This is a genomic window from Streptomyces agglomeratus, from assembly GCF_001746415.1.
GTDB lineage: Bacteria > Actinomycetota > Actinomycetes > Streptomycetales > Streptomycetaceae > Streptomyces > Streptomyces agglomeratus.
The window spans coordinates 2226645-2312500 of sequence record NZ_MEHJ01000001.1 but is presented as its reverse complement, the minus strand read 5'-3'; the positions used below and the strand labels follow the sequence as shown (position 1 = coordinate 2312500).

Genomic DNA, 85856 nt, shown 5'->3' with positions numbered 1-85856 from the left:
GGTGCGGCTGGATCACCTCCTTTCTAAGGAGCACTTCTTACCACCCGGTCAGAGGCCAGTTCATCGGCGAACGTCCGGTGCTGGTTGCTCATGGGTGGAACGTTGACTACTCGGCACGGTTTGGTGGGTTCACGAGTACTGCTTCGGCGTGGAAAGTGAGCACAGTAAATCGGGTCGGGCACGCTGTTGGGTATCTGAGGGTACGGACCATTTGGTCTATATCTTCGCGATGCCGGCCCCAGTGCACTCGTCCGTAAGGGCGGGGTGATGGGTGGCTGGTCGTTGCTTGAGAACTGCACAGTGGACGCGAGCATCTGTGGCCAAGTTTTTAAGGGCGCACGGTGGATGCCTTGGCACCAGGAACCGATGAAGGACGTGGGAGGCCACGATAGTCCCCGGGGAGCCGTCAACCAGGCTTTGATCCGGGGGTTTCCGAATGGGGAAACCCGGCAGTCGTCATGGGCTGTCACCCATACCTGAACACATAGGGTATGTGGAGGGAACGCGGGGAAGTGAAACATCTCAGTACCCGCAGGAAGAGAAAACAACCGTGATTCCGGGAGTAGTGGCGAGCGAAACCGGATGAGGCCAAACCGTATGCGTGTGATACCCGGCAGGGGTTGCGCATACGGGGTTGTGGGATTGCACTTCAACAGTCTGCCGGCTGTTGGGCAAGTCAGAAACCGTTGGTAGGCGAAGGACATGCGAAAGGTCCGGCGTAGAGGGTAAGACCCCCGTAGCTGAAACATCAACGGCTTGCTTGTGCAACACCCAAGTAGCACGGGGCCCGAGAAATCCCGTGTGAATCTGGCGGGACCACCCGTTAAGCCTAAATATTCCCTGGTGACCGATAGCGGATAGTACCGTGAGGGAATGGTGAAAAGTACCGCGGGAGCGGAGTGAAATAGTACCTGAAACCGTGTGCCTACAAGCCGTGGGAGCGTCGCTGTATGTGCTTGCACATGCAGTCGTGACTGCGTGCCTTTTGAAGAATGAGCCTGCGAGTTAGCGGTGTGTAGCGAGGTTAACCCGTGTGGGGAAGCCGTAGCGAAAGCGAGTCCGAATAGGGCGATTGAGTTGCACGCTCTAGACCCGAAGCGGAGTGATCTAGCCATGGGCAGGTTGAAGCGGAGGTAAGACTTCGTGGAGGACCGAACCCACCAGGGTTGAAAACCTGGGGGATGACCTGTGGTTAGGGGTGAAAGGCCAATCAAACTCCGTGATAGCTGGTTCTCCCCGAAATGCATTTAGGTGCAGCGTCGTGTGTTTCTTGCCGGAGGTAGAGCACTGGATAGGCGATGGGCCCTACCGGGTTACTGACCTTAGCCAAACTCCGAATGCCGGTAAGTGAGAGCACGGCAGTGAGACTGTGGGGGATAAGCTCCATGGTCGAGAGGGAAACAGCCCAGAGCATCGACTAAGGCCCCTAAGCGTACGCTAAGTGGGAAAGGATGTGGAGTCGCAGAGACAACCAGGAGGTTGGCTTAGAAGCAGCCACCCTTGAAAGAGTGCGTAATAGCTCACTGGTCAAGTGATTCCGCGCCGACAATGTAGCGGGGCTCAAGCGTACCGCCGAAGTCGTGTCATTCACACATATATCCCCAACGGGAGTGTGGATGGGTAGGGGAGCGTCGTGTGCCGGGTGAAGCAGCCGCGGAAGCGAGTTGTGGACGGTTCACGAGTGAGAATGCAGGCATGAGTAGCGATACACACGTGAGAAACGTGTGCGCCGATTGACTAAGGGTTCCTGGGTCAAGCTGATCTGCCCAGGGTAAGTCGGGACCTAAGGCGAGGCCGACAGGCGTAGTCGATGGACAACCGGTTGATATTCCGGTACCCGCTTTGAAACGCCCAGTATCGAATCCATTGATGCTAAGGCCGTGAAGCCGTCCTGGAGCCTTCGGGCAAAGGGAAGTGGTGGAGCCGCCGGTCCAAGGTGGTAGTAGGTAAGCGATGGGGTGACGCAGGAAGGTAGTCCAGCCCGGGCGGTGGTTGTCCCGGGGTAAGGGTGTAGGCCGAGGGGTAGGTAAATCCGTCCCTCGTTAAGGCTGAGACCTGATGCCGAGCCGATTGTGGTGAAGTGGATGATCCTATGCTGTCGAGAAAAGCCTCTAGCGAGTTTCATGGCGGCCCGTACCCTAAACCGACTCAGGTGGTCAGGTAGAGAATACCGAGGCGTTCGGGTGAACTATGGTTAAGGAACTCGGCAAAATGCCCCCGTAACTTCGGGAGAAGGGGGGCCATCACTGGTGATCGGATTTACTCCGTGAGCTGGGGGTGGCCGCAGAGACCAGCGAGAAGCGACTGTTTACTAAAAACACAGGTCCGTGCGAAGCCGTAAGGCGATGTATACGGACTGACGCCTGCCCGGTGCTGGAACGTTAAGGGGACCGGTTAGTGCGCTTTCGGGCGTGCGAAGCTGAGAACTTAAGCGCCAGTAAACGGCGGTGGTAACTATAACCATCCTAAGGTAGCGAAATTCCTTGTCGGGTAAGTTCCGACCTGCACGAATGGCGTAACGACTTCTCGACTGTCTCAACCATAGGCCCGGTGAAATTGCACTACGAGTAAAGATGCTCGTTTCGCGCAGAAGGACGGAAAGACCCCGGGACCTTTACTACAGTTTGATATTGGTGTTCGGTTCGGCTTGTGTAGGATAGGTGGGAGACTTTGAAGCATGCACGCCAGTGTGTGTGGAGTCAATCTTGAAATACCACTCTGGTCGTGCTGGATGTCTAACCTCGGTCCGTGATCCGGATCAGGGACAGTGTCTGATGGGTAGTTTAACTGGGGCGGTTGCCTCCTAAAGAGTAACGGAGGCGCCCAAAGGTTCCCTCAGCCTGGTTGGCAATCAGGTGTTGAGTGTAAGTGCACAAGGGAGCTTGACTGTGAGACCGACGGGTCGAGCAGGGACGAAAGTCGGGACTAGTGATCCGGCAGTGGCTTGTGGAAGCGCTGTCGCTCAACGGATAAAAGGTACCCCGGGGATAACAGGCTGATCTTCCCCAAGAGTCCATATCGACGGGATGGTTTGGCACCTCGATGTCGGCTCGTCGCATCCTGGGGCTGGAGTCGGTCCCAAGGGTTGGGCTGTTCGCCCATTAAAGCGGTACGCGAGCTGGGTTTAGAACGTCGTGAGACAGTTCGGTCCCTATCCTCTGCGCGCGTAGGAATATTGAGAAGGGCTGTCCCTAGTACGAGAGGACCGGGACGGACGAACCTCTGGTGTGCCAGTTGTCCTGCCAAGGGCATGGCTGGTTGGCTACGTTCGGAAAGGATAACCGCTGAAAGCATCTAAGCGGGAAGCCTGCTTCGAGATGAGTATTCCCACCCCCTTTGAGGGGTTAAGGCTCCCAGTAGACGACTGGGTTGATAGGCCAGATGTGGAAGCCCGGTAACGGGTGGAGCTGACTGGTACTAATAGGCCGAGGGCTTGTCCTCAGTTGCTCGCGTCCACTGTGTTAGTTCTGAAGTAACGAACTGTGCCGTTTCCGGTTTGTTCAACTTCATAGAGTTTCGGTGGTCATAGCGTTAGGGAAACGCCCGGTTACATTCCGAACCCGGAAGCTAAGCCTTTCAGCGCCGATGGTACTGCAGGGGGACCCTGTGGGAGAGTAGGACGCCGCCGAACAATCATTCAACGCTGGTCCCTGAACTTCGGTTCGGGGACCAGCGTTTTTTTATGCCCGGTCACTTGGTGTTCACGTTGTACGACCAGCATCCCCAGGTATGGGGACGATCGGAATGCTGAAGTCCGCGGGTGTCGGTGTCGGCGACGAGGTCGTCGTGCCGGCCTTCGGGAACGCAGAAGTGGCCGAGGGTGTGCTGGCCCTTGGCGCCGTGCCGGTGTTCGCCGACATCGACGGGGCCACGTACTGCCTTGACGCGGCCGCTGTGGAAGCCGCCGTCACCTCTCGTACGGTTGCCGTGGTCGCCGTACCGCGATTCGGGTATCTGGCCGGCGTGCGGGCGGTGCGGCAGCTCGGGCAGCGACGGGGGCTCCTGGTGGTGGAGCACCGGGACGCAGAGGACCTCGATCCCAGTGCGCTTGCTCAACGGCAGGTCCAGGCAGCTTATTTGGACAGGCGGCTCACCGGGGTGCGGACTCCGGAGCCGTGCCCGGGACATACGTACCAGCGGTACGTCGTCCGGGTGCCGGGCAATGGGCGGCCGGACAGGGACGCGTTCGCTCGTGCTGTCCGGCGCCGGGGCGTTGAGTGTGAGGTGCCCGTGCAGACGCCCGTACACCGGTTGCCCGCCTTCCGGCAGGAGGTCTCTCTGCCTGAGACCGTTCGGGCTGCCGATGAGACGCTCACGCTGCCCGTCGGCGGTTCGCTGTCCCGGCGGGATCTTCAGCGCGTCGTGGCGGCCTGCAATGCGCTCGGCGGGCTCCTGCAACCCGCTTTCTAGGACCTTTGTTTGGGGTGGGAAGCGAAGAACTCCAGCATCAGGTCGGTCGCGTTGACCCCTGCTTCCGGGGCGGCCATGTCGCCCGGTTCGGCGCCCGGCCAGCTGTGGCTCATCTGCGGGATCCGGTAGGTGACCACCTCGGACTGGTCCCGGCACTTCGCGGACGTACGGGTGATCTGGTCCTTGAGTTTCCGAGCCGGTGCCGGCTTGCAGGAGAGGCGTTCGTGCCACGCCTCGATCGCGGTGTCCGCTGTGTTGTAGAGCTTGTCCCGGCCGCCGATGAAGGTGATGACCGAGACGGGTGTCCTGGGCAAGTAGGAGGCGTCCTGAGTGTCGGGCCCGCTGTACGCGCCGCTCACCGGGGCGATCGCGGCGAAGGTCTCGTGGAGTTCGACGGCCACCTTGAAGGACATGTCGGCGCCGTTGGAGATGCCGGTGGCGTAGACGCGATCCGGGTCGGCCTTCCATCTGTCGACGAGACGCTTCGTCATGGCCCGGATGAAGCCGACGTCGTCCTCGTCTCCGCAGCAGCTCAGGGCGTTGTAGGCGAGGTCCAGGCCGTCGGGGTAGGCGACCAGGAAGTTCTCGCGGTCGGCTCTCTCGTCGAGTCCGCTGAGCCTGGACACGAACTCGCCCGTACTCGGGTACGGATGCATGGCGACGATCAGGGGCAGCTTCTTGGCCGGGGTGTACCCGGGTGGTGCGTGCACGCGGTAGACACGCTTCTTGCCGTCCCAGGTCATCGCGATCTTCTGGTCGCCCGGACGCGGGGTCTCGCGGACTGTTTCAGTCGGTTTCAGCTGCTTCCTGGGATGCTCGGCGTCGGTCGGGCGGCAGGCGCCGAGCGAGAGCAGTGTGGCCACTACGGCCGACCAGAGCGTCAGGTGCGTGGGCGTGCCGGGACGGATCCGCATCCGGGCATGGTCGCAGCGCGGGGGCGGACGGTCCAGAGGAACGGCGGGTTCGGAGCACGGCTGGATCCGGGGTATGATCTATCCCGTTGCCGCAGCGCAGCAGGCCCCAATAGCTCAGTCGGTAGAGCGTCTCCATGGTAAGGAGAAGGTCTACGGTTCGATTCCGTATTGGGGCTCAACACACGAAAGGCCCCCGCCGGTTGGCGGGGGCCTTTCGCGTATCCGGGAGCCCGCTCGCTACATCGTGTGCGGCATCGGGACGCGCATGGCGAGGATGGCCATGTCGTCGGAGGCCGGTTCGGCAGCGAAGCGTTCCACGGCGCGCAGGATGCGGCCGGCGACCGCGCCGGCCGTCAGGCCCGTGCAGGTGGCCAGGACGTCGGCCAGGCCGTCGTCGCCGAGCATGCGCGTGCCCTCGCGGCGCTCGGTGACGCCGTCGGTGACGCACAGGAGTACGTCGCCGGGTTCGAGCGTGACCATCTGCTCGTACAGCTCCAGGTCCTCCATGACGCCCAGGAGCGGCTGCGGTTCGGCGGCCGGTTCGACCGAGCCGTCCGGGCGCAGGCGCAGCGGGAGCGGGTGGCCGGCGCAGACGACTTTCAGTACGGCGCTGCCGTCCTCCTGGGGCCACAGCTCGCCGTACAGGAGCGTGAGGAAGCGGCTGCGGGCGCCCTCGTCGAGGATGGCCGCGTTGAGGCGTTCCAGGACGGCGGGGCCGCCGAAGCCCTCGCGGGCGAGGAGGCGCAGGGCGTGGCGGGCGAGGCCGGTGACGGCGGCGGCCTCGGGGCCCGTACCGCAGACGTCGCCGATGGCGAAGCCGTACGCGCCGTCGCGGATCGGGAAGAGGTCGTAGAAGTCGCCGCCGACCTCGTTGCCCTCGCCCGCGGCGCGGTAGATGACCTCCACCTCGACGTTCGGGACGTGCGGGAGCTCCGGGGGGAGCAGGCTGCGCTGGAGGGACTGGCTGATGGCCATGCGCTCGGAGTACAGGCGTGAGTTGTCGAGGGCGAGCGCGGCCCGGCGGGAGAGGTCCTCGGCGAGTTCGAGGATCTCCTGCCGGAAGTGGTCGTCGGTCGGCTTGCCGAGGGTCAGCATGCCGATGACGCGGTTGCGGGCGACGAGGGGCAGTACGACCGTCTCGCCGCCCACCGCCGCGGCCGTGGCGAGGGTGGTGCCGATGCCCGAGCCGACGTGCGGGGTGGAGCCGAGGCCGAGGCTGCGCATCGACGTACGCAGTGCTGCCTGGTGGGCGGCCTCGCCGGGGGCGGCCCACACGCGAGCACCGGGGGTCGGGACGGGCTCCGGCGGGTCGATCTTGGACAGCAGGGCCTTGAGGCCGTCGATGCGCTCCTCGTCCTCGTGGAGCACGAACGAGAGGTACGGCTCCGAGGACTGGTCGGCGATGGTGTAGACGGCGCACCAGGTGGCCAGGGTGGGCACCGTCATCTGTGCCATGAGGGCGAGGGTCTGGTCGCGGTCGAGCGTACCCGCGAGGAGGTCGGACGCCTCGACGAGGAAGGACAGCGAGCCGCGGCGGAGGCGTTCGAGTTCGCCGAGGCGGGCGGATTCGACGGCGAGGGCGATGCGGTCGGCGGCGAACTGGAGGCGCAGGGCCTCCTCGTTCGAGTAGCGGCCGGGGGCTTCGGCGGCGACGCCGAGGGAGCCGGTGAGGCGGCCCTCGACCTTGAGGGGGACGGTGACGACGGAGCGCATGCCGGTGCCGTCCAGGAGCGGTACGGCGCCCGGGACGGCTGCCAGGTCGTCGTGGACGGCTGGCATGCGGGCGGAGCCGTAGCGCCCGGCTCCGGCCTCCACGGGGACGCGGGCGAAGCGCTGACGGGCGGAGGGGAGGCCGGTGGTGGCCCGTACCTCCAGCTCGGTCTCGTCGTCGGTGGCGAGGAGCAGGAACGCGGAGTCTGCGTCCAGCATGTCGCGGGAGCGTTCGACGGTGCGCTGGAGGAGTCCGTCGAGGTCGTCGGGGGCGGGGGAGCCGATGAAGACCTCGAAGGGGTCCGTGGCGCGGCCCTCGGAGAGCGAGCCCTTGGCGGTGTCGCTGGGGGTGCGCTGGGGGGACTGGAGCACGGCGCGTTCGAAGTCGCGTACGAGGAGACAGATGGTGGAGGGCTCGCCGGTGGTGTCCCGTACGCGCAGGTGGGAGGCGTAGACGGCGACGGTGCGGCCGTCGGCGGCGCGGACGCCGTAGCTGCCCTCCCAGCGGGAGAGCTGGAGGGCGTCCGCGATGCCGGTGGCGATGCCGGGTGTGTGGGGCCAGGCGGCGAAGTCGGTGAGCTGCTTGCCGATGACCTGGTCGGCGGCGTATCCGAAGAGGTCTTCGGCGTCCTCGTTCCAGGCGTTGATGGCGCCGGAGCGGTCGATCTGGACGACGGCGACGCGGATGCGGCCGTCGGCGACCGGGAGAAGCTCGACGGGGAGGACCGGGCCGGCGGAGCGGATGCCGACCGGGCGTTCCGGAAGGTCGAGCTGGAACCAGACGTGCTTGTGGGCGGGCGCGTAGTCGACGCCCCAGCGGGAGGCGAGGGCGGCGCACAGCAGCAGGCCGCGGCCGCCTTCGCGCTCGGGGTTGCCGAAGGACTGCGCCATGCCCTGGAGGGGGACCTCGCGCTCGGGGTAGCGGTCGCCGACCTCGACGCGGACGCCTTCTTCCGTACGCAGGCACAGGACGTCGGCGGTGGTGCCGGCGTGCACCACGGCGTTCGTGACCAGCTCGCTGGTGAGGACGACCGCGTCGTCCACGATGTCGGCGTACCCCCAGCCCTGGAGTGTGTCCCTGACAAAGGCGCGGGCGGTCGCGACGGACCGTCCCACGGGGTCGAAGCTGGCAGCCGCCCGCGCGGTGATCACAGAACTCCTCGTACGCGTCTCGACGCCCGGCTCTGCCATGATCGGCCCGCCCCTCCGGTGCCCGGTTGTGGATCTCGTTCAACCGCCCCCGCCGGGCGGACCGGGGCGGCTGGACAGCCGGAAGCCAGGTTACTTACCTTCCCTGTCCGAGCGGATGCCGGTCACCAGTGTTTCCGCCCCGGGAGTCCGGGGAGGGGTGTGCGAAGCTGCCGAACTGTTATGGCCTGGTTCGGCCATGGTGAAACACTGGGAAGGCTTCGGGCGAAGCCCGATGAGTACGGTCGACCCCTGCGGGAGGGACACGGTGGAGTCTGGCGCAGCCGCGCGGAGCACCAGCACGCGCGCAAAAGGCGGACGGTCCCGGAACAATGGGACAACCGAAGTGGATACAGCGGCCCTGAACAGGCTGTTGCAGGCCCTTGTGACGATGCGGGACGGCAATTTCCGTAAACGCCTGACGGTGTCGGGCGACGGTGTGATGGCCGAGATCGCCGCTGTCTTCAACGAGGTGGCCGACCGGAATTTGCATCTGACCGGCGAGATCGCGCGGGTGCGGCGCATGGTCGGACGTGAGGGAAAGCTGGCCGAGAGGCTGGAGACGGGGGCCTGCGAGGGCTCCTGGGCGACCGCGATCGACGCGTCGAACGCGTTGGTCGACGACCTGGCGCGGCCGGTTTCCGAGGTCGGGCGGGTGCTGTCGGCGGTCGCGGACGGTGACCTGGACCAGCGGATGGAGCTGCGGTCGCAGAGCTCCGAGGGTGCGGAGGGCGCGGGGCATCCGCTGCGGGGCGAGTTCCTGAAGGTCGGGCGTACGGTCAACAACCTGGTCGACCAGTTGTCGGCGTTCACGGACGAGGTGACGCGAGTCGCGCTCGAAGTGGGTACCGAAGGAAAACTGGGTGGTCAGGCCCAGGTGCGCGGTATGTCCGGTTCATGGAAAGATCTGACGGATTCCGTCAACACCATGGCGTACCGGCTCACGGCTCAGGTCCGTGACATTGCTCTCGTCACGACGGCGGTCGCCAAGGGTGATCTGTCACGCAAGGTCACCGTGCATGTGGCCGGTGAGATGCTCCAGCTGAAGAACACCGTCAACACGATGGTCGACCAGCTGTCGTCCTTCTCCTCCGAGGTGACCCGTGTGGCGCGCGAGGTCGGTACGGAGGGTGAGCTGGGCGGCCAGGCTCAGGTGCCCGGGGTGGCGGGTGTCTGGAAGGACCTGACGGACTCGGTCAACCTGATGGCGGGGAACCTGACCGCCCAGGTGCGCGGGATCGCGGAGGTGACCACGGCGGTCGCCAACGGTGATCTGTCGCGGAAGGTCACCGTGAGCGCGCGCGGTGAGGTCGCGCAGCTCGCCGAGACGATCAACCAGATGACCGAGACGCTGCGTACGTTCGCGGACGAGGTCACGCGGGTGGCGAGCGAGGTCGGCGGCGAGGGTCTGCTCGGTGGTCAGGCGCAGGTGCCGGGCGCGGCCGGAACGTGGAAGGACCTGACGGACTCCGTCAACACCGTCTTCCGCAATCTGACGACGCAGGTGCGGGACATCGCGCAGGTCACGACGGCGGTGGCCAACGGTGACATGACGCAGAAGGTCACCGTCGACGTCGCGGGCGAGATGCTGGAGCTGAAGAACACTGTCAACACGATGGTGGACCAGCTCCAGTCCTTCGGTTCCGAGGTGACCCGAGTCGCGCGAGAGGTCGGCGTCGAGGGTCTGCTGGGCGGTCAGGCGCAGGTGCCGGGCGCGGCGGGCACGTGGAAGGACCTGACGGACTCCGTCAACACGGCCTTCCGCAACCTCACCGGCCAGGTGCGCAACATCGCGCAGGTCACTACGGCGGTCGCCAACGGTGATCTGTCGCAGAAGGTCACGGTGGACGTCTCCGGCGAGATGCTGGAGCTGAAGAACACCGTGAACACGATGGTCGACCAGCTGTCGTCGTTCGCCGACCAGGTGACGCGGATGGCGCGTGATGTGGGTACGGAGGGCCGGCTCGGCGGCCAGGCGCGGGTGGACGGCGTCAGCGGTACGTGGAAGGAACTCACCGACTCCGTAAACTTCATGGCGGGGAACCTGACGTCCCAGGTGCGGCAGATCGCCCAGGTGACGACGGCGGTGGCGCGCGGCGATCTGTCGCAGAAGATCGACGTGGACGCGCGCGGCGAGATCCTGGAGCTGAAGAACACCATCAACACGATGGTCGACCAGCTCTCGTCCTTCGCCGACCAGGTGACCAGGGTCGCCCGCGAGGTGGGTACGGACGGCCGGCTCGGCGGCCAGGCGCAGGTGCCGGGTGTGGCCGGTGTGTGGCGTGATCTGACCGACTCGGTGAACGGCATGGCCGGCAACCTCACCGCCCAGGTCCGCAACATCGCCCAGGTCGCGACGGCGGTGGCGCGCGGCGATCTGTCGCAGAAGATCGACGTGGACGCGCGCGGCGAGATCCTGGAGCTGAAGAACACCCTCAACACGATGGTGGACCAGCTGTCGAACTTCGCCGAGCAGGTGACCCGGGTGGCCCGCGAGGTGGGCACCGAGGGCATGCTGGGCGGCCAGGCCGAGGTGCAGGGCGTCAGCGGTACGTGGAAGGACCTCACGCAGTCCGTCAACTCCATGGCCAACAACCTGACTTCGCAGGTCCGCAACATCGCCGAGGTCACGACGGCGGTGGCCAAGGGCGACCTGTCGAAGAAGATCACGGTCGACGCCAAGGGCGAGATCCTGGAGCTGGTGACCACCGTCAACACGATGGTCGACCAGCTGTCGTCGTTCGCCGACGAGGTGACGCGGGTCGCGCGTGAGGTGGGCACGGAGGGCATCCTGGGCGGCCAGGCGCGCGTACGCGGCGTCACCGGCATCTGGAAGGACCTCAGCGACAACGTCAACCTGATGGCCAACAACCTGACGTCCCAGGTGCGGAACATCTCGCAGGTGTCGGCGGCGGTCGCCAACGGTGACCTGACGAAGAAGGTGACGGTCGAGGCGCGCGGCGAGGTCGCGCAGCTCGCCGACACCGTCAACACCATGGTGACGACGCTGTCGTCGTTCGCCGACGAGGTCACGCGCGTGGCCCGTGAGGTGGGTACGGAAGGGGAACTGGGCGGCCAGGCGCGGGTGCCCGGAGTCTCCGGTACGTGGAAGGACCTCACCGAGTCGGTGAACTCGATGGCGTCCAACCTGACCGGGCAGGTCCGCCAGATCGCGATGGTCACGACGGCCATCGCCAAGGGCGACCTGACGAAGAAGATCGACATCGACGCGCGCGGCGAGATCCTGGAGCTCAAGACCACCATCAACACGATGGTCGACCAGCTCTCGTCCTTCGCCGACCAGGTGACGCGGGTGGCCCGTGAGGTGGGTACCGAGGGCATCCTGGGCGGCCAGGCGCGCGTACGCGACGTGGACGGCACCTGGCGCGACCTGACGGAGTCGGTGAACGAGATGGCCGGGAACCTCACCCGGCAGGTGCGCGCCATCGCGGCCGTGGCCACCGCGGTGACCCGCGGCGACCTCAATCTGAAGATCGACGTTGATGCCGCGGGCGAGATCCAGGTCCTCCAGGACAACATCAACACGATGATCGCGAACCTGCGCGACACCACCCTGGCGAACAAGGAGCAGGACTGGCTCAAGGGCAACCTGGCCCGCATCTCGGGTCTGATGCAGGGCCGCCGCGATCTCGACGACGTGGCCTCGCTGATCATGAGCGAGCTGACCCCGGTCGTCTCGGCGCAGCACGGGGCGTTCTTCCTGGCGCTGACGACGCGCGGCACGAGCGAGGTGGGCGCGGACGAGGACAGCCCGTACGAGCTGCGCATGCGCGGCAGCTACGGCTACTCGGCGGGCTCCATGCCGACGTCCTTCAAGCCCGGTGAGACGCTCATCGGCACGGCGGCCGAGGAGAAGCGCACGATCCTGGTGGACAACGTGCCGCCGGGCTATCTGAAGATCTCCTCCGGTCTCGGCGAGGCGCCGCCCGCGCATGTGATCGTGCTGCCGGTGCTCTTCGAGGGGAAAATCCTCGGTGTGATCGAGCTGGCGTCGTTCCAGCCCTTCACCCAGATCCAGAAGGACTTCCTCAACCAGATCGCCGAGATGATCGCGACGAGCGTCAACACGATCAGCGTCAACACCAAGACCGAGGTGCTGCTGGAGCAGTCGCAGGAGCTGACCGAGCAGCTGCGGGAGCGCTCGGCGGAGCTGGAGAACCGGCAGAAGGCCCTTCAGGAGTCCAACGCGGAGCTGGAGGAGAAGGCCGAGCTGCTGGCCCAGCAGAACCGCGACATCGAGGTGAAGAACACCGAGATCGAGGAGGCCCGGCAGGTCCTGGAGGAGCGCGCCGAGCAGCTGGCGGTCTCGATGCGCTACAAGTCCGAGTTCTTGGCGAACATGTCGCACGAGCTGCGTACGCCGCTCAACTCGCTGCTCATCCTGGCGAAACTGCTCGCCGACAACGCGGAGGGCAACCTCTCGCCGAAGCAGGTGGAGTTCGCCGAGACGATCCACGGGGCGGGCTCGGACCTGCTCCAGCTGATCAACGACATCCTCGACCTGTCGAAGGTCGAGGCGGGCAAGATGGACGTCAGCCCGACCCGGATCGCGCTGGTCCAGCTCGTCGACTACGTCGAGGCGACCTTCCGGCCGCTCACCGCGGAGAAGGGACTCGACTTCTCCGTACGGGTGTCCCCGGAGCTGCCCGCGACGCTGCACACGGACGAGCAGCGGCTGCTCCAGGTCCTGCGCAACCTGCTGTCCAACGCGGTGAAGTTCACCGACAGCGGCGCCGTCGAGCTGGTCATCCGGCCGGCCAAGGCCGACGTACCGAACGCGATCCGCGAGCAGCTGCTGGAGGCCGGCTCGCTGCGCGACATGGACGCCGATCTGATCGCCTTCTCGGTGACCGACACCGGTATCGGGATCGCCGCCAGCAAGATGCGGGTGATCTTCGAGGCGTTCAAGCAGGCCGACGGGACGACCAGCAGGAAGTACGGAGGAACCGGCCTGGGGCTGTCCATCAGCCGGGAGATCGCCAGGCTGCTGGGCGGCGAGATCCACGCGGCGAGCGAGCCGGGCCGCGGGTCGACGTTCACGCTCTACCTGCCGCTGCACCCGAGCGAACTGCCGCCGCAGGGCTACCCGCAGCTCACGCCCGGTGGCATGGAGCCGCTGCGCGGAAGCGCGCCGGACGAGGACCGGGCGACGGACACCGAGCCGTCGACCGACACCCGGCCGGGCCGGCTGCCGTCCGACCCGCAGACCGGTCCCGCAGGGCTGTTCCGGCGGCGTCGCCGGGCGGTGAGCGGCGGCGATCAGCGCACGGCGCTGCCGGGGCAGGTGGCCGGCCAGGGTGATCAGACCGGCCAGGTCCCGCACGTACCGCAGGCGCAGGCGGCCGGCCAGGATTCATGGGCCGGGGACGGTCAGGGCGAGGCGGCGCAGGCGCCGGAGCCGCGGCGCGGGATCATGTTCTCGCACGAGAAGGTGCTGATCGTCGACGACGACATCCGTAATGTCTTCGCGCTCACCAGCGTGCTGGAGCAGCACGGGCTGTCGGTGCTGTACGCGGAGAACGGCCGCGAGGGCATCGAAGTCCTGGAGCAGCACGATGATGTGACGGTCGTACTGATGGACATCATGATGCCGGAGATGGACGGCTATGCCACGACGACGGCGATCCGCAGGATGCCGCAGTTCGCGGGGCTGCCGATCATCGCTCTGACGGCGAAGGCCATGAAGGGCGACCGGGAGAAGGCGATCGAGTCCGGCGCTTCCGACTACGTGACGAAGCCGGTGGATCCCGACCATCTGCTCTCGGTGATGGACCAGTGGATGCGTGGGGAGTGATCGTAAGCTGTGTGAATCCGACGGGTTGCTGACGGACTGTGGCCGAAGGTGTGTGAGTCTGCGGTATTCGGGGAACCTTCTGGTCTCCCACCGCGTTTTTGCTACGTGCACAGTGACATCGCGGTGACAGGGTGTGGCGACAGGCGGGGTGCGGCTACCATGACCGGCACAAGGACGGGCGGCGCAAGAGAGTCGTCCCCTGGGGCGGCGCCCGGTGCACTGCCGGGGCGAGGAGGGCGGGCCATGGTGCAGAAGGCCAAGATCCTCCTGGTCGATGACCGGCCGGAGAATCTGTTGGCGCTGGAGGCCATCCTCTCTGCGCTGGATCAGACACTGGTACGGGCATCGTCAGGGGAGGAAGCGCTCAAAGCGCTGCTGACGGACGACTTCGCGGTGATCCTGCTGGACGTCCAGATGCCGGGCATGGACGGTTTCGAGACCGCCGCGCACATCAAGCGGCGCGAGCGGACCCGGGACATCCCGATCATCTTTCTCACCGCGATCAACCACGGTCCGCACCACACCTTCCGGGGTTACGCGGCCGGTGCGGTGGACTACATCTCCAAGCCGTTCGACCCGTGGGTGCTGCGTGCGAAGGTCTCGGTCTTCGTCGAGCTGTACATGAAGAACTGCCAACTGCGCGAGCAGGCCGCGCTGCTGCGCCTCCAGCTCGAAGGCGGCGGCCAGGCCGGCGGTGTGGGCGACACGAAGGAGCCCGCCGGGCTGCTCGCCGAACTCTCCGCGCGGCTCGCCGCCGTTGAGGAGCAGGCCGAGGCGCTGTCCAAGCAGCTCGACGACGAGTCGGCGGACGCGGCGGCCGTCGCGACGGCCGCCCACCTGGAGCGCAAGCTGACCGGTCTGCGCCGGGCGCTCGACGCGCTGGAGCCGGGCACCAACGGCGCCGCGCCGCCGTTCCCTTCGCAGCACTGAGCGGACGTCCTGGCCGTACATGCCGACCGGACGCGCCGGCCCTACCGGCCAAAGGCGCTCCGGCCGCACGTGCGGGTCGGACACGGCGCCCGTGTGCGGGTCTGTGCGGGTCTGTTGCGCTCGCCGGACGGACTCCTGGGTGTAATCGCCGGGTGCCGCGAGCGCGTGAGGTGGCGTCAGTTTCCCGCCCTCCACCGCACGACACGAACGGGTGAAGCGGTGGGCACACGTGTCCGGCGCCGCTCACACCGGTAACCTCACCACCATGGCCTCACGTACGTCCGGCAAGGGTTCCCAGGGCACGGCGGGCACCGCGAAGCCGCGCGCCGGCCGTACCACCGGCGCCCCGAAGAAAGCGGCGCCCGCCAAGAAGTCCGCCGTCGCGGCGAAGAAGACCGCGCCCGTGAAGAAGGTGCCGGTCAAGAAGGCGCCGGCAAAGAAGGCCGCGGCCAGACCCGCCGCCAAGGCGGCACCGTCGCCCACCGGGGGCGTCGTCCGGCTCGTGTGCGCCCTCTGGCTGGGGCTCGCGCACGGTGTGGGCGCGCTGTTCCGCGGAATAGGGCGCGGCGCGAAGGGGCTCGACCCCGCGCACCGCAAGGACGGCGTAGCGCTCCTGCTGCTCGGACTCGCGCTGATCGTCGCCGCCGGTACGTGGGCACAGCTGCGCGGGCCGGTCGGCGACCTCGTCGGGATGCTGGTGACCGGTGCCTTCGGGCGGCTCGACCTGCTGGTGCCGATACTGCTGGGCGTCATCGCCGTACGGCTGATCCTGCATCCGGAGAAGCCCGAGGCCAACGGCCGGATCGTCATCGGGCTCTCCGCCCTCGTCGTCGGCATCCTCGGACAGGTCCACATCGCCTGCGGTTCGCCCGCGCGCGGCGACGGCATCGAAGGGCTCCAGGACGCCGGCGGCCTGATCGGCTGGGCCGCCTCCACGCCCCTGGTCTTCACCATGAGCAGCGTTCTCGCCGTACCGCTTCTGCTGCTCCTCACTGTCTTCGGGCTGCTCGTCGTCACCGCGACGCCGGTCAACGCCGTCCCGGAGCGGCTGCGGCAGCTTGGGATCATGCTGGGGATCCTGGCGGCGCCGCCGGAGGAGTACGTGTACGAGGACGACGAGCGGTACGAGGAGCAGTGGCGCGAGGCGCTGCCCGCCGGCGCGCGCCGCTCGCCCGCGCGCCGGGGCCCGGTCCCCGCGGAGTCCGAGGCGGAGCTCGCGGAGGAGGAGGCGCTCACCCGGCGCCGGCGGCCCCGCCGGGCCGTCGCACAGTCCGCGCCCGCGCAACGCGCCATGGACGCGGTGGATGTGGCCGCGGCCGCCGCCGCCGCGCTGGACGGCGCCGTACTGAACGGCCTGCCGCCCTCACCGCTCGTCGCGGACCTGACGCAGGGGGTCTCCACCGAGCGCCCGGCCGGTGTCCCGCCGGCCCGCGAGGGCGCCGGGAAACCGGAACGTACACCTGTTCCCGGGCCGGTGCGCGGGGCGGACGCGGGGGCGGGCTCCGGCGCTGACCCCTCGTCCGATCCCTCGTCCGGGGCGAAGGTGGCGGATCTGACCAAGGCGCAGCCGGAGGTGTCCCAGCCGCTGCCGCCCCGCGCCGAACAGCTCCAGCTCGCCGGCGACATCACCTACGCGCTGCCGTCGCTGGATCTGCTGGAGCGTGGCGGTCCCGGCAAGACGCGCAGCGCCGCCAACGACGCCGTCGTCGCCTCACTGACGACCGTCTTCACCGAGTTCAAGGTCGACGCGGCCGTCACCGGCTTCACCCGGGGGCCGACGGTCACCCGGTACGAGGTGGAGCTGGGCCCGGCGGTCAAGGTCGAGCGGATCACGGCGCTCGCCAAGAACATCGCGTACGCCGTCGCCAGTCCCGACGTACGCATCATCAGCCCCATCCCGGGCAAGTCCGCCGTCGGCATCGAGATCCCGAACAGTGACCGCGAGATGGTCAAGCTGGGCGATGTGCTGCGGCTCGCGGACGCCGCCGAGGACGACCATCCGATGCTCGTCGCGCTGGGCAAGAACGTCGAGGGCGGCTACGAGATGGCCAACCTCGCCAAGATGCCGCACGTGCTCGTCGCGGGCGCCACCGGCTCGGGAAAGTCGTCGTGCATCAACTGTCTGATCACCTCGGTGATGGTGCGGGCGACCCCGAGGACGTACGGATGGTGCTGGTCGACCCGAAGCGGGTCGAACTCACGGCGTACGAGGGCATCCCGCACCTGATCACGCCGATCATCACCAACCCCAAGCGGGCTGCCGAGGCGCTCCAGTGGGTCGTGCGGGAGATGGACCTGCGCTACGACGACCTCGCGGCGTACGGCTACCGGCACATCGACGACTTCAACCACGCGGTACGGACCGGCAAGGTGAAGCCGCCCGAGGGAAGCGGGCGCGAGCTGTCGCCGTACCCGTACCTGCTGGTCATCGTCGACGAGCTCGCGGACCTGATGATGGTCGCGCCGCGCGATGTCGAGGACTCCATCGTCCGCATCACCCAGTTGGCCCGCGCCGCCGGCATTCATCTGGTGCTTGCCACACAGCGGCCGTCGGTGGACGTCGTCACCGGTCTGATCAAGGCGAATGTGCCCTCGCGGCTCGCCTTCGCGACCTCCTCGCTGGCGGACAGCCGCGTCATCCTCGACCAGCCGGGCGCCGAGAAGCTGATCGGCAAGGGCGACGGCCTCTTCCTGCCGATGGGCGCGAACAAGCCCACCCGTATGCAGGGCGCGTTCGTCACGGAGGACGAGGTCGCCGCGATCGTCCAGCACTGCAAGGACCAGATGGCGCCCGTCTTCAGGGAAGACGTCGTGGCCGGGACGGCGAAGAAGAAGGAAATCGACGAGGATATCGGTGACGACCTGGATCTGCTGTGCCAGGCGGCCGAGCTCGTGGTGTCCACGCAGTTCGGCTCGACGTCGATGCTCCAGCGCAAGCTGCGTGTCGGCTTCGCGAAGGCGGGCAGGCTGATGGATCTGATGGAGTCCCGGAACATCGTGGGGCCGAGTGAGGGATCGAAGGCACGCGATGTAATGGTCAAACCGGATGAATTGGATGAAATGCTCGCTATGATCCGGGGAGATTCTCACCCGTAGGTGAGGGGTGAGCAACCGTTTCCCTTGTTCGTACGTCCAGTTGAGGGAGGGGGAGACAGATGGTGTCACCATCGGGCTGTCAGGCGGTTCTGATGGCGTACAAAGTCCGCCCTCCCGGTTGCCTCACGCTTTCGTACCACCCCTAGACTGAACACCCAGCAGGTGGCTCACGCTCGAAAGGCGCCCCCGTGTCCATCGGCAACTCTCCCGAAGACGACCGGCCTTCGATCGAAGACGACCGGTCCTCGATCGAAGACGACCGCCCCTCCATCGGACGCGTTCTCCAGCAGGCCCGCGTGGACGCCGGCCTGACGGTCGACGAGGTCAGCGGCTCGACCCGGGTGCGCATCCCCATCGTGCACGCGATCGAGCAGGACGACTTCAGCCGCTGCGGCGGCGATGTGTACGCCCGCGGGCACATCCGTACGCTCGCACGCGCCATCGGCCTCGACGCGGACGCCCTCGTCGCCCAGTACGACGACGAACACGGCGGACGTCCCGCACCCACCCCCGCCGCGCCGCTCTTCGAGGCGGAACGGATCCGTCCCGAGGCCCGGCGCCCCAACTGGACCGCGGCCATGGTCGCGGCCATCGTCGCCGTCGTCGGCTTCGTCGGTTTCACGCTCTTCAACGGAACCGACGGCAGCGGCGGCGCCAGGGAGGTCGCGGGCTCCGAGCCCACCACCTCTAAGCCGGCCAAGCCCACCCCGACCAAGCCCGCCGATCCCAAGCCCGACCCCTCGGACAGCGCCATCGCGGCGGTCCCGCAGGACCAGGTGACGGTCGCCCTCACCGCCAGGGACCGCAAGAGCTGGATCTCGGCGAAGGACCACAACGGCAGGCTCCTCTTCGACGGCCTGCTGCTGAAGGGCGAGTCCAAGACCTTCACCGACAAGGAAAAGATCGAGCTCGTACTGGGTGACGCCGGGGCGATGCAGCTCTTCGTGAACGGCAAGGAGGTCGGCGACGAGTTCCAGGCGGGACAGGTCGAGCGGCTGACGTACACGAAGGGCGACCCGGAGGTCGGCTGACCCGGGACCTTCCGGGCCGGGCTCCGGCCCGGAAGGCGGCGGCGCGGAGGCCCGGAAGGGCCGCGTTGGGCGGCCTGATCCGGGGCCCGGGCGCCGTGGAACCCTCGCGGCGGGGGCGCTCGCCGGGACAAAGTAGTCTTGAGCCCATGCCCGAACGCCGCACCGTCGCCCTTGTCACTCTTGGCTGCGCCCGTAATGAGGTGGACTCGGAGGAGCTGGCAGGCCGCTTGGCAGCGGACGGCTGGCAGCTCGTCGAGGACGCCTCGGACGCGGACGTCGCCGTCGTCAACACCTGCGGATTCGTCGAAGCCGCCAAGAAGGACTCCGTCGATGCCCTGCTGGAAGCCAATGATCTGAAGGATCACGGCAAGACGCAGGCCGTCGTCGCCGTGGGCTGCATGGCCGAGCGGTACGGCAAGGAACTCCAGGAAGCGCTGCCCGAGGCCGACGGCGTACTCGGATTCGACGACTACGCCGACATCTCGGACCGCCTCCAGACGATCCTCAACGGCGGCATCCACGCCTCCCACACCCCGCGCGACCGGCGCAAGCTGCTGCCCATCAGCCCGGCCGAGCGCCAGGACGCCCCCGACGTCGCGCTTCCCGGGCACGCCCAGGACACGCCTCCTGCGGACCTGCCCGAGGGGATCGCGCCCGCCTCCGGACCGCGGGCGCCGCTGCGGCAGCGTCTCGGGAACAGCCCGGTCGCCTCCGTGAAGCTCGCGTCCGGGTGCGACCGCAGGTGCTCCTTCTGCGCCATTCCGTCGTTCCGCGGATCGTTCATTTCGCGGCGCCCCTCCGACGTACTGGGCGAGACGCGCTGGCTGGCCGAGCAGGGCGTGAAGGAGATCATGTTGGTCTCCGAGAACAACACGTCGTACGGCAAGGACCTCGGTGACATCCGGCTGCTGGAGACGCTGCTGCCGGAGCTCGCGGAGGTCGACGGCATCGAGCGGGTGCGGGTCAGCTACCTCCAGCCCGCCGAGATGCGGCCGGGGCTGATCGACGTACTGGCGTCCACGCCGAAGATCGCGCCGTACTTCGACCTGTCCTTCCAGCACTCGGCCGCCGGCGTGCTGCGCTCGATGCGGCGCTTCGGTGACACCGACCGCTTCCTGGAACTGCTGGAGACGATCCGCGGCAAGGCGCCGCAGGCCGGTGTGCGGTCCAACTTCATCGTCGGGTTCCCCGGTGAGAGCGAGGCGGACCTCGGCGAGCTGGAGCGTTTCCTCACGGGTGCGAGACTGGATGCGATCGGCGTCTTCGGTTACTCCGACGAGGAGGGCACCGAGGCCGTCACCTACGACAACAAGCTGGACGCGGACGTCATCGCCGAGCGGCTCGAGCACATCTCGCGGCTCGCGGACGAGCTGACCGCCCAGCGGGCCGAGGAGCGGCTCGGCGAGACGGTCGAGGTGCTGGTCGAGTCGGTGGACGGCGAGGACGGCGCGGTCGGCCGCGCGGCGCACCAGGCGCCCGAGACGGACGGCCAAGTGCTGTTCACTTCGGGTCAGGGGCTGGCCGTCGGCCGTATGGTCGTCGCGAAGGTGGTCGGAACCGAGGGCGTGGACCTGGTGGCGGAACACAGCGACCTTCTGGGAGGCGACCCCCAGACCCCCGACGAGGAGGCAGGCAGATGACCGGAGTCCCGGCATCCGCTGCGGGCGGAACCGGCGCCAAGCCGGCGCCGGGCGGTAAGCTGGGCGCTGCGGCCGTCAATCAGGCCAGCCTCTGGAACATCGCGAACATCCTGACCATGATGCGGCTGGTGCTCGTCCCCGGCTTCGTCATGCTGATGCTCCAGGACGGCGGGTACGACCCGGCCTGGCGCGCCTGGGCGTGGGCGGCCTTCGCCGTCGCGATGATCACCGACATCTTCGACGGGCACCTGGCCCGTACGTACAACCTGGTCACCGACTTCGGGAAGATCGCCGACCCGATCGCCGACAAGGCGATCATGGGCGCCGCGCTGATCTGTCTGTCGGCGCTCGGGGACCTGCCGTGGTGGGTGACGGGCGTCATTCTCTTCCGGGAGCTGGGCATCACGGTGCTGCGTTTCTGGGTGATCAGGCACGGCGTCATTCCGGCCAGTCGCGGCGGCAAGCTGAAGACGCTCATGCAGGGCGTGGCGGTCGGGATGTACGTTCTGGCGCTGACGGGGCCGCTCGCGACGCTGCGGTTCTGGGTGATGGCGGCGGCGGTCGTGCTGACGGTGGCGACCGGGCTGGACTATGTGCGCCAGGCCGTGGTGCTCCGGCGGGCCGGTATCGCGGCGGAGTCGTCACGGTGACCGGCGGTGCGGGTGCGGGTGCGCCGGGTGGCACTGTGGCAGGTGGGAGTGGCGCCGCGGAGGTGCTGGAGCTGCTGGCGGGGCGGGGCGAGACGCTCGCTGTCGCCGAATCGCTCACGGGCGGCCTGGTGGCCGCGGAGCTGACTTCTGCGCCAGGTGCCTCAAGAGTGTTCCGCGGGGCCGTCACGGCGTACGCCACGGAGCTCAAGCGGGACATTCTGGGCGTCGACGCGTCGCTCCTGGAACAGCGCGGAGCCGTGGACGCGGAGGTCGCGCGGCAGATGGCGGCAGGGGTGCGGCGCGTACTCGGCGCCGGCTGGGGCATAGCGACCACCGGTGTCGCGGGGCCCGAAGCCCAGGACGGGCAGCCCGTCGGGACCGTTTTCGTGGCGGTCGCGGGACCGGGCGGTGCCGGGAAAGTGGCCCGGTTGAGGTTGAACGGGGACCGGGCGGAAATCCGTATGGAGAGTGTGCGGAGGGTACTGACCCTGCTCTCCGGCGAACTGGACGAAGATGCGCGGGCACAGGATACGGAACAGAACGGGGGGAATTGATGTTTGCAGCCCTGAGTGAACACGACATCGCTCCCCGCACGGCCGCAGCGCGAGGCGGTACGGTGGGGCGTGAAGGATGCGGCTACGCGGTCCGAGGAGGGAGCCACCGATGATTTTGCTCCGTCGCCTGCTTGGTGACGTGCTGCGTCGGCAGCGCCAGCGCCAGGGCCGTACTCTGCGCGAAGTCTCCTCGTCCGCCCGAGTCTCACTCGGCTATCTATCCGAGGTGGAGCGGGGGCAGAAGGAGGCTTCCTCCGAGCTGCTCTCCGCTATCTGCGACGCGCTTGACGTACGGATGTCCGAGCTCATGCGCGAAGTGAGTGATGAGCTGTCGCTGGCTGAGCTGGCGGAGTCGGCTGCGAGCGAGCCGGTGCGTCCACCGGTACGCCCGATGCTCAATTCCGTTTCGGTGACGTCGGTGGCAGGTGTGCCACCGGAGCGGGTGACGATCAAGGCACCCGCGGAAGCGGTGGACGTGGTCGCCGCCTGACTGCGGTGAGCGCGGTGACTGTGGTCTGAGGCTTGCGGAAGAGCTCCGGTGTGTCCTGAGGGACCGCCGGGGCTCTTTCATGCCCTCGTGTGACCCTTTTGTCGGGTTTGTGTCATGGTGGTGGAGGCTGTGGGGCGGGAGCTGCGGGGGGTGGGTTTTCGTTTGTGCCGACGTTGTTCGCTGCGGTTCTCCGAGGAGGAAAACGGATGTCTGTCGTGAAGAGCACCCTGCCCGAGGCGGATCTCAAGGTGGTGGGCGAGGCCCTCCAGGGCGCGCTCGTGGACCTGGTCGATCTGTCGCTGGTCGCCAAGCAGGTCCACTGGAACGTGGTGGGGCCACGGTTCCGGTCCGTACACCTTCAGCTCGACGAGGTGGTCACCACGGCGCGGCTGCACTCCGACTCGGTGGCGGAACGGGCGTCGGCGCTGGGTGTCAACCCGGACGGGCGGTCCGCGAGCGTGGCGCGCTCGACGGCGATCCGGGAGGTTCCGTCGGGGTGGATCAAGGATGTGGACGCCGTACGGATCCTGGTGGACGCGCTCGGCGTGGTGGTCGGTCGCATGCGGGAGCGTATCGAGGCGACCGCCGACCCGGACCCGGTCACCCAGGACATCATCATCGGGCTGACTGCGGATCTTGAGAAGCACGCCTGGATGTTCCAGGCGGAGAGCGAGTAGGGGCGTAGAGCGCGGGCGTGTGCGGTGTCTGGTGCGGTCGGGTGCGCCGGGGTGTGCTCCCGGTGCGCCCTCCCGCCGTGTGCGCGGGCCCGTCTAGCGTCGGCCGGAGGAGGCAGCCATGGCATGGCGTGACTTCTGGGGACCGGGGGCGGTGCTGGTGCTCGCGGTGGTGTGGTGGTACGCGGCGCTTCGGCTTGTGCTGCTGCCCGGGCGGACGGGGGTCGTCGAGGGGGTGGTGGTGGCGGGTGGCTGGGGGCTGAGTCTGCTGCCCGTCCACGCCGTACCGGCGGCCACGGGCGGGGCCGGGCCGGCGCGCCGGCGCGGGATCGGGCGTACGCCGGGGGTGGTGGGCTCCCGGCGTACGCCCGGGGCGGCGGGGGAGCCGCCTCCCGGGCCGTCCTGGCGCTGGGGCTCGGGCTCGGCCGGGGTGTGCGGCGCGGGATCACGGGGGTGCGGCTCGCGGTCGCCCGGGCGCGGCTCGGGGTGCCGGGAGGCTGCGTGGGGGTGCCGGGGCTGCCAGGGCCGGGGTGAGGGGAGGGGGCCGGGCGGTGCCGGGGGGTCCGGGGTTGCGAAGGTGTGGCCCGGCGGTGCCCGGGGGTGGCGTGGGGCTACCAGGGCATCGCGACGCCGCCGTTCGGGCGGAGGATCTGGCCCGTCGTGAAGGCGGAGGCGTCCGACGCCAGGTACAGGACGGCGTGCGCGATGTCCTCCGGCTCGCCCACCCGGCCCAGTGGGGACGCTCGGACCATGGCGGACTCGGCCCGGCTCTGGAGGGCCGCGTCGTGGCGGTCGGTCATGGGGGTGCGGATCCAGCCCGGGGCAACGGCGTTGACGCGGATGGAATGGGGGCCCAGCTCCGTGGCGAGTGTCCTGGTGAGCTGTACGACTGCTGTCTTGGCGGCGCTGTAGCAGAGCAGCCCGGCGTGCGCCGCGTCGACGGCGCCCGACGCCATGGTGATGATGCTGCCCGGGGTCCCGGCGGAGATCATGGCGCGGGCCGCCTCCTGGCAGGCATACAGAACACCCTTGAAATTGACCGCCAGAACCCGCTCCAGGTCCTCGTCGCGGGTCTCCAGGACGGTGCTGCTGTGCATGATTCCGGCGATGGCCGCGAGGATGTCCGGAGGGCCGGCCGCGGCCACCGCGTCGGCGAGGCGGGCGCGGTCGGTGACGTCGAGGGGGTGCTGGTGAGCGGCGCCGCCCGCCTTGGCGATCAGTGAGGTGGTCTCGCGGAGGCCGCTCTCGTCCCGGTCCGCGCAGTGGACGGTGGCGCCCGCCGCGGCGAGGAGGAGTGCGCTCGCCCGGCCGATGCCGCTCGCGGCGCCGGTGACGAGTGCGGTGCGGCCGGTGAGGTCGTACGCCTTGAGGGGCATGCGGGGACGGTACGACCGGAGCTGACGGTGCGTCAACTGTCCTGTCGTGCAGGGGATGGGGGTGGTTGGGCGGTCTCCCGCCGGTCAGGGAGAGGGACCCTTCTGGCAGTGGGGGCACCAGTAGGTCGGGCGCAGGCGGGTGCTGTCGCCCTGGTCGGCGTGGCGGATCGTGGCGCCGCAGCGCAAGCAGGGGCGGCCGGCGCGACCGTATACGTAGAAGAGCGGGGTCGGGGCGCGCTCGCGCAGGGTGGTGCGGCGGCTGGGGCGGTCGCGGTTCGCCTCCAGGAGGCGTTTGGCGGCGGCGACCAGGCGTTCGAGGGAGGGGAGTTCACCGACGGGCAGCCACGGCGTGGCGCGGGCGTAGAAGCACAGCTCGGACTTGTAAACGTTTCCGATTCCGGCGAGGTTCCGCTGGTCGAGGAGGGCTTCGCCCAAGGGGCGCTCGGGGGCTGCCAGGAGGCGGCGGAGTGCTTCGTCAGGGTCCCAGTCCGGGCCCAGGAGGTCCGGGCCCAGATGGCCGATGGTTTGCGCTTCGTCCTGCGTCCGAACGAGTTCGAGCAGGGGGAGGCGGTAGCCCACGGCGGTGCGTTCGGCGTTGCCGAGGATGGCGCGGATCTGGTGGGCGGGACCGCCGCGCCATCGCTCGGCGGCTGCGTAGATCCTCCAGGCACCGTCCATGCCGAGGTGGGAGTGGAGCGTGAGGCCGCCCTCGAGGCGGGTGAGGAGGTGCTTGCCGCGAGGGGTGACGTCCAGGACGGTGCGTCCGGTCAGGTCGGCGGTGGCGAACCGGGGCACGCGGAGGTCGGCGCGGACGAGTGGGCGTCCGGCCAGGGCGGTGTGCAGGCGCTGGGCGGCCTGCCAGACGGTGTCTCCTTCGGGCATGGATCCATGATGCGGCGGACCGGAGCGCTGGCGCGGAACCCTCCCTTCGGGGCGCTGCCATTGCGGGCCCGGGCCTGGTCCTGCCTCACCCGCCCTGGCCTGAGCGAGGTGGGACGGGTGGGGACGGTCGGTTCTTGGCTCGACCGGATCGCCAAGGCTCACCCGGAGGCATCGAAGAGCGGTTGGGGCCGGGCACGGGGTCGCCGGGGACGCGGTGGGACTCAGGGGCGCAGGCGCAGCCCTCGGGGGGTGGGGTGGAAGCCGGCCGCCTCCAGGGTTTTGCCGAGGGTGGAGGTGAGGGCGGGGGTGCCGTTGGTGCGTTCCACGGTGACTGTGCCCAGGGTGCCCTGCCTGGCCGCTGTCGCCAGTGCTTCGGCGGCCGCGGTGAGGCGGGGATCGGAGGCCGACGGGTCGTTCGGGTTGGTGGGCCAGCCCAGCAGGGTCTTGCCGCCGCGCTCCATGTAGAGCGCCAGTTCGCCGTCGACGAGGACGACGAGGGCTCCCGCCTTGCGGCCGGGCTTGTGGCCGGCGTCTGCGGGCGGTTCGGGCCAGGGCAGGGCCGCGCCGTAGGCGTTGGCCGGGTCGGCGGCGGCCAGGACCACCGCGCGGCTCGGCGTGTCGGATTCCGCGCGCTCGCGTGCGGTGGCCGCCGCTCGCAGGCGGTCGACCGCGCCGTCCATCGCGAACTGGGCCGCGCCGAGGCCCTCGACGACGTACCCCCGGCGGGCCTGACCGCTGTCCTCGAACGCGGCGAGGATGCGGTACGTCGCCGAGAAGCCGCCCTCGACGCCTTCGGCCGCGACGGCGCCGCGCGTGACCACGCCGTGCCGGTCGAGCAGGGTGCGGGCGAGCGCGTGGGCGCGGTGGGTCGGATCCGGTTCCTGGGCGGGGAGCAGGGACCAGCGGCCGGAGACCGTGGGCGGGCCGGTGCGGGACGCGGGTCGGGCGGCCGCGCTGAGGGTGCCGTAACGCCCGCGCGGAATTGTGCGTTTCGCGCGGTGCGCGGTGGAGCCCGCCGTACGTCCCGAGCCCAGCAGTGAGCGCAGGGGCGCGAGGGTGTCGTTGGTGAGGCGTCCGGACCAGGCCAGGTCCCACAGGGCGTCCGCCAGTTGGGGATCCGTGCAGTCCGGGTGGGTGGTGGCGCGGACCTGGTCGGCGATCTGGCGGAAGAAGAGGCCGTACCCGCCCGAGAGGGTGGTGAGGACGGACTCGTGGAGCGCGGTGAGTTCGAGGGGGTGCGGCTGCGGGACGAGTAGCGGCGCCGCGTCGGCGAGGTACAGGGACACCCAGCCGTCCTTGCCGGGCAGGGCGCCCGATCCCGCCCACAGGATCTCGCCGGTGGTCGTGAGCTCGTCGAGCATGGCGGGGGAGTAGCCCGCGACGCGCGACGGCAGGACCAGCTTCTCCAGCGCGGACGCGGGAACAGAAGCGCCTTGCAACTGCTCGACGGCACGCACCAGTCCGTCGATGCCGCGCAGGCTGCTGCTGCCCAGATGCTGCCACTGGGGGAGGAACGTGGCGAGCGCGGCGGGCGGAACCGGCTCCAGCTCCTGGCGCAGGGCGGCGAGGGACCGGCGGCGCAGCCGGCGCAGCACCGTCGCGTCGCACCATTCCTGGCCGATCCCGGCGGGGTGGAACTCGCCCTGCACGACCCGGCCGTTCGCGGCGAGACGTTGCAGGGCGCCGTCCGTCACCGCCGCGCCCAGCCCGAACCGGGCGGCGGCCGCTGCGGACGTGAAGGGGCCGTGCGTACGGGCGAAACGGGCCAGGAGATCGCCGAGCGGGTCCTTGACGGGCTCCGTGAACGCTTCCGGTACGCCGACAGGCAGCGCCGTACCCAGCGCGTCGCGCAGCCGGCCCGCGTCCTCGACGGCCGCCCAGTGGTCCGCGCCCGCGACACGGACCCGGATGGCACGGCGGGAGGTCGACAGCGCCTCGGCCCAACCCGGTTCGGCTCCGCGCGCCGCCAGCTCGGCGTCGGTGAGCGGCCCCAGCACCCGCAGGAGGTCGGCCACGCCCTCCATGTCCTTGATACGGCGGTCTTCGGTGAGCCACTGGAGCTCCTGCTCCAGCTCGGTCAGGACCTCGGCGTCGAGCAGCTCGCGCAGCTCCGCCTGGCCGAGCAGCTCGGCCAGCAGCCGGGAGTCCAGGGAGAGCGCGGCGGCGCGCCGTTCGGCGAGGGGCGAGTCACCCTCGTACAGGAACTGGGCGACGTAACCGAAGAGGAGGGAGCGGGCGAACGGGGACGGCTCGGGGGTGGTGACCTCGACGAGCCGGACGCGGCGGGATTCGATGTCACCCATGAGCTCGGTGAGGCCGGGTACGTCGAAGACGTCCTGGAGGCACTCCCGTACGGCTTCGAGGACGATCGGGAACGAGCCGAACTCCGAGGCGACCTGGAGCAGCTGGGACGCGCGCTGGCGCTGCTGCCACAGCGGGGTGCGCTTGCCCGGACTGCGGCGCGGCAGCAGCAGCGCGCGGGCGGCGCACTCGCGGAAGCGGGCGGCGAACAGCGCCGAGCCGCCGACCTGGTCGGTGACGATCTGGTTGACCTCACCCTTGTCGAACGCGACGTCGGCGGCGCCGAGCGGGGCCTGGTCGCTGTCGAACTCCGTGCCCTGGCGGACCGGTTCGTCGTCGAGGAGGTCGAAGCCCATCAGGTCCGCGTCGGGCAGGCGCAGCACGATGCCGTCGTCGGCGTGCATGACCTGGGCGTCCATGCCGTACCGCTCGGTCAGGCGGCTGCCGAGCGCGAGGGCCCAGGGGGCATGCACCTGCGCCCCGAAGGGGGAGTGGATGACGACACGCCAGTCACCCAGCTCGTCGCGGAACCGCTCGACGACGATCGTGCGGTCGTCGGGTACGTGACCGGCGGCGCGGCGCTGCTCGTCCAGGTACGCGAGGACGTTCTCGGCGGCCCAGGCGTCCAGGCCGGCGGCGGTCAGGCGCAACCTTGCGTCCTCGGCGGAGAGCGAGCCGACCTCACGGACGAAGGCGCCCAGCGCGCGGCCCAGTTCGAGCGGGCGGCCCAGCTGGTCGCCCTTCCAGAACGGCAGCCGGCCCGGCACGCCGGGGGCGGGGGAGACCAGCACCCGGTCGCGCGTGATGTCCTCGATGCGCCACGAGGTGGTGCCCAGGGTGAAGACGTCACCCACCCTGGATTCGTAGACCATCTCCTCGTCGAGCTCGCCGACGCGGCCGCCGCCCTTCTTGGGGTCGGCTCCGGCCAGGAAGACGCCGAAGAGTCCGCGGTCGGGGATGGTGCCCCCGGAGGTGACCGCCAGGCGCTGCGCCCCGGGGCGGCCCGTGACCGTACCGGCGATGCGGTCCCAGACGACGCGGGGACGCAGCTCGGCGAAGGCATCGGACGGATAGCGGCCCGCGAGCATGTCGAGGACCGCTGTGAACGCGGACTCGGGGAGCGAGGCGAAGGGGGCCGCACGGCGAACTACGGAGAGCAGGTCGTCGGCCTGCCAGGTGTCGAGCGCGACCATCGCCACGAGCTGCTGCGCCAGGACGTCGAGGGGGTTCGCCGGCACGCGCAGGGCCTCGATGGAGCCGCTGCGCATGCGCTCGGTGACGACGGCCGACTGGACCAGGTCGCCCCGGTACTTGGGGAAGACGACACCGGTGGAGACCGCGCCGACCTGGTGACCCGCGCGGCCGACGCGCTGGAGTCCGGAGGCGACGGACGGCGGTGACTCGACTTGGACGACGAGGTCCACCGCGCCCATGTCGATGCCCAGCTCCAGGCTCGACGTAGCGACGACGGCGGGCAGCCGGCCGGCCTTGAGGTCCTCCTCGACCTGGGCGCGCTGCTCCTTGGAGACCGAACCGTGGTGGGCTCGGGCGAGCAGGGCCGGGGCGCCCTTGGCGGCGCCCGCCTGAGCCATGATCTCGGCGGGTGACTGGTCGCCGGGGAGGGGCTCGCCGGTGGCACGTTCGTAGGCGATCTCGTTGAGCCGGTTGCACAGGCGCTCGGCGAGGCGGCGTGAGTTCACGAAGACGATCGTCGAGCGGTGGGCCTGGACGAGGTCGGCGATGCGCTCCTCGACGTGGGGCCAGATCGACGGCTTGTCGCCGGCGTCGTCCCCCTTGGCGGGGGCGCCGCCCAGCTCGCCGAGATCCTCCACGGGGACGACGACCGACAGGTCGAACTCCTTGCCCGAAGGCGGCTGGACGATGGCCGCCTGCCGCTGGGGGGAGAGGAACCTGGCGACCTCGTCCACCGGCCGCACGGTCGCCGACAGGCCGATCCTGCGGGCGGGCCGCGGCAGCAACTCGTCCAGCCGCTCCAGGGACACGGCGAGATGCGCGCCGCGCTTGGTCCCCGCGACCGCGTGCACCTCGTCCAGGATGACCGTCTCGATGCCCGCCAGGGCGTCGCGGGTGGCGGAGGTGAGCATCAGGAACAGCGACTCGGGTGTGGTGATGAGGATGTCCGGCGGTTTGGTCGCCAGCGACCGCCGCTCGTTGGCCGGGGTGTCGCCGGAGCGGATGCCCACGCGTACATCGGGCTCCGTCATTCCCAGGCGCACGGCCTCCTGACGGATGCCGGTGAGCGGGCTGCGCAGATTGCGCTCGACGTCGACCGCGAGGGCCTTGAGCGGCGATACGTACAGCACCCGGCAGCGCTTCTTGGGGTCCGCGGGCGGGGGCTTGGACGCCAGGTCGTCGAGGGCGGCGAGAAAGGCGGCCAGGGTCTTGCCCGAACCGGTCGGGGCCACGACCAGGACGTCCGACCCCTCCGAGATGGCCTGCCAGGCGCCTTCCTGCGCCGCGGTGGGCGCGCTGAAGGCTCCGGTGAACCAGCCGCGGGTCGCGGGGGAGAAGGAGTCGAGCGCAGTCCTGGACATGTCCCCCATCGTGCACCCGACCACTGACAACGGGCGTCCGGGACATGGACGCGCAGGTCAGCGGCGTGCGGGACGGGCGCAGAATGGCTGTATGGCGGTGGTGGAAGCGCGAGAGGGCCGACTGGCCGGCGGGCCGGGTGGGGTCGGCGGGACGACTGATGGGGTGGTGGGGTGAGTACGCCCGGTGGGATGGGCGGGGTGGATGGGGCCGCTGGAGCTCCGGAGCCCCGCGAGGCGGCGGACGCGCCGGTGACGGCGTGTGGGAAGGACGAGTGGGCCCGGCACTGGCAGTATCCGGGAGTTCCCGGCCTCGACCTGCTGCGGGCCCGCTACGTCCGCCATTCCTTCTCGCGGCACAGTCACGAGGGGTTCGTCTTCGGCGCGGTCTTCCGCGGCATCGAGGACGTGGTCATGCCCCAGGGCACGATCAGAGCCTGCCCCGGCACCGTCGTCATGATCAACCCGGAGGTTCCGCACTCCGCCCACGCGGGCGTGCCGGAGGGATGGTCGTACGCCACCCTGTATCCCTCGGCGCAGGTGGTCGCGGCCATCGCCGACGAGACGACGAACCTGCGCGGAACGGCGGGCTTCGCCGAGACCATCGTCGAGGATCCGGACACCGCCCGGCTCATCCGGGCGGTGCACAAGGCCGCCGAGGAGGGCAACGCCCTCGCCGCCGACAGCCTGCTGCGCATCGCCGTGGCCGGGCTGCTGCGCCGCCACGGCCAGACGCTGCCCGTACGCCCGCCGACGGCGGCGGGCGCCCGCACGGCGGCTCTCGCGAAGGGCCTCCTGGAGGAGCGCATGGCGGAGCCCCCTTCCCTGGAACAGCTCGCGAACGAACTCGGGACCGGTCCGTTCGCGCTCCTGCGCGCGTTCCGGACGGCGTACGGCATGCCGCCGCACACCTGGCTCACCAACGCGCGCGTGCGCAGTGCCCGGCGGCTCCTGGAGGCCGGCACGGCGCCCGCCGAGGCCGCCACCGCGGTGGGGTTCACGGACCAGCCGCACCTGAACCGGCACTTCACCCGGATCGTCGGCGTGCCGCCCGGCGCCTACCAGCGGGAACGCGCAAGAACGTACAAGACCGGTCGCGGCCGCCGGCCGTAGTGTCCGGGGCGTGGCAGAACAGACAGCACCCCCAGCGATACGCACAGATCCACCCGCGGCGAGACCGGACAGGGCCGTCGTACGCGACGCGCTCGGCGTCGGCGTCGCCGTCGGACTCTCCGGCTTCGCCTTCGGCGTGACCTCCGCCGGTTCGGGCCTCACCCTGCTCCAGACCTGCGCGCTCAGCCTTCTCGTGTTCACAGGCGCCTCGCAGTTCGCGCTCGTCAGCGCGCTCGCGGCGGGCGGCAATCCCTTCACCGCCGCGGCGGGTGCCTTCTTCCTCGGCGTACGCAACGCCTTCTACGGCCTGCGGCTGTCCCAGCTGCTGGCCCTGCCCCGTTTCGTACGTCCCTTCGCCGCGCACTGGGTGATCGACGAGACGACGGCCGTGACGCTCGCCCAGCCCTCGCGCCGCAGCGCGCGGCTCGGCTTCACCGTCACAGGGCTGACCCTGTACGTGCTGTGGAACCTCACCACCCTGGTCGGCGCACTCGGTGCCGAGGCCATCGGCGACACCGACGCGTGGGGCCTGGACGCCGCGAGTCCCGCCGTCTTCCTCGCACTGCTGGCGCCTATGCTCCGCACCGGTACGGAGCGGACTGTCGCGGGCCTCGCGGTGCTCCTTGCCCTCGGGGTCCTGCCGGTACTGCCGGCCGGCGTGCCCGTGCTCGTGGCCGCACTCGCCGCTCCCGCCGTGCTCTGCGTACAGGGCCGCAGGGCACGTCACACCGCCAAGGAGGACCGGCGATGAGCGTCTGGATCGCTATCGGAGCCACAGCCGTCGGCTGCTACCTCGTCAAGCTCATCGGCCTGCTGGTGCCCGCCGGGGCCCTGGAGCGCCCGCTGGTCAGGCGCCTGGCCGCCCTGCTGCCCGTGGCCCTGCTGGCCGCGCTCACCGCCCAGCAGACGTTCAGCACCGGTCAGCAGCTGGTCCTCGACGCCCGGGGCGCGGGACTCGCCGCGGCGGCGCTCGCTCTTGTCCTGCGCGCCCCTTTCCTCGTCGTGGTCGGGGCCGCCGTGGTCGTCACTGCGGGCGTACGGGCGATCAGCGGCTGACGTACGGCACCGGTGTGCGGCGGCCGTCGCGTCCACGCGCGGCGGCTCGGCAGCCGCTCCTTGCCGCCCTGCTGCTGCGGGACGCCGCCCCGGCCGGGTCAGCCGATGACGCGTCCGTACGCCCGTAGCATCAGCAGCGCGTCGATCGTGACGCCGGGACGCGCCTCCAGGGCAGTCCCCGGCGCCCATTCGCGCCAGCGGATCGGCCAGCCCCCGTCATCCCGCTGTCCGGCCGCGAGGAAGTCGAGCGCACGGTTCATCTCCTCGTCGGTGAACCAGCCCCGCGCGAGCGAACCCGGGGTACGGGCGTAGTCGTACGCGAAGTGGTGCTCACCCGGGGCGTATCCAGGGGCGACCGGCTGTTCCCCGGCGCGCTCCGGATCCAGCACCACGAGCCCCTGATCGCGCACCAGCCGGCCCAGCCGGGCGGCCGCGGCGCGCGCCCGCGTGCGGTCGGGCACGCCGTCCAGGAAGGCGACGGCCGCCTGGATCTCGTACGGATGCGACTCCTCCAGCGCCTCCACAGCGGCCCAGCAGAAGTCGGTGGCTCTGAAGAGCCACGCGTGCCACACCTCGTTGCGGTGCAGCAGCCCCACCACAGGGCCTGTCGCCAGGAGATCACTCGGAGGGTCGTCGACGACCGGGACGAACGGCGCGGCCGGATAGCCGCGCAACGAAGGGTGCACCGCCGGCAGGGCCCCGTCCTTGGTGGACACGTCGGACAGGTAGCGGCACAGCCGTTCCACCCGGGGCCCCTCACATCGCCCGATGGAATCGAGGACACGAAGCGCGTGGGCGACGTGCAGCGGCTGGCTCACGGGACCGCGCAGATCTGGTTCCAGGGCGTAGCCGTAACCGCCGTCTTCTCCCAGGTACGAGGCGAGCGCTGTTTCCACCGCGTCGGCGCCGCCGTCAAGGAAGTGGTGGGCGAACCGCCGCTGTTCGAGAACGCGGGCCGTCAGCCACACGAAGTGCTCGGCGCGGGCGAGGGGGGATGCTCCGGATCCAGCCATGGAACGACCGTAGAGCGGAAAGCGCTCTCGGGAAGCTCCACTCACACGGCTGCACTCTCAGGGGCGCGATACTGGAGTCATGCGGTTGACGATTTTCTGGGAGCGGATGGCGGAGCACTTCGGCGAGGCGTACGCCGACTCCTTCGCCCGCGACCACGTGATGGCCGAGCTCGGAGGTCGTACGGTCCACCAGGCGCTGGACGCCGGCTGGGAGGCGAAGACCGTCTGGCGCGCCGTCTGCGCCGCGATGGACGTTCCTGCGGACAAGCGCTGAGGTGCCGGCCGCGAGGGGGGAGCGGCGGGATGTCACAGGCATGGGTCAGACTGGCTCCGTGGCACCCAACGACGAGCCCGCCGGGCGAGAAGACCCGCCGACCGCACCGCCGCCCGCGCCCCCCGCGGCGGACAGCGGTCGGGCTCGCATGCCCCGGTGGCTGCCGCGCGCCATGGTGCTCGCGCTCGCGCTCTACGCCTGCTTCCAGCTCGGCAACTGGGCGTTCCACCAGCTCGTCGGCCTGCTTCTCAACATCCTGATCGCCTTCTTCCTGGCCCTCGCCATCGAACCCGCCGTCGGCAGGATGGCGGCGCACGGCATGCGCCGCGGCCTCGCCACCTTTCTGGTCTTCATCGGGGTGCTGGCCACGGGCGTCGGATTCGTCGTACTGCTCGGCTCGATGCTGGCCGGTCAGATCGTCGAGATGGTCGAGGACTTCCCCAAGTACCTCGACCAGGTGATCAACTGGATCAACCAGACCTTCCACACGGAGCTCTCCCGGGTCGAGGTCCAGGACAGCGTCCTGAACTCCGACTGGCTGCGGAAGTACGTACAGAACAGCGCGACCGGCGTACTGGACGTCTCGGCCACCGTGCTCGGCGGGCTGTTCAAGCTGCTGACGATCTTCCTTTTCTCGTTCTACTTCGCCGCCGACGGACCCCGGCTGCGCCGCGCCCTGTGCTCCGTACTGCCGCCCGCCCGTCAGGCCGAGGTGCTGCGCGCCTGGGAGATCGCGGTCGACAAGACCGGTGGCTACATCTACTCGCGCGGTCTGATGGCGCTCATCTCGGGCGTCGCGCACTACGTCCTGCTGCTGATACTGGACGTGCCGTACGCCCCCGCCCTCGCCGTGTGGGTGGGACTGATCTCGCAGTTCATCCCGACCATCGGTACGTATCTGGCCGGCGCACTGCCGATGCTGATCGCCTTCACCGTGAATCCCTGGTACGCGCTGTGGGTGCTCGGATTCGTCGTCGTCTACCAGCAGTTCGAGAACTACGTACTCCAGCCCAAGCTGACCGCGAAGACCGTCGACATCCATCCCGCGGTCGCCTTCGGGTCGGTCGTCGCGGGCACGGCGCTGATGGGGGCCGTCGGCGCGCTGATCGCGATTCCTGCGATCGCGACCCTCCAGGCGTTCCTCGGGGCGTATGTGAAGCGTTACGCCGTGACGGACGATCCGCGCGTGCACGGCAGGCAGCCGCGGCGCAAGGGCACCTCCGCCCTCGTACGCATGTGGCGCACCCTGCGCCACGAGCCGCGGCAGGTGTCACGCACCGACCGGACGCCGCCGCCCTCGGACGACGACATCTGACCGTCCGGCGTACGGGCGGGAGGCGCCGGCTGTCGGCCGCAGCGCAGCGGGGTCACCACCGCGACGGGCACCGGCCACCGACGGCGCTGCCGGAGGACCGAGCGGCCGACGGCGACGAGCGCCCGGCCGTGCAGCGGCAGGGCCGCCGACGGCCGGTGCGGGAGGCCCGGTGCGGCTGGCGTGGTGCGCTTGACACCAAAATCGAACATCCATTCTCATGGGAGTTCTGGCCGTGTGGCCGCGAGAGTTATCCACAGGTCAGGACGACGCCGGGGCGCGTTGTCAGTGGCAGGAGATAGCGTCTTTGACGTGAAGCGATCGACTCAAGCAAATCGGGTGGAACCCATGGCAGCAGGCACCGACCGCGAGAAGGCGCTCGACGCCGCGCTCGCACAGATTGAACGACAATTCGGCAAGGGTGCGGTGATGCGCCTCGGCGACCGGCCGAACGACCCCATCGAGGTCATCTCCACCGGGTCGACCGCCCTGGACATCGCCCTCGGCGTCGGCGGGCTGCCGCGTGGCCGTGTGGTGGAGGTGTACGGACCGGAATCCTCCGGTAAGACGACACTGACGCTGCACGCCGTGGCCAACGCGCAGAAGGCCGGCGGCACCGTCGCGTTCGTGGACGCGGAGCACGCGCTCGACCCCGAATACGCCAAGGCGCTCGGCGTCGACACGGACAACCTGATCCTCTCCCAGCCGGACACCGGCGAGCAGGCACTCGAGATCGTGGACATGCTGGTCCGCTCGGGCGCCATCGACCTGATCGTCATCGACTCCGTCGCGGCCCTCGTACCGCGGGCCGAGATCGAGGGTGAGATGGGCGACTCGCACGTCGGTCTCCAGGCCCGGCTGATGAGCCAGGCGCTGCGCAAGATCACTGGTGCGCTGCACCAGTCCGGGACCACGGCGATCTTCATCAACCAGCTCCGCGAGAAGATCGGCGTGATGTTCGGCTCGCCGGAGACCACGACCGGTGGCCGGGCGCTGAAGTTCTACGCCTCGGTGCGGCTCGACATCCGGCGCATCGAGACCCTCAAGGACGGTACGGACGCGGTCGGCAACCGCACCCGTGTCAAGGTCGTCAAGAACAAGGTCGCGCCGCCGTTCAAGCAGGCCGAGTTCGACATCCTCTACGGCCAGGGCATCAGCCGCGAGGGCGGTCTGATCGACATGGGCGTGGAGCACGGCTTCGTCCGCAAGGCGGGCGCCTGGTACACGTACGAGGGCGACCAGCTCGGCCAGGGCAAGGAGAACGCCCGTAACTTCCTGAAGGACAACCCCGATCTCGCCGACGAGATCGAGAAGAAGATCAAGGAGAAGCTGGGCGTCGGCGTCAAGCCGGTGGCGCCGGGCGCGGAGCCCGGAGCGGACGCCGCGGTCGGCGGACCGGCCGCCGCCGGCGACGCGAAGTCGGTACCCGCTCCGGCGACCAAGGCCAAGGCGGCCAAGCCCGCGGCAGCCAAGAGCTAGACCGTGACCCGGAGGACGGACTGGCCGGGAAGCGCAAGCGAAGGCATGGATGCCGAGGACAGCGGCAGCCCCGCCCCGTCGAGGGCCGGGAAAGGGCTGCCGCCTCAGGATCCGGGTGAGCAGGCGCGGGCGATCTGCCTGCGGCTGCTCACCGGGACCGCCCGCACCCGCAAACAGCTCGCGGACGCCCTCCAGAAGCGCGGCATCCCGGACGATGTGTCGGACGAGGTGCTGTCCCGCTTCGAGGAGGTCGGGCTCATCAACGACGCGGCCTTCGCGGACGCCTGGGTGGAGTCCCGCCACCACGGCCGGGGCCTCGCCCGTCGGGCGCTCGCGCGGGAGCTGCGCAACAAGGGAGTCGCGCCCCCGCTCATCGACGACGCGATGGAGCAGCTCGACTCCGACCAGGAGGAGGAAAGGGCCCGGGAGCTCGTGGCCCGCAAACTCCGGTCCACCCGTGGCCTGGAGCGCGACCGCCGGCTGCGCCGCCTCGCCGGCATGCTGGCCCGCAAGGGCTATCCGGAGGGCATGGCCCTGCGGGTGGTCAGACGCGCCCTCGAAGAGGAGGGCGAAGCCGCGGACGACGACGATCTGGGCTACGACCCGCTCTGAGCCGCGGTATCAGAGGTGGGTGCCGAGCCGACCGGAAGGCCCGCCGGGCGCCCCTGCCGGGCACCCCACCAGGCGCCCCACCGCACGGCCCGCCGGACGCCCCGGCCGTCCGCCCCCCGTCCGCCCTCCTGTGCACAGCGACACGTGTGCACAGGAGAGCCCCTCACGGCACAGAAAGGAACCAGGCGGCGGCGCGGACAGCAGCGAGAGCGCCGCACGCGTCACCGGGTGCGCCCTTACGGAGCAGGAACCACCGGCAGGCCCGCCGCCCGCCATGCCTGGAACCCACCGTCGAGGTCCGTCGCCCGGTGCAGCCCCAACTGCCGCAGGGACACCGCGGCGAGGCTCGACGCGTATCCCTCATTGCAGATCACCACGACGCGCAGATCGTGATCCGTGGCCTCCGGAGCCCGGTGACTGCCCTGGGGATCGAGCCGCCACTCCAACTCGTTGCGCTCGACGACCAGTGCCCCCGGAATCAGCCCGTCCCGCTCGCGCAGCGCGGCGTACCGGATGTCCACCAGCAGCGCACCGGCCCCGGCGGCGTCGTACGCCTCCTGCGGCCCGATCCGGTCGAGCCCTTCGCGCACCCGCTCCAACAGTTCGTCGATGCCGATACGTTCGCCGCTCACTGCCACTCCTCCGGACGCTCGACCTGCTCCAGACGTAGCACCGCACCCGTGCGGCTGTAGCGCCGCATCATCGGCAGTGGCGGGTAGTAGGCGTGCACCGAGACGGCGTGATCGTCCGCCGACTCGTTCAGCACCTGGTGCACGTGGTGCGCGCCGAAGGCCCGTCCCCGGCCGGCCGTCAGCCGCTGCTCCCGGTCGAGCCCGTCGGCCACTTCGAGGGTCTTCCAGCCCTCCGTGGGGATGCGCGCCGCCAGCGACTCCTCCCGCAGTGTGCCCGCCGCTGCGGCGAAGGCACCGTGCGAGCCACCGTGGTCGTGCCAGCCGGTACCGGTGCCGGGCGGCCAGCCGATCAGCCACGCCTCGCTCCCGCCGGGCCCTTCGAGCCGTACCCACGTACGGCCTTCCGGGTCGAGCGGAAGGGAAGCCACCAGGGAAGCATCAGCCGCGGTACGGCGCACGAACGCGAGCAGCTCCGCAGGCGAGGGAGCAGGCCGGGGAGCGGATGAGGGAGCGGACGAAGGAGCGGACGAGCGGGAGGGAGGAGTCGGAGCGTTCCGGGGAGCGCTTGCGGGCGCGCCAGTGGAACGTACGGGAAGAGACACAGAGGACCGTCCTGAAAGATTGCGCGAGAACGCGCGGCCGGACGCACAGCAGGGCACGGCACAGCGCGCGAGAAGAAAGGGCGAATCAGCAGGACGGACGACACACGCAGCCCGCATAGCGGACGAGGTCCATATGGACCCTCCGCCACAGGCGCACATCGGTGTCGGTCACGCTCCGGAGTACACCACGCACACCTGTGACGGTCAATTGATGTCCGCTGTCCGGTCGGTCGGGTCGGCCTGGCCGGTACGGTCGGCACGCTCAGTACGCTCATCAGGTTCCGGTCGGTCGGACCGCTCGGCGCCCGCAGACGTCGCCGAGCCCTCCGCCTCACCGGAACGCTGCCGGCCGGGCCCCGTGCGCGCCGCCGCTGGCGCCCCTCCGCGAGCCGCGTCCGCGGCCGCGTACAGCTCGGCCGGCCGCACCCCGTGGAACGCCGCGACCAGATGCCCGTCGGGCCGTACCAGCAGCACGGTGTGCGCCGACGCCCCCGGGTAGCCCTCCGTGACCAGCAGTTCGGCACGCACCGGCAGCGCCGTCACCGCGGCGGCCAGCCGGGGCATCACCCCGGCGGTCATCCAGTGCCGCCGGTCCCACACGCCGGTCCCCGGCGCGACCAGTACCACCAGCTGCCGCCCCCGGCCCAGCCGGTCCCGCAGCCGTACCGTGGCTCCGTCGGGCGCCGTCACCCGTACGTCCGCGACCGGCCCGCCCAGGGGCGTACCCACCAGCGTCTGCGCCTCGGCGTGCGGGGGTGCGAGCGGAGAGCGCGTGTACTCCGGGGGCGCCCCCAGCGCGCCCCGTCCCAGATGCCCGTCCGTCAGCAGCGTGTCGTGCCCGCGCCCGGTGCCGGGAAGGTACGTCCGCAGACCGCTGCCCCGAAGCACCGGCAGCGCCTGGTCGGCGGCGCGCAGCCGCGCGGCGACCGCCGCACGCCGCTCCGCCTGGTAACTGTCGAGCAGCTTCTCCGAGGCGCCCAGTTGCCACGCCTGCGCCAGCTTCCAGGCGAGGTTGTCGACATCCCGCAGCCCCTCGTCGAGGCCCTGCGTCCCGAGCGCCCCGAGCAGGTGGGCGGCGTCCCCGGCGAGGAACGCCCGGCCCACCCGCCATTTGCGGGCCAGCCGGTGGTGCAGCGTGTACACGCCCGTGTCGAGAAGCTCGTACGGAGGTGTCTCCCCGCACCATCCGGCCAGCGTGTCCCGCACCCGCGCCACCAGGCCCTCGGGCGTGACGAGTTCACCGCGCGGCGGCAGCAGCCAGTCGAGCCGCCACACACCGTCCCGCAGCGGGCGCGCGGTCACTTCCTGTCCGCCGGACCGCCACGGCGGCATCCGGTGCAGCAACGCTTCGCCGTCCCACGGAAGCTCCGTACGCAGCGCCGCGACGGCGTGCCGCTCGACCGCCGTACGGCCCGGAAAGCGGACGTCGAGGAGCTTGCGCACCGTCGACCTCGCCCCGTCGCAGCCGACCAGGAAGCTGCCGCGCCACCAGGTGGCCCCGGGCTCGCGGGTGTGTGCGGTGACGCCGTCGGCGTCCTGCTCGATGGTGTCGAGGCGCCCGTGCGGCACGATCTGAACGAGTTCGTGCGCCATGACGGCGTCCCGCAGCCCCCGTGTCAGGTCGTGCTGCGGCAGATGTACGGGGGAGGGCAGGTCCCCGTCCTCGCCAAAACGAATCTCCCGGACGTCCTGGTTGCGCCGCATCGACCGCCAGCCGGTCCAGCGCGTCCCTTCGTCACGGACAGTCGTGCAGCCGAGCCGCTCGGCCAGTTCCGCCGTGTCGGCGCGCAGAAGAGCCGTGCGGGCCGTACGGGGCTCGTCCTTGCCCGCTCCCTCGTCGAGCAGGACGGAGGGAACTCCGTGGCCCGCGAGAGCCAGCGAAAGAGCCAGCCCGACAGGACCCGCCCCAACGACGATCACCGGGTCCACGGCGCGTCCCCTCCAGTCCGTACGGACATGTGGGAAGTGGCAGCTGGAACCCGGTGCACGATCACAGAACGTATGCAACCCACTGCGGGTGCTTGCGTCAAGTGACAGAGGCAGCGGCGCGGTGGCCGCTGCCTCACAATTCGTCAGTTCTACCCGCCGCCCGAGCCGTCCGGCCCTGCGGACTCCCCCGGAGTGGAGAGTGCGGCGGCCGCGTCCGCTCCGACCACGGCGCCGGTGGACTTCTTGCCACGCCGCAGGCGTGCTTCCAGCCGGCCGGCGAACGTGGTCAGCGCGTAGTTGATGGCGATGAAGATCAGCGCGACGACGATGAAGGACGCGAAGATGTTCCCGTTGAAGCCACTCATCGTGCTGATGGTCGACATCAGTTCGGGGAAGGTCAGCAGCGCGCCGCCCAGTGCGGTGTCCTTCACGATCACGACGAGCTGGCTGACGATCGCCGGCAGCATCGCGGTGACCGACTGCGGCAGCAGCACGGACCGCATGGTCTGGCCCTTGCGCAGACCGATGGCCATGGCGGCCTCGGACTGTCCCTTGGGGAGCGACAGGATGCCGGCGCGGACGATCTCGGCGAGCACCGAGGCGTTGTAGAGGACCAGGCCCGTGACCACGGCGTAGAGGGGCCGGTTGTCGGAGCTGATACCACTGAATCCGGCGTACACCGCATTGGCGAACAGCATCAGGATCAGCACGGGAATGGCGCGGAAGAACTCCACGATCGTGCCTGCCACGCCCCGGACCAGCTTGTGGTCGGAGAGGCGTGCGATACCCAGGATCGCGCCGAGGGGCAGCGCGATGACCATGGCGAGCGCCGCGGCGAGGAGCGTGTTCTCGAGACCCGGCCAGATGTACGTCGTCCACGTACGCCCGTCGGTGAAGGGCTGCCACTTCTCCCAGTCGAGCTGGTCCTTCTCGGCCAGGCTGCCGATCACCCACCACAGCACCAAGGCGGCGACGGCGAGGAACAGGGCCGAGTACAGCAGGTTCCGCCGCTTGGCGCGCGGTCCCTGGGCGTCGTACAGAAGGGAGCTCATCGCTTCACCGCCACCTTCTTGCTCACCCAGCCGAGGAGCAGGCCGGTCGGGAGGGTGAGGCAGACGAATCCGAACGCGAAGACGGCGCCGATCAGAAGGGTGTTTGCCTCGTTCTCGATCATTCCCTTCATCAGGAAGGCTGCCTCAGCGACACCGATGGCCGCGGCCACGGTCGTGTTCTTCGTCAACGCGATCAATACGTTGGCGAGCGGCGCCACGACCGCCCGGAACGCCTGCGGCAGGATGATCAGCGTCAGTACCTGCGTGAAGCGCAGGCCGAGCGCGCGCGCTGCCTCCGCCTGACCGACGGGCACCGTGTTGATGCCGGACCGCAGCGCCTCGCAGACGAAGGCGGACGTGTAGGCGACCAGCCCCAGAACGGCGAGGCGGAAGTTGATGCTGTCGAACTCCTCGGCGCCGAGGGTGACGCCCATCGTCTGGTTGAGGCCCAGCGAGGTGAAGACGATGATGATGGTCAGGGGAATGTTCCGTACGAAGTTCACGTACGCGGAGCCGAAACCACGCATCAGGGGGATCGGGCCGACTCGCATGCCTGCGAGCACGGTTCCCCATATGAGGGAGCCGAGGGCTGAGAGGACGGTGAGTTGCACCGTCACCCAGAAGGCCCCCAAGAGGTCATAACCTTCAAGAAAGTCGAACACGATCTCCCGCGCTTCCGCGTGTGTGGAGGGCGCGGCGCGCCGCCCCGGAGGGCGGCGCGCCGATCAGTCCCTGCTTCACTTGACGATGTTGCCGATCTTCGGGGCCTTCTCGTGCTTGTAGCCGGCCGGGCCGAAGTTGGCCTCGACGGCCTTGTCCCAGGAGCCGTCCTCGACCATCTTGGTCAGGGCGTCATTGATCTTCTTCTTGAGGTCGGCATCGCCCTTCTTGAGACCGATGCCGTAGTTCTCGTTGGTCATCTTCAGACCGGCGAGCTTGAACTTGCCCTGGAAGTTCTTCTGCGCGGCGTAACCGGCGAGAATCGAGTCGTCGGTCGTCAGCGCGTCGATCGCCTTGCTCTGAAGGCCGTTGAGGCACTGCGAGTACGTCGTGTACTGCTGAAGCTGGGCCTTGGGGGCGAGCTTGTCCTTGACGTTCTGCGCCGACGTGGAGCCGGTCACCGAGCACAGCTTCTTCTTGTTCAGGTCATCGGCGGACTTGATGGAGCTGTCGTCGGACCGGACCAGAATGTCCTGGTGGGCGAGCAGGTACGGGCCGGCGAAGTCGACCTTCTTGGCACGCTCGTCGTTGATCGAGTAGGAGGCCGCGATGAACTTCACGTCGCCGCGGGAGAGCATGAGCTCGCGGTCGGCGCTCTTCGCTTCCTTCCACTCGATGTCGCTCGCCTTGTAGCCGAGCTCCTTGGCGATGTACGTGGCGACGTCGACGTCGAAGCCCACGTACTTGCCGTCCGGCGTCTTCTGGCCGATGCCCGGCTGGTCGAACTTGATACCGACGGTGATCTTCTTGCCGCCGGCACCCTTGTCGTCCTTGTCGCCGGAGCCACAAGCGGTCGCGGTGAGGGAGAGGGCGAGTACGACGGCGGCCGCCGCAGTGACCTTACGAACCTGCATGGTGAACATCCTTTGTGTCAGCAGAAGAGAGAAAGACGCGTGGAAGTACCTCGCGTCAGTGGTGCAGGATCTTCGACAGGAAGTCCTTGGCCCGGTCGCTGCGCGGGTTGCTGAAGAACTGGTCGGGCGTGGCCTCTTCGACGATCTTGCCGTCGGCCATGAAGACGACGCGGTTGGCGGCCGAGCGGGCGAAGCCCATCTCGTGGGTGACGACCACCATCGTCATGCCGTCGCGCGCCAGCTGCTGCATCGCCTCCAGCACCTCGTTGATCATCTCGGGGTCGAGCGCCGAAGTGGGCTCGTCGAAGAGCATGACCTTGGGGTCCATGGCCAGCGCCCGCGCGATCGCGACGCGCTGCTGCTGGCCGCCGGAGAGCTGCGCCGGGTACTTGTCCGCCTGGGAGGCGACGCCCACCCGGTCGAGCAGCTCCCGCGCCTTCTTCTCGGCCGCGGCCTTGTCCGTCCTGCGGACCTTGATCTGGCCCAGCGTGACGTTCTCCAGCACCGTCTTGTGCGCGAAGAGGTTGAACGACTGGAAGACCATGCCGACGTCGGCACGCAGCCGTGCGAGCTCCTTGCCCTCCTGGGGCAGCGGCTTGCCGTCGATCGTTATCGCGCCGGAGTCGATCGTCTCCAGGCGGTTGATGGTGCGGCACAGCGTGGACTTTCCGGACCCGGAGGGCCCGATGACGACCACGACCTCGCCACGGGCGATGGTCAGATCGATGTCCTGGAGCACATGCAGCGCGCCGAAGTGCTTGTTGACGTTGCTCAGCACGACCAGGTCGTCGGCTGCGGGGGCAGCGTCATCGGCGGCCTTGGTCACTGGAACTCCGCTCATCGGCTTCTTGCTCCGTCCTCCTCGGTTGGGAGGACCCTAGTCAGCCGCTACGACCAGCGTCATCACATCTGAGCGGAAATTGAGCATAACGATCCGGCTGCAACCGGACACACCGCGTGAACAGGACTCCGGCCGGGGATACCGGCTCCATAACGGAACATGCCCGTAACGGGAAGGGTCTTGACTGGAACGTGATGCATCGGCGTTTATGCCATGAGGCATATTGCGCGAGACCTGTTCAAGAACATTTCACCGGTTGGGGGGTGCCATGAGACTGCTGCTCGTCGAGGACGACGACCACGTCGCCGCGGCCCTCTCCGCCATCCTCGTCCGCCACGGCTTCCAGGTCGTCCACGCCCGCAGCGGCGAGGAGGCCATCCAGGCACTGCTGCCGGCCCAGAGGGAGCCCTTCGGCGTCGTACTGCTCGACCTGGGGCTGCCCGATCAGGACGGCTACGAGGTCTGCGGCAAGATCCGCAAGCGCGGGAACACCCCGGTGATCATGGTGACCGCGCGGGCGGACGTCCGCTCACGCATCCACGGCCTGAACCTGGGCGCCGACGACTACGTCGTGAAGCCGTACGACACCGGCGAACTGCTCGCCCGTATCCACGCTGTCAGCCGTCGCAAGAGCACGGGCGAGACCCCGCCGCCTCCGGGTGACGACAGCGCCCTGCGGCTCGGCGGCGTACGCATCGAACTGCCCACCCGCCGCGTCAGCGTGGGCGGCAGCGAAGTGCAGCTCACCCGCAAGGAGTTCGACCTGCTCGCTCTCCTCGCGCAGCGCCCGGGTGTCGTCTTCCGACGGGAACAGATCATCAGCGAGGTCTGGCGTACGAGCTGGGAGGGCACCGGCCGCACCCTGGAGGTGCATGTGGCCTCCCTGCGCTCCAAGCTGAGGATGCCCGCGCTCATCGAGACCGTGCGCGGTGTGGGCTACCGGCTCGTCGCCCCGGCCGCGTCCGTACAGGGCCCGTAACCCCACGTGCGCACCCGCCTCCTTCCGCTGCTCATCGTCCTGCTCGCGGGCATCCTGCTCGCGCTCGGCTTTCCGCTCGCCGTCAGCGTGGCGGCCGCGCAGCAGCAGCGCGTGGTCGTCGACCGGATCGACGACACGGCGCGCTTCGCGGCGCTCGCGCAGTTCGTCACCGAGCGCACGGAGAGCGGCCAGGACGAGCGCCGCAAGACGCTGGAGAGCGAACTCGCCAGCTACCACGCGGTGTACGGCATCAAGGCGGGCGTCTTCTACCGCGACCGCGTCGCGATGGCGAGCGCACCCGACAACTGGACCGTTCCCGAGAGCGGCGAGGGACGGGTCGCCTTCCAGGAAGCGCTCTACAAGCGTCGCAGCCACGACCCGGCGCAGGTGTGGCCCTGGCAGGAAGGCCGCCTTGTCGTCGCCTCTCCGGTCGTACGGGACGGTGACGTGGTCGCGGTCGTCGTCACCGATTCGCCGACCGGGCAGATGCGTTCGCGGATCCTGCACGGCTGGCTGCTGATCGCGGCGGGCGAGGCGGCGGCGATGCTCGTCGCGGTCAGCGCCGCGTTCCGGCTGACCGGCTGGGTGCTCAGGCCCGTACGCATCCTCGACGCGGCCACCCACGACATAGCGACCGGCGTGATGAACTCGCGGGTCGCGGTGGCCGGCGGGCCGCCGGAACTCCGGCGCCTGGCCCGCTCGTTCAACGAGATGGCGGACAACGTCGAGGAAGTGCTGGAGCAGCAGCGCGCCTTCGTTGCCGACGCCTCCCACCAGCTGCGCAATCCTCTCGCCGCCCTGCTCCTGCGCATCGAGCTGCTCTCCCTCGAACTGCCCGAGGGTAACGAGGAGATCGCCTCCGTCCGCACCGAGGGCAAGCGCCTCGCCCAGGTCCTCGACAGCCTCCTCGGGCTGGCGCTCGCCGAGCAGGCCCCCGCACACCTCCAGCTCATCGACATCGGCGAGCTGGTCACCGAGCGGGTCGCCGCCTGGCGTCCCCTGGCGGACGACAAGGGCGTACACCTCACACGGGAGGGCCCGGAGGCCGTCACCGCGTGGGGCGACCCCGTGGCGCTCTCCAGCGCCCTGGACGCGGTGATCGACAACGCGCTGAAGTTCACGCCCGGCGGTGAGGACGTGACGGTCACGGTGGTGCCGAACGGGGAGGCGTGTACGGTCACCGTCGCCGACGGCGGACCGGGCCTGACCGACGACGAGCTGGAACGCGTCGGAGACCGCTTCTGGCGCAGCGCCCGCCATCAGAACGTCAGCGGTTCGGGCCTCGGCCTGTCCATCTCGCGGGCCCTGCTGCTCGGGGGCGGCGGGAGCATGTCGTACGCCCGCAACGAGCCCCAGGGGCTGCGGGTGACCGTGAGGGTCCCGCGCACAGCGCCCCGGGCATGAGGACGCCCCCGGCACGAGGGCCCAGGACGCGGGCGCCGTCCGCAACGCCGTCTACGGCTTGACCGACCGGTAGTAGCGCTGGGCTCCTTCGTGCAGCTCCAGCGGATCCGTGTAGATGGCGGTCCGCAGGTCCACCAGCTGCGCCGCGTGCACATCCATGCCGATACGGTCGCGGCTCCTTATGACCGTACGGGTGAGCCCCTCCGTCAGCCGCGCGTCGGCGGCGTCCGTGGTCACCAGCAGATTGGCGACCGCCACCGTCGAAACCGCCTCCCCCTCCTGAGCCAGGGGATACGCGTCGGCGGGCATCACGGCGGAGCGGTAGTGGCGGGCGGGGCCGGCATCCGCGTGCAGCTCGTCCACCAGGTCGCCCAGGGGCACGAGCCGGATCTCGAAGTGCTTCGAGAGGTCCCTTACGGCGGTGGTCGGCAGGCCGCCGGACCAGAAGAAGGCGTCGATCGTGCCCTCGCGCAGACGCTCGGGCATGGTGTCGATGCCGATGGACACCGGGGTGATGTCCCGGTCGGGATCCAGCCCCGCGGCCTGGAGCAGCCGGTTCGACACCAGTCGTACGCCCGAGCCGTCCTGCCCCACGGCGACCCGCTTGTTCCGGAGACCGGCCGCGGAACGCACCTTGGAACGCTTGGGAACGACGAGCTGCACGTAGTCGTCGTACAGCCGCGCGCACCCGCGGAGCCGGTCGGCACCAGGGAGCTCGTACCGCTTGTACTGCGCGACGGCGTCCGCGGTGGCGATCGCGAAATCGGCCTCGCCGTTCACCAGACGCGCGAGGTTCTGCCGCGAGCCCTCGCTGGAGCGAAGCTCCATGCCGACCTGCGGGAGGTCGCGGGCGACCTCCTTGTCGAGGAGCTCGCCGTAGCGCTGGTAGACCCCGGTCTTCACACCCGTACTGAACGTGATCTTCCCGCTCGGCGCGTGCTCCCCGATCGGCAGGAGCCACCACACCAGGAGCCCGGCCACCACGAGGGCCGCCACGGCCCCCTGGAGGGCGCGGCGGCGACTGATGCGGGAAAGGGCCGGGAGCATGCGGGCGATCCTGCCAGTTCACTCCCCTCGGGGACCAGGGGGTGCCCGGCCCCCGTACCCTGGTGTACGAGATGAGCGAGAAGACATACGAGGTGCGCACTTACGGGTGCCAGATGAACGTCCACGACTCCGAGCGGCTTTCGGGCCTCCTGGAGGGCGCGGGATATGTGCGTGCGCCGGAAGGCGCCGACGGTGACGCCGACGTCGTCGTCTTCAACACCTGCGCGGTGCGGGAGAACGCCGACAACAAGCTGTACGGCAACCTCGGCAGGCTCGCCCCGATGAAGACCAAGCGGCCGGGCATGCAGATCGCCGTGGGCGGCTGTCTCGCGCAGAAGGACCGCGACACCATCGTCAAGAGGGCCCCCTGGGTCGACGTGGTCTTCGGCACGCACAACATCGGCAAGCTGCCCGTGCTGCTGGAGCGCGCCCGAATCCAGGAAGAGGCGCAGGTCGAGATCGCCGAGTCGCTGGAGGCGTTCCCCTCGACCCTTCCGACGCGCCGCGAGAGCGCGTACGCCGCCTGGGTGTCCATCTCCGTCGGGTGCAACAACACCTGCACCTTCTGCATCGTCCCGGCGCTGCGCGGCAAGGAGAAGGACCGCAGGACGGGCGACATCCTCGCCGAGATCGAGGCACTGGTCGCCGAGGGCGTCTCCGAGATCACCCTGCTCGGCCAGAACGTCAACGCGTACGGCTCCGACATCGGTGACCGCGAGGCGTTCTCCAAGCTCCTGCGCGCCTGCGGGAAGATCGAGGGCCTGGAGCGCGTGCGCTTCACCTCGCCGCACCCGCGCGACTTCACGGACGACGTGATCGCCGCGATGGCCGAGACGCCGAACGTCATGCCGCAGCTGCACATGCCGCTCCAGTCCGGCTCGGACACCGTCCTCAAGGCCATGCGCCGCTCGTACCGCCAGGAGCGCTTCCTCGGCATCATCGAGAAGGTGCGCGCCGCGATGCCGCACGCCGCCATCTCCACCGACATCATCGTGGGCTTCCCCGGCGAGACCGAGGAGGACTTCGAGCAGACCATGCACACGGTCCGCGAGGCGCGCTTCGCGCAGGCGTTCACCTTCCAGTACTCCAAGCGCCCGGGAACGCCGGCCGCCACCATGGAGAACCAGATCCCCAAGGACGTCGTCCAGGAGCGCTACATGCGGCTGGTCGCCCTCCAGGAGGAGATCTCCTGGGAGGAGAACAAGAAGCAGGTCGGGCGGACCGTCGATGTCATGGTCGCCGAGGGCGAGGGCCGCAAGGACGGCGCCACGCACCGACTGTCCGGACGCGCCCCCGACAACCGTCTCGTCCACTTCACGAAGCCGGAGGAGGACGTGCGTCCCGGTGACGTCGTGACGGTCGAGATCACCTACGCCGCTCCCCACCACCTGCTGGCCGAAGGCCCCGCGAAGGCGGTACGCCGCACCCGCGCGGGCGACGCCTGGCAGAAGCGCACGGCGGAGCCGAAGCAGGGCGCGGGCGTTCTGCTGGGCCTTCCCAAGGTCGGCGTACCGCAACCGCTGCCGGCGGCCACGGGTGGCTGCTCCGTCCAGTAACGGTCCGCCCCAGGGGCACTAGGCTGCCGGGCATGCTTGTCGCCGCCGCCGTGTGCCCCTGTCCGCCGCTCCTGGTCCCCGAGGTCGCCTCGGGTGCCGCACCGGAACTCGACGCCGCACGGGACGCGTGCGCGGACGCCGTGGGGGTCCTCGCGGCGTCCCGCCCCGACCTGCTCGTCGTGGTCGGCGCAGCGGACCAGGAGGGCACCGGAACGTACCCGCAGGGCGCCAGGGGCAGCTTCAGGGGCTTCGGCGTCGATCTCGGAGCGTTCCTCGGAACGGCCGTCAGGACGCCGACGGGCTTCCCGGGAAGCGACCCCGCCGGCGAGCTTCCCCAGTCGCTCGCCGTCGGTGCCTGGCTGCTCTCCCGTACGCAGTGGGCCGACGCCCCTGTGGAGGGCCTCCGTGTCGGGGAACGGCTGACCGGCGATGCGTGCGTACAGGAAGGCCGGAAACTCGCCGTACGGGCGGAGCGCGTGGCCCTTCTCGTGATGGGCGAAGGCAGCGCGTGCCGGACGCTCAAAGCGCCGGGCTACCTGGACGAACGGGCCGAGGGCTTCGACGAAGCGGCGGCACGCGCTCTGGGCGCGGCCGACACAGCCGCCCTCACGGCTCTGGACGAGACCCTGGCGTGCGAACTCCAGGCGGCGGGACGGGCGCCCTGGCAGGTCCTCGCGGGCGCGGCGCAGGGCGCCGGTCTGGGCGGACAGCTGCTGTACGAGGACGCCCCCTACGGCGTCGGGTACTTCGTGGCCGTCTGGTCCTGAGAGCGGCTACTTCGTGGCCGTCTGGTCCTGAGACCGCCGGACCGCCGGAGAGCACGGGCGGCCACCACCGAGCTGACGGCAGGCCACCGGGACCGCGAGCACGGGGACGGCCGCGGAGCGAGTTTCCCTCCGCGGCCGTCCACCGTTGCTGCCGGCCAATAGGCCACGACATTTAAGAGCCACGTGTCAGACGGTCACGTGTCAGACGGCCGGAGGGGGAGGCGGCGGCGTGGTGCCGGTGCCGGGGCCTCCGGTTCCGCCGTGCCCGCCGTCCATGTGCGCGATGCGGTCCAGGGCGTGCTTCGCCTTGCCCGTACCCGACTCGATCCGGCTGCTGTACTTGCCCTTGGTCTTGCTGTCGACCGCCTTGGCGGCCTTGTTCAGACCGTGCTCGATCTGGCCCTCGTGCTGCTGCGCGAAGTGCGAGACCTTGTCCTTCGCAGGAGCAAGCTTGGCCTTCAACGAATCCAGGAAACCCATGGGCCACCTTCGCTCTTCGGGGGGACTACTTACGGGCGCTCTCTCCGGCGCCATTGTCCGCCGCCTCGTCCGAGGACTGCTGCTTGGGAATCTCCACGTTCTCCGCAGCGGCCGCGTCGAAAGCGTCGGCGCCCTTTTCGGCACCGCCTTCCGGCTCTTCCTGCGCGGCTTCCCCCGGAGTCTCGGCCGTCGGAGTGGCAGCCTTCGCCTCCTCGGTTGACGCCTCAACGGCACTCTTGGACTTGCGGCTAAACCATGCAAAAACGCCCATATCTGCTCCATACCTTACTCGTGTGGGCGAAATCCCGCGCCCGGCCGGAGCGTCTCGTCGCGTCCGCCGGGGGCACCGGTCCGTAAACCGGCGGTCGGAACCTCGCAACAGGCAACGAACCCGGCCGCGTGCCGTCACGTAACTCGTTCGGGGAGAGGGCCCGGGGTTTGCGAGACTGTGCGAGTGAGAACTGCAGCTCCCGCACCGCGGGTCATCGCCGTTGTCGGCCCCACGGCAGCCGGAAAGTCCGATCTGGGCGTCGCCCTCGCCCGGCATTACGGCGGGGAAGTCGTCAACGCCGACTCCATGCAGCTCTACCGTGGGATGGACATCGGCACCGCCAAGCTGACGCCCGCCGAGCGCGGCGGCGTCCCGCACCACCTCCTCGACATCTGGGACGTGACCGAGGCGGCGAGCGTCGCCGAGTACCAGCGGCTCGCCCGAGCGGAGATCGACCGGCTGCTCGCCGAGGGCCGCACGCCGGTCCTCGTCGGCGGCTCCGGGCTCTACGTACGGGGCGCCATCGACGCCCTCGAATTCCCCGGCACGGACCCCGCCGTACGGGCCCGTCTGGAAGAGGAGCTGGAGCTGCGTGGCCCGGGTGCGCTGCACGCGCGGCTCGCCGCCGCCGACCCCGACGCGGGGCGCGCGATCCTGCCGAGCAACGGCCGGCGCATCGTCCGGGCACTCGAAGTGATCGAAATCACCGGGAAGCCGTTCACGGCCAATCTGCCCGGCCCCGACTCGGTGTACGACACCGTCCAGATCGGGGTCGACGTCGCCCGCCCGGAGCTCGACGAGCGCATCGCGGCACGGGTCGACCGCATGTGGGAAGCGGGCCTCGTCGACGAGGTGCGCACCCTGGAGGCGCGGGGCCTGCGGGAAGGGCGCACAGCGGCCCGCGCCCTGGGATACCAGCAGGTGCTGGCCGCCCTGGCGGGCGAATGCACCGAGGAGGAGGCGCGCGCCGAGACCGTACGCGCCACCAAGCGCTTCGCGCGCCGCCAGGACTCGTGGTTCCGCCGTGACCCGCGGGTCCACTGGCTGAGCGGCGCGGCCCAGGACCGCGCGGAACTCCCGCATCGGGCTCTGGCGTTGGTCGAACGAGCGGTTACAGCCTGATCACGTGATGGCATCGGGACGCTCCGCCCGTCATTCGGGTGGCCGGGCCCGTGCCATCATCAAGCTTCGATCGACCAGTGAGTCCAAGTTGGGAGGGCGCGTGGCGATGGAAGCCGGCCCTCGTGACACAGCGCAGGACGAACCGGACCGTTTGAGCCCCGACGGGCCCGACGACCAGGACGGGTCGCCCGGGACCGCGACGGGCCCCGAGGTCGAGGTCGAGCTGCGCCCGCAGCGGCGCCTGCGCATCTGGCAGCTCGCGCCGATCGTGGGACTCGCCGCCCTGGGTTCCCTGATGTTCGCCTTCCCCCTGGCCTTCGAGTTCGGTGACGGCGGAGCGGTCGTCGCCATGCTCGGCCTGCTGATCAGCTGCTGCGCCGCCGGCTGGGGCATGATGGCCGCCCGCCGGGTCGGCCACACCTGGCCGGGCCTGCCGTCCAGGGAGTCCGGCAGGCGTCCAGACTGGCGACTGATCGCGCTGTACGTCCTGCTGGGCACGGGCGTCGTGGCGCTGGCCGTCTGGCGCGTGGCCCGCCTCCGCTGACCGCCTGTCGTACCCGGCCCGTACGATTGACGCCGTGAGCACTTCTGACGCCGTGAACACCTCGCCGATCGCCTTCCTCAAGGGCCACGGGACCGAGAACGACTTCGTGATCGTTCCCGACCCGGACAACACCGTCGACCTGCCCGCGTCCCTCGTCGCGCGGCTCTGCGACCGCAGGGCCGGCATCGGCGGCGACGGCGTGCTCCACGTCGTACGGTCCGCTGCGCACCCCGAGGCGCGGCCGATGGCCGACGTGGCCGAGTGGTTCATGGATTACCGCAACGCGGACGGTTCGATCGCCGAGATGTGCGGCAACGGCGTCCGCGTCTTCGCCCGCTACCTTCAGCGCGCGGGCCTCGTCGGCGAGGGCGACCTGGCCGTCGCCACCCGTGGCGGCGTCAAGCGGGTGCACATCGCCAAGGCGGAGTCCGGCGGCGACACCGGCGACATCACCGTCTCCATGGGCCGGGCCGTCCTCCCCGGGGGCGACGTCAAGGTCTCCGTGGGGTCCCGGGAGTGGCCCGCCCGCAACGTGAACATGGGCAATCCGCACGCCGTCGCCTTCGTCGACGACCTGGAGCATGCCGGTGATCTTCTCACCGCCCCGCCCTTCAGCCCCGCCTCCGCGTACCCGGACGGCGTCAACGTCGAGTTCGTCGTCGACCGCGGACCGCGCCACGTCGCGATGCGCGTGCACGAGCGCGGCTCCGGGGAGACCCGTTCCTGCGGTACGGGTGCCTGCGCCGTGGCCGTCGCCGCCGCCCGCAGGGACGGCGCCGACCCCGCAGTCACCGGTGAGCCCGTGGCGTACACCGTGGACCTTCCCGGCGGGCGCCTGGTAATCACCGAGCGGCCCGACGGCTCCGTCGAGATGACTGGGCCCGCAGTGATCGTCGCGGAGGGCACCATCGACGCCGAATGGACGGCTCCGGGCCAGTAGCACCTCGTCGCCCCCGGCGCGCACAGCCACGGGAAGCGCGGAGACCCGTACCGCTGGACCCGTACGGCCCCTGCGAGCAACAGGAAACGGGTGCCGTACGGGACTTCGCTCGAATGGGTGATCCGGTTCACGCTGAGCGAGAGCGGGACTGCGAGGCGTGGTGGGCTCGGTAGCATCAAGCACCGGCCGGGACGTGGGTCCACCCGTCCACCGCCGGTCGACGTTGCCGGAGGTGCCCATGAGTGCAGAGGCCGCCAACCCAGGCGCCACCAGTCGCAGGCGTGGCCGCACCAGGCTCGATCTCCGCAGGATCGGCCGGGTCGCCCTGCTCGGTCCGACGTCGCGCGACCGGCTGCCCGACGCGATCGGCCACGTCGCGGACGCCCACCGCGCCCACCACCCCGACGCGGACCTCTCCATCCTGCACAGGGCGTACGTACTGGCCGAGTCGTCCCACCGCGGCCAGATGCGCAAGAGCGGCGAGCCGTACATCACGCATCCGCTGGCCGTGACGCTGATCCTCGCCGAACTGGGGGCCGAGACCACGACATTGACCGCGGCGCTCCTGCACGACACCGTCGAGGACACCGATGTGACGCTCGAACAGGTGCGTGCGGAGTTCGGCGAGGAGGTCTGCTTCCTCGTCGACGGGGTGACGAAACTGGAGAAGGTCGACTACGGAGCCGCTGCCGAACCCGAGACCTTCCGCAAGATGCTCGTCGCCACCGGAAACGACGTCCGCGTCATGTCGATCAAACTCGCGGACCGGCTGCACAACATGCGCACCCTCACCGTGATGCGTCCCGAGAAGCAGGCCCGCATCGCCAGGGTCACCCGCGACGTCCTGATCCCGCTCGCCGAACGGCTCGGCGTACAGGCGCTCAAGACCGAGCTGGAGGACCTCGTCTTCGCGATCCTCCACCCCGAGGAGTACGAGCGCACGCGCGCCCTGATCGCCGCCGACGCGAGCGCGGGCGACCCCCTGCACGTCATCGCGGACGAGGTCAGGAAGGTGCTGCGGGAGGCCGGTATCGCCGCCGAAGTCCTCGTCAGACCACGGCACTTCGTCTCCGTCCACCGGGTCAGGCTCAAACGCGGCGAACTGCGCGGCACCGACTTCGGGCGGCTGCTGGTGCTCGTGGCGGAGGACGCGGACTGCTACGGCGTACTGGGCGAACTGCACACCTGCTTCACCCCGGTGATCTCCGAGTTCAAGGACTTCATCGCGGCGCCCAAGTTCAACCTCTACCAGTCGCTGCACACGGCCGTCGCGAGTCCGGACGGTGAAGTGGCCGAAATCCTCATCCGTACGCACCAGATGCACAAGGTGGCGGAGGCGGGTGTCGTCGCCCTGGGCAACCCGTACACACCGACCGACGGCGCCGAGGCGGCCGTCGAGGGCGAGCGCGCCGACCCGACCAGGCCCGGCTGGCTCTCCCGGCTGCTGGAGTGGCAGGAGTCCACACCCGACCCCGACACCTTCTGGACGTCGCTGCGCGCGGATCTCGCCGAGGACCGGGAGATCACCGTGTTCCGCTCGGACGGCGGCACGCTGGGGCTGCCGGCCGGTGCGAGCTGCGTGGACGCCGCGTACGCGCAGTACGGCGAGGCGGCGCACCGCTGTATCGGCGCGCGCGTCAACGGCCGCCTGGCGACGCTCAGTACGGTGCTCGGCGACGGCGACACGGTGCAGTTGCTCCTCGCCCACGACATCGGCTCGGGACCACTGCCCGGGTGGCTCGACCACGCTCGTACGGCCGCCGCGCGCATCGCCATCACGCGCTGGCTCTCCGCCCACCCGCAGGACGAGGCGGCCGTCGCGGGGGCCGGTGGCCGCCCGCCGGAGCCCAGAGCCGGGGTGGGGCCGCCTCGGCGGCGCCCGGCATCGACTCCCTGGTGCGCCGCGTCGCCGAGAACGCAGTCGTGGACCTGCCGGACGCGACCGTACGGCTGGCCGGCTGCTGTACGCCTGTACCGCCGGACACCGTCACCGGCTTCGCCGTGCGGGGCGGCGCCGTCACCGTGCACCGCGAGGAGTGCCCCGCCGTGGGACGGATGCGGGCGCGCGGGCGGGAGCCGGTGGGGGTGCGGTGGCTGGCCACGGGCGACTGCCGCGTCACCCTCGTCGCCGAGTCGTTCGGCCGGCCCCGGCTCCTCGCGGACCTCACCGAAGCCATCGCCACCGCGGGCGCGGCGGTCGTCTCGGCCACCGTGGAACCGCCGAGCGAGCAGCGCGTACGGCATACGTACACGCTCCAGCTCCCCGACGCCGCCGGGCTCCCGGCGCTCATGCGCGCGATGCGCGAGGTGCCCGGCGTGTACGACGTGAGCCGCGCCCAGCATCCCGCGCCCGCCTGATCGAACACGGCGCTCTTTCGAGTGGGGGCTTCGCGTGCCGTCCCGGCGGCCACGGCACGCGCTGGTAGCGGTAGATCATGCTGCTCACCTCCCGGCGCCTGCGTGCCGCCCTGCTGGCCGCCGCATCGGCCACCCTCGTCGCCGCGACCGTGCCCGCTCCCGCGCCCCCCGTCGCCCTCGGCATCGGCGATCCGCTCTTCCCACATCTGGGAAACCCCGGATACGACGTCCGCAAGTACGACATCTCCTTCACGTACAGCGGAAGCAACAGCAAGCCCTTGGACGCGGTCACGAAGATCGACGCGGTGGCCACCGAACGGCTCGACCGCGTCAACCTCGACTTCTCGCGGGGGACCGTCGAGTCGGTCGAGGTGAACGGCGGGCGTGCGGCGTTCGCGACGGCGGGGGAGGACCTGGTCGTCACGCCCGAGGAACCGGTGCACGAGGGCTGGCCGCTGCGGATCACGGTCCGGCACACCAGCGACCCGAGCCCGAAGGAGGGGCCGGACGGCGGCTGGGTGCGTACGCGCGACGGCCTCGCCATGGCCAACCAGGCCGACGCGGCGCACCGGGTGTTCCCGTGCAACGACCACCCCGCCGACAAGGCATTCTTCACCTTCCGTGTCACCGTGCCGAAGGGCATGACGGCCGTCGCCAACGGACTGTCCGTGGGAGAGGCGGAGAAGGCGGCCGGCGGCGGCGCGACCCGGGCGTTCCGCACCACGCACCCCATGGCGACCGAGCTCGCCCAGGTCTCCGTCGGCCGGTCGACCGTGGTGCGTCGGCAGGGGCCGAACGGCCTTCCCCTGCGTGACGTCGTGCCCACCGCCGACCGCGCGCGGCTCGAACCGTGGCTCAAGAAGACGCCCGGGCAGATCGAGTGGATGGAGCGGCAGGTCGGCCGCTATCCGCTCGAGACGTACGGGCTGCTCGTCGCCGACGCGGAGACGGGATTCGAGCTGGAGACGCAGACGCTGTCGCTGTTCGAGCGCGCGCTCTTCACGCGCTCCGAGCTGCCCGCCTGGTACGTCGAATCGATCATGGTGCACGAACTGGCGCACCAGTGGTTCGGCGACAGCGTCTCGCCGCGCTCCTGGTCGGACCTGTGGCTCAACGAGGGGCACGCCACCTGGTACGAGGCCAAGTACGCCGAGGACCACGCGAAGCGCCCGCTGGAGGCGAGGATGCGCCAGGCGTACACCCAGTCGGACGCGTGGCGGGCGCAGGGCGGTCCGCCCGCGGCCCCCCGGAGTCCCGCACCGGGGAAGAAGATCAGCCTCTTCAGGCCGGTTGTCTACGACGGCAGTGCGCTGGTGCTCTACGCCCTGCGCCAGGAGATCGGGAAGGACGCCTTCGGTCAGCTGGAGCGGCGGTGGGTCAGCGAGCACCGGGACACGAGTGCGACGACCGGAGACTTCACCCACCTCGCCTCGGAGATCGCCGGGCGGGACCTGTCCGCCTTCTTCAAGGAGTGGCTGTACGGGAAGAAGACACCGGCGATGCCCGGGCACCCGGACTGGCGCACCGAGGGCGCCGGCAAGTCGGCCGGCAAGTCGGCGGGCAAGCCGGCCGGTAAGTGAGGCGGAGGGCGAGGCCGCCGGGGAAGAAGGAGAGCCACGTGGCGGGCCGTGGGGCCGGCCGCAGGGGCCCCGGGGGACGGAAGGTGCGGCGGCACCGGAAGCGGGCATAAACCGGAGTGACGGCCCGGGGAGCGGCGTGCCACTATCAACGGGTCGGCGGCGCTGCCGGGACGGGGGACTCCGGACACTGCGGGAATCTTCCGGCCATGTCACGCGTTGTGACCGATGTAACCGACTTTCTTTCGACGTAAGGATCCAATGACCTCCTCTTCTTCCGCTTCCAATGACGCACAGAGCTTCACGGAGAACGTGACCGAGAGCCTTCGGGCCGATGCCCTGATGGAAGAGGACGTCGCCTGGAGCTACGAAGTCGACGGGGAGCGGGACGGCGACCAGTTCGATCGCTCCGACCGCGCCGCGCTGCGACGGGTGGCCGGCCTCTCCACCGAGCTCGAAGACGTAACCGAGGTCGAGTACCGGCAGCTGCGCCTGGAGCGTGTCGTGCTGGTCGGTGTCTGGACCTCCGGAACCGTGCTCGACGCCGAGAACTCGCTGGCGGAGCTGGCGGCTCTGGCGGAGACCGCCGGCGCCCTGGTGCTCGACGGTGTCGTACAGCGTCGTGACAAGCCGGACCCGGCCACGTACATCGGCTCGGGCAAGGCGATCGAGCTGCGCGACATCGTGATCGAGACCGGTGCCGACACCGTCGTCTGCGACGGTGAGCTCAGCCCCGGCCAGCTCATCCATCTCGAAGACGTCGTCAAGGTCAAGGTGGTCGACCGGACCGCCCTGATCCTCGACATCTTCGCCCAGCACGCCAAGTCCCGCGAGGGCAAGGCCCAGGTCGCGCTCGCGCAGATGCAGTACATGCTGCCCCGGCTGCGCGGCTGGGGTCAGTCGCTGTCCCGGCAGATGGGCGGCGCCGGTTCCGGCGGTGGCGGCGGTATGGCCACCCGCGGCCCCGGTGAGACCAAGATCGAGACCGACCGGCGCAGGATCCGCGAGAAGATGGCGAAGATGCGCCGGGAGATCGCGGAGATGAAGACCGGCCGCGACATCAAGCGCCAGGAACGCAAGCGCAACAAGGTGCCCTCCGTCGCGATCGCCGGGTACACCAACGCCGGCAAGTCCTCGCTGCTCAACCGCCTCACCGGCGCGGGCGTGCTGGTGGAGAACGCGCTGTTCGCCACCCTCGACCCGACTGTGCGCCGGGCCGAGACGCCGACCGGCCGGGTCTACACCCTCGCCGACACGGTCGGCTTCGTACGGCATCTGCCGCACCACCTCGTCGAGGCGTTCCGCTCCACGATGGAAGAGGTCGGCGACTCCGACCTGATCCTGCACGTGGTGGACGGTTCGCACCCGGCGCCGGAGGAGCAGCTGGCGGCCGTACGCGAAGTGATCCGTGACGTCGGCGCGCTGAACGTGCCCGAGATCGTGGTGATCAACAAGGCGGACGCCGCGGACCCGGTCGTCCTCCAGCGACTGCTGCGGATCGAGCGTCACGCCATCGCCGTGTCGGCCCGTACGGGCGCGGGCATGGCGGAGCTGCTGGCGCTGATCGACTCGGAGCTGCCCCGGCCCGAGGTCGAGATCGAGGCTCTCGTGCCGTACACGCACGGCGGGCTGATCTCGCGGGCACACGCCGAGGGGGAAGTGATCTCCGAGGAGCACACCGGTGACGGCACGCTGATCAAGGTGCGGGTGCACGAGGAGCTGGCGGCGGACCTCGCGCCGTACGTGCCGGCGGCGACTCGCTGACCGGGCCACACCCCCGGGCGCACCCCACAGAGCGAAACCCGAAGGCCCGCCCTCTCACGACGAGGGGGCGGGCCTTCGGGCTGTTCGATGTTCCGGCGTGACGCTCCGCGGCGCTACTGGCCGGCGAACTTCCCGCTCACGGTGTCGTAGATCGACTTGGCTTCCTTGCCCAGGCGCGGACCGGCGAGCCAGCCGGCCGTCACCGGTCCGATCGAGGTGTTGGAGACCAGCGCGGGCTTGCCGTCCCGGCCGGTCGCCGTCCAGCCGCCGCCGGAGGAGCCACCGGTCATCGTGCAGCCGATGCGGTACATCGTCGGGTCGCCGGCCTGGATGGAAAGGCGCCCGGGCTTGTCGGCGCACTGCAACTGCTTCTGGCCGTCGAACGGCGGAGCGGCGGGATAGCCGGTCGCCGTCATGCTCGCGATCTCGGGTGTGGCCGGTGCGTCGAACTCCACCGGAAGGGCCGAACCGACCGTCTCCTCGAGGGACTTGCCGCTTCCCTTCTCGGGCGTGACGTGCAGCACCGCGAAGTCGTACGGAGCGCCTTCACCACCGGTCGGGCCGCCCTGGGCGATCCACTGCGTGGACGTCTGCGCCCAGTCGCCCCACCACACGCCGTGCGGAGCGATTTCCTTCTCGTTCTTCGGCGCGGCGTCGAGCTCAGCGGCGGACTTGCCGGTGTCGTTGTACGACGGGACGAAGGCGATGTTGCGGTACCAGCCGCCCTTCTTGCCGGCGTGCACACAGTGGCCGGCTGTCCAGATCATGTTGGACTTGCCGGGGTGCGCCGCATCCTTGATGACGGTCGCCGAGCAGACCATCGAGCCCTCGGGCCCGTCGAAGAAGAGCTTCCCCGACTCGGGGGTGCTCGCCGTGTACGGGGTCTTCACCGGCAGCGCCTGAACGGGCGCGGGCGTCGGGTCGGTGACACCCTCGTCGCCGGAGATGTCGTTGTCCACCGGCCTGTCGGGCTGTTCGGCGTCCCGCATGCGGTCCGGGTTCCACAGGTCCTCGATGATCGGGTTGATGTAGTCCTCGGCCTCGCGGAGCCAGTCGTCCCGGCTCCAGTCCTTCCAGGCGCCGCCCTTCCACTTGTCCAGGTCGACGCCGTGTTCCTTGAGCCGGTCCTTCAGGTCGTCGGGGATGACGATCTTTCCGTCGGTGGCCTGGCCGGCGGAGGCGCTCGGCTCGCCGCCCGCGTTGTCCTCGCCTGGACCGCAGGCGGTGGCGGTCAGCGCGAGGGCCGCGGCGAGGCCGACAGCGGCGAGTGCGGGGGAGGTTCGGCGACGCGCGCTCCTCCCGCCACGTGCTGCGATGGTCGGGCGAATGGGTCGCATGTGTTGATCCCCCTGGGACTTCGAAATCTTCTTCACCGAACTCTGCGAACTCTGCGAACTCTGTGCGCGTTACGTACATCGCGCACCCCGGCCACGGAGTTCCGGGCCGGAACGCGGTCCCCACTATGCCGGTGCCGATGGGGACGGCACGCGGCAGGGGCGCGGTTCCCCAGACGTAAGGATCTTCTTATTGCCCGTGATCCTCCGCCGCCACCGTCGTTGGTACGTACGGGGGACGCAGGGTCGGCGTTCGGCTCTGGCGGGCACGGACGTACAGACAATCTGCGAGCGACGGAAGCTTCACCGCGGGAGGACCAACAGACGTGGCCGTGACCGAACCTGCCGCTGCGGTACTGACCGCCGCGCACGAGGGGATCCTGCGCCGCCAGTCGCTGCGCGAATCCTCCGCCCGCACCTACGCGCGGTCGCTGCCCATCGTTCCCGTACGGGCCCGGGGGCTGACGATCGAGGGCGCGGACGGGCGGCGCTATCTCGACTGCCTCTCGGGCGCCGGGACCCTGGCACTGGGTCACAACCACCCCGTGGTCCTGGAAGCCATCAAGAGGGTCCTCGACTCGGGTGCGCCGCTCCATGTGCTGGACCTGGCCACCCCCGTCAAGGACGCGTTCACCACTGAGCTGTTCGCGACGCTGCCGCGCGGGCTCGCCGACAACGCGCGGGTGCAGTTCTGCGGCCCCGCGGGTACGGACGCGGTCGAGGCCGCGCTCAAGCTCGTACGCACCGCCACCGGGCGCAGCGGGCTGCTGGCCTTCACCGGGGCGTACCACGGCATGACGGCAGGCGCTCTCGACGCCTCGGGCGGCGCCCGGGACGTACGGGGGGTGACCCGCCTGCCCTATCCGTACGACTACCGCTGCCCGTTCGGGGTCGGCGGCGAACGCGGCGCCGAGCTCTCCGCCCGCTGGACCGAGAACCTCCTCGACGACCCCAAGAGCGGGGTGGCCACCCCGGCCGGCATGATCCTCGAACCGGTGCAGGGGGAGGGCGGGGTGATCCCCGCACCCGACGAATGGATGCGGCGGATGCGCCGGATCACGGCGGACCGTTCGATTCCGCTGATCGCCGACGAGGTGCAGACCGGAGTCGGCAGGACCGGCACGTTCTGGGCGGTCGAACACAGCGGCATCGTGCCCGACGTGATGGTGCTGTCGAAGGCCATCGGCGGCAGCCTCCCGCTGGCCGTGGTGGTCTACCGGGCCGACCTCGACGCCTGGGAGCCCGGCGCGCACGCCGGAACGTTCCGCGGTAACCAGCTCGCCATGGCCGCCGGCGCCGCCACCTTGGCGTACGTACGCGAGAACCGGCTCGCCGAGCGCGCCGGTGTGCTCGGCGCACGCATGATGGGCCAGTTGCAGGGCCTGGCCGCCGATCACCCGTGCATCGGGAACGTACGCGGCCGGGGGCTGATGATCGGCGTCGAACTCGTCGACCCCGACGCGGACCGCGCCACAGGCGGCTCCGGCCGCTCCGGCTCCGGAAGCGGTACGTCCACGGGCGTCCCCCCGGCGGCGCCCGCACTGGCCGCCGCCGTCCAGCAGGAGTGCCTGGAGCGCGGGCTCATCGTCGAACTGGGCGGCCGCCATTCGGGCGTCGTACGGCTACTGCCTCCTCTCACTCTCACCGATGAACAGGCCACGGCGGTTCTCGACCGTCTGGCCGACGCGCTGTCCGCCGCCGAGCGCTCTTCGTACCACCGGCAGCCGACCGGGCTGTCGAACTGACCCCGGACCTCGTCCCAAGGAAGCCTCCCGTGAACACCACTCCCGCGCCCGATGCGTCCGAGGCCGAAGACCGTCCCACCACCCAGGACCGAGGACAGGGCACCCCGCACAGCCGCCTCGTGATCGACGAGGCCAGGGTGCCCCGGCAGAAGGGCAGCGGCGCCCACGGGGAGCAGCGCACTCCCGCCGCGGCCGCACGCCCGCAGCCGGCGGGCACCGCCACAGACCTTCTCGACCACCCGGACCCGCACGCGGCGGCAGAGGCCGCCGCCGTCGAGAACCTGCTGCGCTGCTGGGTCCGTGAGAACGACCTCGGCCGGCCCCTGGGACCGGTGCTCCGCATCCCGCTCGACGCCAGCGGCACCGCCCTGCTCGCCCCCGTCCGCTACTGGTCGGCCACCGGATGGCACCGCTTCGGCATGCCGGCTCTGGAAGGCGGCCCCCAGGGGGCCCCGCCCGCCGACGCCGTCACGGTCGCCGCTCTTCTCGGCCGCGAGGCAGGGCAGCGCGAAGGAGCGGACCTGGTCGGGCGGGTCGCGGACTCGGTCCGGCGAACCGCCCGGTTCATCACCGAGCGGCGCGCACACCCCGGCCCGGCCGAAGAGGCAGATCTGTTCCTCGGCGCGGAACAGTCGCTTCTCCTCGGGCACCCGCTGCACCCCACGCCGAAAAGCCGCGAGGGACTCTCCGACGCCGAAGCGCTGCTGTACTCACCCGAGTTGTACGGCTCCTTTCCGCTTCACTGGATGGCCGTCGACCGGTCCGTACTGGCCGCGGACTCGGCCTGGACGGAACGCGGCCGCACCGTCCCCGTCGAGCAGCTCGCCGTCCGGTTCGCCGACGGCCTGCGCCTTCCCGACCACACGGTCCCGCTGCCGCTCCACCCCTGGCAGGCGCGCGAACTCCGGCACCGGCCCGACGTGGCGGCGCTCCTGGAGCAGGGCCTCCTTCACGACCTCGGTCCTCACGGCGCCCCCTGGCACCCCACCTCCTCCGTCCGCACCGTGTACCGCCCCGGTTCGCCCGCCATGCTCAAGCTCTCGCTCGGGGTACGCATCACCAACTCCCGACGCGAGAACCTCCGCAAGGAACTCCACCGCGGCGTCGAGGTCCACCGGCTGCTGCGTGCCGGACTCGCCGAGGAATGGCAGGCCGCCCACCCGGGCTTCGACATCATCCGCGACCCGGCATGGCTCGCCGTGGACACGACCGACGGCGCACCCGTCCCCGGCCTCGACGCCCTTCTGCGCCACAACCCGTTCGGCCCCGGCGACGACGCCGTCTGCATCGCCGGCCTCACCGCCCCACGCCCCTGGCCCGGCCGCACCGGCATGCGCTCCCGCCTCGCCGAGGTCGTCGCCCGGCTCGCCGCCCGGACCGGCCGGCCCACCGGAGCCGTCGCGGCCGAGTGGTTCCTGCGCTACCTCGACCACGTCGTACGCCCGGTGTTCTGGCTGGACGGCACGGCAGGCGTCGCACTGGAAGCCCATCAGCAGAACACCCTGGTCCTCCTCGACCCCGACGGCTGGCCCGTCGGAGGCCGCTACCGCGACAACCAGGGGTACTACTTCCGTGAATCCCACCGCGCGTCACTCGAACGCCGCCTGCCCGGGATCGGCGCCACCAGCGACACCTTCGTCCCCGACGATGTCACCGACGAACGCTTCGCCTACTACCTCGGCATCAACAACGTCCTCGGCCTGATCGGAGCGTTCGGCGCCCAGCGGCTCGCCGACGAACGCGTCCTGATCGCCGCCTTCCGCCAGTTCCTGGGCAAGAGCACCACACTGGGCTCTCCGCTGCCCGCCCAGCTCCTGGAAACCCCCAGCCTCCGCTGCAAGGCCAACCTGCTCACCCGGCTGCACGGCCTCGACGAACTCGAAGGCCCGGTCGACACCCAGTCCGTCTACGTCACCATCGCCAACCCCCTTCGCACCTGAAGGACCATGTCCCACCCGACCTGCTGAGAGGAGCGTCACCGTGCCTCCCACCGATGCGAGCACCGACGCAGGAACCAACTCCGCGCCCCGCGCCGGATCCAGCACCGAGGACACCCTCGACCTGCGCCTGACCGACGAACTCCTCGCGCTGTTCGGTGGGGACGGGCCGGTGACGGCCTCTGGGCCTGTCGACGACGCGTCGGTGACCGCCCCCGGGCCGGCCGGTGGCCTCCTCGACACCCCCGCCGACTGGGGACCGCTCACCACCTCCGCCGGCGTCTTCCAGCTCGTTCCCGTACGCATCGAGCGGGACCTGCCGCTCATCAGCAAGTGGATGAACGACCCGGCCGTCGCCGCCTTCTGGGAACTCGAAGGGCCGCAGGACGTGACCGCCGCCCACCTGCGCCCCCAGCTCGACGGTGACGGCCGCAGCGCACCCTGTCTCGGCGTACTGGACGGCGTACCGATGAGCTACTGGGAGATCTACCGCGCCGACCTCGACCCGCTGGCCCGCCACTACCCGGCGCGCCCGCACGACACCGGCGTCCACCTCCTGGTCGGTGGCGTCGCCGACCGGGGCCGCGGCCTCGGCACCACCCTCCTCAGAGCCGTCGCCGATCTCGTACTCGACAGGCGTCCCGCCTGCGCACGTGTCGTCGCCGAACCCGACCTTCGCAACACCCCCTCCGTCTCCGCCTTCCTCGGGGCCGGCTTCCGCTTCTCCGCGGAACTCGACCTCCCCGACAAGCGAGCCGCGCTCATGGTCCGCGAGCGCGCCCTGCGAAACCTGCTGTGAACGATCCGCTACTTCTCATACACCGCTCGCCCCGAATGGGTTCCACCCGGAGGAGTCCCCGTGCCGAAGCCCGCCGTCGCCCATGACTTCGAGGACTCGCTCCCGCTGCTCGCCCCGCCCGAGCTGAAACCGGACACCTGGGACCTGGCGGCCCGCCGCCTCCTCGCCAAGATGCTCAGTGAGTTCGCGTACGAGGAGATCATCGAGCCGGTCCCGCAGCCCGGCGACGGCGACCGCCACACCCTCCTGCTCGACGACGGCGGATCACTGTCGTTCCGGGCGCGGCGCGGCGCCTACGGCAGCTGGCGCGTGATGCCCGAGACGATCGAACTCCACGAGCGCGACGCCGGCACCGAGGCGGGCAGCGGCAGTGACAGCAGCGACAGCGACAGCCACAGCCACAGCGACACGGACGCCGATGCCGGTGCCGACGTTGCGGGCCGGCCCTTCGGCGACCCCCTGCGCTTCCTGATCCTCGCCCGCCGCCTCCTCGAACTCGACGGGCCCACCCTCGGCCACCTCATCCGCGAGCTCGGCGCCACCCTGGCCGCCGACGCCCGCCTCGACCACACGGCCGTGTCCGCCGCGGACCTCGCCGACCTCGGGTACGCGGAACTCGAAGGCCATCAGACCGGCCACCCCTGGCTCGTCCTCAACAAGGGCCGCCTCGGCTTCTCCGCCACCGACACCGCCCGCTGGGCGCCCGAAGCGCGCACACCGGCCACCCTGCCCTGGATCGCCGTCAGCACCGAGATCGCCGGCTACCGCGGAGTGCCCTTACTCGCCACGCCCGAGCGCCTCTACGCGCGCGAGCTCGACGACGCCACCCGCGAGACGTTCGCCGCCGCACTCCGCGCCCGCGGCCTGAACCCCGAGCGGTACCTCTACCTGCCCGTGCACCCCTGGCAGTGGGACGAGGTGGTCCTGCCGCTCTTCGCGCCCGCCGTAGCCCGGGACGCCATCGTTCCGCTGCCCACCGACGGCGACGTACGGCTGCCGCAGCAGTCCATCCGTACGTTCCTCAATACGAGTCGGCCCGACCGGCACACGGTCAAGCTGCCGCTCGCCGTCCTGAACACGCTGGTCTGGCGCGGACTGCCCACCGAGCGCACCCTCGCGGCGCCCGCCGTGACCTCCTGGGTGCACGGACTGCGGGACGCGGACCCCTTCCTGCGCGACGAGTGCGGAGTGATCCTCCTGGGCGAGGTCGCCTCCGTCGCCGTCGAGCACCCCTTGTACGACTCCCTGCCCGAGGTGCCGTACCAGTACAAGGAGCTGCTGGGCGCGATCTGGCGCGAGCCGCTCACGGGGCGGCTGGCCCCCGGCGAACGCGCCCGTACGCTGGCCTCCCTGCTCCACACGGACCCCGCGGGACGCGCCTTCGCGGCGGAACTCGTCGCCCGCTCCGGACTGGCTCCGTCCGTCTGGCTCCAGCGTCTCTTCGCCGCGATGCTTCCGCCGCTGCTGCACTTCCTGTACCGCTACGGCACCGTCTTCTCACCGCACGGAGAGAACGCCATCGTCGTCTTCGACGACCAGGACATCCCGGTGCGCCTGGCGATCAAGGACTTCGTGGACGACGTCAACGTGAGCGCGCAGCCGCTGCCCGAGCACGACACCATGCCCGACGACGTGCGCGACGTCCTGCTCACCGAGCCGCCCGCCTTTCTCACGCAGTTCATTCATTCCGGTCTGTTCGTGGGTGTGTTCCGATATCTGGCGCCCCTGTGCGAAGAGCAACTGGACGTTCCCGAGAACGAATTCTGGTCACTCGTACGGGCAGAAATTCTCCGGCACCAGGCCCGCTTCCCCGAGCTCAAGGACCGGTTCGAGATCTTCGATCTGCTCACCCCGCGGATCGAGCGCCTCTGCCTCAACCGCAATCGCCTGCACCTCGACGGCTACCGCGACCGCTCCACCCGCCCGCACGCCGCGGTCCACGGGACCGTTCCGAACCCGCTCCACCTTTCCTGACGCCGCCGTCGCTGTGACCCGGGTTGTCAGTGGTGCCCCGTAGGCTGGACGGGCTATGACGAAGCCCTCACTCCCCGAGCTCCTCCATGCCGCCGTCACCGCCGTCGGCGGCACGGAGCGGCCCGGCCAGGTCGCCATGACCGAGGCCGTGGCCGGAGCCATCGACGACAACGCCCACCTGCTCGTCCAGGCCGGCACCGGCACCGGAAAGTCCCTCGGCTACCTGGTCCCGGCTCTGGCCCACGGCGAGCGTGTCGTCGTGGCGACGGCGACCCTGGCCCTCCAGCGCCAGCTCGTGGAGCGTGATCTTCCGCGTACGGTCGAGGCGCTGCATCCGCTGCTGCGCCGGCGCCCCGAGTTCGCCATGCTCAAGGGGCGGTCGAACTACCTTTGCCTGCACCGGCTCCACGAGGGCGTACCGCAGGAAGAGGAGGACGGCCTCTTCGACCAGTTCGAAGCCGCCGCCCCGACCAGCAAGCTCGGCCAGGATCTGCTGCGCATGCGCGACTGGGCCGACGAGACGGACACGGGCGACCGCGACGATCTCACCCCCGGAGTCTCCGACCGGGCTTGGGCCCAGGTGTCGGTCTCGTCGCGCGAATGCCTCGGCGCGTCGAAATGCGCGTACGGAGCGGAATGCTTCGCCGAGGCGGCCCGCGAGCGCGCCAAGCTCGCCGATGTCGTCGTGACCAACCACGCGCTCCTCGCCATCGACGCCATCGAGGGCGCCCCGGTGCTCCCGCAGCACGAGGTGCTGATCGTCGACGAGGCGCACGAACTGGTCTCCCGGGTGACCGGCGTGGCGACCGGTGAGCTCAGCCCCGGGCAGGTCAACCGGGCGGTGCGCCGCGCGGCCAAGCTCGTGAACGAGAAGGTCGCCGACGAGCTCCAGACGGCCGCCGAGTCCTTCGAGCGGCTGATGGAGCTGGCGCTCCCCGGGCGCCTCGAAGAGGTCCCGGAGGATCTTGGGTACGCCCTCATGGCGCTGCGGGACGCCGCTCGCAACGTCATCTCGGCCATCGGCTCGACCCGCGACAAGGCCGTCCAGGACGAGGACGCGGTACGCAAGCAGGCGCTGGCGGCCGTGGAGTCCGTCCACAGCGTCGCGGAGCGGATCGCGAACGGTTCCGAGTACGACGTGGTCTGGTGCGAGCGGCACGAGCGTTACGGGGCCTCCCTGCGCGTCGCCCCGCTTTCCGTGTCGGGGCTGCTGCGCGAGAAGCTCTTCAGTGAGCGTTCCGTCGTTCTGACCTCCGCGACGCTCAAGCTCGGCGGCGACTTCAACGGCGTCGGCGCCTCGCTCGGCCTCTCGCCCGAGGGCACGGAGGGCGACGACGTGCCGGTCTGGAAGGGCCTGGACGTCGGCTCGCCCTTCGACTACCCGAAGCAGGGCATCCTGTACGTCGCCCGCCAGCTCGCCACGCCGGGCCGCCAGGGTTCGCGGGGCGACATGATGGACGAGCTCGCGGAACTGGTCGAGGCTGCCGGAGGCCGCACGCTGGGTCTTTTCTCCTCCATGCGGGCGGCGAAGGAGGCGGCCGAGGAGCTGCGCGGCAGGTTCGACATGCCGATCCTGCTCCAGGGCGAGGAAACGCTGGGCGAGCTGATCAAGTCGTTCGCGGCCGACCCCAAGACGTGTCTGTTCGGAACGCTGTCGCTCTGGCAGGGCGTCGATGTGCCGGGGCCGAGCTGCCAGCTGGTCGTCATGGACCGCATCCCGTTCCCGAGGCCCGACGACCCGCTGATGAGCGCCCGGCAGAAGGCGGTCGAGGAAGCCGGTGGCAACGGCTTCATGGCCGTCGCGGCCACCCATGCGGCGCTGCTGATGGCCCAGGGCGCAGGACGGCTCGTACGGGCCATGGGGGACCGCGGCGTCGTCGCCGTGCTCGACCCGCGGCTGGCGAATGCCCGCTACGGCAGCTACCTACGGGCTTCCCTGCCCGACTTCTGGTACACCACGGACCGCAACCAGGTACGCCGCTCGCTCGCCGCGATCAACGCCGCGGCCGAGGCGGACGGGAAGTAGCGGGGCGGGGCCGGCCGCGCAACGCAGCGGGCCCCCGGAACCGGCGCAGTGGGTTCCAGGGGCCCGGTCTGTGACCGGCGGGCGTCAGACCCGCCGCAGGACGGCGACGACCTTGCCGAGGATGGTCGCCTCGTCGCCGGGGATGGGCTGGTAGGCGGCGTTGTGCGGGAGCAGCCACACGTGGCCGTCCTCGCGCTTGAACCGCTTCACCGTGGCTTCACCGTCCAGCATCGCGGCCACGATGTCGCCGTTCTCCGCGACCGGCTGGCGGCGGACCGTCACCCAGTCGCCGTCGCAGATCGCCGCCTCGATCATGGAGTCACCGACGACCTTGAGGACGAACAGTTCGCCGTCGCCCACCAGCTGCCGGGGCAGCGGGAAGACGTCCTCCACGGACTCCTCGGCGAGGATCGGTCCGCCGGCCGCGATCCGGCCGACGAGCGGGACGTACGACGCGGCGGGCTTGCCGGCCGTGTCGGTGGGCTGGGTGCTCGGCTGGTCCGAACCCCGCACCTCGTACGCCCGGGGGCGGTGCGGGTCACGGCGCAGGAAGCCCTTGCGCTCGAGAGCCATCAGCTGGTGGGCCACGGAAGAGGTGCTGGAGAGGCCCACCGCCTGACCGATCTCGCGCATGGACGGCGGGTATCCTCGCCGTTGCACCGAGTCCCTGATGACCTCGATGACCCGTCGCTGCCGATCAGTGAGGCCGGAACTGTCCGCCCGGATTCCTGGAGGCCGGCCGGGCAGCGAGCGTGAGGGCTTGGGCCCCTCGGGGTTTGTGGCTGCTTCATTCATGGCATGCACCGGCTCGAGTCGGCTCTGGGATCGGTCCTGGGCAGTGATAGTTGCACTGTCGGCGGTGGTGGTCACGTCGGCCCCTCTCGAGATGTTCTCTCTCCCTGGTTTGGACAACGGTAGTTGCTTTCGAAAGGTTGCGCCAAACACACGTTCGAGTGAAAAAGCGGGGAATGCCTTTCTCGAACGTACAGCGGGGTGTATGAGGAGCCGTTTTGAGCCGAATGGCAATTCGGGCCATTACGGTAACCTTCGCGGTCGGGCGGAGGGCTGGCGGGGTGCCGCCCGCGTGTCGGCCGCGCGGTGGGCCGGGGGTCGCGGCGGGGGCCGGGGCTCCGTGGGCGCTGCGACACGCGCGAAGTGCAGAAAAAGCGCCCGGACCCTAGATCTAGTAGTCGTATGGCTACAGCAACCCACAAGTTGTGGTCCAAGTGGGCCCCCGGTCGGTCGAGAGCCCTCCCATCACCTATGCTGGTGACCGCTTCGAAGGGCCCCTGATGGGGCCGGCGAAGCTATTCAGTCGTGCTGTGAAGGAGGGTTGGGATCCATGCACTGCCCCTTCTGTAGGCACCCCGACAGCCGCGTCGTCGACAGTCGCACCACCGACGACGGAACGTCGATCCGCAGGCGCCGTCAGTGCCCCGACTGCTCCCGCCGTTTCACGACGGTGGAGACCGCCTCGCTGATGGTGATCAAGCGCAGTGGTGTCACCGAACCCTTCAGCCGTACCAAGGTCATCTCCGGCGTGCGCAAGGCGTGCCAGGGGCGGCCGGTCACCGAGGACGCCCTCGCCCAGCTCGGCCAGCGGGTCGAAGAGGCGGTGCGCGCCACCGGGAGCGCCGAGCTGACCACCCACGACGTGGGGCTGGCCATACTCGGCCCGTTGCGGGAACTCGATCTTGTCGCGTACCTGCGCTTCGCGTCCGTGTACCGGGCGTTCGATTCACTCGAAGACTTCGAGGCCGCCATCGCGGAGCTCCGCGAAGAGCGGCCACCCGTAAGTGATTGCGACTGCGGGCCCGGCGTGACCCCCGAGGTCCCCGTGCCCGCCGCTGCCGCCGACTGACCGACCCGGCGGCAGACCAGACCTGCTCCGGCCGCTCTTCGCGGCGTCCGGAACATCAGACACACCACGTGCCCCGGGAAGAACTGGGCACGTCAGAGCGTTTTTGTACGTATATGGGAGGCGGCATGACAGAGACGGCGAGCGGCCCGGCACGAGGTTCCCGTACCAAGGGAGCGAAGTCCGGCAAGGGCCTGCGCATCGAGCGCATCCACACCACGCCCGGCGTGCATCCGTACGACGAGGTGGTCTGGGAGCGCCGTGACGTCGTCATGACCAACTGGCGCGACGGCTCGGTCAATTTCGAGCAGCGAGGCGTCGAGTTCCCCGACTTCTGGTCGGTGAACGCGGTCAACATCGTCACCAGCAAGTACTTCCGCGGTGCTGTCGGTACGCCGCAGCGCGAGACCGGTCTGCGGCAGCTGATCGACCGGATCGTCAAGACGTACCGCAAGGCCGGCGAGGAGTACAACTACTTCGCCTCTCCCGCGGACGCCGAGATCTTCGAGCACGAGCTGGCGTACGCCCTCCTGCACCAGATCTTCAGCTTCAACTCGCCGGTCTGGTTCAACGTCGGCACGCCCCAGCCGCAGCAGGTCTCCGCCTGCTTCATCCTGGCCGTCGACGACTCGATGGAGTCGATCCTCGACTGGTACAAGGAAGAGGGAATGATCTTCAAGGGCGGCTCCGGCGCCGGCCTGAACCTCTCCCGCATCCGCTCCTCCAAGGAGCTCCTCTCCTCCGGTGGCAACGCCTCCGGGCCCGTCTCCTTCATGCGTGGCGCCGACGCGTCCGCCGGAACGATCAAGTCGGGCGGCGCTACCCGCCGCGCGGCCAAGATGGTGGTTCTCGACGTCGACCACCCCGACATCGAGGACTTCATCGAGACGAAGGTCAAGGAGGAGGAGAAGATCCGCGCCCTGCGCGACGCGGGCTTCGACATGGACCTGGGCGGCGACGACATCGCGTCCGTCCAGTACCAGAACGCCAACAACTCGGTCCGTGTGAACGACGAGTTCATGAACGCGGTCGAGACCGGCGGCAAGTTCGGCCTCCGCGCCCGCATGACGGGCGAGGTCATCGAGGAGGTCGACGCGAAGTCGCTCTTCCGCAAGATGGCCGAGGCCGCTTGGGCCTGCGCCGACCCCGGCATCCAGTACGACGACACCATCAACAACTGGCACACCTGCCCCGAGTCCGGCCGGATCACCGCGTCGAACCCGTGCAGCGAGTACATGCACCTGGACAACACCTCGTGCAACCTGGCCTCGCTGAACCTGATGAAGTTCCTCAAGGACGACGGCAAGGGCAACCAGTCGTTCGAGTCAGAGCGCTTCGCCAAGGTCGTCGAGCTGGTCATCACCGCGATGGACATCTCGATCTGCTTCGCGGACTTCCCGACGCAGAAGATCGGTGAGAACACCCGCGCCTTCCGTCAGCTGGGCATCGGTTACGCCAACCTCGGCGCCCTGCTCATGGCGACCGGCCACGCGTACGACAGCGACGGCGGCCGCTCGCTCGCCGGCGCCATCACCTCGCTGATGACCGGTACGTCGTACCGGCGCTCCGCCGAGCTGGCCGCGGTCGTCGGCCCGTACGACGGCTACGCCCGCAACGCCGAGCCGCACAAGCGCGTCATGAAGCAGCACTCCGACGCCAACGCAGTCGCCCCGCGCGTGGACGACCTGGACTCGCCGATCTGGGCCGCTGCCACGGAGGCATGGCAAGACGTCCTGCGCCTCGGTGAGAAGAACGGCTTCCGCAACGCGCAGGCCTCGGTCATCGCGCCGACCGGCACCATCGGTCTCGCGATGTCCTGCGACACCACCGGACTTGAGCCCGACCTCGCGCTGGTCAAGTTCAAGAAGCTGGTCGGCGGCGGCTCGATGCAGATCGTCAACGGCACTGTGCCGCAGGCGCTGCGTCGCATGGGCTACCAGGAGGAGCAGATCGAGGCGATCGTCGCCCACATCGCCGAGCACGGCAATGTGATCGACGCCCCCGGTCTCAAGCAGGAGCACTACGAGGTCTTCGACTGCGCGATGGGCGAGCGTTCCATCTCCGCGATGGGCCACGTCCGCATGATGGCGGCCATCCAGCCGTGGATCTCCGGCGCGCTCTCCAAGACGGTGAACCTGCCGGAGACGGCGACCGTCGAGGACGTCGAAGAGGTCTACTTCGAGGCCTGGAAGATGGGCGTCAAGGCGCTCGCGATCTACCGCGACAACTGCAAGGTCGGCCAGCCCCTCTCGGCCAAGAAGAAGGACGTCAAGGCCGAGGTCACGGAGAAGACCGAGGAAACGATCCGCGCCGCGGTCGAGAAGGTCGTCGAGTACCGCCCGGTGCGCAAGCGCCTCCCCAAGGGCCGCCCGGGGATCACCACCTCCTTCACGGTGGGTGGGGCCGAGGGCTACATGACCGCCAACTCCTACCCGGACGACGGTCTCGGTGAGGTCTTCCTGAAGATGTCCAAGCAGGGCTCGACCCTCGCGGGCATGATGGACGCCTTCTCGATCGCCGTCTCGGTCGGTCTCCAGTACGGCGTGCCGCTGGAGACGTACGTCTCGAAGTTCACGAACATGCGTTTCGAGCCGGCCGGCATGACGGACGACCCGGACGTGCGGATGGCGCAGTCGATCGTCGACTACATCTTCCGCCGCCTGGCGCTGGACTTCCTGCCTTTCGAGACCCGGTCGGCGCTCGGCATCCACTCCGCCGATGAGCGTCAGCGTCACCTGGAGACCGGTTCGTACGAGCCGTCGATGGAGGACAGCGACATCGACGTCGAGGGCCTGGCCCAGTCCGCGCCGCGCCAGACGGAGGCGCCGAAGCCGGTCGCCGCCCCCAAGGTGGAGGCCGTGCCGGAGCAGAAGCAGGCGCACACCTCGGCGGAACTCGTCGAGATCCAGCTCGGCATCAGCGCGGACGCGCCGCTGTGCTTCTCCTGCGGTACGAAGATGCAGCGTGCGGGCAGCTGCTACATCTGCGAGGGCTGCGGCTCGACCAGCGGTTGCAGCTGATCTGCCGACGGCTGATCTGCCCATAGGTGCGGAAAGCCTGGGCACGGAAGCGTGAAGCATGAGGGGCGGCGGGCCTGACGGGCTCGCCGCCCTTCGGCGCATTCCTGGCGCGGACGGTTGTCAGGCCGGCGTGCTTCCCATCGCACCGGCGAAGGCGTTCGGGTCGGTGTCGAAGCCCCGGACGGCCTGGCGGAACTCCCAGCCGCCCGACCCGTCCCTGGTGAATTCGGCGATGGTGGCCGCGGTGGAGGCGGCGACGCCGGCGAAGCCGTCCTCCGCGAGCACGGTATAGCTCTCGCGAATACGGAAGCCCGTATTCACTATTTCGCCGAACGTCCTCCTGCCGTGGCTCTGCTGGATCGCCACGCCGACCACCACCCGGGTGTAGACCGGCGCGAGCCTGTTCAGCTCCAGGGTCAGGACCTCGTCGTAACCGAAGCCCTGGCCGTCCCGGCTGTCCCTGTTGAGGGTTATCGTGCCGTCCGGCGAGCGGCTGTCGAAGTGCACGACATACGCGGGACCGCCGTACGGGTCGTCGGCGGTATAGGTCGCGGCGATGATGTCCAGGTCGTGGGCCGGACTGCCCAGAGGGCTGGGGTCCCACCTGAGCGTCACTTCGACCTTGCCGACCCCTTTGTTGAGACTGCCCACCGGTCTTCCCTCCCTCGGAACCCGCCCGGATCTCACCGGCGCGAGCTGTGCGAATGTGCACCTGGAACCAGGCTAGCCCCCGGCACCGACAACTGGTGCGGTGCTCAGGGCTGTTCAGCCTTCTCGCACGTATCGCCTGCCGGCCTGATACCCGTACGCATGCGACAACTGGGTTCCCGGGCAAAGGGACAGCCGGTGTCCGCGGAGTTCGGGGGCAAGTGCGCCGCAGGCGTGACGGGGCGTGCGTTCCTGGCCGTACGATGGCGCGGTGCTGGTCAAGTGGATTCGCTGCACAGTGATCGACCGTCGGGGATTCGAGCGGGGGCAGCGGAAGTGGGCGGGGCTGCTGGGGGAACCGGGATTCCGCGGGCAGGGCGGCGGGTGGAGCCGTGAGCGGCCGGGGGTGGCGCACGTGGTCTCCTTCTGGGAGAGCCGTGCGTTCTACGACTCGTTCATGGCGCGTTCGCACGACCGGCTCGCGGCGGGCCAGTCCGGTACGTACAAGAACATGCAAGTCGGGCTCTTCGACTACCGGTTCGACATCAAAACCGGCTTCGAACCCCGTTTCACCGACGCCGATGTGGTGCGCGTCGCGCACTGCAAGGTGCGGGAGGGCCGGGTCGAGCACTTCTCGCTGATGCAGGAGAAGGTGTGGAATCCGGCGATGGCCGGGTCGCCCGGCATGCTGCGCGGAGTGTTCGGTGAGGCGCCTGGCAACGAGTTCCTCGTGCTGTCGATGTGGCACGCCGCCGCCGAGCACGGGAAGTACCGCGCCGAACGGGTGGAGCGCCTGTCCTTGCGCGCGCAGACCGACGCGGACGTGGCGGAGATCGCGGGCGCGGTCGTTCAGCTGGATCCGTTGTGGACGGTGTGATCCCGGCGTGGGCGTGGGTGTGGGCGCGGCCTGGGCGTAGCCGGCGGCGGCGCGGAAACGGCCGGGTCGGGAGACGGCCGGCTGCGGGCAGGCGTCCGTTCAGGGACTCTTCCACGACCGCTTGCTGAGCAGGCGTTTCAAGGGGCGGATACGCTGGATGCAGCTGGGCGGCCGCCCGGCTGAGCCGCATCCGATCGCACGTTCTAGGGTTTCGGCATGGCACGACCGCGGCGCATCGTTCTCGTCCGGCACGGGGAGTCGGAGGGCAACGCCGACGACTCGGTGTACGAGCGTGAGCCCGACCACGCGCTCAGGCTCACCGAAACCGGTCTGCGTCAGGCCCGGGAGACGGGCGTGGGGCTGCGTGAGCTCTTCGGTGAGGAGCGGATCAGCGCCTACGTCTCGCCGTACCGCCGCACGCACGAGACCTTCGCGGCCTTCGAGCTCGACCCGCGACGGGTGAGGGTGCGGGAGGAACCCCGGCTGCGCGAGCAGGACTGGGGAAACTGGCAGGACAGGGACGACGTACGGCTCCAGAAGGCATACCGGGACGCGTACGGGCACTTCTTCTACCGCTTCGCCCAGGGCGAGTCCGGGGCCGACGTGTACGACCGGGTCGGCGCCTTTCTGGAGAGCCTGTACCGGAGTTTCGAAGCACCCGATCACCCGCCCAACGTGCTGCTCGTCACGCACGGACTGACCATGCGGCTGTTCTGCATGCGCTGGTTCCACTGGACGGTGGCCGAATTCGAGTCGCTGTGCAATCCGGGCAACGGCGAAACGCGGACGCTGCTGCTGGGGGAGGACGGGCGCTACGCCCTTGATCGGCCGTTCCGGCGCTGGCGGGCTCCCGAGCCGTACGACTGTCCGGATAGAGTGGCGGAGCGATGACCGCTGACTCCTCCACCGCCCGGCGCTTCGAACGCGCCCTGGCCAGCCTGCGTGGGCTGTCCCTGGGAGACGCCCTTGGCTCCCAGTTCTTCGTTCCCGTGAACTATCCGCTGCTCAAGAGGCGCGAGCTGCCGCCCGCTCCCTGGCAGTGGACCGACGACACCGAGATGGCCTGCTCAGTGCTGGCCGTGCTGGCCGAGCACGGCCGTATCGACCAGGACGCCCTCGCGCGCTCCTTCGCCGAGCACCACGACTTCGACCGCGGTTACGGCCCCGCCGTCAACCGGATGCTCCGGCTGATCAGGGAGGGCGGCGACTGGCGCGAGCTGGCGGCCGCGCTCTTCAACGGCCAGGGCTCCTGGGGCAACGGTGCGGCCATGCGCATCGCGCCGCTCGGTGCCTGGTACGCCGACGACCCCGAGCAGGCCACCCATCAGGCCGAGATCTCGGCGTACGTCACGCATCAGCACCGCGAAGCGGTGGTCGGTGCCATGGCCGTGGCGGCCGCTGCCGCCATCGCCGCCGACCCGGCGGGACCGCCGACGCCTACCGGGCTGCTCGACGGGGTGATCGCGCTGGTGCCGCGCAGCGCCGTGGGTGCCGGGCTGCGGCGCGCCCGCGACATGCTGGACTACAGCGACGCCGGGACGGTGGCGGCCGTGCTGGGCTGTGGACGGCGGACGAGCGCACACGACACGGTGCCGTTCGCCCTCTGGTCGGCCGCCCGCGCGCTCGGCGACTTCGAGCAGGGGTTCTGGGTGACCGCGCAGGTGGGCGGCGACGTCGACACGACCTGTGCGATCTTCGGCGGCGTCGTCGCCGCGGGGAAGGCCGGGGCTCCGCCGGCCGCCTGGCTGGAGCGGACGGAAGAGCTGCCCGACTGGATTCCGGACCGGACGACCTGACGGGCGCCGCGGCCGTCGTTCGGGGGGCTGCGGGCCGGGCGGTGCGAGGTGCGTGGTGCCTGATGCCTGATGCGTGGCGGGTCGGCTCGTAACGTCGGTGGACGGCGTCGGCCTGCTCGCCGGACGTAGGGGTTCCGCGTGGGGTTCCGCGACTGTCACGGTCCTGCCACAGCCCGGTTCTGGCGGCTCCGGGAGGCATGGCCGGGGCTAGTCTGACGGGCCACGCCGCCCTGATGATCATGCCGGGCGAGCGCCGACGAGACACCGGGCTCCGGCGGCGGCATCCTGCCGCAACCCCGTCCGGTCGGAGGGGGGTCCCGTGTCCGACACGCCATCAACACCGCCAACACCGCCAACGCCGTCCACACCTTCCGCTGCGAGTGCGCCGTCCGACTCAGCGACGCCGCCGACACCAGCCACGCCGCCCCCCGCGCAGTCCGGTGCCGGCAACGGCCCGGGGCCCGCGCCGCAGGCCACAGCGCCGCCGCCGCCCGCCACGCTGTCGTACCGCGAGCAGCACAGCAGGGCGACGCAGCCCCAGCGCCACCAGCCCTGGCCGCCGCCACCGCCCGGCCCGCGGCAGCCGCCCGGCCCGCCGAAGTGGCTGATCGACGTACGGCCCGAACCGCCGGCCGCGATCCGTCCCGCCACTTTTCTGGCGGCCCTGGCCACCGCCGTCCTCAGTGCTCTGCTCCTCGGTGAGGGGCTGGGACTGAACCTGCTGGTCCTCGCGGTCCCGGCCGCGCTCGCCGCGTACTTCGCCGGACAGGCGGCAGGCCGACGCCTCCGCCCCTGGACACTGCTCTGGGCGGTCGGCGGGCTGGCCCTGCTGGCCGTTCCGGCGCTGCGCGACGCGGGGTGGCCGACGTTCCTCGCGTGCGTCTCCGCGCTGGCCCTCGGCTCGCTCGCCCTGCACGGCAGCCGCACCTGGGCCGGCATCCTCGTCGGCTCCCTGGGCATCTTCGGCTCGGTCGGTTCCGGTACGGCGTGGGCCTGGCGCGGTCTGCGCGAGCGGGCGGAGGGGTCCCGCGGCCGGTGGGCGCCCATGGTGCGTACCACCCTTGTCGCCGTCGTACTCCTGGTCGTCTTCGGGGCGCTCTTCGCCTCGGCCGACGCCGCCTTCGCCGATCTGCTCGGCGGGCTCACGCCCGACGTCTCCGTGGCCGACGGCCCGTGGCGGACGTTCCTCTTCGCCCTGGGTCTGCTGGGCGCCCTCGCCGCCGCCCGCAGCGCCGCCGCACCGATGCGCTGGGACCGCCTCGAGATACGCCCCGGGCGTGCCCGCGGCCGAGCGGAGTGGGCACTTCCGCTGATCGTTCTCAATCTCCTCTTCGCCGCATTCATCGCGGTGCAGCTCGCCGTGCTGTTCGGCGGCTACGACAAGGTGCTCAGCGAGACCGGACTGACGTACGCCCAGTACGCGCGCCAGGGCTTCTGGCAGCTGCTCTGGGCCACCCTGCTGGTGCTGCTGGTCATCGCGCTGGCTCTGCGGTGGGCCCCGCGTGGCGCGGCCCGGGACCGCACCCTGGTCCGCGCGGTGCTCGGCACTCTGTGCGTCCTCACACTCGTCGTCGTCGCGTCCGCGCTGCGCCGCATGGACCTGTACGTCGACGCGTACGGCCTGACCCGGCTGCGCATATCCGTGGCGGCGGTCGAGCTGTGGCTGGGCCTGGTGATCGTACTGATCATGGCGGCCGGCGCCCTGGGTGCCCGCTGGCTGCCGCGCGCGGTCGCCGCGAGCGCGGCGGCGGCTGTACTGGCCTTCGGCCTGGTGTCGCCGGACGGGCTCGTGGCGGAGCAGAACGTGGAGCGGTACCGCGCCACCGGGAAGCTCGACGTGCACTACTTTCAGGACCTCTCGGCCGACGCGGTGCCGGCGCTGGACAGGCTGCCGGAGCCGCAGCGTTCCTGCGCGCTGGTGGGTATCGCGGAGCGGCTGGATCGCGGCAACGAGCCCTGGTACGCGACGAGTCTCGGTGTGGCCAGGGCCCGCGAGATCATCGCGGAGCGCCCTCTGGACGTCGACGAGAGTGAGTGCCGCAGGCTCGGTACGTACGGCGACGAGCGCGGTATCTACGACGAGTACTAGTACTTCCGGCCATTCTCGGTGGGACGGGCCCGGGCGCAGCCGAACGCGGCTCCGCCCGGGCCCGCTTTACGTCCGGTGCCCCAAGGAGCGGTGCGTCGGTGGGACTTGGCGACTGCCGCTGCCTGGCGCGGCCCCGGTCTTTACGCATGCGACGCCGACGCGGCCGGGCGGCGGGCCCCCGGTGTGGCTCGCACGGGATGGCAGGCGAGGGGCCTCCGGTCCGCTGACGGCCAGCCGGGCCGCTCCGCCCGGCCACGACGACGCCGAGGTCGGGTCGCGCCGCGCGGAATCGACTGTGATGGGCCCCGATCCGCTGCCGCTCGACGATGTGCGACTGCGAATTCCCGGACGGCGGATCGCCTGATGGGGGCCGACCGGTTCGGGGCGCCGCTCCCGCGATCGCCGTCCGGCTGAACGCGGTGGTGGGGCCGGGGTGTCGCCGGTGGACCCCGGCGGCGTAACCTGGCAGGCGCCATGCCGTACGAACCACCCACTCACACCGTCGAGCGCTCACTGCGCGCCACCACCGGTGCCAAGATCATCGCAGGCGTCGACGAAGTCGGGCGCGGGGCGTGGGCCGGACCCGTCACCGTGTGCGCGGCCGTCACCGGTCTGCGCCGTCCGCCCGAAGGGCTCACCGACTCCAAACTGATCAGCCCGAAGCGCCGTACCGAGCTGGCCGCGGTCCTGGAGGGGTGGGTCACCTCGCACGCCCTCGGACACTCCTCGCCCGAGGAGATCGACGAGCTCGGCATGACCGCCGCACTGCGGCTCGCCGCCGTACGCGCACTGGAGGCGTTGCCGGTGCGGCCCGACGCGGTGATCCTCGACGGGAAGCACGACTATCTCGGGCTGCCCTGGAAGGTCCGTACGGTGATCAAGGGCGATCAGTCCTGCATCGCGGTCGCGGCCGCCTCGGTGATCGCCAAGGTGCGGCGGGACGCCATGATGGCCGAACTGGAGAAGGAGTCCGAAGAGTTGGCCGCGTACGCGTTCTCGGCCAACGCGGGCTACCCCTCGCCCGTGCACAAGGCGGCGCTGGCGGAGCGGGGGCCTTCCCCGTACCACCGGCTTTCGTGGATCTATCTCGATGCGCTGCCCCAGTGGGCGCACCTCAAGAAGACCCGGATCTCGGCGGAGGCTGCCGCTCTGGAAAGCGGGGGCCAACTCGGCTTCGACTTCTGATCGCACGCATGTACCCACCCACTGCTGCGTTCAGCGGTGGGATTTGATAGAAATCCACTCATGCCTCTCTCCCCCGAGGAGCCTCAGATTCACGAGAGCGCCCAGGGTCCCCGCGTCACTCCGGCCACCGGCCGTCCCGCGTCGACCCCCCGTCCCGTACCCGGTCCGCGCACCGCGGCCACGCCGCGTCCCGGACGTCCCGTACCCGGCCCCGCCCCGGTCAGGCCCGCGCCCACGGCGCAGCGGTCGCACACGCCCGGTGGCCGGACCCCGTCCCCGCGGCAGGAGAATCGTTCCGCGCCGCAGATCCAGCTGATTCCCGCGCCGACGGGCGGCGCGCTCGACGCCGCCGACGAGGCGGTCGACGTACTGCTCGACTCGGGCCGCGCGCCCGGCGAGATCCTGGTGCTCACCACCGGCGAGCAGCACGCCTGGGCCTCCCATGAACTCTCTTTCGGCGAGGCCGCCTACTGGGCCCAGCACGACGCGCGCGACGACGTCTTCTACGCGGACGCCGCTGTCGCGGAGCGGGCAGCCGCCCGTCCCGTGGTCGTCGTCGCGGTCAACGGCGAGGCCGGGGAGGGTGACGCCGCGGTGAAGCGTGCGCTGCCGCTCGCCAAGGCACGTGCGGACGCGCTGCTGATCGTGTGCGGAGACCCGCAGCGGGTCAACTCCGTGCTCGGCGTGGGCGTCTGAGCCTGGGCGTCTGAGCCTTGCACCGTTGTGCGCCTTACGAGCTCGTAAGGTTCACGCCCGTCGTAAGGGTCACGCCCGTCGTACGGCTCACGCCGTCGTACGGCTCGTACGCAGGGCTAGGGCTCGTACCCCCCGCGTACCGCTTCGCAGGCCGCAGGCAGGGGCGCGCCGGCGGGCGGACCGCTTCAGCGGGCCGCTGCCCGCCGCAGCGCGTCCGCCGCCCCGCCGCCCGTGCGCGGCGGGGGCGGCTCGGCCTCGGCCGCCGCCTCCGCGAGGCCGGCGGGGCGCGATCCGGTGCTCGGGCGACGGCCACCACGGCCCTCGCCGAGCACCTGCCAGCCGCTTCGGGTGAGCGTGATGTAGGCGCCACAGCGCAGCCCGTGCAAGGTGCAGGCGTCCCGCAGGCCCCACATCCAGGCACCGTCCTCCTCGGTCCAGCGCTCGTCGCCCTCGCGGCAGTAGAGCAGCACGGCGGTCCGTACCGGCGTGCGGCGGCGCAGGTCGTGCGGGACGACGCGCCGCAGGTGCGCGAGCAGGGCGTTGCGGAACTCCCAGCCGTCGGCCGGGACGGGCCGACGGGCGAACGAGGCGCTGGCGGTGAGCCGTTCCTCGGCGTCGAGGACGGCGACGACCGCCGTGGCCGGTTCCGGATGGTGCCGGGCGTGCAGTCCGCTGACGACTTCACGCGGGTTGCGCAGCAGCGGTATACCGGCCGCTGCCCACTCGGACGGTTCCAGTGTCCGGCCGAGTCGGCTGACGGCATCGGCGGATGCCGGGTGCAACGAGCCGGCAGACGGAGCGAATCCGAAGGTCACGGTTCTCCCTTCGCATACGCGCCCACAGCGCGGGCAGGGGTGGTCGGGCGCACCGCGGCACAGCCCTTCCGGTCCCCGGGCGGGCCAGTGCGGGGAGCGTTCCAATTCTCGCTGCCCCGCGGGGTGTGCGGCAACGAGCAATTGGCGCGACCGACTGAAATCTGCGGGTATGGCGTGGATATCCCTGCCCAGCCCGACCGCTTACGATGCCTCACGTCACGTCAGAACGGCGACCAGCGAAATCACCTCGTCGGCGTCAGCTCTGCACAGCGAGGACGAGCGGCAGCACCGCCTCTGCGCCCGCCCGGCGCAGCAGCCGCGCCGCCACCGCCAGCGTCCAGCCCGTCTCCATGAAGTCGTCCACCAGGAGCACCGGGCCTCCGGCACTGGCCAGGGCGGAAGCCAGTTGGGGCGGAACGGTGAGGGCGCCCTCCAGGGCACGCAACCGCTGCGCGCTGTTGCTGCGCTGCGGCACGGTGACCTCGGCCGCCGCGGTGTATGCCAGCGAGCCGAGCACCGGCATCCGTCCGATCTCGGCGATCCTCGCGCCCAGCGTGCCGATCAGTTCCGGCCTGGTGCGCGAGGCCACGGTGACCACGCCCACAGGCCGTGCGGGAGCGTCCGGATCACCGGACGCCCAGCCGCCCGGACCCTTCGCCCAGTCGGCCAGCACACCCACCACGGCCTGGGCCACCGCCTCCGGTACCGGCCCGTCGGCGGCGGTCGGCGACAGCATCGGGCGCAGCCTGTTGCCCCAGCCGATGTCCGACAGACGGCCCAAAGCCCGCCCCGAAAGGGCCTGTTCACCCGCCGGGATACGGCCCTTGCGGTCGATTCCGACCGCGCCCAGGCCGGTCGGCCACATCCGGCGCGGCTCCACCTCCACGCCCGCGCGGCCCAGTTCGCCACGAGCCGTGTCCAGCGCCTCGGGAGAGAGCTCGGCAGTGAACCGCGGCTTTCCGCAGTTGTCACAGCGGCCGCAGGGCGCCGCCCCCTCGTCGTCCAGCTGTCGTTGCAGGAACTCCATCCGGCAGCCGCCCGTCGTGGCGTAGTCACGCATGGCCTGCTGCTCGGCGGTCCGCTGGCGCGCCACCCAGGCGTACCGCTCGGCGTCGTACGTCCAGGGCTGTCCCGTGGCGGTCCAGCCCCCCCTCACCCGCCTGACCGCCCCGTCCACGTCGAGAACCTTGAGCATCGTCTCCAGACGGGAGCGGCGCAGCTCCACCAGAGGCTCCAGGGCGGGCAGGGACAGCGGCTTCTCCGCACGCGCGAGCACGTCGAGGGTGCGCCGCACCATCTCCTCGGGGGGGAAGGCGACCGAGGCGAAGTACTGCCAGATCGCTTCGTCCTCCTTGCCCGGCAGCAGCAGGACCTCCGCGTGGTCCACCGCGCGCCCGGCGCGTCCGACCTGCTGGTAGTACGCGATGGGGGAGGAGGGCGAACCCAGGTGGGCGACGAAGCCGAGGTCCGGCTTGTCGAAGCCCATGCCGAGCGCGGACGTGGCGACGAGCGCCTTGACCCGGTTGGCGAGCAGATCCTCCTCGGCCTGCTGCCGGTCGGCGTTCTCCGTCTTCCCCGTGTAGGAGGCGACCGTGTGCCCGCGCTGGCGCAGGAATGCGGTGACCTCCTCGGCGGCTGCCACCGTCAGGGTGTAGATGATCCCTGAGCCCGGGAGCTCGCCGAGGTGGTCGGCGAGCCAGGCCAGCCGGTGCGCGGCATCGGGAAGGCGCAGTACACCGAGGCTGAGGCTGTCCCGGTTGAGCGGCCCGCGCAGCACCAGAGCGTCGGAGCCGCCCCCCGTGCCCAGCTGCTCCGCCACATCGGCCGTGACCCGCGCGTTGGCCGTCGCCGTGGTGGCGAGCACCGGTACGTCGGGCGGCAGGTCGGCGAGCATGGTGCGCAGCCGGCGGTAGTCGGGCCGGAAGTCGTGGCCCCAGTCCGAGATGCAGTGGGCCTCGTCGACCACCAGCAGACCGGTGGCGGCGGACAGCTTGGGCAGCACCTCGTCGCGAAAGTCGGGATTATTGAGCCGCTCGGGGCTCACCAGCAGCACGTCCACCTCACCCGCGGCGACCTCGGCCTGGACCGTCTCCCACTCCTCGGTGTTGGAGGAGTTGATGGTCCGGGCGCGGATACCGGCGCGGGCGGCGGCTTCGACCTGGTTGCGCATGAGGGCGAGGAGCGGCGAGACGATCACGGTCGGGCCGGCGCCGCGCCCGCGCAGCAGCGCGGTGGCCACGAAATACACGGCGGACTTGCCCCAGCCGGTCCGCTGGACGACCAGAGCCCTGCGTTTGTGGGCGACGAGAGCCTCGATGGCGAGCCATTGGTCCTCACGGAGCCGGGCGGCGCCGGTGGTGTCTCCCACGAGGCGGGCGAGTACGGCATCGGCCGAGGACCTGAGGTCTGCGTTGGTCATGCCCCCATGCAACCTGATGACTCGGACATTGTGCGAATGCGGGCTCCAGCCTGTGGATAAAGTTATCCACAGGGTTGGCGGAGCGGGCGGTGTCTGCGGGACCGTCGAGCCATGAACAAGCGCCACGAACCCACAGGTCCCTCCACCGACGACCAGATCACCCTGCGCGGTCCGGCCGAGCTCGCCGACGCGCTCCCGTACCTCATGGGCTTCCACCCGACCGACAGCGTGGTGATGGTCGCGCTGCACGGCCGCCGGGGCCGGTTCGGTGGGCGGCTCAGGCTCGGCATTCCCCGCTCGCCGAGGGAGTGGCCGTTCGTCTCCGACCAGCTCGCCGACTGCCTGGTGAGCGGTAGCGAGCGCCGGGGAGGCCGCCCCGAAGGCATCGTCGTCTTCCTCTGTCAGGACCCGGCCGAGGGCGAGTCGGGCCGGCAGGTAATGGAGCGGCTGCGTCCCTTCGCCCAGCGGCTGCGTACCGCGTGCGGCTCGCTCGACGTCCCGGTCCTCGAAGCGCTGTGCATCTCGGACGGGAGGTACTGGTCGTACTGCTGCCCCGATGAGCGCTGCTGTCCGCTCGACGGCAATGTCCTCGCCATGCCGGGAACGTCCGTGATGGCGGCGGCCGCCGCCTACGCCGGCATCCAAGTGCGCGGCTCCCTGCGGGAGATGGAGGCGAGGCTCGCGCCGCGCCGGCCGGCCGATCAGGAGCAGGTCCGGGCTCTGGACGCCGCGGGTCTCGCGCTGGTGCCCCGGATCCTCGGCGGAGCCGAACGTGAGGAGGTCGCCGCCGAGACACTCGGGCTGGCGCGCCGGCTCATGAAACGCCTGGCTGAGAACAGGACCGCGTCGGCCGGCTGGTCCGACGCGGACGCCGGGGACGACGCACTCATCGCCCATGACGAGGCTGCCGCCGTCGTCCTCGGGCTTCAGGACCGGGAGACCCGGGACCGGGCCGCGGAATGGATGGAAGGCCCGGACGCCGAGCCCGCACTGCGGCTTTGGCGGGCACTCGCCCGCAGGTGCGCCGGAGCGTACGAAACCCATGCCGCCGCCCCGCTCACCCTCGTCGGATGGGTCGCCTGGTCTGTTAACTGCACTAACTCGGTGATCTGCTCGCCCCGAGGGCCGTGAATGGTGAGCATTTGGGGATGCACGAGACTCCTTCGCTTCATCGCGATCTGATTGACGGCCGGGTACGGCTGCCCCGGGTGGGGGCGGTGGTGCCGGGTACGGCGCCGTCGCTGCCGTGGTTCGTGGTGGATGCCGCTGACCGCGAGGTCGAGCCGGCCAGCCGGTACCTGCGGGACCGGATGCTGGGCGACGCCAGTCCCGAGACCTGCCGGAGCTATGCGTACGACCTGCTGCGGTGGTTCCGGGTCCTGTGGGCCCTGGATGTGGGATGGGAACAGGTCACCGAGGCGGAAGCCGTCGCCCTGGTGGGCTGGCTCCGCCACGCCCGTAATCCCCAGCGGCAGCGACGCCCCGGCGGCCCCCAGCCCGGATCGGTGAACCCGAAGACTGGAAAGCCCAGGCTGCGGGCCGGATACGCGCCCGCGACGATCGCCCACAACCTGACTGTGGTCCACGGCTTCTACTCCTTCCACATGCACTTCGGGCGCGGCCCCGTACTCAATCCCGTCCCGGAGAACCGGGCCCGCCGGGCCGCGCTGGCCCACCGTTCGCCGCTGGAATCCCGGGTTCAGCACCGGCGGGGTCGGCTGAGGCCGAAGATGACCGTCCGGCAGCCGCGGGCCATGTCCGATCAGCAGTGGGAAGAGCTCTTCGCGCAGATGGGATGCGCCCGGGACCGGGCCCTGATGTCCTGCTATGTCTCCTCCGGCGCCCGCGCCTCGGAACTGCTGGGCATCGAACTCGGAGACATCGACTGGACCAAGGGCCAGCTCTGGGTGATCACCAAGGGCACCCGGGCCCGTCAGCCCGTCCCGGCCTCCCCGGAGGCCCTGGCCTACCTCGCCACCTACCTGGACGAGACCGGCCTGCCACCGGACGGAGTCCCGGTCTGGCGAACCCGCCGGGGCGAGCCCCGGCCCCTGACCTACTGGGCTGCCCGCCGGATCATTCAGCGGGCGGTCGAGAAGCTCGATTCGAACTGGACCCTGCACGACC

Annotated in this window: 61 protein-coding genes, 1 tRNA gene, 3 rRNA genes and 3 pseudogenes (2 of these 68 cut by a window edge); 46 read left to right on the top strand and 22 right to left on the bottom strand. The window is 70.2% G+C overall.

Annotated elements, in window-relative coordinates; genetic code table 11:
• The 4 genes from AS594_RS09615 to AS594_RS09600 form a co-directional block, all read left to right on the top strand.
• Positions 1-23, top strand: a 16S ribosomal RNA gene (locus AS594_RS09615); it begins 1503 nt to the left of the window's first position.
• Between the two features lie 295 nt (positions 24-318).
• Positions 319-3441: ribosomal RNA gene (locus tag AS594_RS09610) — 23S ribosomal RNA — on the top strand.
• A gap of 74 nt (positions 3442-3515) precedes the next feature.
• Positions 3516-3631: ribosomal RNA gene (gene rrf / locus AS594_RS09605) — 5S ribosomal RNA — on the top strand.
• Together the 16S, 23S and 5S rRNA genes form the textbook arrangement of a ribosomal RNA operon.
• Before the next feature lie 98 nt (positions 3632-3729).
• Positions 3730-4410, top strand: a complete 681-nt coding sequence (locus AS594_RS09600) for a DegT/DnrJ/EryC1/StrS family aminotransferase (RefSeq protein WP_107357951.1) — start codon at positions 3730-3732, stop codon at positions 4408-4410.
• On the opposite strand, the gene AS594_RS09595 is transcribed toward AS594_RS09600, so the two are convergent.
• On the bottom strand, positions 4407-5324 hold the full coding sequence (locus AS594_RS09595) for a CE1 family esterase (RefSeq protein ID WP_240508976.1): 918 nt from the start codon (positions 5322-5324) through the stop codon (positions 4407-4409). The two genes, AS594_RS09600 and AS594_RS09595, sit on opposite strands and share 4 nt — an antisense overlap.
• Positions 5325-5427: 103 nt before the next feature.
• Between AS594_RS09595 and AS594_RS09590 the strand changes: the two genes are divergently transcribed.
• Positions 5428-5500: transfer RNA gene (locus tag AS594_RS09590), tRNA-Thr, on the top strand.
• Between the two features lie 61 nt (positions 5501-5561).
• Here AS594_RS09590 and AS594_RS09585 read toward each other — a convergent pair.
• Positions 5562-8225, bottom strand: a complete 2664-nt coding sequence (locus AS594_RS09585) for a SpoIIE family protein phosphatase (protein WP_069926575.1) — start codon at positions 8223-8225, stop codon at positions 5562-5564.
• Between the two features lie 265 nt (positions 8226-8490).
• Between AS594_RS09585 and AS594_RS09580 the strand changes: the two genes are divergently transcribed.
• From AS594_RS09580 to AS594_RS09540, 9 genes and pseudogenes are all read left to right on the top strand, one after another.
• A complete protein-coding gene (locus AS594_RS09580) occupies positions 8491-14037 on the top strand; it encodes a HAMP domain-containing protein (protein ID WP_176742717.1) in 5547 nt (1848 codons plus the stop codon).
• 243 nt (positions 14038-14280) lie between these two features.
• A complete protein-coding gene (locus tag AS594_RS09575) occupies positions 14281-14967 on the top strand; it encodes a response regulator (RefSeq protein WP_069926573.1) in 687 nt (228 codons plus the stop codon).
• A 265-nt stretch (positions 14968-15232) separates the two neighbouring features.
• Positions 15233-18063, top strand: a pseudogene (locus AS594_RS09570) (DNA translocase FtsK).
• A gap of 188 nt (positions 18064-18251) precedes the next feature.
• Positions 18252-19094, top strand: coding sequence for a helix-turn-helix domain-containing protein (locus AS594_RS09565; protein WP_069926572.1), 843 nt, complete (start codon positions 18252-18254; stop codon positions 19092-19094).
• Positions 19095-19240: 146 nt separating this feature from the next.
• Complete coding sequence (rimO, locus tag AS594_RS09560; RefSeq protein ID WP_069933172.1) at positions 19241-20734, top strand: 30S ribosomal protein S12 methylthiotransferase RimO; 1494 nt, start codon at positions 19241-19243, stop codon at positions 20732-20734.
• Positions 20731-21384, top strand: a complete 654-nt coding sequence (gene pgsA / locus AS594_RS09555) for a CDP-diacylglycerol--glycerol-3-phosphate 3-phosphatidyltransferase (protein ID WP_069926570.1) — start codon at positions 20731-20733, stop codon at positions 21382-21384. The genes rimO and pgsA overlap by 4 nt, the downstream gene beginning before the upstream one ends.
• A 35-nt stretch (positions 21385-21419) precedes the next feature.
• Positions 21420-21938, top strand: coding sequence for a CinA family protein (locus AS594_RS09550; RefSeq protein WP_069926569.1), 519 nt, complete (start codon positions 21420-21422; stop codon positions 21936-21938).
• A 109-nt stretch (positions 21939-22047) separates the two neighbouring features.
• A complete protein-coding gene (locus tag AS594_RS09545; protein ID WP_028814221.1) occupies positions 22048-22428 on the top strand; it encodes a helix-turn-helix domain-containing protein in 381 nt (126 codons plus the stop codon).
• A gap of 206 nt (positions 22429-22634) precedes the next feature.
• Positions 22635-23105, top strand: a complete 471-nt coding sequence (locus tag AS594_RS09540; RefSeq protein WP_069926568.1) for a Dps family protein — start codon at positions 22635-22637, stop codon at positions 23103-23105.
• Between the two features lie 608 nt (positions 23106-23713).
• Here AS594_RS09540 and AS594_RS09535 read toward each other — a convergent pair.
• The 3 genes from AS594_RS09535 to AS594_RS09525 form a co-directional block, all read right to left on the bottom strand.
• Positions 23714-24478: an SDR family NAD(P)-dependent oxidoreductase gene (locus AS594_RS09535; protein ID WP_069933954.1), complete on the bottom strand. Its 765-nt coding sequence runs from the start codon at positions 24476-24478 to the stop codon at positions 23714-23716.
• Between the two features lie 84 nt (positions 24479-24562).
• Positions 24563-25360, bottom strand: coding sequence for an Fpg/Nei family DNA glycosylase (locus AS594_RS09530; protein ID WP_069933173.1), 798 nt, complete (start codon positions 25358-25360; stop codon positions 24563-24565).
• 221 nt (positions 25361-25581) lie between these two features.
• Positions 25582-30216, bottom strand: a complete 4635-nt coding sequence (locus AS594_RS09525; RefSeq protein WP_069933174.1) for an ATP-dependent helicase — start codon at positions 30214-30216, stop codon at positions 25582-25584.
• A gap of 189 nt (positions 30217-30405) precedes the next feature.
• Here AS594_RS09525 and AS594_RS09520 point away from each other — a divergent pair, with 189 nt between their 5' ends.
• The 3 genes from AS594_RS09520 to AS594_RS09510 are packed head-to-tail and all read left to right on the top strand — an operon-like array spanning position 30406 to position 32382.
• Positions 30406-31326 (top strand): AraC family transcriptional regulator, encoded by a 921-nt coding sequence (locus AS594_RS09520; RefSeq protein ID WP_079148246.1) that lies wholly within the window; start codon positions 30406-30408, stop codon positions 31324-31326.
• 10 nt (positions 31327-31336) lie between these two features.
• Entirely contained in the window at positions 31337-32077 is a 741-nt protein-coding gene (locus AS594_RS09515) for an AzlC family ABC transporter permease (RefSeq protein WP_069926563.1), read from the top strand.
• The gene (locus AS594_RS09510; protein WP_069926562.1) at positions 32074-32382 is read left to right on the top strand and encodes an AzlD domain-containing protein; all 309 of its coding nucleotides are present in this window, start codon (positions 32074-32076) and stop codon (positions 32380-32382) included. The genes AS594_RS09515 and AS594_RS09510 overlap by 4 nt, the downstream gene beginning before the upstream one ends.
• A gap of 98 nt (positions 32383-32480) precedes the next feature.
• On the opposite strand, the gene AS594_RS09505 is transcribed toward AS594_RS09510, so the two are convergent.
• Positions 32481-33395 carry a hypothetical protein gene (locus AS594_RS09505; protein ID WP_069926561.1) on the bottom strand — a complete coding sequence of 305 codons (915 nt, stop codon included), beginning with the start codon at positions 33393-33395 and terminating at the stop codon, positions 32481-32483.
• A 79-nt stretch (positions 33396-33474) separates the two neighbouring features.
• Between AS594_RS09505 and AS594_RS09500 the strand changes: the two genes are divergently transcribed.
• The 4 genes from AS594_RS09500 (at position 33475) to recX (ending at position 37072) form a co-directional block, all read left to right on the top strand.
• Positions 33475-33669, top strand: coding sequence for a DUF3046 domain-containing protein (locus AS594_RS09500; RefSeq protein ID WP_028814212.1), 195 nt, complete (start codon positions 33475-33477; stop codon positions 33667-33669).
• 148 nt (positions 33670-33817) lie between these two features.
• The gene (locus AS594_RS09495) at positions 33818-34984 is read left to right on the top strand and encodes an AI-2E family transporter (protein WP_069926560.1); all 1167 of its coding nucleotides are present in this window, start codon (positions 33818-33820) and stop codon (positions 34982-34984) included.
• 345 nt (positions 34985-35329) lie between these two features.
• Positions 35330-36460, top strand: coding sequence for a recombinase RecA (gene recA, locus AS594_RS09490; protein WP_069926559.1), 1131 nt, complete (start codon positions 35330-35332; stop codon positions 36458-36460).
• Positions 36461-36463: 3 nt separating this feature from the next.
• Positions 36464-37072 (top strand): recombination regulator RecX, encoded by a 609-nt coding sequence (gene recX, locus AS594_RS09485; RefSeq protein WP_079144701.1) that lies wholly within the window; start codon positions 36464-36466, stop codon positions 37070-37072.
• Between the two features lie 236 nt (positions 37073-37308).
• Here the strand turns inward: recX and AS594_RS09480 are convergent, their stop codons facing one another.
• The 8 genes from AS594_RS09480 to AS594_RS09450 form a co-directional block, all read right to left on the bottom strand.
• Positions 37309-37704 carry a rhodanese-like domain-containing protein gene (locus AS594_RS09480; protein ID WP_079144702.1) on the bottom strand — a complete coding sequence of 132 codons (396 nt, stop codon included), beginning with the start codon at positions 37702-37704 and terminating at the stop codon, positions 37309-37311.
• Complete coding sequence (locus tag AS594_RS09475) at positions 37701-38174, bottom strand: cupin domain-containing protein (RefSeq protein ID WP_420877891.1); 474 nt, start codon at positions 38172-38174, stop codon at positions 37701-37703. The genes AS594_RS09480 and AS594_RS09475 overlap by 4 nt, the downstream gene beginning before the upstream one ends.
• Before the next feature lie 217 nt (positions 38175-38391).
• A complete protein-coding gene (locus AS594_RS47550) occupies positions 38392-38463 on the bottom strand; it encodes a putative leader peptide (RefSeq protein ID WP_309544753.1) in 72 nt (23 codons plus the stop codon).
• Positions 38464-38510: 47 nt separating this feature from the next.
• Positions 38511-40235 (bottom strand): FAD-dependent monooxygenase, encoded by a 1725-nt coding sequence (locus tag AS594_RS09470; RefSeq protein ID WP_069926555.1) that lies wholly within the window; start codon positions 40233-40235, stop codon positions 38511-38513.
• 149 nt (positions 40236-40384) lie between these two features.
• Positions 40385-41287: an amino acid ABC transporter permease gene (locus AS594_RS09465; RefSeq protein WP_069926554.1), complete on the bottom strand. Its 903-nt coding sequence runs from the start codon at positions 41285-41287 to the stop codon at positions 40385-40387.
• Positions 41284-41949, bottom strand: coding sequence for an amino acid ABC transporter permease (locus tag AS594_RS09460; protein WP_069926553.1), 666 nt, complete (start codon positions 41947-41949; stop codon positions 41284-41286). The genes AS594_RS09465 and AS594_RS09460 overlap by 4 nt, the downstream gene beginning before the upstream one ends.
• 75 nt (positions 41950-42024) lie before the next feature.
• Positions 42025-42861, bottom strand: a complete 837-nt coding sequence (locus AS594_RS09455; protein ID WP_069930399.1) for a glutamate ABC transporter substrate-binding protein — start codon at positions 42859-42861, stop codon at positions 42025-42027.
• 55 nt (positions 42862-42916) lie between these two features.
• Positions 42917-43702: an amino acid ABC transporter ATP-binding protein gene (locus AS594_RS09450; RefSeq protein ID WP_069933175.1), complete on the bottom strand. Its 786-nt coding sequence runs from the start codon at positions 43700-43702 to the stop codon at positions 42917-42919.
• Positions 43703-43970: 268 nt separating this feature from the next.
• Here AS594_RS09450 and AS594_RS09445 point away from each other — a divergent pair, with 268 nt between their 5' ends.
• Positions 43971-44681 (top strand): response regulator transcription factor, encoded by a 711-nt coding sequence (locus AS594_RS09445; protein WP_069926551.1) that lies wholly within the window; start codon positions 43971-43973, stop codon positions 44679-44681.
• A gap of 6 nt (positions 44682-44687) precedes the next feature.
• Complete coding sequence (locus AS594_RS09440) at positions 44688-46085, top strand: sensor histidine kinase (protein WP_069926550.1); 1398 nt, start codon at positions 44688-44690, stop codon at positions 46083-46085.
• A gap of 51 nt (positions 46086-46136) precedes the next feature.
• Here AS594_RS09440 and AS594_RS09435 read toward each other — a convergent pair whose 3' ends face one another.
• Complete coding sequence (locus AS594_RS09435; RefSeq protein WP_069933176.1) at positions 46137-47132, bottom strand: TAXI family TRAP transporter solute-binding subunit; 996 nt, start codon at positions 47130-47132, stop codon at positions 46137-46139.
• Positions 47133-47203: 71 nt separating this feature from the next.
• On the opposite strand from AS594_RS09435, the gene miaB reads away from it, so the two are divergent.
• Both miaB and AS594_RS09425 read left to right on the top strand, forming a co-directional pair.
• The gene (gene miaB / locus AS594_RS09430) at positions 47204-48688 is read left to right on the top strand and encodes a tRNA (N6-isopentenyl adenosine(37)-C2)-methylthiotransferase MiaB (RefSeq protein ID WP_069930398.1); all 1485 of its coding nucleotides are present in this window, start codon (positions 47204-47206) and stop codon (positions 48686-48688) included.
• 32 nt (positions 48689-48720) lie between these two features.
• Positions 48721-49455, top strand: a complete 735-nt coding sequence (locus tag AS594_RS09425) for a class III extradiol ring-cleavage dioxygenase family protein (protein WP_069926548.1) — start codon at positions 48721-48723, stop codon at positions 49453-49455.
• 201 nt (positions 49456-49656) lie between these two features.
• Here the strand turns inward: AS594_RS09425 and AS594_RS09420 are convergent, their stop codons facing one another.
• Together AS594_RS09420 and AS594_RS09415 are read right to left on the bottom strand one after the other, a co-directional pair.
• Positions 49657-49935, bottom strand: coding sequence for an antitoxin (locus AS594_RS09420; RefSeq protein ID WP_069926547.1), 279 nt, complete (start codon positions 49933-49935; stop codon positions 49657-49659).
• A gap of 25 nt (positions 49936-49960) precedes the next feature.
• Entirely contained in the window at positions 49961-50206 is a 246-nt protein-coding gene (locus AS594_RS09415; protein WP_069926546.1) for a hypothetical protein, read from the bottom strand.
• Between the two features lie 183 nt (positions 50207-50389).
• On the opposite strand from AS594_RS09415, the gene miaA reads away from it, so the two are divergent.
• The 6 genes and pseudogenes from miaA (at position 50390) to hflX (ending at position 58511) form a co-directional block, all read left to right on the top strand.
• The gene (miaA, locus tag AS594_RS09410) at positions 50390-51328 is read left to right on the top strand and encodes a tRNA (adenosine(37)-N6)-dimethylallyltransferase MiaA (protein WP_069926545.1); all 939 of its coding nucleotides are present in this window, start codon (positions 50390-50392) and stop codon (positions 51326-51328) included.
• Positions 51329-51434: 106 nt separating this feature from the next.
• Positions 51435-51872, top strand: a complete 438-nt coding sequence (locus tag AS594_RS09405; protein ID WP_079144703.1) for a hypothetical protein — start codon at positions 51435-51437, stop codon at positions 51870-51872.
• A gap of 52 nt (positions 51873-51924) precedes the next feature.
• Entirely contained in the window at positions 51925-52812 is an 888-nt protein-coding gene (gene dapF / locus AS594_RS09400) for a diaminopimelate epimerase (RefSeq protein ID WP_069926543.1), read from the top strand.
• Positions 52813-53050: 238 nt separating this feature from the next.
• Positions 53051-55170 (top strand): annotated as a pseudogene (locus AS594_RS09395) (RelA/SpoT family protein).
• Positions 55171-55247: 77 nt separating this feature from the next.
• Positions 55248-56750, top strand: coding sequence for a M1 family metallopeptidase (locus AS594_RS09390; RefSeq protein WP_069933177.1), 1503 nt, complete (start codon positions 55248-55250; stop codon positions 56748-56750).
• Between the two features lie 258 nt (positions 56751-57008).
• Positions 57009-58511: a GTPase HflX gene (gene hflX, locus AS594_RS09385; RefSeq protein ID WP_069926540.1), complete on the top strand. Its 1503-nt coding sequence runs from the start codon at positions 57009-57011 to the stop codon at positions 58509-58511.
• A 113-nt stretch (positions 58512-58624) separates the two neighbouring features.
• On the opposite strand, the gene AS594_RS09380 is transcribed toward hflX, so the two are convergent.
• Positions 58625-59848: a trypsin-like serine peptidase gene (locus AS594_RS09380; RefSeq protein ID WP_069926539.1), complete on the bottom strand. Its 1224-nt coding sequence runs from the start codon at positions 59846-59848 to the stop codon at positions 58625-58627.
• A 323-nt stretch (positions 59849-60171) separates the two neighbouring features.
• Here AS594_RS09380 and AS594_RS09375 point away from each other — a divergent pair, with 323 nt between their 5' ends.
• The 5 genes from AS594_RS09375 to AS594_RS09355 are packed head-to-tail and all read left to right on the top strand — an operon-like array spanning position 60172 to position 68326.
• Entirely contained in the window at positions 60172-61590 is a 1419-nt protein-coding gene (locus AS594_RS09375) for a diaminobutyrate--2-oxoglutarate transaminase family protein (RefSeq protein WP_069926538.1), read from the top strand.
• 29 nt (positions 61591-61619) lie between these two features.
• Positions 61620-63530, top strand: a complete 1911-nt coding sequence (locus AS594_RS09370) for an IucA/IucC family protein (protein WP_069926537.1) — start codon at positions 61620-61622, stop codon at positions 63528-63530.
• Positions 63531-63570: 40 nt separating this feature from the next.
• Positions 63571-64326 (top strand): GNAT family N-acetyltransferase, encoded by a 756-nt coding sequence (locus AS594_RS09365; RefSeq protein ID WP_069926536.1) that lies wholly within the window; start codon positions 63571-63573, stop codon positions 64324-64326.
• 60 nt (positions 64327-64386) lie between these two features.
• Complete coding sequence (locus tag AS594_RS09360; protein ID WP_069926535.1) at positions 64387-66300, top strand: IucA/IucC family protein; 1914 nt, start codon at positions 64387-64389, stop codon at positions 66298-66300.
• Between the two features lie 55 nt (positions 66301-66355).
• A complete protein-coding gene (locus tag AS594_RS09355; protein WP_069926534.1) occupies positions 66356-68326 on the top strand; it encodes an ATP-dependent DNA helicase in 1971 nt (656 codons plus the stop codon).
• A gap of 84 nt (positions 68327-68410) precedes the next feature.
• Here the strand turns inward: AS594_RS09355 and lexA are convergent, their stop codons facing one another.
• Positions 68411-69196 (bottom strand): transcriptional repressor LexA, encoded by a 786-nt coding sequence (gene lexA / locus AS594_RS09350; RefSeq protein ID WP_069926533.1) that lies wholly within the window; start codon positions 69194-69196, stop codon positions 68411-68413.
• Between the two features lie 472 nt (positions 69197-69668).
• Here lexA and nrdR point away from each other — a divergent pair, with 472 nt between their 5' ends.
• Positions 69669-70187: a transcriptional regulator NrdR gene (gene nrdR / locus AS594_RS09345; RefSeq protein ID WP_069926532.1), complete on the top strand. Its 519-nt coding sequence runs from the start codon at positions 69669-69671 to the stop codon at positions 70185-70187.
• A gap of 125 nt (positions 70188-70312) precedes the next feature.
• Positions 70313-73204 carry a vitamin B12-dependent ribonucleotide reductase gene (locus AS594_RS09340; RefSeq protein ID WP_069930397.1) on the top strand — a complete coding sequence of 964 codons (2892 nt, stop codon included), beginning with the start codon at positions 70313-70315 and terminating at the stop codon, positions 73202-73204.
• Between the two features lie 120 nt (positions 73205-73324).
• On the opposite strand, the gene AS594_RS09335 is transcribed toward AS594_RS09340, so the two are convergent.
• Positions 73325-73855 carry a TerD family protein gene (locus tag AS594_RS09335; RefSeq protein WP_069926531.1) on the bottom strand — a complete coding sequence of 177 codons (531 nt, stop codon included), beginning with the start codon at positions 73853-73855 and terminating at the stop codon, positions 73325-73327.
• 268 nt (positions 73856-74123) lie between these two features.
• On the opposite strand from AS594_RS09335, the gene AS594_RS09330 reads away from it, so the two are divergent.
• The 6 genes from AS594_RS09330 (at position 74124) to AS594_RS09305 (ending at position 80495) form a co-directional block, all read left to right on the top strand.
• Positions 74124-74729: a YdbC family protein gene (locus AS594_RS09330; protein WP_069930396.1), complete on the top strand. Its 606-nt coding sequence runs from the start codon at positions 74124-74126 to the stop codon at positions 74727-74729.
• A 216-nt stretch (positions 74730-74945) separates the two neighbouring features.
• Positions 74946-75620 carry a histidine phosphatase family protein gene (locus AS594_RS09325; protein WP_069926530.1) on the top strand — a complete coding sequence of 225 codons (675 nt, stop codon included), beginning with the start codon at positions 74946-74948 and terminating at the stop codon, positions 75618-75620.
• On the top strand, positions 75617-76525 hold the full coding sequence (locus AS594_RS09320) for an ADP-ribosylglycohydrolase family protein (RefSeq protein ID WP_069926529.1): 909 nt from the start codon (positions 75617-75619) through the stop codon (positions 76523-76525). Before AS594_RS09325 ends, AS594_RS09320 begins: the two co-directional genes overlap by 4 nt.
• A 319-nt stretch (positions 76526-76844) precedes the next feature.
• Positions 76845-78614 carry a DUF4153 domain-containing protein gene (locus AS594_RS09315; protein ID WP_069926528.1) on the top strand — a complete coding sequence of 590 codons (1770 nt, stop codon included), beginning with the start codon at positions 76845-76847 and terminating at the stop codon, positions 78612-78614.
• A 474-nt stretch (positions 78615-79088) separates the two neighbouring features.
• Positions 79089-79799 (top strand): ribonuclease HII, encoded by a 711-nt coding sequence (locus AS594_RS09310; RefSeq protein WP_069926527.1) that lies wholly within the window; start codon positions 79089-79091, stop codon positions 79797-79799.
• Between the two features lie 60 nt (positions 79800-79859).
• The gene (locus AS594_RS09305; RefSeq protein WP_069926526.1) at positions 79860-80495 is read left to right on the top strand and encodes a hypothetical protein; all 636 of its coding nucleotides are present in this window, start codon (positions 79860-79862) and stop codon (positions 80493-80495) included.
• A 185-nt stretch (positions 80496-80680) separates the two neighbouring features.
• On the opposite strand, the gene AS594_RS09300 is transcribed toward AS594_RS09305, so the two are convergent.
• Positions 80681-81310: a hypothetical protein gene (locus tag AS594_RS09300; protein ID WP_069926525.1), complete on the bottom strand. Its 630-nt coding sequence runs from the start codon at positions 81308-81310 to the stop codon at positions 80681-80683.
• 256 nt (positions 81311-81566) lie between these two features.
• Positions 81567-83729, bottom strand: a complete 2163-nt coding sequence (locus AS594_RS09295) for a RecQ family ATP-dependent DNA helicase (RefSeq protein ID WP_069935070.1) — start codon at positions 83727-83729, stop codon at positions 81567-81569.
• Positions 83730-83840: 111 nt separating this feature from the next.
• On the opposite strand from AS594_RS09295, the pseudogene AS594_RS09290 reads away from it, so the two are divergent.
• Positions 83841-84815, top strand: a pseudogene (locus tag AS594_RS09290) (DUF4192 domain-containing protein); the annotation flags it as partial.
• Between the two features lie 62 nt (positions 84816-84877).
• Positions 84878-85856 carry the 5' portion of a tyrosine-type recombinase/integrase gene (locus AS594_RS09285; protein ID WP_338120151.1) on the top strand. Its footprint extends 233 nt past the window's final position, so the window shows 979 of its 1212 coding nt (coding positions 1-979); the start codon lies at positions 84878-84880; its stop codon lies off the right edge, out of view.

Excerpts from the sequence above, each read along its gene's own strand:
- AS594_RS09600 (WP_107357951.1), top strand. The coding sequence starts at position 3,730 with ATGGGGACGATCGGAATGCTGAAGTCCGCGGGTGTCGGTGTCGGCGAC.
- AS594_RS09595 (WP_240508976.1), bottom strand. The coding sequence starts at position 5,324 with ATGCGGATCCGTCCCGGCACGCCCACGCACCTGACGCTCTGGTCGGCC.
- AS594_RS09585 (WP_069926575.1), bottom strand. The coding sequence starts at position 8,225 with ATGGCAGAGCCGGGCGTCGAGACGCGTACGAGGAGTTCTGTGATCACC.
- AS594_RS09575 (WP_069926573.1), top strand. The coding sequence starts at position 14,281 with ATGGTGCAGAAGGCCAAGATCCTCCTGGTCGATGACCGGCCGGAGAAT.
- rimO (WP_069933172.1), top strand. The coding sequence starts at position 19,241 with ATGCCCGAACGCCGCACCGTCGCCCTTGTCACTCTTGGCTGCGCCCGT.
- pgsA (WP_069926570.1), top strand. The coding sequence starts at position 20,731 with ATGACCGGAGTCCCGGCATCCGCTGCGGGCGGAACCGGCGCCAAGCCG.
- AS594_RS09545 (WP_028814221.1), top strand. The coding sequence starts at position 22,048 with ATGATTTTGCTCCGTCGCCTGCTTGGTGACGTGCTGCGTCGGCAGCGC.
- AS594_RS09540 (WP_069926568.1), top strand. The coding sequence starts at position 22,635 with ATGTCTGTCGTGAAGAGCACCCTGCCCGAGGCGGATCTCAAGGTGGTG.
- AS594_RS09535 (WP_069933954.1), bottom strand. The coding sequence starts at position 24,478 with ATGCCCCTCAAGGCGTACGACCTCACCGGCCGCACCGCACTCGTCACC.
- AS594_RS09530 (WP_069933173.1), bottom strand. The coding sequence starts at position 25,360 with ATGCCCGAAGGAGACACCGTCTGGCAGGCCGCCCAGCGCCTGCACACC.
- AS594_RS09525 (WP_069933174.1), bottom strand. The coding sequence starts at position 30,216 with ATGTCCAGGACTGCGCTCGACTCCTTCTCCCCCGCGACCCGCGGCTGG.
- AS594_RS09520 (WP_079148246.1), top strand. The coding sequence starts at position 30,406 with ATGGGCGGGGTGGATGGGGCCGCTGGAGCTCCGGAGCCCCGCGAGGCG.
- AS594_RS09510 (WP_069926562.1), top strand. The coding sequence starts at position 32,074 with ATGAGCGTCTGGATCGCTATCGGAGCCACAGCCGTCGGCTGCTACCTC.
- AS594_RS09505 (WP_069926561.1), bottom strand. The coding sequence starts at position 33,395 with ATGGCTGGATCCGGAGCATCCCCCCTCGCCCGCGCCGAGCACTTCGTG.
- AS594_RS09500 (WP_028814212.1), top strand. The coding sequence starts at position 33,475 with ATGCGGTTGACGATTTTCTGGGAGCGGATGGCGGAGCACTTCGGCGAG.
- AS594_RS09495 (WP_069926560.1), top strand. The coding sequence starts at position 33,818 with ATGCCCCGGTGGCTGCCGCGCGCCATGGTGCTCGCGCTCGCGCTCTAC.
- recA (WP_069926559.1), top strand. The coding sequence starts at position 35,330 with ATGGCAGCAGGCACCGACCGCGAGAAGGCGCTCGACGCCGCGCTCGCA.
- AS594_RS09465 (WP_069926554.1), bottom strand. The coding sequence starts at position 41,287 with ATGAGCTCCCTTCTGTACGACGCCCAGGGACCGCGCGCCAAGCGGCGG.
- AS594_RS09455 (WP_069930399.1), bottom strand. The coding sequence starts at position 42,861 with ATGCAGGTTCGTAAGGTCACTGCGGCGGCCGCCGTCGTACTCGCCCTC.
- AS594_RS09450 (WP_069933175.1), bottom strand. The coding sequence starts at position 43,702 with ATGAGCGGAGTTCCAGTGACCAAGGCCGCCGATGACGCTGCCCCCGCA.
- AS594_RS09445 (WP_069926551.1), top strand. The coding sequence starts at position 43,971 with ATGAGACTGCTGCTCGTCGAGGACGACGACCACGTCGCCGCGGCCCTC.
- AS594_RS09435 (WP_069933176.1), bottom strand. The coding sequence starts at position 47,132 with ATGCTCCCGGCCCTTTCCCGCATCAGTCGCCGCCGCGCCCTCCAGGGG.
- miaB (WP_069930398.1), top strand. The coding sequence starts at position 47,204 with ATGAGCGAGAAGACATACGAGGTGCGCACTTACGGGTGCCAGATGAAC.
- AS594_RS09425 (WP_069926548.1), top strand. The coding sequence starts at position 48,721 with ATGCTTGTCGCCGCCGCCGTGTGCCCCTGTCCGCCGCTCCTGGTCCCC.
- AS594_RS09420 (WP_069926547.1), bottom strand. The coding sequence starts at position 49,935 with ATGGGTTTCCTGGATTCGTTGAAGGCCAAGCTTGCTCCTGCGAAGGAC.
- AS594_RS09415 (WP_069926546.1), bottom strand. The coding sequence starts at position 50,206 with ATGGGCGTTTTTGCATGGTTTAGCCGCAAGTCCAAGAGTGCCGTTGAG.
- AS594_RS09405 (WP_079144703.1), top strand. The coding sequence starts at position 51,435 with ATGGAAGCCGGCCCTCGTGACACAGCGCAGGACGAACCGGACCGTTTG.
- AS594_RS09390 (WP_069933177.1), top strand. The coding sequence starts at position 55,248 with ATGCTGCTCACCTCCCGGCGCCTGCGTGCCGCCCTGCTGGCCGCCGCA.
- hflX (WP_069926540.1), top strand. The coding sequence starts at position 57,009 with ATGACCTCCTCTTCTTCCGCTTCCAATGACGCACAGAGCTTCACGGAG.
- AS594_RS09380 (WP_069926539.1), bottom strand. The coding sequence starts at position 59,848 with ATGCGACCCATTCGCCCGACCATCGCAGCACGTGGCGGGAGGAGCGCG.
- AS594_RS09355 (WP_069926534.1), top strand. The coding sequence starts at position 66,356 with ATGACGAAGCCCTCACTCCCCGAGCTCCTCCATGCCGCCGTCACCGCC.
- nrdR (WP_069926532.1), top strand. The coding sequence starts at position 69,669 with ATGCACTGCCCCTTCTGTAGGCACCCCGACAGCCGCGTCGTCGACAGT.
- AS594_RS09340 (WP_069930397.1), top strand. The coding sequence starts at position 70,313 with ATGACAGAGACGGCGAGCGGCCCGGCACGAGGTTCCCGTACCAAGGGA.
- AS594_RS09325 (WP_069926530.1), top strand. The coding sequence starts at position 74,946 with ATGGCACGACCGCGGCGCATCGTTCTCGTCCGGCACGGGGAGTCGGAG.
- AS594_RS09320 (WP_069926529.1), top strand. The coding sequence starts at position 75,617 with ATGACCGCTGACTCCTCCACCGCCCGGCGCTTCGAACGCGCCCTGGCC.
- AS594_RS09310 (WP_069926527.1), top strand. The coding sequence starts at position 79,089 with ATGCCGTACGAACCACCCACTCACACCGTCGAGCGCTCACTGCGCGCC.
- AS594_RS09305 (WP_069926526.1), top strand. The coding sequence starts at position 79,860 with ATGCCTCTCTCCCCCGAGGAGCCTCAGATTCACGAGAGCGCCCAGGGT.
- AS594_RS09295 (WP_069935070.1), bottom strand. The coding sequence starts at position 83,729 with ATGACCAACGCAGACCTCAGGTCCTCGGCCGATGCCGTACTCGCCCGC.